Source organism: Hornefia butyriciproducens (genome assembly GCF_009695915.1).
Taxonomy (GTDB): domain Bacteria; phylum Bacillota; class Clostridia; order Peptostreptococcales; family Anaerovoracaceae; genus Aminicella; species Aminicella butyriciproducens.
In genome coordinates this window covers 230,686-346,028 of the sequence record NZ_VUMZ01000001.1, presented here as the reverse complement: position 1 = coordinate 346,028, position 115,343 = coordinate 230,686, and the positions used below count along the sequence as shown (strand labels likewise).

Annotated in this window: 105 protein-coding genes and 2 tRNA genes (2 of these 107 only partly in view); 86 read left to right on the top strand and 21 right to left on the bottom strand. The window is 51.8% G+C overall.

Translation table 11 applies throughout. The annotated features are described in order from the left end of the window. Both FYJ64_RS01555 and mutY read left to right on the top strand, forming a co-directional pair. Nucleotides 1-1,427 carry the 3' portion of a class I adenylate-forming enzyme family protein gene (locus FYJ64_RS01555; protein WP_154573481.1) on the top strand. Its footprint begins 217 nt before the window's first position, so only the last 1,427 of its 1,644 coding nucleotides appear in the window; the start codon falls outside the window, past its left edge; its stop codon occupies nucleotides 1,425-1,427. 47 nt (nucleotides 1,428-1,474) lie between these two features. Then, on the top strand, nucleotides 1,475-2,557 hold the full coding sequence (mutY, locus tag FYJ64_RS01550) for an A/G-specific adenine glycosylase (RefSeq protein ID WP_206045494.1): 1,083 nt from the start codon (nucleotides 1,475-1,477) through the stop codon (nucleotides 2,555-2,557). Nucleotides 2,558-2,599: 42 nt separating this feature from the next. On the opposite strand, the gene FYJ64_RS01545 is transcribed toward mutY, so the two are convergent. Continuing rightward, nucleotides 2,600-3,508 carry a precorrin-6B methylase gene (locus FYJ64_RS01545; RefSeq protein WP_154573479.1) on the bottom strand — a complete coding sequence of 303 codons (909 nt, stop codon included), beginning with the start codon at nucleotides 3,506-3,508 and terminating at the stop codon, nucleotides 2,600-2,602. 102 nt (nucleotides 3,509-3,610) lie between these two features. On the opposite strand from FYJ64_RS01545, the gene FYJ64_RS01540 reads away from it, so the two are divergent. The 16 genes from FYJ64_RS01540 to FYJ64_RS01465 all read left to right on the top strand — a co-directional run bounded on the left by FYJ64_RS01540 (nucleotide 3,611) and on the right by FYJ64_RS01465 (nucleotide 17,938). Further along, nucleotides 3,611-4,954 carry a replication-associated recombination protein A gene (locus FYJ64_RS01540; protein ID WP_154573478.1) on the top strand — a complete coding sequence of 448 codons (1,344 nt, stop codon included), beginning with the start codon at nucleotides 3,611-3,613 and terminating at the stop codon, nucleotides 4,952-4,954. A 30-nt stretch (nucleotides 4,955-4,984) separates the two neighbouring features. Beyond that, nucleotides 4,985-5,944, top strand: a complete 960-nt coding sequence (locus tag FYJ64_RS01535; RefSeq protein ID WP_235897074.1) for an ADP-ribosylglycohydrolase family protein — start codon at nucleotides 4,985-4,987, stop codon at nucleotides 5,942-5,944. Between the two features lie 152 nt (nucleotides 5,945-6,096). After that, on the top strand, nucleotides 6,097-7,230 hold the full coding sequence (locus FYJ64_RS01530; protein WP_154573477.1) for a DNA/RNA non-specific endonuclease: 1,134 nt from the start codon (nucleotides 6,097-6,099) through the stop codon (nucleotides 7,228-7,230). A 96-nt stretch (nucleotides 7,231-7,326) separates the two neighbouring features. Continuing rightward, nucleotides 7,327-7,689 carry a 6-carboxytetrahydropterin synthase QueD gene (gene queD, locus FYJ64_RS01525; protein WP_154573476.1) on the top strand — a complete coding sequence of 121 codons (363 nt, stop codon included), beginning with the start codon at nucleotides 7,327-7,329 and terminating at the stop codon, nucleotides 7,687-7,689. After that, a complete protein-coding gene (gene folE2, locus FYJ64_RS01520; RefSeq protein ID WP_154573475.1) occupies nucleotides 7,686-8,459 on the top strand; it encodes a GTP cyclohydrolase FolE2 in 774 nt (257 codons plus the stop codon). The genes queD and folE2 overlap by 4 nt, the downstream gene beginning before the upstream one ends. A 10-nt stretch (nucleotides 8,460-8,469) precedes the next feature. Further along, nucleotides 8,470-9,306: a dihydropteroate synthase gene (gene folP / locus FYJ64_RS01515; RefSeq protein WP_154573474.1), complete on the top strand. Its 837-nt coding sequence runs from the start codon at nucleotides 8,470-8,472 to the stop codon at nucleotides 9,304-9,306. Continuing rightward, nucleotides 9,303-9,878, top strand: a complete 576-nt coding sequence (folK, locus tag FYJ64_RS01510; protein ID WP_235897073.1) for a 2-amino-4-hydroxy-6-hydroxymethyldihydropteridine diphosphokinase — start codon at nucleotides 9,303-9,305, stop codon at nucleotides 9,876-9,878. Before folP ends, folK begins: the two co-directional genes overlap by 4 nt. Before the next feature lie 13 nt (nucleotides 9,879-9,891). Beyond that, nucleotides 9,892-11,520, top strand: a complete 1,629-nt coding sequence (gene ilvB, locus FYJ64_RS01505; RefSeq protein WP_154573473.1) for a biosynthetic-type acetolactate synthase large subunit — start codon at nucleotides 9,892-9,894, stop codon at nucleotides 11,518-11,520. Nucleotides 11,521-11,529: 9 nt separating this feature from the next. Next, nucleotides 11,530-12,003: an acetolactate synthase small subunit gene (gene ilvN, locus FYJ64_RS01500; protein ID WP_154573472.1), complete on the top strand. Its 474-nt coding sequence runs from the start codon at nucleotides 11,530-11,532 to the stop codon at nucleotides 12,001-12,003. A 3-nt stretch (nucleotides 12,004-12,006) separates the two neighbouring features. Beyond that, complete coding sequence (locus FYJ64_RS01495) at nucleotides 12,007-13,101, top strand: D-2-hydroxyacid dehydrogenase (protein WP_235897072.1); 1,095 nt, start codon at nucleotides 12,007-12,009, stop codon at nucleotides 13,099-13,101. Nucleotides 13,102-13,399: 298 nt separating this feature from the next. Continuing rightward, nucleotides 13,400-13,756 (top strand): ArsR/SmtB family transcription factor, encoded by a 357-nt coding sequence (locus FYJ64_RS01490; RefSeq protein ID WP_427811072.1) that lies wholly within the window; start codon nucleotides 13,400-13,402, stop codon nucleotides 13,754-13,756. A gap of 199 nt (nucleotides 13,757-13,955) precedes the next feature. Continuing rightward, complete coding sequence (locus tag FYJ64_RS01485) at nucleotides 13,956-14,174, top strand: cation transporter (protein WP_154573471.1); 219 nt, start codon at nucleotides 13,956-13,958, stop codon at nucleotides 14,172-14,174. A 9-nt stretch (nucleotides 14,175-14,183) separates the two neighbouring features. Next, complete coding sequence (locus FYJ64_RS01480; protein ID WP_154573470.1) at nucleotides 14,184-16,064, top strand: heavy metal translocating P-type ATPase; 1,881 nt, start codon at nucleotides 14,184-14,186, stop codon at nucleotides 16,062-16,064. 68 nt (nucleotides 16,065-16,132) lie between these two features. After that, nucleotides 16,133-16,657 (top strand): nitroreductase, encoded by a 525-nt coding sequence (locus FYJ64_RS01475; RefSeq protein ID WP_154573469.1) that lies wholly within the window; start codon nucleotides 16,133-16,135, stop codon nucleotides 16,655-16,657. Between the two features lie 197 nt (nucleotides 16,658-16,854). Beyond that, nucleotides 16,855-17,175 carry a DMT family transporter gene (locus tag FYJ64_RS01470; protein WP_154573468.1) on the top strand — a complete coding sequence of 107 codons (321 nt, stop codon included), beginning with the start codon at nucleotides 16,855-16,857 and terminating at the stop codon, nucleotides 17,173-17,175. Between the two features lie 40 nt (nucleotides 17,176-17,215). Continuing rightward, nucleotides 17,216-17,938, top strand: coding sequence for a B3/B4 domain-containing protein (locus FYJ64_RS01465; protein ID WP_154573467.1), 723 nt, complete (start codon nucleotides 17,216-17,218; stop codon nucleotides 17,936-17,938). Between the two features lie 116 nt (nucleotides 17,939-18,054). On the opposite strand, the gene FYJ64_RS01460 is transcribed toward FYJ64_RS01465, so the two are convergent. Continuing rightward, nucleotides 18,055-19,242, bottom strand: a complete 1,188-nt coding sequence (locus tag FYJ64_RS01460) for a metallophosphoesterase (protein WP_154573466.1) — start codon at nucleotides 19,240-19,242, stop codon at nucleotides 18,055-18,057. A gap of 667 nt (nucleotides 19,243-19,909) precedes the next feature. On the opposite strand from FYJ64_RS01460, the gene FYJ64_RS01455 reads away from it, so the two are divergent. The 14 genes from FYJ64_RS01455 to FYJ64_RS01390 all read left to right on the top strand — a co-directional run bounded on the left by FYJ64_RS01455 (nucleotide 19,910) and on the right by FYJ64_RS01390 (nucleotide 33,540). Next, nucleotides 19,910-20,779, top strand: coding sequence for a phosphoribosylaminoimidazolesuccinocarboxamide synthase (locus FYJ64_RS01455; protein ID WP_154573465.1), 870 nt, complete (start codon nucleotides 19,910-19,912; stop codon nucleotides 20,777-20,779). Nucleotides 20,780-20,892: 113 nt separating this feature from the next. Beyond that, entirely contained in the window at nucleotides 20,893-21,777 is an 885-nt protein-coding gene (locus FYJ64_RS01450) for a hypothetical protein (RefSeq protein ID WP_154573464.1), read from the top strand. 13 nt (nucleotides 21,778-21,790) lie between these two features. Further along, nucleotides 21,791-22,297, top strand: coding sequence for a hypothetical protein (locus FYJ64_RS01445; protein WP_154573463.1), 507 nt, complete (start codon nucleotides 21,791-21,793; stop codon nucleotides 22,295-22,297). 1 nt (nucleotide 22,298) lies between these two features. Further along, nucleotides 22,299-23,702: an AmmeMemoRadiSam system protein A gene (gene amrA / locus FYJ64_RS01440; RefSeq protein WP_154573462.1), complete on the top strand. Its 1,404-nt coding sequence runs from the start codon at nucleotides 22,299-22,301 to the stop codon at nucleotides 23,700-23,702. Next, nucleotides 23,671-24,519, top strand: coding sequence for an AmmeMemoRadiSam system radical SAM enzyme (gene amrS / locus FYJ64_RS01435; RefSeq protein WP_235897071.1), 849 nt, complete (start codon nucleotides 23,671-23,673; stop codon nucleotides 24,517-24,519). Before amrA ends, amrS begins: the two co-directional genes overlap by 32 nt. Nucleotides 24,520-24,631: 112 nt before the next feature. Next, entirely contained in the window at nucleotides 24,632-25,069 is a 438-nt protein-coding gene (locus FYJ64_RS01430) for an RrF2 family transcriptional regulator (protein WP_427811017.1), read from the top strand. Nucleotides 25,070-25,114: 45 nt separating this feature from the next. Then, entirely contained in the window at nucleotides 25,115-26,056 is a 942-nt protein-coding gene (locus FYJ64_RS01425; protein WP_154573460.1) for a LysR family transcriptional regulator, read from the top strand. 215 nt (nucleotides 26,057-26,271) lie between these two features. Then, nucleotides 26,272-27,561 carry an O-acetylhomoserine aminocarboxypropyltransferase/cysteine synthase family protein gene (locus FYJ64_RS01420; protein ID WP_154573459.1) on the top strand — a complete coding sequence of 430 codons (1,290 nt, stop codon included), beginning with the start codon at nucleotides 26,272-26,274 and terminating at the stop codon, nucleotides 27,559-27,561. 410 nt (nucleotides 27,562-27,971) lie between these two features. After that, nucleotides 27,972-28,208 carry a helix-turn-helix domain-containing protein gene (locus tag FYJ64_RS01415; RefSeq protein WP_328596973.1) on the top strand — a complete coding sequence of 79 codons (237 nt, stop codon included), beginning with the start codon at nucleotides 27,972-27,974 and terminating at the stop codon, nucleotides 28,206-28,208. Beyond that, nucleotides 28,201-29,706, top strand: a complete 1,506-nt coding sequence (locus FYJ64_RS01410; protein ID WP_154573458.1) for a type I restriction-modification system subunit M — start codon at nucleotides 28,201-28,203, stop codon at nucleotides 29,704-29,706. Before FYJ64_RS01415 ends, FYJ64_RS01410 begins: the two co-directional genes overlap by 8 nt. Continuing rightward, complete coding sequence (locus tag FYJ64_RS01405) at nucleotides 29,696-30,844, top strand: restriction endonuclease subunit S (RefSeq protein WP_154573457.1); 1,149 nt, start codon at nucleotides 29,696-29,698, stop codon at nucleotides 30,842-30,844. The genes FYJ64_RS01410 and FYJ64_RS01405 overlap by 11 nt, the downstream gene beginning before the upstream one ends. Nucleotides 30,845-30,892: 48 nt before the next feature. Next, nucleotides 30,893-31,900, top strand: coding sequence for a virulence RhuM family protein (locus FYJ64_RS01400; protein ID WP_206045493.1), 1,008 nt, complete (start codon nucleotides 30,893-30,895; stop codon nucleotides 31,898-31,900). Nucleotides 31,901-31,996: 96 nt separating this feature from the next. Beyond that, entirely contained in the window at nucleotides 31,997-32,977 is a 981-nt protein-coding gene (gene xerA, locus FYJ64_RS01395; protein WP_154573455.1) for a site-specific tyrosine recombinase/integron integrase, read from the top strand. An 8-nt stretch (nucleotides 32,978-32,985) separates the two neighbouring features. Continuing rightward, nucleotides 32,986-33,540 (top strand): restriction endonuclease subunit S, encoded by a 555-nt coding sequence (locus FYJ64_RS01390; protein WP_154573454.1) that lies wholly within the window; start codon nucleotides 32,986-32,988, stop codon nucleotides 33,538-33,540. Here the strand turns inward: FYJ64_RS01390 and FYJ64_RS01385 are convergent. After that, complete coding sequence (locus FYJ64_RS01385; protein ID WP_235897070.1) at nucleotides 33,537-34,235, bottom strand: restriction endonuclease subunit S; 699 nt, start codon at nucleotides 34,233-34,235, stop codon at nucleotides 33,537-33,539. The two genes, FYJ64_RS01390 and FYJ64_RS01385, sit on opposite strands and share 4 nt — an antisense overlap. Between FYJ64_RS01385 and FYJ64_RS01380 the strand changes: the two genes are divergently transcribed. From FYJ64_RS01380 to FYJ64_RS01355, 6 genes are all read left to right on the top strand, one after another. Beyond that, on the top strand, nucleotides 34,234-37,404 hold the full coding sequence (locus FYJ64_RS01380; protein WP_154573453.1) for a type I restriction endonuclease subunit R: 3,171 nt from the start codon (nucleotides 34,234-34,236) through the stop codon (nucleotides 37,402-37,404). The genes FYJ64_RS01385 and FYJ64_RS01380 overlap by 2 nt on opposite strands. Nucleotides 37,405-37,530: 126 nt before the next feature. After that, a complete protein-coding gene (locus FYJ64_RS01375) occupies nucleotides 37,531-39,264 on the top strand; it encodes a M20/M25/M40 family metallo-hydrolase (protein WP_154573452.1) in 1,734 nt (577 codons plus the stop codon). Continuing rightward, nucleotides 39,221-40,693, top strand: coding sequence for an amino acid permease (locus FYJ64_RS01370; RefSeq protein ID WP_235897069.1), 1,473 nt, complete (start codon nucleotides 39,221-39,223; stop codon nucleotides 40,691-40,693). Before FYJ64_RS01375 ends, FYJ64_RS01370 begins: the two co-directional genes overlap by 44 nt. 354 nt (nucleotides 40,694-41,047) lie before the next feature. Beyond that, on the top strand, nucleotides 41,048-41,737 hold the full coding sequence (locus tag FYJ64_RS01365; protein WP_235897068.1) for a transposase: 690 nt from the start codon (nucleotides 41,048-41,050) through the stop codon (nucleotides 41,735-41,737). Between the two features lie 373 nt (nucleotides 41,738-42,110). Then, nucleotides 42,111-42,776 (top strand): hypothetical protein, encoded by a 666-nt coding sequence (locus FYJ64_RS01360; protein WP_154573451.1) that lies wholly within the window; start codon nucleotides 42,111-42,113, stop codon nucleotides 42,774-42,776. 81 nt (nucleotides 42,777-42,857) lie between these two features. Beyond that, on the top strand, nucleotides 42,858-43,115 hold the full coding sequence (locus FYJ64_RS01355; protein ID WP_154573450.1) for a hypothetical protein: 258 nt from the start codon (nucleotides 42,858-42,860) through the stop codon (nucleotides 43,113-43,115). 109 nt (nucleotides 43,116-43,224) lie between these two features. Here the strand turns inward: FYJ64_RS01355 and gap are convergent, their stop codons facing one another. The 6 genes from gap to FYJ64_RS01325 form a co-directional block, all read right to left on the bottom strand. After that, nucleotides 43,225-44,244 carry a type I glyceraldehyde-3-phosphate dehydrogenase gene (gene gap, locus FYJ64_RS01350; RefSeq protein ID WP_154573449.1) on the bottom strand — a complete coding sequence of 340 codons (1,020 nt, stop codon included), beginning with the start codon at nucleotides 44,242-44,244 and terminating at the stop codon, nucleotides 43,225-43,227. Beyond that, nucleotides 44,241-45,962, bottom strand: a complete 1,722-nt coding sequence (ptsP, locus tag FYJ64_RS01345; RefSeq protein WP_154573448.1) for a phosphoenolpyruvate--protein phosphotransferase — start codon at nucleotides 45,960-45,962, stop codon at nucleotides 44,241-44,243. Before ptsP ends, gap begins: the two co-directional genes overlap by 4 nt. 34 nt (nucleotides 45,963-45,996) lie before the next feature. After that, nucleotides 45,997-46,263, bottom strand: a complete 267-nt coding sequence (locus tag FYJ64_RS01340; protein ID WP_075714652.1) for an HPr family phosphocarrier protein — start codon at nucleotides 46,261-46,263, stop codon at nucleotides 45,997-45,999. 88 nt (nucleotides 46,264-46,351) lie between these two features. Then, entirely contained in the window at nucleotides 46,352-48,316 is a 1,965-nt protein-coding gene (locus FYJ64_RS01335) for a PTS fructose transporter subunit IIABC (RefSeq protein WP_154573447.1), read from the bottom strand. Nucleotides 48,317-48,346: 30 nt separating this feature from the next. Next, nucleotides 48,347-49,240, bottom strand: coding sequence for a 1-phosphofructokinase family hexose kinase (locus FYJ64_RS01330; RefSeq protein ID WP_154573446.1), 894 nt, complete (start codon nucleotides 49,238-49,240; stop codon nucleotides 48,347-48,349). Next, nucleotides 49,237-49,995, bottom strand: coding sequence for a DeoR/GlpR family DNA-binding transcription regulator (locus FYJ64_RS01325; RefSeq protein WP_154573445.1), 759 nt, complete (start codon nucleotides 49,993-49,995; stop codon nucleotides 49,237-49,239). Before FYJ64_RS01325 ends, FYJ64_RS01330 begins: the two co-directional genes overlap by 4 nt. A gap of 226 nt (nucleotides 49,996-50,221) precedes the next feature. Between FYJ64_RS01325 and FYJ64_RS01320 the strand changes: the two genes are divergently transcribed. The 4 genes from FYJ64_RS01320 to FYJ64_RS01305 all read left to right on the top strand — a co-directional run bounded on the left by FYJ64_RS01320 (nucleotide 50,222) and on the right by FYJ64_RS01305 (nucleotide 55,442). After that, the gene (locus tag FYJ64_RS01320) at nucleotides 50,222-51,010 is read left to right on the top strand and encodes an SDR family NAD(P)-dependent oxidoreductase (protein WP_154573444.1); all 789 of its coding nucleotides are present in this window, start codon (nucleotides 50,222-50,224) and stop codon (nucleotides 51,008-51,010) included. A 58-nt stretch (nucleotides 51,011-51,068) separates the two neighbouring features. Next, nucleotides 51,069-52,871, top strand: coding sequence for an FtsW/RodA/SpoVE family cell cycle protein (locus FYJ64_RS01315; protein WP_154573443.1), 1,803 nt, complete (start codon nucleotides 51,069-51,071; stop codon nucleotides 52,869-52,871). Then, nucleotides 52,868-54,211, top strand: coding sequence for a penicillin-binding transpeptidase domain-containing protein (locus FYJ64_RS01310; protein WP_154573442.1), 1,344 nt, complete (start codon nucleotides 52,868-52,870; stop codon nucleotides 54,209-54,211). The genes FYJ64_RS01315 and FYJ64_RS01310 overlap by 4 nt, the downstream gene beginning before the upstream one ends. 64 nt (nucleotides 54,212-54,275) lie before the next feature. Continuing rightward, a complete protein-coding gene (locus FYJ64_RS01305) occupies nucleotides 54,276-55,442 on the top strand; it encodes a hypothetical protein (protein WP_154573441.1) in 1,167 nt (388 codons plus the stop codon). Nucleotides 55,443-55,577: 135 nt separating this feature from the next. On the opposite strand, the gene cytX is transcribed toward FYJ64_RS01305, so the two are convergent. The 4 genes from cytX to thiM form a co-directional block, all read right to left on the bottom strand. Next, entirely contained in the window at nucleotides 55,578-56,780 is a 1,203-nt protein-coding gene (gene cytX, locus FYJ64_RS01300) for a putative hydroxymethylpyrimidine transporter CytX (protein WP_407717607.1), read from the bottom strand. After that, the gene (gene thiD, locus FYJ64_RS01295) at nucleotides 56,780-57,577 is read right to left on the bottom strand and encodes a bifunctional hydroxymethylpyrimidine kinase/phosphomethylpyrimidine kinase (RefSeq protein WP_154573439.1); all 798 of its coding nucleotides are present in this window, start codon (nucleotides 57,575-57,577) and stop codon (nucleotides 56,780-56,782) included. Before thiD ends, cytX begins: the two co-directional genes overlap by 1 nt. Nucleotides 57,578-57,683: 106 nt before the next feature. Then, nucleotides 57,684-58,325, bottom strand: a complete 642-nt coding sequence (gene thiE / locus FYJ64_RS01290) for a thiamine phosphate synthase (RefSeq protein ID WP_154573438.1) — start codon at nucleotides 58,323-58,325, stop codon at nucleotides 57,684-57,686. Beyond that, nucleotides 58,312-59,133 carry a hydroxyethylthiazole kinase gene (gene thiM, locus FYJ64_RS01285; protein WP_154573437.1) on the bottom strand — a complete coding sequence of 274 codons (822 nt, stop codon included), beginning with the start codon at nucleotides 59,131-59,133 and terminating at the stop codon, nucleotides 58,312-58,314. The genes thiE and thiM overlap by 14 nt, the downstream gene beginning before the upstream one ends. 306 nt (nucleotides 59,134-59,439) lie before the next feature. On the opposite strand from thiM, the gene FYJ64_RS01280 reads away from it, so the two are divergent. The 9 genes from FYJ64_RS01280 (at nucleotide 59,440) to hpf (ending at nucleotide 68,874) form a co-directional block, all read left to right on the top strand. Further along, entirely contained in the window at nucleotides 59,440-60,582 is a 1,143-nt protein-coding gene (locus tag FYJ64_RS01280; protein WP_154573436.1) for a 3'-5' exoribonuclease YhaM family protein, read from the top strand. A gap of 67 nt (nucleotides 60,583-60,649) precedes the next feature. Then, nucleotides 60,650-61,921, top strand: coding sequence for a tRNA nucleotidyltransferase/poly(A) polymerase family protein (locus tag FYJ64_RS01275; protein ID WP_154573435.1), 1,272 nt, complete (start codon nucleotides 60,650-60,652; stop codon nucleotides 61,919-61,921). A 51-nt stretch (nucleotides 61,922-61,972) separates the two neighbouring features. Continuing rightward, nucleotides 61,973-64,231, top strand: coding sequence for an SF1B family DNA helicase RecD2 (gene recD2, locus FYJ64_RS01270; RefSeq protein ID WP_154573434.1), 2,259 nt, complete (start codon nucleotides 61,973-61,975; stop codon nucleotides 64,229-64,231). Continuing rightward, nucleotides 64,210-64,902: a ComF family protein gene (locus FYJ64_RS01265; RefSeq protein WP_154573433.1), complete on the top strand. Its 693-nt coding sequence runs from the start codon at nucleotides 64,210-64,212 to the stop codon at nucleotides 64,900-64,902. The genes recD2 and FYJ64_RS01265 overlap by 22 nt, the downstream gene beginning before the upstream one ends. Before the next feature lie 78 nt (nucleotides 64,903-64,980). After that, on the top strand, nucleotides 64,981-65,421 hold the full coding sequence (locus tag FYJ64_RS01260; RefSeq protein WP_154573432.1) for a DUF6568 family protein: 441 nt from the start codon (nucleotides 64,981-64,983) through the stop codon (nucleotides 65,419-65,421). A 2-nt stretch (nucleotides 65,422-65,423) separates the two neighbouring features. Beyond that, nucleotides 65,424-66,467 carry a hypothetical protein gene (locus FYJ64_RS01255; RefSeq protein WP_154573431.1) on the top strand — a complete coding sequence of 348 codons (1,044 nt, stop codon included), beginning with the start codon at nucleotides 65,424-65,426 and terminating at the stop codon, nucleotides 66,465-66,467. An 18-nt stretch (nucleotides 66,468-66,485) separates the two neighbouring features. Beyond that, nucleotides 66,486-66,737, top strand: coding sequence for a hypothetical protein (locus FYJ64_RS01250; RefSeq protein WP_154573430.1), 252 nt, complete (start codon nucleotides 66,486-66,488; stop codon nucleotides 66,735-66,737). Between the two features lie 551 nt (nucleotides 66,738-67,288). After that, nucleotides 67,289-68,224: an MBL fold metallo-hydrolase gene (locus FYJ64_RS01245; RefSeq protein ID WP_154573429.1), complete on the top strand. Its 936-nt coding sequence runs from the start codon at nucleotides 67,289-67,291 to the stop codon at nucleotides 68,222-68,224. A 122-nt stretch (nucleotides 68,225-68,346) separates the two neighbouring features. Next, nucleotides 68,347-68,874: a ribosome hibernation-promoting factor, HPF/YfiA family gene (gene hpf / locus FYJ64_RS01240; protein WP_075714675.1), complete on the top strand. Its 528-nt coding sequence runs from the start codon at nucleotides 68,347-68,349 to the stop codon at nucleotides 68,872-68,874. A 177-nt stretch (nucleotides 68,875-69,051) separates the two neighbouring features. On the opposite strand, the gene FYJ64_RS01235 is transcribed toward hpf, so the two are convergent. Next, complete coding sequence (locus tag FYJ64_RS01235; protein WP_154573428.1) at nucleotides 69,052-70,614, bottom strand: sodium:solute symporter family transporter; 1,563 nt, start codon at nucleotides 70,612-70,614, stop codon at nucleotides 69,052-69,054. A gap of 231 nt (nucleotides 70,615-70,845) precedes the next feature. Here FYJ64_RS01235 and cdaA point away from each other — a divergent pair, with 231 nt between their 5' ends. From cdaA to FYJ64_RS01195, 8 genes are all read left to right on the top strand, one after another. Next, complete coding sequence (cdaA, locus tag FYJ64_RS01230; protein WP_154573427.1) at nucleotides 70,846-71,709, top strand: diadenylate cyclase CdaA; 864 nt, start codon at nucleotides 70,846-70,848, stop codon at nucleotides 71,707-71,709. Continuing rightward, nucleotides 71,696-72,916 (top strand): CdaR family protein, encoded by a 1,221-nt coding sequence (locus FYJ64_RS01225; protein ID WP_154573426.1) that lies wholly within the window; start codon nucleotides 71,696-71,698, stop codon nucleotides 72,914-72,916. The genes cdaA and FYJ64_RS01225 overlap by 14 nt, the downstream gene beginning before the upstream one ends. Before the next feature lie 15 nt (nucleotides 72,917-72,931). Further along, nucleotides 72,932-74,284 carry a phosphoglucosamine mutase gene (gene glmM, locus FYJ64_RS01220; RefSeq protein WP_154573425.1) on the top strand — a complete coding sequence of 451 codons (1,353 nt, stop codon included), beginning with the start codon at nucleotides 72,932-72,934 and terminating at the stop codon, nucleotides 74,282-74,284. A gap of 15 nt (nucleotides 74,285-74,299) precedes the next feature. After that, complete coding sequence (glmS, locus tag FYJ64_RS01215; RefSeq protein ID WP_154573424.1) at nucleotides 74,300-76,138, top strand: glutamine--fructose-6-phosphate transaminase (isomerizing); 1,839 nt, start codon at nucleotides 74,300-74,302, stop codon at nucleotides 76,136-76,138. Nucleotides 76,139-76,204: 66 nt separating this feature from the next. Then, entirely contained in the window at nucleotides 76,205-77,455 is a 1,251-nt protein-coding gene (locus tag FYJ64_RS01210) for an adenosylhomocysteinase (protein WP_154573423.1), read from the top strand. A gap of 21 nt (nucleotides 77,456-77,476) precedes the next feature. After that, nucleotides 77,477-78,046 carry a TIGR01440 family protein gene (locus FYJ64_RS01205; RefSeq protein ID WP_154573422.1) on the top strand — a complete coding sequence of 190 codons (570 nt, stop codon included), beginning with the start codon at nucleotides 77,477-77,479 and terminating at the stop codon, nucleotides 78,044-78,046. A 36-nt stretch (nucleotides 78,047-78,082) separates the two neighbouring features. Then, nucleotides 78,083-78,553 carry a PLDc N-terminal domain-containing protein gene (locus tag FYJ64_RS01200; protein WP_154573421.1) on the top strand — a complete coding sequence of 157 codons (471 nt, stop codon included), beginning with the start codon at nucleotides 78,083-78,085 and terminating at the stop codon, nucleotides 78,551-78,553. Between the two features lie 12 nt (nucleotides 78,554-78,565). Further along, a complete protein-coding gene (locus FYJ64_RS01195) occupies nucleotides 78,566-80,239 on the top strand; it encodes a glutamate--tRNA ligase (RefSeq protein ID WP_154573420.1) in 1,674 nt (557 codons plus the stop codon). Between the two features lie 168 nt (nucleotides 80,240-80,407). Here FYJ64_RS01195 and FYJ64_RS01190 read toward each other — a convergent pair whose 3' ends face one another. After that, nucleotides 80,408-80,671 (bottom strand): hypothetical protein, encoded by a 264-nt coding sequence (locus tag FYJ64_RS01190; RefSeq protein WP_154573419.1) that lies wholly within the window; start codon nucleotides 80,669-80,671, stop codon nucleotides 80,408-80,410. Between the two features lie 244 nt (nucleotides 80,672-80,915). Between FYJ64_RS01190 and FYJ64_RS01185 the strand changes: the two genes are divergently transcribed. Genes FYJ64_RS01185 through FYJ64_RS01175 form a run of 3 tightly spaced genes read left to right on the top strand, consistent with a single transcriptional unit; the run spans nucleotide 80,916 to nucleotide 86,021 of the window. Continuing rightward, a complete protein-coding gene (locus FYJ64_RS01185; protein ID WP_154573418.1) occupies nucleotides 80,916-84,455 on the top strand; it encodes a DNA polymerase III subunit alpha in 3,540 nt (1,179 codons plus the stop codon). Between the two features lie 4 nt (nucleotides 84,456-84,459). After that, entirely contained in the window at nucleotides 84,460-85,422 is a 963-nt protein-coding gene (pfkA, locus tag FYJ64_RS01180; RefSeq protein WP_154573417.1) for a 6-phosphofructokinase, read from the top strand. Next, nucleotides 85,419-86,021: a flavodoxin domain-containing protein gene (locus FYJ64_RS01175; RefSeq protein WP_154573416.1), complete on the top strand. Its 603-nt coding sequence runs from the start codon at nucleotides 85,419-85,421 to the stop codon at nucleotides 86,019-86,021. Before pfkA ends, FYJ64_RS01175 begins: the two co-directional genes overlap by 4 nt. A 101-nt stretch (nucleotides 86,022-86,122) precedes the next feature. Here FYJ64_RS01175 and dinB read toward each other — a convergent pair whose 3' ends face one another. After that, nucleotides 86,123-87,325, bottom strand: a complete 1,203-nt coding sequence (dinB, locus tag FYJ64_RS01170; protein WP_154573415.1) for a DNA polymerase IV — start codon at nucleotides 87,323-87,325, stop codon at nucleotides 86,123-86,125. A gap of 39 nt (nucleotides 87,326-87,364) precedes the next feature. On the opposite strand from dinB, the gene FYJ64_RS01165 reads away from it, so the two are divergent. The 3 genes from FYJ64_RS01165 (at nucleotide 87,365) to FYJ64_RS01155 (ending at nucleotide 91,125) form a co-directional block, all read left to right on the top strand. Beyond that, nucleotides 87,365-88,246: an LUD domain-containing protein gene (locus FYJ64_RS01165; RefSeq protein ID WP_154573414.1), complete on the top strand. Its 882-nt coding sequence runs from the start codon at nucleotides 87,365-87,367 to the stop codon at nucleotides 88,244-88,246. A 204-nt stretch (nucleotides 88,247-88,450) separates the two neighbouring features. Continuing rightward, nucleotides 88,451-89,584, top strand: a complete 1,134-nt coding sequence (locus FYJ64_RS01160) for a BaiN/RdsA family NAD(P)/FAD-dependent oxidoreductase (RefSeq protein ID WP_154573413.1) — start codon at nucleotides 88,451-88,453, stop codon at nucleotides 89,582-89,584. Continuing rightward, complete coding sequence (locus FYJ64_RS01155; RefSeq protein WP_154573412.1) at nucleotides 89,581-91,125, top strand: NAD(P)/FAD-dependent oxidoreductase; 1,545 nt, start codon at nucleotides 89,581-89,583, stop codon at nucleotides 91,123-91,125. The genes FYJ64_RS01160 and FYJ64_RS01155 overlap by 4 nt, the downstream gene beginning before the upstream one ends. A 130-nt stretch (nucleotides 91,126-91,255) precedes the next feature. On the opposite strand, the gene gpmI is transcribed toward FYJ64_RS01155, so the two are convergent. Then, entirely contained in the window at nucleotides 91,256-92,791 is a 1,536-nt protein-coding gene (gene gpmI / locus FYJ64_RS01150; protein ID WP_154573411.1) for a 2,3-bisphosphoglycerate-independent phosphoglycerate mutase, read from the bottom strand. A gap of 183 nt (nucleotides 92,792-92,974) precedes the next feature. Between gpmI and addA the strand changes: the two genes are divergently transcribed. From addA to tsaA, 3 genes are read left to right on the top strand one after another with little or no spacing between them, the layout of a single operon-like run. After that, nucleotides 92,975-96,466 (top strand): helicase-exonuclease AddAB subunit AddA, encoded by a 3,492-nt coding sequence (gene addA, locus FYJ64_RS01145; RefSeq protein WP_154573410.1) that lies wholly within the window; start codon nucleotides 92,975-92,977, stop codon nucleotides 96,464-96,466. Continuing rightward, nucleotides 96,463-97,311 (top strand): patatin-like phospholipase family protein, encoded by an 849-nt coding sequence (locus FYJ64_RS01140; protein ID WP_154573409.1) that lies wholly within the window; start codon nucleotides 96,463-96,465, stop codon nucleotides 97,309-97,311. The genes addA and FYJ64_RS01140 overlap by 4 nt, the downstream gene beginning before the upstream one ends. A 1-nt stretch (nucleotide 97,312) precedes the next feature. Continuing rightward, nucleotides 97,313-98,248, top strand: coding sequence for a tRNA (N6-threonylcarbamoyladenosine(37)-N6)-methyltransferase TrmO (gene tsaA / locus FYJ64_RS01135; RefSeq protein WP_328596972.1), 936 nt, complete (start codon nucleotides 97,313-97,315; stop codon nucleotides 98,246-98,248). A gap of 145 nt (nucleotides 98,249-98,393) precedes the next feature. Here tsaA and FYJ64_RS01130 read toward each other — a convergent pair whose 3' ends face one another. The 4 genes from FYJ64_RS01130 to FYJ64_RS01115 form a co-directional block, all read right to left on the bottom strand. Further along, complete coding sequence (locus FYJ64_RS01130) at nucleotides 98,394-99,245, bottom strand: LysR family transcriptional regulator (protein ID WP_154573408.1); 852 nt, start codon at nucleotides 99,243-99,245, stop codon at nucleotides 98,394-98,396. Between the two features lie 455 nt (nucleotides 99,246-99,700). After that, entirely contained in the window at nucleotides 99,701-101,326 is a 1,626-nt protein-coding gene (locus FYJ64_RS11475) for a Na+/H+ antiporter NhaC family protein (protein WP_154573407.1), read from the bottom strand. A 134-nt stretch (nucleotides 101,327-101,460) separates the two neighbouring features. Then, nucleotides 101,461-102,750 carry a histidine kinase dimerization/phospho-acceptor domain-containing protein gene (locus FYJ64_RS01120; protein WP_154573406.1) on the bottom strand — a complete coding sequence of 430 codons (1,290 nt, stop codon included), beginning with the start codon at nucleotides 102,748-102,750 and terminating at the stop codon, nucleotides 101,461-101,463. Beyond that, nucleotides 102,743-103,444, bottom strand: a complete 702-nt coding sequence (locus FYJ64_RS01115; RefSeq protein ID WP_154573405.1) for a response regulator transcription factor — start codon at nucleotides 103,442-103,444, stop codon at nucleotides 102,743-102,745. Before FYJ64_RS01115 ends, FYJ64_RS01120 begins: the two co-directional genes overlap by 8 nt. A gap of 569 nt (nucleotides 103,445-104,013) precedes the next feature. Between FYJ64_RS01115 and FYJ64_RS01110 the strand changes: the two genes are divergently transcribed. The 18 genes from FYJ64_RS01110 to FYJ64_RS01025 all read left to right on the top strand — a co-directional run. Further along, a complete protein-coding gene (locus FYJ64_RS01110) occupies nucleotides 104,014-104,670 on the top strand; it encodes a hypothetical protein (RefSeq protein ID WP_154573404.1) in 657 nt (218 codons plus the stop codon). Between the two features lie 129 nt (nucleotides 104,671-104,799). Beyond that, complete coding sequence (locus tag FYJ64_RS01105) at nucleotides 104,800-106,011, top strand: MFS transporter (RefSeq protein WP_154573403.1); 1,212 nt, start codon at nucleotides 104,800-104,802, stop codon at nucleotides 106,009-106,011. A gap of 65 nt (nucleotides 106,012-106,076) precedes the next feature. Next, nucleotides 106,077-106,152: transfer RNA gene (locus FYJ64_RS01100), tRNA-Val, on the top strand. Nucleotides 106,153-106,420: 268 nt separating this feature from the next. Further along, a complete protein-coding gene (locus tag FYJ64_RS01095) occupies nucleotides 106,421-106,951 on the top strand; it encodes a nitroreductase family protein (protein ID WP_154573402.1) in 531 nt (176 codons plus the stop codon). 60 nt (nucleotides 106,952-107,011) lie between these two features. Beyond that, nucleotides 107,012-107,650, top strand: a complete 639-nt coding sequence (locus FYJ64_RS01090) for a nuclear transport factor 2 family protein (protein WP_154573401.1) — start codon at nucleotides 107,012-107,014, stop codon at nucleotides 107,648-107,650. Then, nucleotides 107,647-107,868, top strand: coding sequence for a hypothetical protein (locus FYJ64_RS01085; RefSeq protein ID WP_154573400.1), 222 nt, complete (start codon nucleotides 107,647-107,649; stop codon nucleotides 107,866-107,868). The genes FYJ64_RS01090 and FYJ64_RS01085 overlap by 4 nt, the downstream gene beginning before the upstream one ends. Before the next feature lie 113 nt (nucleotides 107,869-107,981). Further along, a complete protein-coding gene (locus FYJ64_RS01080) occupies nucleotides 107,982-109,433 on the top strand; it encodes a carbon starvation CstA family protein (RefSeq protein WP_154573399.1) in 1,452 nt (483 codons plus the stop codon). Nucleotides 109,434-109,828: 395 nt separating this feature from the next. Next, nucleotides 109,829-110,773 (top strand): minor capsid protein, encoded by a 945-nt coding sequence (locus FYJ64_RS01075; protein ID WP_154573398.1) that lies wholly within the window; start codon nucleotides 109,829-109,831, stop codon nucleotides 110,771-110,773. Then, nucleotides 110,767-110,976, top strand: coding sequence for a glutamyl-tRNA amidotransferase (locus FYJ64_RS01070; protein ID WP_154573397.1), 210 nt, complete (start codon nucleotides 110,767-110,769; stop codon nucleotides 110,974-110,976). The genes FYJ64_RS01075 and FYJ64_RS01070 overlap by 7 nt, the downstream gene beginning before the upstream one ends. A 4-nt stretch (nucleotides 110,977-110,980) precedes the next feature. Next, on the top strand, nucleotides 110,981-111,151 hold the full coding sequence (locus FYJ64_RS01065; protein ID WP_154573396.1) for a hypothetical protein: 171 nt from the start codon (nucleotides 110,981-110,983) through the stop codon (nucleotides 111,149-111,151). A 62-nt stretch (nucleotides 111,152-111,213) separates the two neighbouring features. After that, the gene (locus FYJ64_RS01060; protein WP_235897067.1) at nucleotides 111,214-111,378 is read left to right on the top strand and encodes a hypothetical protein; all 165 of its coding nucleotides are present in this window, start codon (nucleotides 111,214-111,216) and stop codon (nucleotides 111,376-111,378) included. A gap of 63 nt (nucleotides 111,379-111,441) precedes the next feature. After that, complete coding sequence (locus FYJ64_RS01055; protein ID WP_154573394.1) at nucleotides 111,442-111,714, top strand: hypothetical protein; 273 nt, start codon at nucleotides 111,442-111,444, stop codon at nucleotides 111,712-111,714. After that, on the top strand, nucleotides 111,677-111,925 hold the full coding sequence (locus FYJ64_RS01050) for a hypothetical protein (protein ID WP_154573393.1): 249 nt from the start codon (nucleotides 111,677-111,679) through the stop codon (nucleotides 111,923-111,925). The genes FYJ64_RS01055 and FYJ64_RS01050 overlap by 38 nt, the downstream gene beginning before the upstream one ends. Before the next feature lie 375 nt (nucleotides 111,926-112,300). Next, a tRNA-Ala gene (locus FYJ64_RS01045) sits at nucleotides 112,301-112,376 on the top strand. 407 nt (nucleotides 112,377-112,783) lie between these two features. Then, nucleotides 112,784-113,179: a GntR family transcriptional regulator gene (locus FYJ64_RS01040; protein WP_154573392.1), complete on the top strand. Its 396-nt coding sequence runs from the start codon at nucleotides 112,784-112,786 to the stop codon at nucleotides 113,177-113,179. Continuing rightward, the gene (locus FYJ64_RS01035) at nucleotides 113,160-113,855 is read left to right on the top strand and encodes an ABC transporter ATP-binding protein (protein ID WP_154573391.1); all 696 of its coding nucleotides are present in this window, start codon (nucleotides 113,160-113,162) and stop codon (nucleotides 113,853-113,855) included. The genes FYJ64_RS01040 and FYJ64_RS01035 overlap by 20 nt, the downstream gene beginning before the upstream one ends. Next, nucleotides 113,849-114,637: a hypothetical protein gene (locus FYJ64_RS01030; RefSeq protein ID WP_154573390.1), complete on the top strand. Its 789-nt coding sequence runs from the start codon at nucleotides 113,849-113,851 to the stop codon at nucleotides 114,635-114,637. Before FYJ64_RS01035 ends, FYJ64_RS01030 begins: the two co-directional genes overlap by 7 nt. 327 nt (nucleotides 114,638-114,964) lie before the next feature. Beyond that, nucleotides 114,965-115,343 carry the 5' end (the start) of an aldehyde dehydrogenase family protein gene (locus FYJ64_RS01025; RefSeq protein WP_154573389.1) on the top strand. Its footprint extends 1,109 nt past the window's final position, so only the first 379 of its 1,488 coding nucleotides appear in the window; the start codon lies at nucleotides 114,965-114,967; its stop codon lies off the right edge, out of view.

Below are 115,343 nucleotides of genomic sequence, written 5' to 3'. Positions count from 1 at the left end.
GGATACGCCCGGGTGAGAAGGTGGGAATTCTTCTGATGAACTGCCTGTCCTGGCTGCCGATTTATTTCGGCATTCTGAAGGCTGGGGCGGTTGCAGTACCGCTGAACTTCCGTTATGCTGCCGATGAAATTGAGTATTGTGTGAATCTCGCCGATATTCGCGTGCTGATCTTCGGCGATGAATTTATCGGACGGGTGGAGGAAATCGTTCCCAACATCGGCCCGGGGAGGCTGCTGCTGTATTTCGGACAGTCCTGCCCGACCTTCGCGGAGAATTTCATCTTCCAGACCTCAAACTACTCCAGCAAGGCGCCTGATGTGAAAATCACAGATGACGATTACGCCGCGATTTATTTTTCCTCCGGTACGACCGGCTTCCCCAAGGCGATCCTTCACAAACACAGGGCGCTGATGCATTCCTGTCAGGTGGAGCAGCACCATCACGGACAGACCAGAAAGGACGTTTTCCTTTGTATCCCTCCCCTCTACCACACGGGAGCCAAGATGCACTGGTTCGGCAGTCTGATCTCCGGCAGCCGCGCGGTGCTTCTGCGGGGAACAAAACCAAGGGATATTCTTCATGCTGTTTCGGAGGAGCGCTGCACGATCGTGTGGCTGCTGGTGCCCTGGGCGCAGGATATTCTGGATGCTTTGGATCGGGGAGAACTGAAACTGGAGGACTATAATCTGGAGCAGTGGCGTCTGATGCATATCGGAGCGCAGCCGGTGCCGCCTTCCATGATTCGTCACTGGAAGGAATACTTTCCGCATCATCTCTATGATACGAACTACGGTCTGTCGGAGTCGCTGGGACCGGGCTGTGTGCACCTCGGCGTGGAGAATATCGACAAGGTGGGTGCTATCGGCGTTCCGGGATTCGGCTGGGAGGCAAAGATCGTCGATGAGAGCCGGAAGGAACAAAAGAAGGGTCAGGTGGGTGAGCTTGCAGTTCGCGGGCCTTCTGTTATGATCGAATATTACAAAGATCCCGAAGCAACAGCGGAGGTTCTGTCGGAGGACGGCTGGCTGTATACCGGAGACATGGCCAAGCAGGATGAAGACGGGTTTTACTATCTGGTGGATCGCAAGAAGGATGTCATCATCTCCGGCGGCGAGAATATCTATCCGGTTCAGATTGAGGATTTCCTCCATACTTATGACGCGGTAAAGGATGTGGCGGTCATCGGTCTTCCGGACAAGCGTCTGGGAGAGATCTCCGCAGCTGTCATCGAGGTCAAGGAAGGCTATACCTGTAACGAAAAGCAGATTAACGAGTACTGCATGAAGCTTCCGCGGTACAAAAGACCGGTTCGCATCATCTTCGCCGATGTTCCGCGCAACGCCACCGGCAAAATCGAGAAACCGAAGCTTCGGGAAATGTACGGCGGCGCATTCCTGGTGGCGGCCGAAAACGAAGTCACAGACTAAACTGAGATCCACCTGGCGTCGGAACTTTGCTCCCGGCGCAGGGGGTTTTGATAACTAATGAAGATATGAAAGACCAGAAAGAAACGGAACAATTATTATCATGGTATGACGCCCGACGGCGAATTCTGCCGTGGCGTGAGGAGCCGACGCCGTATCATGTCTGGCTTTCCGAAATCATGCTTCAGCAGACCCGGGTGGAGGCCGTGCGGGAACACTACGCGCGATTCCTCAGGGAAATTCCTGATATTCACGCTCTGGCGTCGGCTGATGAGGACTGTTATCTGAAACTGTGGGAAGGACTCGGATATTACAGCCGCATCCGCAATATGCATAAGGCTGCGGTGGAAATTGAGGAACGCTGCGGCGGCGAAATGCCGAAAACCGCGGAAGAACTCGTGCGCCTCCCCGGTATCGGTGAATACACGGCGGCAGCCATCGCCTCCATCGCTTTCGGTCAGCCTGTGCCCTCTGTGGACGGAAACCTGCTGCGGGTCTGGGCGCGAAAAACGGCCTCGGCAGACAACATCAAAGTACCTGCCACAGTAAAATCCGCCCGGGCCTATTATGCTGAACGGATTTCCCGGACGCGGCCCGGCGACTATAATCAGGCACTTATGGATCTGGGTGCGACCGTCTGCCTGCCGAAGGGGCAGCCGGACTGTGACCGCTGTCCCTGGAGCCGGCGCTGTTCGGCGCATCTGGACGGTCGTGAACTCGATTTCCCCGTCGTGCCTGCGAAGGCGTCGCGTCGCGTGGAGAAACGCACTGTCTTCATCATTCATGACTCATCTCGCGCTCTCCTGCACCGCAGAGGGGACAAGGGACTTCTGGCAGGGCTCTGGGAATTTCCGGGCACAGAGGGCGTCCTGACAAAGTCTTCTGCCGTTCAATTCCTGCAGGAACACGGCTTAAAACCGACGGAAATCAGGAAACTGCCGCCGGCAAAGCACGTTTTCTCTCACGTGGAATGGCGCATGACCGGTTATGACGTCTTTGCTGACGGCTTGTCCGCGCTTCCTCTTCCTGAAGACTATGTAGCCGCGTCCCGCACAGACCTGGAGGAAATTTACACAGTGCCGTCTGCGTTCGCGGCGTTTCTCAACAGCGAAGCCATACGGAGCCTGCTCTGATTCCGTGAATCTGAGTACTTGTGTGATATATGCGAGGAAACACTATTCCTTTTCTCTGCGTCCGGAGACGATCCAGGGCGCAGGTTCAATCTCGAAGGTGTTCTTGGGACCCAGTCTGGAGATGGCGACCTGCAGAACCTCCGGGTCTTTGATCCCGTGCGCCTCAAACACATTTTTAAGCTGACCGGCCTCCACAAAATCCAGTGTGTAGACTACCAGGATAATATGGGGGTTCAGTTCCATAAGACACTGAATCTCCTGCTCCATGCTGGCGGAGGCGACGATGAAGGCGATGTCAGGCACCGGACAAGCGGCCAGAGTATCTTTGTCCACGTGATCCACAATCTGTACATTGCGCAGATCGAAGTAGTCGATATTATCTTCCAGCGCTTCCCTCTGCTTGTGGTTGTATTCCACGGCGATGACCGTTCCCTCGTTTGCCTGGAAGGCCGCGTCGATGGCGATAATCTCGCCGCCCACGACGCAGACGGTGTCCTCGGCGTCGATATGCATCTTGCTGAGGATGATGTTGCGCAGCTCTGAACCCACCTGACTGGAGGAAGAACGGACCGAAAGGTCGCCCAGCCCGCTTTTGTAGGTGCTGACGGCGTTCGGGTTGACCACCAGCATGCCGGCGGAGGCGTTGATTCCACGGTCGATCATGAAGCGCACATCGTCGTGCTTGATGGGGCCTGTCGGATCGGAACCTTCATTGTACCAGACCTCGCAGCCGCCCAGGCCCGCGTTCCACATATGATAGAAAATTTCTGTATCGCCGGCCTCCATGAAGGCCAGAACCGCTTTATGCGACTCCACAGTGGGGATGAGATTCTTGTTCTTCTTTGTCACATCCATCATCTTGATCTGCTCCAGATCGATGGGGGTGTTTTCTGCGAAGTACTGCAGCCACTGAAGAATTACTTCATTTGTGAAAATTACATCGTTTGCCATAGATTTCAGCTCCTTTCCTGTTAACCTGATTATACTCGATTTATACCGCAACATCAAACAGAAACTCCTTTTTTGTGCTATACTATACGCGGGAGAAGAAATATGGAACAACAGACTTTTTTTAACAATACATCGGTCAACCAACCGCTGGCCGACAGGCTCCGCCCCCGGGATCTGGATGAGTTCGTGGGACAGAACCATCTCCTCGGGCATGGAAAGATTCTTCGCCGTCTGATAGAAGGGGATCAGGTCTCCTCCATGATTTTCTGGGGACCGCCCGGTGTAGGCAAGACGACTCTGGCCAAGATTATCGCTCATCGTACGCGATCCTCCTTCATCGAGTTTTCCGCGGTGACCAGCGGGATCAAGGAGATTCGCAGCATCATGAAACAGGCGGATGAAAACCGCTTTTACGGGGAGAAGACCATCGTCTTCGTGGACGAGATCCACCGCTTTAACAAAGCGCAGCAGGATGCGTTTCTGCCTTTTGTAGAGAAGGGTGCCATCACGCTCATCGGCGCAACCACGGAAAATCCGTCCTTCGAGGTGAACGGCGCGCTCCTTTCGCGCTGCAAGGTGTTTGTGCTCCAGCAGCTGACGCAGGAGGACATTACGGAACTTCTGCAGCGAGCGCTGGATGATCCCAGAGGCTTCGGAGATCAGCATGTGGTGATGAACAAAGACTATCTGGAGGCGATTGCCGCCTTTTCCAACGGAGACGCCAGAAACGCTCTTTCTACGCTGGAGATGGTCGTCCTGAACGGCGATGTTGACGGAGACACGATCACGGTGACGGAGGAAACCGTAGAGCAGTGTACGTCGAGAAAGTCGCTGCTGTATGACAAGAACGGAGAGGAGCATTACAATCTCATTTCCGCGCTGCATAAGTCCATGCGCAATTCCGATCCGGACGCAGCTGTTTACTGGCTGGCGAGGATGCTGGAGGCCGGAGAAGATCCGATCTATGTCGCGCGGCGCATCACCAGATTCGCCAGTGAGGATATCGGGATGGCGGATTCCCGGGCGCTTGAGGTCTGTGTTGCAGCGTTTCAGGCCTGTCGGCTGATAGGCATGCCCGAATGCTCCGTGCACCTGACCCACGCCGTGGTGTATTGTGCTTTGTCCCCGAAGTCAAACGCCATGGAACAGGCGTATAATGAGGCGAAGGCAGACGCTCTGAAAAGTCTGGCGGAGCCGGTTCCCCTGCAGATCCGCAACGCACCCACGAAGCTCATGAAGGAGCTGAACTACGGTGTGGGATACAAATATGCTCACGACTACAAGGAAAAGATAACGACGCTGCAGTGCATGCCGGACTCCCTGATCGGAAAGGAATATTACCATCCTACGGAGCAGGGACTGGAGGCCAGATATAAAGAGCGTTACGAGCAGATCAAGGAGTGGAAGCAAGAACACCGTAAGCAGGAAAACGAAAAAGAAAAATGAGAAGATAGAGCAGACAGGGAGAAAGAGACAATGGCAATGCAGTTTAACAATATGACGGCCTATGATGTTAAATCCGCGATTTTCGGCGTGGTCACGGCGGACGCACTGGGTGTTCCGGTGGAGTTCAGCGTCCGTGAGGACCGACGCAGAGATCCTGTTACGGGAATGCGGGAGTATGGGACATATAACCAGCCAAAGGGAACCTGGTCGGATGACTCCAGTATGACACTGGCGGCGCTGGACAGCCTGTCCGCAGGCGTGGATTACGGAGATATCATGAAACGGTTCGCGGCCTGGGCGCAGAAGGGTGATTATACGCCGTACCGGGAGACTTTTGACATGGGCGAAGCAACGCGGCGGGCGATTATCCGTTATCTGGACGGTACGCCGCCTCTGGAATGCGGAGGAACGGGAGAGCGGGACAACGGCAACGGCTCACTGATGAGGATTATGCCCTTTGTGCTCGTGGCGATTCGGGACGGAGATCGGAAGATCAGAGATCTTACAGGGATTCATAACGCTTCTGCATTGACGCACAGGCATCCGCGCTGCATGGTTGCCTGCGGGATTTACGCCCGGCTTACGGCGGCGCTCATCGATGCGATGACAGGGAACAAAATGAACCTGGCGGCTGCCGCGGTTTCCGGAGCACTGAAGGATTACAGCCGTTCTCCGTTTGCAGAGGAAACGGACACCTACCGGCGGATGGCGGATCTGAAGGCTCTGGCGGATTTGCCGGAATCGGAGATCCGGAGCTCGGGATATGTGGTGGATACGCTGGAGGCGGCGGTCTGGTGTTTTCTAAATACGGAAAGCTATCGGGACTGTGTGCTGAAGGCGGTGAATCTGGGGGAGGACACGGACACCGTTGCGGCGGTGGCGGGAGGACTGGCAGGCGTCTGGTACGGGTTTGACGCGATTCCTTCCGACTGGATTGACGTTCTTGCCCGCAGAGAGTGGATTGAAGAACTGTGCAGGAACCTTCTGTGAGGGAGCACCATAGGGAAAGAACGCCATCGAAGAAAGGAAAAAGACTGAAAATCTGCAGAAAAAGCTTCCGCAGCAGCAGGTTCTGGGAAATTTCCATAGGAAAAGAACGCCATCGAAGAAAGAGAAAAGACTGAAAGGATGAGAAAAATATTGTGAATGTGAGAAATGTATATCTGAAAAGAATTCTGACACTGATGATCGCCGTTCTTACAGCGCTGTCGCTTGCGGGAACGGATCCGGCAACAGTCAGCGCTGCATCGGGTGTCGCGGCGCCGACAAAGGTGAAGGCGACGAATCTGTACACCGGAGTCCGGCTGACCTGGAAGAAACCGACGAAGGATACCACTTTCCGAGTTTATGTGAAAACCGGAGGGAAATACAAAAAAGCCGGCACGGCCTCTGCAAATAAATTTGTATATAAAAAAGCGAAGTCCGGGAAGACCTACACCTTCCGGATACGTGCGTACAGAAAAGGAAGCCGTTCCGGATACAGCAGGACGGTCACGAAGAGGTTCGTCCGTTCGCTGGCCAATATGGAGTACAAAGGGAAGGGCTATGCGGTGCTGCACGGCAATAAACCGAATTTCTCCGACGCTCAGGTGACTCGGGCCCGGAACGCGTATATCACGTTCGGTAAGCTGGATGACAGGGGTCGCTGTACGGCGGTGACCGCCAGTGTGTCCTCTGAGACGCTGCCCAGAGAGGAACGCGGCGATATCAGTTCGGTACATCCTACTGGATGGGTCAGCGGACAGGGCTGGCAGCGGTGTCACCTTCTGGCTTTCAGCCTCGGAGGGGGAAACGCCAATCCCCGGAACCTCATCACCGGATCCGCGCAGCTGAACGTGAGCGGAGGCATGTGGATTTTCGAAGAACAGGTGCTGAACTATGTCCGTCAGACCGGAAATCATGTTCTCTACCGTGTGACACCGGTCTTCAAGGGAAAGGAACCTGTGGCCAGAGGAGTTCACATGGAGGCCAGATCCGTGGAAAATGCGGGGCTGCAGTATAATGTCTATGTGTTCAATGTCATGGACGGATACAAAATTGATTATTCGACCGGCATAGTGCGCGCGAAAAACGCCGCCGCCGAGGAAAATCCGGGAGGCAGCAGTCACAGCAACGCCAAAAGGACCTACATCCTGAACGAGAATACGAAAAAATTCCATTACCCCAGCTGCAGTGCCGTGAAGAGGATGAAGCCATCCAACCGGAAGAAGGTGAAGACTAGCCGCAAGAGTCTGATTCAAAAAGGCTATGACCCCTGTAAAATCTGTGAGCCGTAATTTCCTGCCGGGCACTGAATTGTAAAATATAGGTTGGACAAAGGGAAGACGCTATAGTAAAATGGGTAGCAAGGAAAAAGCTTTGGAGAATGACGAATGATTTTAGTAAAGGAATTTGAATTTGACGCGGCTCATAATCTGATCAATTATCACGGAAAGTGCGAGCGCCTGCACGGGCATACCTACAAGCTGGTTGTGAAACTGGAGGGAATCCGGGGATCTGAGGATATGATCTATGACTTTGTGGATCTGAAAAACCTCGTAAAGGAGCACATTCTGGATGAATTTGATCATCACTATATCAATGAATTTATCGAGCAGCCGACGGCAGAAAACATCGCGGTGTACATCTGGAACAGGCTGGCCCCGCTGGTGAAGACAGAGAATGCGCATCTCTGTGAGATCCAGGTGTGGGAGACAAAGACATCAGGGATTATTTATCACGGAGAGGAAGCATGAAGGACGTACAGAATCAGCCGGATCGGAGACAGATTTATCTGAATCAGGTGGGGATCAAGGATTTCCGGATGCCGATGGAGATCTGCAACAAAAACGGAGAATGGCTCAGTACCGCGGCGGACATCAGTCTGCTTGTGGGACTCGACGCCAGCCTGCGGGGCACACATATGTCCCGTTTCGTCGATATCATCCAGGAGAATCGGCGGATGGACCTCAAGCACATGAGAAATATCCTGGAGAGTATTCAGCAGCGTCTGGAATCCCGGAGCAGTTTTGTGCGGATGAAGTTCGATTATTTTATAGAAAAGGAGTCGCCGGTCACAAGGCTGGCTTCTTTCATCAATGTTCAGGTGGAGTACAGTGCGAGTCTGGAGGGCAATGATTTCGAGTTCGACATGAAGGTGATCACGCCGGTGACGACTCTTTGTCCCTGCTCCAAGGAAATTTCGGAGTACTCGGCGCACAATCAGCGCGCTAATGTTTCGATTCAGATTCGCCGCAAGAAGTTCATGTGGATTGAGGATCTGGTGGAGATCGCGGAACAGAGCGCAAGCTCGCCGGTGTATTCTCTACTGAAGCGGCCGGATGAAAAGTACGTGACGGAACACGCTTATGATAATCCCCGGTTCGTGGAGGATGTGTGCAGGGAGGCCAAGCTCCGTGTGGACAGAATGCGGGATGTGAAGGAATACTGCATCGAGGTGGAAAGCCTGGAGAGCATACACAACCATTCCGCCTACGCGATGGTTACCGGCGGAGAGGAGATATGACAGGAGTAGTATGAAACATTTTCTTTTAAAGAACGGAGAGAGAAAGGAATTCGCGCACATGGAGATGATGGGGATCATCAATGTCACGCCGGATTCTTTTTTCGCAGGCTCCAGAACTGCAGAGACACAGGCGGCTGTGGAACGGGCAGACCGCCTGATTCAGGAAGGTGCGTCGTTTATCGATGTGGGAGGAGAATCGACCCGCCCCGGCGCGGAAAAGGTGGAGATCCGCGAGGAAATCGACCGGGTCTGCCCTGTAATTGAAACTATCCGGAGGAAACACCCGGAGATTCTGCTGTCGGTGGACACTTATAACGCAGAAACCGCCGAAGCGGCCGTTGCTGCCGGCGTGGACATCATCAACGATATCAGCGGACTGACCTTTGACGAAAACATGGCGGCGGTGGCGGCGAAAGCCGGCGTTCCGGTGATTCTGATGCACACCGGAGGCAGACCGGATGTAATGCAGAAGGATCCGCACTATGACGATGTTGTGCAGGAGGTGTATGATTATCTGCAGCGACAGATCAACTACGCCGTGGCGTCAGGAATTTCCCGTGAGAAAATCATCATCGATCTTGGAATCGGATTCGGAAAAACCTTTGAGCATAATATGACACTGCTGCGGAATATAGATCGTTTTGCGGACCTGAACTGCCCGCAGCTTCTGGCGGTATCACGGAAAACCTTTATCGGCGCGCTGCTGGACGAAGAGGATCCGGCGGATCGCCTGTACGGAACCATTGCGGTGACTCTGTACGGGCAGCTGCACGGCATAGAGATGGCGAGGGTCCATGACGTGAAGGAGAACTGCGACGCGGTCCGCATGATGGAGGCACTGCGATGAAGAAGTCTGACGGGACGGAGAAACAGCCAGCGACGGCTGAGACATCTGCGACAAAGATGCCCTCTGCGGAGAAGAAACAGCCCGCGCCGGCCGGGACAGCCGCGGCAAAGCAGCCCGCGACGGTCGCAATCATCGCGCTGGGTTCCAATATGGGGGACCGGGAGATGTATCTGCGCCGGGCCTGGGAGGAAATCGAAGGAAGAGCGGGTCATATCACAAAAGCCTCATCAATAATGGAGACGGAAGCATACGGGTATACAGATCAGGATAATTTCCTGAACATGGTTCTGGAGATTGAAACCGGCCTTTCTCCTCATCGCCTGCTGGCGGAACTTTTGACGATTGAAGCGGAGCTGGGAAGGGTACGGACTATTCACTGGGGACCTAGAACCATCGATCTTGATATAATTTACTACGGAGATCAGATCATTGATGACGATGACCTCCGTGTCCCCCATCCGGATCTTCACAATCGGGAGTTCGTACTGAGGCCGATTGCGGAGATCGAACCGGAGTGGTACGATCCGAAAAGACAGAAAACAGTCGGGCAGATGCTCGATGAATTAATATAAACGAGGTGACAAAATGTTAAGTGGAGCACAGGCAATGGTGAAATGTCTGGAGGAGGAGGGCATCAAAACGGTGTTCGGCTATCCGGGCGTTGCAATTGCACCGTTTTACGACGGTTTGCATGATTCTGAAATCGAGCATGTACTGGTCAGGGGAGAGCAGTCGGCAGGGCACGCCGCGAGCGGAATGGCCCGGATCTCCCGCCGGCCGGCAGTCTGCGTCACGACCTCCGGGCCGGGCGCAACCAATCTGATTACCGCTCTGGCAACGGCTTATGCGGACAGTATTCCGATTATCGCGATTACCGGGCAGGTGGACAGCAGTCTTCTGGGACGTGACGTCTTCCAGGAGGCAGACATCACAGGCGCGACAGAGTCCTTTACCAAATATCGTTATCTGGTCAATAATGTAAATGACATCCCGCGGATTTTCAAGGAGGCTTTTTATATTGCCAATACAGGGCGCAAGGGTCCTGTTCTTATCGATATTCCGGTGGATATCCAGCGGGCGATGATGACAAAGGAATTTAATTACAGTGACATTGAAGTTCGGATTCGCGGCTACAAGCCGCCAAGCGCCGGCGGAAACCGCCAGCAGATGCGGAAGGTGGTGGCGGCCATCAACAAATCGAAGCATCCGCTGATCTGTGCCGGCGGCGGCGTGATTCTGGGCAACGGCGAGGATCAGGTGACCAGGTTCTGTGAAAAAAATCAGATCCCTCTGGTCCACACCATGATGGGGATGGGCGTTATGCCCAAGGATCACCCGCTGTATTTCGGCATGCTGGGCAACAACGGGAAACCATATGCGAACAAAGCGGTCAGCAAAAGCGATCTTTTGATCATCGTGGGAGCTCGGGTGGCGGATCGCGCCGTAGCGAAACCGAAGAATCTGGAAAGCAAGCTGAAGATCATTCACATCGATATCGATACGGCGGAAATCGGAAAAAATCTTGGTCCGACGATTCCGCTGGTAGGCGATGTCCGGGATATTTTCAGCCAGCTGCTGAAGGAAGATATCCACATCGATACCACCGACTGGGTAAAGGAACTGGAGGATATCAAACACGGGACAGTTGATTCCCGCGTGTTCAGCAGCGAACTGGTGAATCCTAACCTTCTTGTTCAGACTTTGTCGGAGAAGATGAATGAGGATGCAATTTACGTTGCCGATGTCGGTCAGAATCAGCTCTGGTCTGCGGACAATTACGTCATGAAAAAGGGACGTTTCCTGACCACCGGCGGTATGGGCACCATGGGGTACTCGATTGCGGCCGCTATCGGCGCCAAAATGTGTGCGCCTGACCGGCAGGTTGTAGCGGTCTGCGGTGACGGTGCTTTCCAGATGAGTATGAACGAGCTGGCGACGGCCCGGGTTAACGATGTTCCCCTGAAGGTGGTCATCGTCAGAAACCGTGTACTGGGTTTGGTTCGCGAGTATCAGATGAACACCTATAAATCCAGATATGAGGGGATCAGTCTCTACGACCTTCCCCGATATGACAGAATCGCCGAGGCATATGACATGGAATATCTGCATATTGAGAATAACAGCGAGGTGGAGCAGCAGGTGGAGAAGTTCCTTTCGATGAAGGAGCCCTGCCTGATGGTCGCTGAAGTCGATGACGAGAACAACGTGAAATAGGAGGTCGCGATGAAAGGAATATTTTCTGTACTGGTAGAGAACCAGGCCGGCGTACTTTCCCAGATTTCCGGATTGTTCGCTCGGCGCGGATTTAACATTGACTCGCTTGCTGTGGGGGAAACGGAACACCATGATGTTTCCAGCATGACGATCGTTTCCACCGGCAGTGAGCGTACCATCGATCAGGTGGAGAAGCAGCTGAACAAAAAACTGGACGTTATCAAGGTGCGGCGTCTCGAGGAAAACCAGTGTGTCTGCATGGAGATGATGCTGATCAAGGTCTCGTATTCTGCTACGAACCGCAGCTCGCTTTTTGAAATCTGTCTGATTAATAAGGCCAGAATCGTTCACATGAGCCCGAAAAACATGATTATCGAAATGCACGCTGCCCCTGACGAGGTGGAGAACTTCATCGAGCTGGTACGGCCCTTCGGAATCAAGGATATTCAGAGGACTGGAACAGTGGCGCTGAAGAAGGACTGAGCTATGAACAAAAGAAAACCGACCGGGCTTTCAGTCCCGCCGGCAGCTGAACCGGCGATATCGGCGACGCCCACGACGACAGCAACACCGACGACTGAAATGATGCCTGCGAGCACCACGGCAACTTCGGCATCGACAGGATCGGCGACCGCCGGCGACCGCGTGCTTGTCGGACTTCCGGTCAGCGAGCGACACCGGAAATTCCTTGAATCCTGTGCCCCGGAATGCGAATTTATCTATAAGCCTAAAGAGCTTGTAGTTGATTCGGATCTGGAGGATGTCAGTGTTGTGATTGGGAACATCCGGCCAACGGCGGCAGCCGCCGCGCCCGCGCTGCAATGGATTCAGCTGAATTCGGCGGGCGCGGACGAATATGTGGCGGCCCGCAGGGCCGCCGACCACTGGCAGATCTGCTGTGCCCGCGGTGCATACAGCATTGCGGTTTCAGAGCATATGATCGGCATGCTGTTCGATATGATCCGGCATTTTGGCGAGTATCACCGCAAGCAGGCGGAGCATATCTGGGAGGCCAATACACACATAGTTTCGATTGAAGGCTCGACTGTTCTGGTCTTGGGACTAGGTGATATCGGATCATCCTTTGCCCGTAAAATAAAAGGTCTGGGAGCGGCTGCTGTGATTGGGGTTCGCAGAAACTGCGGACCTAAACCCGACTGTGTTGACGAGGTCTGCACAACAGATGAACTGGACAGCGTCCTCGGTCGGGCTGATTTTGTTGCAATGGTTCTTCCCGGCGGTGAAGAAACCCGTGGTATAATGGACGAGCGACGGCTGCGCATGATGAAAAAAGGCAGTTATCTGGTTAATGTGGGCCGCGGCAACGCTGTCGATTCTGTTGCACTCAAAAAAGTACTGTCAGAAGGACTTCTTGCCGGTGTCGGTCTGGACGTGACCGATCCGGAGCCTCTTCCTGCGGATGATCCACTATGGGACATGGAAAACGTTTTTATCACACCGCATGTCGCAGGGCAGTTTTACCTAGATGAGACTTTTGAACGCATCGTCCGTATTGCGGGCCGGAATCTTCGGCATTGGACTTCCGGAGAACCGTTGGAAAATGCTGTCGGATTATATTAGTGTCTGCTTATTAAGTCCGGAATTAGCGGGTACTAAGCGCTGAATGCAGGCAATAAATTTCGAATCAGTATTGACAAATAATGTCGTTAGCGCTACAATTCAATTGAACAATGATTCAAATGTTCATCCGTTCAAACGTTGTCTGTTCTGATCATGTCCTGACTCTGGTCCCGATACGATCAACTGGACAAGTAAAAAGAACGGATCAGAAATATAAGTTTATGAATCATATTCAGAAGCGAAAATCCAAGAGTGAAGGAAACTGAAGCAGCAAAGGAGGAAAATCGTGAGCAGCAGAATCATCGAAGATATTGACCGCTGTGACTGTACCACTATTCATGAAGATGTAGTCGGGAAGGTTCGCAACGGCATGCCCCGGGAAGATACCTTGATGGATCTCAGCGACACTTTCAAAGTTTTCAGCGATTCCACGAGGCTGAAAATTCTTTGTGCTCTGATTCAGGCTGAAATGTGTGTCTGTGATATTGCGGCGCTGCTGGGGATGACACAGTCTGCGGTTTCTCACCAGCTGAGGGTTTTGAAACAGGCAAATCTTGTGAAAAACAGGCGTGACGGCAAGGTCGTGTATTATTCCATTGCGGATGCGCATGTAGAGACAATTATCAATAACGGTATGGAGCATGTCCTGGAATAGACGCCAGCGTTCGGGCAATTGTGCAGGCGCCTCGCGGACACTGGCCTCGCAGACACATGCTCTTGACGCCCCCGTTGGCATACGTCTCGCGCGAACGTGCGTTAGAATCATCCTCGCGGGCAGAGATGCTTGTCTGCCGGGCACTCATTAATTTAATGGGGAAGACAGTAATTTCAATACTGACGGAAAGGAAACAGAAATGAAGAAGAGATTTAAGATGAATGAAGTTGACTGCGCAAACTGTGCGGCGAAGATGGAGGCTGCTATCCGGAAGATTCCGGGAGTGCATGAGGCCAGTCTGAATTTTATGACGCAGAAGCTTACCATCGATGCAGATGATGACCGCTTCGACGAAATTATGCAGCAGGCGCAGAAGTGCTGTGAGAAAGTGGATGCTGGTACAAAAATTATCATGTAGGTGAGGGTGATGACAAAGAAACAAAAGCAGACATTGATCCGGATCATCACTGCCGCTGTTTTGTTCACGGTGCTGATGGTACTGGATCATACGGGACGGCTCGCTGCAGTAACTGAGAATCGCTGGACGGCACTGGGAATCTATGCGGTTCCTTATCTGATTGTGGGATATGATATTCTCTGGAAGGCCGTGCGGAACATCAGTCACGGCGAGGTGTTCGATGAGAATTTTCTAATGATCGTAGCGACCTTCGGAGCGTTCGGTGTACAGGAATATAATGAGGCGCTGGCGGTAATGCTGTTTTATCAGGTCGGAGAACTGTTTCAGAGTTATGCTGTCGGGAAGAGTCGCCAGTCGATCAGCGATCTGATGGAGATCTGTCCGGAATACGCCAATATTGAGAAGGACGGACAGCTGGTGCAGGTGGATCCGGAGGAAATCGCGGCAGGAGATGTGATCGTGGTGCGCCCCGGAGAGCGCATTCCTCTGGATGGCGTGGTGACAGAAGGCAGTTCCATGATTGATACTTCCGCACTGACAGGAGAATCTGTGCCGCGTCGTGCCGGAGAAGGCGATGAAGTCATAAGCGGATGCGTCAACGGCGAGGGACTTCTGAAGATCAGAGCAACAAAGAAATTTGAAGATTCTACGGTATCCAAGATTCTGGAAATGGTGGAGGATGCCGGCAGCCGAAAGGCCCGGACCGAAAATTTCATCACCCGGTTCGCCAGGGTCTATACACCGATTGTCACCATCGGCGCGGCATGTCTGGCAGTTATTCCTCCGCTGGCCTTTGGACTTCCGTTCTCCGACTGGCTTCAGAGAGCCTGTGTATTTTTGGTCATTTCCTGTCCGTGTGCGCTGGTGATATCTGTGCCGCTGGGATTTTTCGGAGGCATTGGAGCATCGTCCAGGATTGGCGTTTTAGTCAAGGGAAGCAACTATCTTGAAGCGGTTGCGGACATGACGACACTTGTGTTTGACAAAACAGGGACTCTGACAAAGGGAGAGTTTGCCGTGCAGTCTGTTCATCCCGCGGGCACTGCGACAAAGGAAGGGCTGCTGGAGATTGCGGCGCTCGGCGAAGGCTATTCCAGCCACCCGATCGCCGAATCAATTCGTGCCGCGTACGGCGGCACGCCGGACATGAGCCGCGTCTGCGACGCGGAGGAAATTCCCGGACACGGAATTCACGTAAAGGTGGACGGAAAGGAAGTGCTTCTCGGCAATATCCGGCTCATGCATCAGTACGGCATCAAATGTGAAGAACTGAAAAGCGGCGGAACCGTGATTTACGAGGCAGTTGACGGCTGCTTCCTCGGGAGCATCGTCATCTCGGACACGGTCAAATCCGGCGCCGCGGAGGCCATTTCCGAGGTGAAGCAGGCGGGTGTAAAGAAGTGCGTCATGCTGACTGGGGATCGGGAGGCCGCGGCACGGGAGGCAGCGGAAACTTTGGGTATCGACGAGGTGCATGCGGAACTTCTTCCCGGTGACAAAGTCGAGGCAGTTGAGTCTCTTCTGGAGAGACAGGGTGACAAAGGAAAACTGGGTTTTGTCGGAGACGGAATCAACGATGCTCCGGTACTCACCCGGGCGGATATTGGTTTCGCGATGGGGAGCATGGGTTCGGATGCTGCAATTGAGGCGGCAGATATCGTCGTGATGGATGACGACCTGCGGAGAATCCCGCGCGTCGTGGGAATCGCGCGGAGAACGCTGCGCATCGTCAAGGCGAACATCGTGTTTGCGCTGACGGTGAAAATCCTTGTGCTGATCCTTGGGGCACTCGGTATTGCCAATATGTGGGCTGCCGTTTTCGCAGATGTCGGTGTAGCGATAATCTGTATCATTAATTCTATGCGTATTCTGGCGAGCGGCAGACGTTAAGAGGTCCAGACTCATCCGGCTCTCATCAGAACGGATGTGCGCTGAAATACAGGAATGGAGGTTTAAACATGAGTGATACGATTCAGGTAATCAAAGAAAGAAGAAGCGTGCGGAAATATCAGGACAGACGTGTTCCGCAGGAGGTCATCGACCGGATTGTTGAGGCGGGAACATATGCGCCTACAGGAATGGGGAAGCAGTCGCCGATTATTCTCCAGATAAAGAATGATATGGTGCGGGATGAGCTCTCAAAGCAGAATGCGGAAATCATGGGAAAGCCGGGAACGGATCCGTTTTATGGGGCGAAGGATGTTCTAGTAGTCCTTGCGAACAGAGAAATACCGACATACCTGTATGATGGAAGTTTGGTAATGGGAACGCTGATGCTGGCGGCAAAAGATCTTGGGGTTGACAGCTGCTATATTTTCCGCGCAAAGGAGGAATTTGAAAGCGAATACGGAAAAGCGCTTTTAAAATCTCTGGGAATTGATGGGGATTATGAAGGCATCGGTCACGTGATCCTGGGTTATGCGGAGGGCGGCCAGCCTAAAGCTGCGCCCAGAAAACAAAATTATGTTTATGTTGTAGAATAGAAGGAAATGTTGTATAATCAGTATCAGTTCATTAAGTTCCCGTCGGACTTAGTGGGCACTGATTCGATGGATGAGCATAAATTAAACAGAAACACTGCACTCTGCCGCCGGGTAGAGAGATTGCATGCGTCAGGAACTCATGTCGTTAGGCCTTAGAAGACATGAGGAACTGACGCCTTTTTTTCAGGAGGATTGACATGAAATGGATAATACTTGGAATTGCCGGTGCGATGGAGATCACCTGGGCGGTTGCGATGAAATACTCGGGAGGCTTTACACAGCTGATTCCCAGCGTCATAACCGCAGTGAGCTATATCGCGAGTGCGGTGTTTCTTGCGCTTGCGCTGAAAAATCTGCCGCTTGGGACGGCCTACGCCATCTGGACAGGCATCGGCATCATCGGTACCAGCGTGCTGGGCATGCTTTTGTTCAAGGAGACGGTCAGCCTGCCGCAGTGGGTCTGCATTGCGATGATTGTTATCGGCATCATAGGTCTGCGATTATTGTCATCGGAATAAAAATATGATAGTATGAATTAATAGTCAGGAGGTAAATTAAATGAAAAAATTTATTTGTGAGAATTCGTTCTGGGAACTGTTTCCGGATGCGGAGATCGGCGTCCTGGTTCTGAACGGCGTCGATAATACGGAGGCGGTTTACGATGCGCACGAGGAAATCCGTGACGATCTGGCAGCGGCGAACGAAGAAGCGGTGAAATGGATCCCGGCAATGCCTTTGTCTAAAAACTCCGTGGTTGCGGTGTGGCGGCAGGCATTTCAGAAATTCAAGAAAAAGAAGGGAAACCGCGCGTCGATTGAGGCGCTGCTTGCCCGGGTGGACAAAGGAAATTATGTCGGCGGCATCAATCCGCTGGTGGACATTTACAATGCGGCGTCTCTGACTTATGCGCTGCCGGTGGGCGGCGAAAACCTTGACGCCTTTGTCGGGAACCTGCGTCTGACGATTTCGGAAGAGGGCGGAGATGAATTCATGGCGCTGGGAGACGAGGAAAACAACCCGACTCTTCCGGGGGAACTCTGCTATCTGGACGATCAGGGCGCAGTGTGCCGGTGCTGGAACTGGAGAGACGGGCAGCGCACCATGCTGACCAATGATACGGTCAACGCGTTTCTGATTGTCGAGAGTGTGGATCCGTCCCGTCACGATGATCTGGTGAAGATCCTGGATCGCCTTGAGACGAAAAGCGCTGATATTCTGGGCGCGTCGATCTTTGCCCGTGACATTCTCACAAAGGATAATCCGGAAATTACAATCGGATAAGCATGCATTAAAATATAAAGTGCTGCATTCGTATGAAAGCCCCGCATTTATATGTCGTCTGCCTGTGAGACGGCATATAAATGCGGGGCCTGCTTTTCTCAGAATTTCTTTTTGTCTCAGTAGTTCAGGTTGATAACCGCGATCTCACTGTGGGTTCCGATGCGAATCGGAGGTCCGTAATATCCCGCACCCGAGGTGACGATGGAATAGACGCCGTGAATGCTCTTCAGTCCATATGCGTTCCTGGAGAGGAACGGCATTGCCAGAGTGCAGGGGAAGAACTGTCCGGCATGGGTGTGACCGCTCAGTACCAGATCGACGCCGCAGCTTGAGAGGTTTTTGAAATCAGTCGGCTCGTGTTCGATTACCAACACTGGCATCTTTGTGTCCAGAGAACCGGTCAGTGAGGCGATTGACGCACGTTTCACAGCATCGGTGCCGGTCTGCTCGCCGTCCAGCCGTCCGACGATCTGTGCTCCGTTGATAAACACGGTCTTGTCGTCCAACGGAGTGATCCCTGCCTTTGCCATAAACTCTTCCATGTCCGCGCTGCGCATAGGACGCTTACGGCTGATATTGAATCCGCACAGAAGCCGTTCTTCTACATCGTGATTGCCATAGACAGCGTAAACGCCCTGTCTGGATTTGATTTCCTTCAGAATTGCCTCATAGGTGTCCGGATCCCGGACGGCGCTGAATGATCCGGAAAAGGTGTCTCCGGCAATAACGACGATATCGGCGTTCTGTTTGTTGATCTCGCGGACCATCGCGCGGAGCTGATCCTCGTATGTGTTGGTGTCCAGGTGAAGATCAGAGATCAGCACGATTTTCAGCTTTCCGTTTGCAGCCGTCTTTTTTGAAAGTGTTACATTGTATTTCACTGTGTGGATTTTGTGGGCGTTGATGGTTCCGTAGGCGGTCAGTGAAAGGGAGACCAGAACGCACATGAACAGAACGAACAGTCCCGCCCATGGGTGTTTTTTCCGGACATGTTCTCCGTCCTTCTGATGCGAGTGTGAAAAAATCCATACGAAAAACCGGATGATATGGAAAAACACGAGACACATTCCGAAATAGACGAGAAACCCGAGCCAGATATTGCCGTTTCCGGTCATCGCGTCCTTCAGGGTGCCGTCGCTCAGGTAGCAGCCGCCGATGGGCAGCAGCGCGAACAGAATGTACAGTACGTCAACGATCGCCCGGAGTAGAACGCCGTGGCTGATCAACTTCAGCCAGTGATTCAGCTGCGACAACGTGTATAAGATGAGCAGTGCGTAAACTGCCAGCACAATTATTTCAACCATAGATAAAACTCCTTCCGCATAACAAATTTCATTTTACAAAAAATAACGCGAAAATACAATGTTAATTTGGTGAAATGTGCTATAATGGTTCTATCTGATTTTGATGTCATCTGACCCGGAGGACATACGGTCAGATGACGGGCGGCGTTGCCGCAGAGAAAGAACCATTGCGCCCGGCGCTGAATAAAGCGGAAAATAAAGCCGAAAGCGCCGGTCTAAATGGAGGTTCTATCTGATTTTGATGTCATCTGACCCGGAGGACATACGGTCAGATGACGGGCGGCGTTGCCGCAGAGAAAGAACCATTGCGCCCGGCGCTGAATAAAGCGGAAAATAAAGCCGAAAGCGCCGGTCTAAATGGAGGTTCTATCTGATTTTGATGTCATCTGACCCGGAGGACATACGGTCAGATGACGGGCGGCGTTGCCGCAGAGAAAGAACCATTGCGCCCGGCGCTGAATAAAGCGGAAAATAAAGCCGAAAGCGCCGGTCTAAATGGAGGTTCTATCTGATTTTGATGTCATCTGACCCGGAGGACATACGGTCAGATGACGGGCGGCGTTGCCGCAGGGAAAGAACCATTGCGCCCGGCGCTGAACAAGGCGGAAAACAAGGCGGAAAGCGCCGGTCTAAACCGCTGCCGCAGAGCTGAACAGGGAGGAATTTAATGAAAACATATGAACCAGTAAAAGAAGGTAAAGTCCGTGAAATCTACGATAACGGCGACAGTCTGATCATGGTTGCGACTGACCGGATCTCCGCATTCGATCACATCCTGAAGAACCAGATTACCGACAAGGGTGCGATCCTGACACAGATGTCGAAGTTCTGGTTTGACATGACGAATGACATTCTGCCGAATCACATGATTTCTGTAGATGTTAACGACATGCCGGAATTCTTCCGTCAGCCTCAGTTCGACGGCAACAGTATGATGTGCCGGAAACTGAATATGCTACCGGTTGAATGTATTGTACGCGGATACATTACCGGATCCGGGTGGAGCAGTTATCAGAAGACGGGAACCGTCTGCGGCATTCGTCTGCCTGAGGGTCTGCTGGAGTCCGACCGGCTGCCGGAGCCGATTTACACACCGAGCACCAAGGCGGAAATCGGAGATCATGACATTAACATTTCCTTCGAGGAAAGCATCGACGTCATCGAAAAGCAGTTCCCGGGAAAGGGCGAGGAGTACGCTGCGACGCTTCGCGACTGCACGATCGCCTTGTATAAAAAATGTGCGGAATACGCTCTTTCCAGAGGCATCATCATTGCGGACACCAAGTTTGAGTTCGGACTGGACGAGGATGGAAAAGTCGTGCTGGGCGACGAGATGCTGACTCCTGACAGTTCCCGCTTCTGGCCGCTGGAAGGCTATGAGCCGGGTCGGTCGCAGCCGTCCTATGATAAACAGTTTGTCAGGGACTGGCTGAAGGCTAATCCGGACAGCGATTATCTGCTGCCGCAGGAGGTAATCGACAAAACTATCGAAAAATATAAAGAGGCCTACGAGCTTCTGACCGGAAAACCGTTCTGACAGAGCCGGTCGCAGGGCTGGCAGAACTGGTCGCGGAACCGGTCGAACTGGCGGGAGGAAGCGGAGGAAGCGGAACCTCGCCGGTCAGTTTTTTGTTAAGGAGACAGAGAGAAATGGAACGATATGAGCTGGAACATGTAGAACTGCTGAACCGTTTTTACGGAGACTGTAAGGGCATGATCCGCAGGCTGGAGGAAAGCGGCGACGGTTGGCTCCGGGATTTGTACGGCAGCCTGGAGGACGGCGGAGAATATTCAGAGTCGGATTTCGGCGCGGGTCTGCTGGAATACGAAGGCGGCGTCAATATCTGCCGGATTTTTCTGCCGAAGCCGGAGCGGCCTGCGCTCTGTGCAGTCATCTATCTGATTTACAGCAGGGAGTATGAGCCGCTGAATTTCCTGACTGTGGAGGCCTCTCCGGAAGGCGGATACGTGCTGCTGAGCTGGGATGCCGGAGGCGTGTACCGCCCCCGGGGTGAGTATGATGGAACAAAGGAACGCGCTTTGATCGACGAAGTCGTTCGAGAGACGTTGGATGCGGAGGAGCCGGAATCCAACAGCCGTTACGGAGAGATGTGTGAACTTCTGACCCGACTGGAGATCCCCTTTTATGACAACGATGTCGTGGATTACATCAGAATGTTTGATGTAATCGGCGAGCTGTGTCAGAATGCGGTGGACACGCCGGCTGTTGCGGCAGGGTTCGCGGCGTTGAAGGACGTCATGGAGGACGATTCTGTGGAAACCAGCCGCGCGCGTATGATGAAGATGTTCGACATGCTGGAGGAGCTTCCGGAAACAAAGGGCAGACTGGACCGCAAGGGAAAACTGTTTTTCGCCTTTAGTGTTTATGCGGCCTGTTCTCTGATTTCCGAGAATGACGACAAAAAACACTATTATATGGGAATCCCGGAATTTGAGTCCGCCGATTACATTAAATACAAGATGGAAGAGTACTGGTCCCTGGATCCGTACATGTTTTCATTTGCAGTACGCTAGGAGGAAGTCGAGGATGGAGAAGAAGGATATTATCGCAGCAACGCAGGCTCTGTCCGGAGCGCAGCTGGCATGGAACTCGTCGGAGACGGTAACGGTGAGGGATCTGGAGGGGAACCCGATCGATATCAATGTGCGGGGAGGAATGCCGCTGACGGATATCTTCGACCTCATCATGGAGGTGGCGGGGCCGTCCGTTTCAGAGGGACACTACAACGACCTGTTCGGAGATATGATTATGGCACAGGCGATTATTGACCGTCTCACCGATATTCCGCTGCCGGAGGATCCCGGACAGATGGAGATCGACCAGTGCTATGAGCTGGTGTTCGGATATGACGGGATCATCCGCAAACTGAATCCGGACGGGCCGGCCAGGTTCCTGATCGACCGCATACTGGCATATAACAAAAGCGTCGTGGAGAACATTCTCCGCACACCGTTCGATCCTGATGATGCGGACGATGAGATGGATCCGGAGGTCATCGGACTCGAGGAACTGAAGAAGATGAGAAAAAACTGAAATGAGCATACTGGCAGGATATATGGTACCGCATCCGCCGATGATTCTCCCGGAAATCGGGCGGGGCGAGGAGAAAACAATACAGAAAACCATCGATTCCTATCGGGCGGTGGCGGCTGAAATTGCGGAGCTGGAGCCGGAAACCATTATCGTGACGACGCCTCACTCTGTGATGTACAGCGATTACTTCCACATTTCGCCGGGAAAGGGAGCCTATGGAGATATGAGCCGTTTCGGAGCCCGCGGGGTCAGCGTGAATGTCGCCTACGACCGTGATCTGATCCGTGAGATTTGTGATCTGGCGGAGAAGTCCGGGCTTCGCGCGGGCACCCTGGGGGAGAGGAACAAAGAACTGGACCACGCGGTTCTGATTCCGCTTTGTTTTGTGGAAAAGGCGTACCGCGACCGCGGGAAACGCCCTGACTTCAAAGTCATCCGCATCGGTCTCTCCGGACAGTCTCTGCTGGACCATTATGCGCTGGGAATTCTGATTCAGCAGGCGGTTTCCGCGCTGGCACGCAAAACGGTGTTCATCGCCAGCGGAGATCTGTCCCATTATCTGAAGGAGGACGGCCCCTACGGATTTCACCGGGAGGGACCGGTTTATGACGCCCGGATCATGAAAACCATGGAAACAGGAAACTTCGGCGAACTTCTGGAATATGAGCCGGCTCTCCTGTCAGGAGCCGGAGAGTGCGGGCACCGTTCCTTCACCATTATGGCCGGGGCTTTTGACATGACGGGAGTGGAGACCCGCGTTTATTCTTATGAGAGCGTGACCGGCGTCGGATACGGCGTGTGCTCTGTGCATCCGACAGGATACGACGCCGGACGCGGCTTCGGCGAACGCTATGTGGAGAAGTACGACCGTCGGCTGGCGGAAAGAAAGGACCAGGAGGATGAATATGTCCGCCTCGCGCGTCTTTCTCTGGAGACCTTTGTGCGGGAACAAAGGATCACCGGCCTGCCTGACGGCCTTCCGGAGGAGATGACGCAGCGCAGAGCCGGGGCGTTCGTATCGCTGCATATCGATGGAAATCTCAGGGGCTGTATCGGAACCGTCGGACCGACGCGGGAAAACGTGGCAGAAGAAATCATTCATAATGCGGTCAGCGCCGCATCCAGAGATCCCCGGTTCAGTCCGGTAACCGAAGCGGAACTTCCGTTTCTGGAGTACAGCGTGGATGTGCTGGGAGAGACGGAAAAGATCCGGTCTCCGGAGGAACTGGATGTGAAACGCTACGGTGTGATCGTGACCTGCGGCGGGCGGCAGGGACTCCTTCTGCCGAATCTGGACGGCGTGCGGGATGTGGAGCAGCAGATCAGTATCGCCAGGCAGAAGGCCGGAATACGCCCGGACGAGGAGATCGAGCTTGAACGGTTTGAAGTCGTCAGACATTATTAAGTGCACAGTCTGCGCCAGAGAATGCAGACTGCAGGAGGGGCAGACCGGTGCCTGCGGGGCGCGGAAGGCTGAACAGGGCAGCGTGATCTGCGCAAACTACGGGAGGATTACGTCGTTGGCGCTGGATCCGATTGAAAAGAAACCTCTGGCCCGTTTTCTGCCGGGAAGCAGAATTCTCTCCTGCGGATCCTATGGCTGTAATCTCCGGTGTCCGTTCTGCCAGAATTACGAAATCTCCATGGCAGGAGAGACCGGCGTGCCCTGGCGGGAAATCTCGCCGGAAGAACTTTGTAAGATGGCCATGTCCCTTCGGCCGGAGAGAAACACAGGCGTCGCTTTCACCTATAACGAGCCGCTTATCAGCTTTGAATTCCTGCTGGACACGGCGAAGCTTCTGCACCGGGACGGCATGAAGGCGGTTCTTGTGAGCAACGGAAGCGTGAGCCGGGAAATCGCGGAGCGAGTGATCCCGGAAATCGATGCGATGAATATCGATCTGAAATGCTTTTCGGAGGAGGGATACCGGATGCTGGGCGGTGACTTTCAGCAGACGCTGGACTTTATCGAGATTGCGGCGGACTCGCGGACACATCTGGAACTGACGACGCTGATTGTACCCGGGCTGAACGACACAGAGGAAATGATGGAAGCGGAGGCGCGATGGATCGCTGCGATGGATCCGGAGATTCCGCTGCATGTAACCCGATGTTTCCCACGGTACAAAGTTTCGGGCCGACCGCTGGAGACAGGGCGGATACGCCGGCTTGCAGAGGTTGCGTCCGGATTTCTCAGCACAGTGCTGATCGGGAACTGCTGACAGCGAAGCCGCGCATACAGAGGCATAGGACTATCCTAATTACCTACCAAAATAGTTGATTATTGAAGACTGCGGTGGTATAATGATACAAACAAGAGGAGGAGGTGATTCAATGGCACTGAAAATTTCAACCAGAGGCCGTTATGCACTGCGGGTGCTGATCGATCTCGCCGAACATAATACGGGCGAGTTCATTCCGCTGAAGGAGATCGCTGAACGGCAGGGGATTTCGGAGAAGTATCTGGAGAGCATCATCGTCGTGTTTTCCAGAGCCGGATATGTTCAGGGGCAGCGCGGCAAGGGCGGCGGATACAGGCTGGTTCGGGATGCGGACAGCTATACCATCGGCGATGTGCTTCGGAAAATTGAAGGAAGCCTCGCGCCTGTCGCATGTCTGGACTCGGAGGTGAATACATGTCCCAGGGCCGCCGGCTGCAAGACGTTGGAGATGTGGCAGAAATATTATGAGATGACAAATGAATTCTTTGACGGCATTACAGTTGCGGATCTCGTCCGCCGCGGTGACGCCGGCGACGACTATATGATATGACGGCTCGGAGAATACGGATTTGAAGAGGGGAGATGGAGAGAACTGATGACATTGCAACAAATTCACTATGTTCTGACGATCGCCCGCGCCGGCTCCATGAACAAGGCCGCCGAACAGCTCTTTGTCTCCCAGCCGTCCCTGACCAGTGCGGTGAAGGAGCTGGAGAAAGAGATCGGGCTGTCGATTTTCACGAGGACCAGCCGCGGCATGATCGTGACCAACGAGGGCGCGGATTTCCTGATGTATGCGAGGCAGCTGTACCAGCAGTATGAACTGATTCAGGAGAAGTATTCCAGCGACCGCAATTACAAAAGAAAATTCAGCGTTTCCACGCAACACTATTCCTTTGCGGTGAAGGCTTTTGTGGAAACCGTCAGAAAGCTGGGGACCAGCGATTTCGAGTTCGGAATCTTTGAGACCAGGACCTGGGCGGTCATTGCGGATGTGGGAAATCTGCGGAGTGAGATCGGAGTTTTGTACCTCAGTGACTTCAACCGAAAGGCTATCGGAAAGCTTTTGCGGGACCACGATCTGGAATTCCATGAGCTGATTCGCTGCAGCGCCTACATCTATATGTGGCGGGGACATCCGCTGGCGAAGAAGGAGTCGCTGACGCTGAAGCAGCTGGAGGATTATCCGTGTCTGGCGTTCGATCAGGGAGAGGAAGGCTCCTATTATCTCACGGAAGAGATCATGACGGAGAAGGAGTATCCCCGGACTATCAAGGCCAGTGACCGGGCGACCATGCTGAATCTGATGGTGGGGCTGAACGGATATATTCTCTGCTCGGGGATCATCAATGAGGAACTGAACGGTGACGCTTATGTGGCTGTGCCCTTCCGGGGCGACCGGGAAAACCGGAACGCGGTCATGACGATAGGCTATATTACGAGGAAGCGCAGTCCGCTCAGCGACATCGGCCGGATGTATGTGGATGAGATGAAGCGCTATTTGGACGGAGTTAACAATGCGGAACGAGGAGGCTGACGAACGCCGCGAGAGGGTATCAGAGGCCTCCTCTCAAATAAACTTTGTTATAGACAAAAGCTATTACGCACGATAAAAATTATAGATTTTACACGGACAAGGAATCGTGCTATATTATAAACACACCAAAGATATAGGTTAAAAAAGTCAGCACACAAGGACATTAAAATGTGACGGACGCGAGGCGTTCGGGAAGAATATGGAGGTACTTGACAATGGCAGAGAAGAATTACAGATTTGAGACGTTACAGCTTCATGTAGGACAGGAGGAGGCGGATCCGGCGTCGGACGCCAGAGCGGTTCCGATTTATCTGACCTCTTCCTATGTGTTCAGAAATTCGCAGCATGCAGCCGACCGGTTCGGCCTGAAGGATGCGGGAAATATTTACGGACGCCTGACCAATTCCACGGAGGATGTGTTTGAAAAGAGAATTGCCGCGCTGGAAGGGGGCGTCGCCGCACTTGCGACAGCCTCGGGAGCCGCTGCGGTAACCTACGCGATTGAGGCGCTTGCGAAGCAGGGTGAGAATATCGTCGCCTCGAAATACATTTACGGCGGAACCTACAATCTGCTGGAGCATACTCTTTCCAATTTCGGAATCACCGCGAAGTGGGTGGATATCTATAACGAAGAAGAGGTTGAAGCCGCTATTGATGAGAATACCAAGGCGATTCTCGCGGAGACGCTGGGAAATCCTCTCGGCAATATCGCCGATATTGAAGGCCTGGCGAAAATCGCTCATAAGCACGATCTGCCTCTGGCGATTGACAACACATTTGCGACGCCTTATCTGGTCAGACCGATCGAGTACGGTGCGGACATCGTGATCCACAGCGCGACCAAATTCATCGGAGGACACGGAACCGCTATCGGCGGAGTTGTGGTAGATGCAGGCACTTATGACTGGGCGAAGACCGGAAAATATCCGTGGATCGCAGAGGCGAACCCGTCCTATCACGGCGTCAGCTTTGTTGACGCGGCGGGCCCGGCGGCGTTTGCGACATATATCCGCGCGATTCTGCTGAGAGATACCGGAGCGACGATTTCACCGGTACACGCGTTTGTGTTCCTGCAGGGATTGGAGACTCTGTCACTGAGAGTGGAACGCCATGTGCAGAACGCGCTGAAGGTCGTCGATTATCTGAAGAATCATCCGCAGGTGGAGGAGGTTCATCATCCGTCTCTGGAGGGAGAACTGGGCCACGAGTATTACGACAAATATTTCCCCAACGGCGGAGGCTCCATCTTCACGTTCGAGATTAAAGGCGATGAGGAGACCGCAAAAAAATGGATTGACAACCTGGGAATCTTCTCGCTGCTGGCGAATGTCGCAGACGTGAAATCTCTGGTGATTCACCCTGCTTCCACGACGCACTCCCAGCTGTCTGAAGAGGAACTGCAGGAGCAGGGCATAAAGCCGAACACCATCCGTCTGTCCATCGGAACAGAAAACATCCTGGACATCATCGACGCGCTGGACGACGCGTTTGCTGCTGTCAAGTAACCTTAAACGAAATTAGAACAGGCCGTGCGCCGTGCGGATTTTACCGCCGGTGCGCGGTCTGTTCGCCGTTTTTGCCAAGTGGGGATGCTCAAATGCCTTTTTTGTGTAAGTTTTTTTACACCATTTGTACCAACCTCGGTGGAATTTTTTTACAGCTGACATGCAAACCTGAAATCCATATCTCAAATAAAATATTTGACCTATGATTCGCATCGTGCTATGCTTTATTCGGTATTCAGTCGTTTTTCATGTCTGAAGATATGTCAGAGTACGATTGACTACAGATTTTTATTGCATTCGACATGCAAGATGCATATGCGGTAGAAACGAGAAAGATAATAGGGTGTATAGGTCTTCGTATAACCATTGTGAGCTTTATGGTGAGCCGTGGAATGTAGAGGAGGCTCAAGGTGAAAACCAGTTATAAGAAATTATGGAAACTGCTAATTGATCGAGACATGACGAAAACACAGCTGCGAAAAGCTGCGAAGATTAGCTCTTCTTCTCTTGCAAAGCTTGGAAAGGATGAGAATGTTACCACAAGTGTACTTGCTAAAATTTGTGGCGTCTTGAACTGTGATGTCTCCGATATTATGGAGATGATACCTGATGAAGCTACTGAAAGTGAGGACAAAGTAAATGGCTGAAAAGAACACTGCCAATATTGGTTTTGAGAAACAAATCTGGGATGCGGCCTGCGTGCTGTGGGGACATATCCCGGCATCTGAATATAGAAATGTAATCATTGGGCTTATCTTCCTGAAGTATATCTCTACGGCTTTTGATAAGAAGTATCAGCAGCTTGTTGCCGAGGGAGATGGGTTCGAGGATGATCCAGATGCATATCTGGAGGACAACGTATTCTTCGTGCCGGAGGATGCACGTTGGGATAAGATCGCGGCAGCAGCGCATAAACCGGAAATCGGAACAGTTATTGATGATGCTATGCGTGCAATCGAAGCCGATAACAAGAAACTCAAGAATGTGCTTCCAAAGAATTATGCCAGCCCAGATCTGGACAAGAGAGTCCTCGGAGATGTCGTTGACCTCTTTACCAACATGGATATGGGAGAGACTGAAGGTAACCGAGACGTCCTCGGCAGAACTTACGAATACTGTATCGCTCAGTTTGCCGAAAAGGAAGGCAAAGGCGGTGGTGAATTCTATACGCCGTCAAGCATCGTAAACACACTGGTTTCAATCCTGAAGCCATATTCAAACTGCCGTGTATATGATTGCTGCTGTGGTAGTGGCGGTATGTTTGTACAGAGTGCGAAGTTTATTCAAGCACATTCCGGCAATCGCGGCTCGATTTCAATTTATGGTCAAGAGGCCAATCCGGACACTTGGAAGATGGCCATCATGAATCTTACGATTCGTGGCCTTGATGCAGACCTTGGTGCTTATCATGCCGATACATTTACGAATGACCTTCATCCGACATTGAAGGCAGACTTCATTCTGGCCAATCCTCCCTTCAACTATAATCCGTGGGGACAGGACAAGCTTATGGACGATGTTCGTTGGAAATACGGAATCCCGCCTGCAAGTAATGCCAACTTTGCATGGATTCAGCATATGATTCATCACCTTGCACCGAACGGCAAGATCGGACTTGTTCTTGCAAATGGAGCACTGTCTTCCCAGAGTGGTGGCGAGGGTGAGATCAGAAAGAAGATCATCGAGGATGATCTGATCGAAGGCATCATCGCTATGCCTCCACAGCTCTTCTATAGTGTAACAATCCCTGCGACGCTCTGGTTCATTTCAAAGGGCAAGAAGCAGAAAGGGAAGACGGTCTTTATCGATGCTCGAAAGATGGGGCATATGGTAGATCGTAAGCATCGTGATTTTACAGAGGAAGATATTCAAAAGCTCGCGGATACATTCGAAGCTTTCCAGAATGGCACGCTTGAGGATGAAAAGGGTTTCTGCTCTGTAGCGACAATACAGGATATCGCAAAGCAGGACTATGTTTTGACTCCGGGACGCTATGTTGGCATCGAGGAGCAGGAAGATGATGGTGAGCCTTTCGAGGAGAAAATGACAAGACTGACATCAGAGCTTTCCGATATGTTTGAACGCTCTCGTGAACTTGAGAACGAGATTCGTAGAAAGTTGGGAGCGATTGGATATGAAATATAAACTTTCAGATATCTGCGAGTACGCAAAAGGAAAAATAAAGGTGTCGGCTCTTGATGAGAATACCTATATTTCAACCGAGAATATGCTACCGAACAAAGGTGGTATAACTAAAGCCGCGTCCTTACCTACCCAAGAACAGACGCAGGCTTTTATGAAGAATGATGTTCTGGTCTCGAATATTAGACCGTATTTTAAGAAGATATGGTATGCAACTTTCGACGGAGGATGTTCTAACGATGTTCTTGTCTTTAGGGCAAAGGACGGAGTAAACAGCAGATTCTTGCATTATGTGCTGGCAGATGACACTTTTTTTGATTATTCAATGGCTACATCAAAGGGAACAAAGATGCCTCGTGGTGATAAAAAAGCCATTATGGAATACGAAGTGCCTGAGCTTTCATATGAAGACCAATGCAAAATTGCTGGTATCTTGGAGGTGATAGACGAAAAAATCGAGTTAAATACGGATATAAACAAGAATTTAGAGCAGCAAGCGCAGGCATATTTTCTCGACTTGTTCGTCACCAATCCTGATCCAAATTGGCAGAGTGGAACACTTTCTGATCTTGGCACCGTAGTCGGTGGCGGAACGCCTTCCAAGAAGCATCCGGAATACTACATTGAAACCGGCATACCGTGGATCACGCCAAAGGATCTATCTATTGATAAGTCCAAGTTCATCTCTCGAGGGGAAAATGATATCTCAGAACTTGGCTTCTCGAATAGCAGCGCGACCAAAATGGCTGCAGGAACTATTTTGTTCAGCTCAAGAGCGCCAATCGGGTATATAGCCATTGCGTTAAATACTGTGACAACCAATCAGGGATTCAAGTCGGTCATTCCGAATACAAATGTCGGTTCAGCCTTTATGTATTTCTTTTTGAAACAGGCATTGCCGACCATCGAGGGTATGGCTTCAGGTTCGACTTTCAAAGAGATTTCTGGCTCTGGTATGAAATCCGTTCCTGCTGTTATCCCCGATGATGAAACGCTACATAAATACAATGAATTCTGTCAGCCACTTTTTGAACAGCAAGCTATTCTCGAAGCAGAAAACAGAAGGCTTTCAGGTATCCGTGATGCCTTGCTTCCGAAACTAATGTCCGGTGAAATCGACGTCTCCAACATCGACCTTTAAGCCACACATAAATTCTTGTTTATACTATGAAATAGTGGAGATATGCGAATGAAAAAAGACGATAAAGGACAGATCATCATCTACCAAACTGATGATGGGAAGACAAATATTGATGTTCTCCTTGAGGATGAGACTGTATGGCTTACGCAAAGACAACTGGTAGAACTTTACCAGTCGAGCAAGGCAAATATAAGCGAGCATATAAGAAATATATATGATGAAGGAGAACTTGATCATGAATCAACTGTTCGGAAATTCCGAACAGTTCAAAACGAAGGCGGTAGGACCGTCTCTCGGGAAATGACTTACTATAACCTGGACATGATCATCTCTCTCGGATACAGAGTTAAATCACGAGTTGCAACACAGTTTAGGCGTTGGGCGACGGCTATTTTGAAAGAATATATGGTAAAAGGGTTTGCCCTGGATGATGAGAGATTAAAAGGCAATGGCGGCGGCGAATATTGGAAAGAACTACTGAATCGGATTCGTGATATCCGATCCAGTGAGAAAGTTCTGTATCGGCAAGTGCTTGATCTCTATGCCACAAGTGTAGATTATGATCCCAAGAGCAGCGAGTCTATTGCATTCTTTAAGATGGTTCAGAATAAACTACATTATGCTGTTCATGGACATACTGCAGCAGAAGTAATCTATGAACGGGCTGACGCTGATAAACCTTTTATGGGATTAAAGTCCTTCAAGGGAGATTTTCCTGTAAAATCTGATATCGGCATTGCGAAGAATTATCTGGATGAGAATGAGCTGAAGATATTAAATAATCTTGTTTCCGGATATTTTGATTTTGCTGAAATTCAGGCAATGCGACATAATCCGATGCATATGAGTGACTATGTACAACAATTAGATAACCTTCTTGGAAGTACAGGTGAACAAATATTGCAAGGAGCAGGCAAGATTAGTCACAAACAAGCGATGGAAAAGGCAGAAGCTGAGTATCGTAAATATCAGGTACAGACACTTTCTCCCGTAGAAGAAGCGTATTTGGATACGATAAAAACACTTGAGAAAGAAACAAAAAATAAAAAGAAGTAATCGAATGCCAACTCCCACCAACGGCGGGAGAAACATACCAACGGAACTGCCGTTGATGTCGTTCTCTGGAAAAGCAAAAGAAGGAGAAACGACAATATGAAAGAATCTATCAAACAGGAAGTGCTGCAGCGGATGTTGCCGCTTCTGGACAACGCGCAGGTGAAAGCACTTGAGAAGGCACTTGAAACCGTGTTATGCAAGTATATAGAGGACAAACCGTATAAAGACGAGATCAGTAGTCAGGAGTTGCTACAGAAGTTCCTTGAAGCAAAGCGTATTGAAGGATGTTCAGAGAAGACACTAACCTATTACCGAAATACGATTAACCGGATGCTTACGGAGACCGACAAAGAGGTGACGCACATTATGACAGAGGATTTACGCTCTTACCTGACGGATTATCAGAAGCAGAATAATCTCAGTCGGGTTACGATCGACAATGTGCGCCGGATTCTTTCGAGTTTCTTCTCCTGGCTAGAGGATGAGGAATACCTCATCAAGAGTCCGATCCGCCGGATTCATAAGGTGAAGACGACAAGCAGCATCAAGGACACCTACTCGGATGAAGACTTGGAGAAGATGCGTGACAGCTGTGAGGAGGAGCGCGATCTCGCGCTGATTGATATGCTGGCTTCAACGGGAATGCGAGTCGGCGAGCTTGTGCTTCTGAATCAGTCGGACATAGACTTCAATGAGCGGGAATGCAAGGTTCTTGGCAAAGGTAACAAGGAACGAATTGTATATTTTGATGCCCGCACGAAGATCCATCTGCAGGAGTATCTCGACGGTCGCGATGATGACTGCGAAGCATTGTTCGTTTCCTTGAAGTCGCCTCACACCCGCCTGACAATCAGCGGTGTGGAGTCACGAGTACGGGAAATTGGGAAGAGGCTTGATATTGAGAAGGTGCATCCGCATAAATTCCGGAGGACGCTTGCCACGAAGGCGATAGACAAAGGAATGCCCATCGAGCAGTTGCAGCAGCTCCTCGGGCATAAAAGGATAGATACGACGCTCCAGTACGCGATGGTCAAGCAGAGCAACGTGAAGCTGGCGCATAAAAAATATATTGGATAGGAAGTGGAATGATGGAACCTTGGAAAATATATACTTTGGAGCAAGTATGTGAAAGAATATATAGTGGTGGGACGCCATCGACAAAACATAGTGAGTATTGGAATGGTGACCTTAAGTGGCTTTCTTCTGGGGAAACTTCACAAAGATTTATTTATAATACTGAACGAAAAATCACTCAAGAAGGAGTTGAAAATTCTTCAACTAAGCTTGCAATTAAAGGTAGTACCGTGATAGCAACTGCAGGTCAAGGGTATACAAGGGGTCAGGCTAGTTTTCTAATGACTGATACATACATGAATCAGTCTGTTATTGCTTGCAGAGCAAACAAACAAGTGGTTCTTCCATTGTATCTCTACTACAATTTAGATAATCGATATGAAGAGTTTCGACTATTGTCAGATGGAACAAGTACAAGAGGGGGGCTTTCTGGTCGGATTATAAAGAAGATGAGAATAAAGTTTCCGCCATTAAAAGTTCAAGCAAAGATAATCGATATTCTTTACTCAATTGATATGAAAATCGAGGAGAATGAACGGATAAACAAGAATTTATGTGTGGCTTAAAGGTCGATATCAGAGACGTCAATCTCGCCGGACATAAACTTTGGCAGTAGCGAATCTCTAATATCAGCAAGTTTGGTGCTCTCGTCTTGATTGGCCCATATTTGTTGATAAAAGGGCGTTACAGTATCTGTAAAACTACGCATTTCCGATTCTGATGGAACTATGATTTCTGTCTTTCGAAAATCAGGAACAGTTAGTTGTTGCTGCGTAGTACCAGTCCCATGAATCGGTATGCTTTTAAGCCACAGATACAGGTACTTTGCAGATGCGAGGTTTGTATGAGGAATCAACGTCACAAGACGTACAATTGGCGTGTATGGAATATGCCGAAGACATACAAAGCCAATAGTTCCTCTTGCGGAAACAGTTACACTTTCAGTATCGATTTTATAGTCTGACGTGTAGCCATAAAGCCCATCATTGCTAATGCCGTTGGAATAGATAGGATATTGACATTCGCTTGTTTTCTGGGAGGAGATTGTGTTTGGTTTATCGCCACCTGCACTCATGTTTGAGACATCGGCAAGAGTCATCGTTTTCCATCCTTCAGGCAGGTTATCGCGATGCTGAAATCTTTCTTGGAAAATAGTCTGCGCTTGCTGCTCTAAATTCTTGTTTGAAACGGAGCGAAGATGAATGAAAACCATCTCTATGAAGAGGACAATGTAAGAAATAAATGAAGGAGTGAGACTCATGTCAGGATTTTATACCGAAGCGGATTATGAGAATTCGATAATCGAATTATTCCGGAATATGGGGTACCGGTATGTATACGCACCGGATTTGGAGCGTGACTTCCATAGCCCTTTATTTGAAGAAGAATTGATATCTGCGCTGCATAGGCTGAATCCGAAAATGCCGGAGGATGCTATTACAGACGCGCTGTTCAAGTTGAAGAATTTTGAAAATGCTGAACTTGTTCAGAAAAATAAACTATTTATGGATTATCTTCAGTATGGGATCGAAGTCCGGTATTTCGTTAAGGGCGAGGAGCGCTCCGGCCTCGTCTATATTGTCGACTATAAAAATCCTGAGAATAACTCCTTTGTCGTAGCAAACCAGTGGACTTTCATTGAAAACAGCAATAAGCGTCCGGATGTGCTTCTGTTCCTGAATGGTCTGCCGGTTGTGCTTATTGAGCTGAAGTCGCCATCCCGTGAGGAAACAGATGCTTCCGAGGGTTATCTGCAGATCAGAAACTACATGCAGGAAATCCCGTCGATGTTTATCTATAATTGCATTTGCGTCATCAGCGACCATCTGACCAGCAAGGCCGGAACCATCACTTCCGGCGAGGATCGCTTCATGGAATGGAAAACAAAAGACGGTAGTTATGAAAATACACAATACGCTCAGTTTGATACATTCTTTGAGGGAATGTTTGAAAAAGAGCGCCTGTTGGATATCATCAAAAACTTCATCTGCTTCTCCAATGAGGGATTGAAGAAGTTTAAGATTCTGGCTGGCTATCATCAGTATTTTGCAGTCAGAAAGGCTATCGAATCTACAAAGAACGCGACAGTAACCGATGGTAAAGGTGGCGTATTCTGGCATACACAGGGCAGTGGGAAATCTCTGTCTATGGTTTTTTATGCGCATCTTCTGCAGGAAGCACTGGATAGCCCAACTATCGTAGTAATTACAGACCGTAATGACCTTGATGATCAGCTCTATGGTCAATTTGCTAAGTGTAAGGATTTTCTACGTCAGGAACCGGTGCATGCTACCTGCAGGAAATTGACAGAGACATCCGGTAAGAATGATATTGGTTTGAAGAACTGGTTGGACGGCAGGCAGGCAAATGGCATCATTTTTACGACGATGCAGAAGTTTGAAGAGTCATCAGAGCCGCTTTCAGAGCGTCGTAATATCATTGTTATGGCTGATGAGGCGCATCGTAGCCAGTATGGATTGAAGGAAAAAGTTGATGCCAAGACCGGCGAGATAAAGGTCGGAACGGCACGTATCATACGTGACAGCCTTCCAAACGCTACATATATTGGATTTACCGGAACACCTATAGCTGCAAAAGATAGAAATACCCGTGAAGTTTTCGGTGACTATATCGATATTTATGACATGACACAGGCCGTAGAGGACGGCGCTACAAGACCGGTCTATTACGAAAGCCGTGTTATTAAGCTGAAATTCGATGAGGCTACGCTTCATCTGATCGATCAGGAATATGACATTATGGCAAATAATGCTGATCCTGAAGTGGTTGAAAAGAGCAAGAAAGAGCTTGGCCAGATGGAGGCTGTTCTCGGAAATGACGCTACCATAGATTCACTGGTTAATGATATTCTTGATCATTATGAAAATTACCGAGCTGATCTCCTGACAGGAAAAGCTATGGTTGTCGCGTATTCCCGTGCAATCGCTATGAAGATTTATAACCGTATTCTTGAACTGCGCCCAAGCTGGAAAGAAAAGGTTAAGGTTGTAATGACCGAGAGCAATAAAGATCCAGAAGAGTGGCGTGCTGTTATTGGAAATAAGCGCCGCAGGGACGAGTTCGCCAAGGAATTCAAAAACAATAATAGCGAAATGAAGATCGCCATAGTTGTTGATATGTGGCTGACCGGATTTGACGTTCCTTCTCTTGCAACGATGTATGTCTATAAGCCGATGCAGGGCTATAACCTGATGCAGGCCATTGCCCGCGTCAATCGTGTCTTTCAGGATAAAGAAGGCGGCTTGATCGTTGACTATGTTGGTATTGCGTCAGCATTGAAGCAGGCCATGAATGACTACACAGCACGCGATAAAAAGAACTATGGTGATACCGATATCGCCAAAGTTGCGTATCCGAAGTTTCTTGAGAAGCTGTCCATTTGCCGCGATCTATTCCACGGTTATGACTATTCCAAGTTTACGAACGGCACCGATCTTGAACGCTCGAAGGCTATCACCGGTGCGGTTAACTTCATTGTAGGCACTGACAAGGAAAGAGAACGCGAGGACTTCATCAAAGAGGCACTGTTGTTGCGTCAGGCTTTGTCTCTATGCTCATCGCTGGTAGAACGCGACCTACGTGTCGAGGCGGCATTCTTTGAATCTGTCCGCGTGCTTGTTATGCGCTTAATGAATCAGGGCGAGGGTAAGAAGATATCTTTGCCGGAAATGAACGCCCGTATCAATGAGCTTCTGAAATCAAGCATCAAGAGCGATGGTGTTATCAATTTGTTTTCTGATGTTAAAGAAGAATTCTCCCTGTTTGATCCTAAATTCCTTGAGGAAATCTCAAAGATGAAGGAGAAGAACCTTGCTGTTGAACTTTTGAAAAAGCTGATCGCTGAGCAGATACAGATCTACAGACGAACAAATGTGGTCAAATCCGAAAAGTTCAGTGAAATAATACAGGGCGTTATGAACCGGTATCTGAACGGAATGCTTACCAATGAGGAAGTCATCGAAGAACTCCTGAAAATGGCACAGCAAATCCGAGAGGCTCACGATGCAGGAGATGAGCTTGGTCTCTCTGAAGATGAGCTGGCGTTCTATGATGCTCTTACCAAGCCGCAGGCGATTAAGGACTTCTATGAAAATGATGAGCTGATTGCTATAACAAAAGAGCTCACAGATGCGCTGCGCAAGAATCGATCTGTCGATTGGCAGAAACGTGATTCTGCACGCGCTAAGATGCGCATGATGATTAAGAGACTATTAAAGAAACATAAATACCCGCCAGAAGGCATGGATGATGCTGTTGCCACAGTAATGCTTCAGTGTGAGTTGTGGACGGACAATAACGATATGGAGCGTCAGGTAGTTAGCTATGCCGAGGATTTCAGCAATAAAGCCCAGGATTTACAGATGGTAGCGGAGGAAACTGCACCATACAGAACAAAGAAGGAGGTCTAACCTAATGGATGCGACAAAAGGTAATATCTATGTGCTCTTCAATGGAAATAAATGGCATCGCAAGAATGGACAGTTGATTCTGAACTTATCGTGAGCATAGTAGAATAATTCAAGGAGGTTGAACCGATGAACCAGTCAGGAATTCTGAACGGAATTGAAGATGAAATCAAGCCGTTTCTATACAAGTACATTCAGGCCAGAAGTCTGACCTATACGCCGGCGGAGAGAGACGCGGAACGGTTTCTGATGGAGGAGCTCGGCGCGGATCCGTATTTTCAGGCTCATCCGGAATATTTCGGAACCTGTGAAATAGAGGGAGACCCTTTTCAGCGCAGGGTGAGTTACGCCATGGTGAGAGGCCAGGGAAACGATGCGGTGGTCTTTGTTCATCACAATGATGTAGTTGACGTGGAGGATTATAAGCTTCTGAAGGAATACGCATTTTCTCCGGATGAGCTGGAGAAGGAACTGGCGGGAATCCGGGAATCTCTGCCGGAGGATGCCGGGAGGGATCTGGAATCGGGCGAGTGGCTGTTCGGGCGGGGCGGCTGCGATATGAAGGGCGGCGGAGCAATTCAGTTTTCTCTGCTTCGGAGATACGCGCAGCTTCCGGATTTCCGCGGGAATGTCATTGTGATTGCGGTGCCGGATGAGGAAAATCTTTCCGCGGGCATGCGCCGCGCCGTGCAGCTTCTGGCGGAACTGAAGGATCGGTATGGATTCAACTACAAAATCATGTTCAATTCCGAGCCGCATCAGCGGAAGAATCCTGACGTGGGAATTATTTCAGAGGGCTCGGTGGGAAAGCTCCTGCCGTTCGTGTATGTCCGCGGCTATCTGTCACATATCGGAAAAGTCTACGAGGGTCTGAACCCGGTCAGCCTCTTGAGTGAAATTGTGAGACGGACGGAGCTGAATGTGGATTTTTCGGACGTTGTGGGCAATGAATGTGCACCGCCGCCCACCTGGCTGTACATGAAGGACAGCAAGAAACACTACGACGTGTCAATGCCGCTTTCTGCTTCCGGGTGCTTCAGCGTTCTGACGCTGGATCAGTCGCCGCAGAGCCTTCTGAACAAAGTGAAATCTGTCTGTGAGGAGGCGTTTGAATGTGTAGTCGCAGACATGAACGACAGTTATCGGCGATTCTGCGAGACGGCGGAACCGGTGGCGTCGGAGCTTCCCTGGAAGAGCAGGGTGGAAGATTTCGATACTCTGCTTCGGGAGGCTGCGGAAGCTTATGGCGACCGCTTCCGGGAAGCGTACGAAAGAAAAAGAAAAGACGCTCTGGCGCGGGTCGCTTCCGGAGAAACGGATCTGATAGAATGTAATTTTGAAATCGTGGATTTCGTTTTTGAGTACATTGATGATTTTTCTCCAAGAGTGATCTACGGACTGATTCCGCCTTACTATCCGAATGTATCCAATGTATTTTTCGAGGGGCTGGAGCCCTCTGTGGCAGACCTTTACGAAAAACTGGATCAGTTTGCGGCAGAGAACTTCCGGCAGCATTATGAGAGAGAATATTTCTATACGGGAATCTGTGATCTGTCCTTTACGAGTATCCGCGGCGGAGCGGATATCCGGAAGGCACTGGAGCGGTCGATGCCGCTTCTGGGAGAATACTTCGATCTGCCCATCGAAGCCATTGAGAAAATATCCATGCCCTGCATGAACATCGGTCCGTGGGGGAAGGATTTTCACAAGATGACCGAGAGGGTGTACAAAGAGGATCTGTATGAGAGAACTCCGATGCTGCTGAATCGGGCAGTGGAACTGATTCTGAACGGAGGGCAGCCGCTGAAAGGAGTCTTAAATGGACAAGGGAAAAAAGACGACTGCAATATCAATGCAGGATGAAAGTCAATTACAGCGGAAATTGAAACCGAGACAGATGAACATGATTGCGATTGGCGGAGCAATCGGTACAGGTTTATTTGTTGCGACGGGATCTTCGATAAGCTCTGCCGGTCCCGGCGGTAGCATGGTGGCTTATGCCGCTATAGGGATTGCGGTATATTTTGTAATGATGGCACTTGGCGAGATGGCCACTTATCGTCCGGTACCGGGGGCTTTTGAAACCTATTGTACGGATTATGTTGACAAATCGTTTGGATTTGCAATGGGGTGGAATTACTGGTACTGCAGTGCAATGACAGTAGCGACAGAACTGGTGGCATCTGCGATTGTAATGAAATACTGGTTTCCAAACAGTTCATCAATCATGTGGAGCGCAATATTTATTGCGATATTGCTGGGATTAAATTTGTTCTCGGCAGGTATCTTTGGCGAAGCAGAGTTCTGGTTTGCCGGAATCAAGGTTGTCACAATCATTATCTTTCTGGTTATCGGTGTGCTGATGATTTTCGGGATTTTTCATTCTGATACTGTCGGTTTTGAGAACTGGACGATAAAAGATGCTCCTTTTGTGGGAGGAATGGCAGGAATGTTCAGCGTTTTCATGACTGCGGGATTTTCCTTTATTGGCGTTGAAGCGACTGCTATCGCTGCAGGCGAGGCAGTAGATCCGGAGAAGACAGTACCGAAAGCAATAAACAGTGTCTTCTGGCGTATTCTGATTTTCTATATCGGCGCGATATTTGTCGTAGCTACGTTAATCAGTTATACAGATCCCAATCTATTGAATGCAGATATAGATAATGTTGCTATCAGTCCTTTTACAATTGTTTTCCGAAAGGCGGGACTGGCAGCTGCAGCTTCACTGATGAATGCTGTCATACTGACATCGATTCTGTCGTGTGGAAATTCGACAATTTATTCCGGCAGCCGGTTGCTGTATTCTATGGCAGTATCCGGGAAGGCACCGAAATTGCTGGGAAAAGTCACTTCACACGGTGTTCCGGTTTTCGCGGTGCTGTTTACCGGACTGGTTGCATGTCTCTGTTTCCTGACATCGCTGAATTCTGACAGCCAGGTATATACATGGTTATATAACGCAACGGGCCTTACCGGATTTCTTACCTGGCTTGGAATCTGTATCTGTCATCTGCGATTCAGGAAGGGTCTGAAGGCTCAGGGGCACAATCCGAAAGAATTGAAGTATCAGGCAAAATTGTATCCGGCAGGAACCTGGTACGCAATAATAATCTGCACTGTTGTGATTCTGGGTCAAGGTTATTATGCGTTTACCGACAGTGGTATTGACTGGTATGGCTTTTTAGTCGCTTATATCGGTCTGCCGATTTTTGTAGCTTTGTTCTTAATACATAAGCTCGTGAAAAAAACGCGATTCGTTTCACCTGATGAAATGAATTTCAGGAGGGAATGAATATTCCGGATGTATAGCAGACAGTCCGGCTTATCGGATGCGATTGTCTGATGATACGGGAGGCTTTAACGGCTTCCCTTTTTCTTATGTCAGGAAATCAGAACTTGTCGGTGTTATGTATGAAAAAAATAAATCTCCCCAATATTTTTGTCCCCTTTTTAGTATTCTGTGCGTTTATATGTATGAGAGGGTAAAATTAGCACAGATCATTTGAATTTTATAGTGGTGGTGAGATGCGCAAGAGGAGCGCTTTATATCGGGAAGAAATAAAAATTCTTAAAATAATGTCACATTTTCGTAACTTTTGAGGTTTATATATATGAAGGCATATTTTCGGGAGACGATTAGAAGCTGATGCTGAAGAAGATCAAGCAGCAGATACTGTCATTCGTACTCAGGAAGGGGAAACGCTTTGAAGGTGGGAAAACCTACTGGACGATAGCACATGTAAAGTGGTTCAGGAATATGGAACTGGAAGGTCTGGACAAAGAAACACTGTCAGAATATCTGATCACTTACGAGTATCTCGTAGACAAGATCAAGAGGTTTGACGAACGGATCGAGGAATTAGCCGGTAAGGAAAAATACAACGAAAAAGTGAAAAATATGAGTTGCCTGCTTGGGATAAAGACACATACGGCATTGTCAATGCTCGTGGAGGTCGGAGACTTCGAGAGGTTTGAAAAAGCACCGATGCTTGCAGCGTTTCTGGGGCTGGTACCCGAAGAGAACACGACTTCGGACAGTGTGAACCGACTAAGTATTACGAAAGCAGGGAACAGTCACTTGCGGCGATTGCTTGTAGAGGCAGCACAGAACTATACGAGGGGAACAATAGGACATAAATCCGTAGTTCTGAAAGAACGGCAGAAAAACTGCTCCCCGGAAGTAGTTGCATACGCAGATAAAGCCAATGAGAGACTGCGCAGGAAGTTCTACCGGATGACATTACAGAAAAACATAAACAGAAATGTCGCAGCCACGGCAGTGGCAAGAGAACTAGCCTGCTTCATTTGGGGCATGAACACAGGCAACATCAACTAAAACAACGCTGGGTACAGAGGCAGAGCCTTGGAGCACTTTAAGGTCCGAATTATTTCCGGCTCACCTCTGTTGACATTATATAATTCATATATTTTGATTCACGCTAGGAGACGGCAAGATTCACGGCGGACCATTGACCTGTTGGTAACCAATCCACGAATAACAGAGTGGCCAAGGCTGGGGACTGTTAGATCTGAGGTTCTGCCTCTGTACCCGGCGTTAAAACTAAAGAAAGGGAAATGTGGTGATCTCACGAAAACACTTGACAGGAGGTCACTTCATAACAGGTGAGATTATATGACATAGTGAAGAAACAGTATTTTGTAGATTTGGGTAGAAATATTAAATGCAGTATTGATTTTGGAGGTTCGAAATGTATAGAGAAAAAAGGCAGTTGATGCTTGTGATGATAATTAGCGTATGTTTAATATTTTCAACTTCAGGAATATTTGCAGGCACAGCAACTATAAACGAAGTAGGGAAAGAAAAAAATGTTGAGGTAAAGTCTTTGTCTAGTAATAAAATATTAGTTACAGAGTCTGGAATGGAAACAGTGTTGAAAGTTACACAAACTGCAAATGAACTACGAGTAGATTGTGTAAACGTAGATACAAACGAACAGTATTATTTTGTTAAAAATTTAATAGATAATACTGTTTATTCGAGTATTACAGGTGAAATAATCCATATCGAAAACGGTGAAGAATCAAGGAGTGTTAATCAAGTAATGCTATCTAAGGCAAGTGGGACATGGAGTAAAAAAGTTAGTTACAAAACAATGGCAAAAGCCTTAGGCACTGTGACTACATATGCTGCATTAATAGCATGGGCCATGGTTTTTGTAGGGTTTTCAGCAATTGCTGCAAATGCAGCATCTGCCGTTGCGTATTTGATGCAGATGATAAATGACTATTTACCAAAAAAATACTCTAAACATGGATTGAAATTTACCATGCGGCATAAGAAAATAAAAAAACACCAAGGTGGCGGTGTTATTTATGTTACAATAAGCGAAGCATGTGGCTGTACTACTTACTAATCAAACCACAATAATGCTGGCTGCGCATCAAACAACGCGCATTAGGGAGAGAACATCAATAGTTTCTGAAAGGAATCTTGAATGGACAAGGGAAAAACCAGGTGGATGGTAAAAACAGGAATCCTTATTTTCGGACTGCTTCTATATAATCTGGCAGACAAAGGCAGCCGGGGATTTCTGATAGCAGGATTATTCTGTTTTGCGGTTGCTGTAACGTTATTTACGGAAGACTGCATTGATGACATCAGACATCAGAAAAAGAGGAGCATGATATGGGATATCCTTTTCGTAATCCTGCCGGCGTTCCTGCTTGTTTCGGGAGGACTCTCTCTGCTTTGAGGAGCAGGATGAAGAAAAAATAAAAATCTCAGGCAATATCTGTGAGCAGCACCCGCAGTATTTGCCTGAGTTTTTGTTTTGATTAATGTCCGGTGATGACCGGCGGCTGTTATTTCAGAGTCGCCATGTAATCCAGAGTTCTGATCAGCTGGCTTACGTAGGACATTTCGTTGTCGTACCAGGAGACGACTCTTACCTCGTAGATATGGGTTCCGCATTTCTGAGCGAGGGTCTGGGTCGCATCGAACAGGGAGCCGTAGCTCATGCCGATGGTGTCGCTGGAAACGATTTCATCCTCAGTGTAGCCGAAGGAATCATTGGAAGCGGCTTTCATGGCCTCGTTGATGCCTTCCACGGATACGCTGTCGGTCATGTCCTTCAGAGTTGCGTCCAGGATGGTGATGGATCCGCTGGGAACCGGAACTCTCTGTGCGGAGCCGATCAGTTTGCCGTCCAGTTCGGGGATGACCAGACCGATCGCCTTGGCGGCGCCGGAGCTTGTCGGTACGATGTTCTGCGCGCCGGCTCTGGATCTTCTCAGATTGCCTTTTCTCTGCGGTCCGTCCAGAATCATCTGATCGCCGGTGTAGGCGTGAATCGTGGTCATGAATCCTGTTCTGACCTCTCTGTACTGGTTCAGAGCCTTCGCCATCGGCGCCAGGCAGTTCGTGGTGCAGGAGGCACCGGAAACGATGTTGTCTTCCGGGGTCAGAGTCTCATGATTGGTACCGAATACGATCGTCGGAATATCGTTTCCGGCAGGAGCAGAGATCAAGACCTTCTTTGCGCCGGCGTCAATGTGAGCCTGAGCCTTGGCCTTGGAGGTGTAGAAGCCTGTGCATTCCAGAACGATATCGACATTCAGATCCTTCCAGGGCAGGTTCTTCGCGTCAGCTTCCTTGTAAATTGTAATCTTCCTGCCGTCCACGGTGATGGAATCGTCGTCATACTCGACGGTGTGTCCGTGATAACCGCCCTGAACGGTGTCGTACTTCAGCAGATAAGCCAGCATTTCCGGCTTGGTCAGATCGTTGATCGCGACGACTTCGAAGCTGTCGTCCGCCCATACCTTACGAAATGCGAGTCTGCCGATACGTCCGAAACCATTAATTGCTAATCTGATACTCATCTTGAGATCCTCCTTTTTACTTTATCCTTAAGATAGCGTTTTATATTGGCGGCGCTGTCTCTTGCGAGAGCGTGCCTTGCGATGTGATCCGCTTCGACTCTGGTCCACAAAGACATGTTGTAGCGGGTGCTGAGCACCTTTTCGTGGCTGACGCTGAATTCATCCAGCCCGAAGGCCAGAAGAACCGGAATCAGCGCCGGATCCGATGCCGCTTCGCCGCACATGCCCACCGGGATGCCCGCGTTGTGGGCGCAGGAGCAGATGCGTTTGATGCTGCGGAGTACCGCGGGATCATACGCCGTATAGAGGTCGGCGACCTGACTGTTTCCCCGGTCCGCGCACATGGTGTACCCGGTCAGATCGTTGGTTCCGATACTGAAGAAGTCCACCTCGGCGGCCAGTCTGTCCGCCATCATACAGGCGGCCGGAGTCTCGACCATAATCCCGATGGGGGTGTCCGGGTTGAAGTGCTTCCCTTCCCGGGTCAGATCCTCGATGCACCGGTCGCGGAGCTTTTTAACTTCACGAACCTCTTCCACGCGGGTGATCATTGGTATCATAATACGAAGATTTCCGTATGCGCTAGCACGAAGCAGTGCTCTGAGCTGTGCCTGGAACAGGTCGTGATTGTTCAGGCAGAAGCGTATTGCCCGGTACCCGAGGAAGGGATTGTCCTCTTTGGGAAGGTTCAGATACGGAATCTCTTTGTCGCCGCCGATGTCCAGCGTGCGGATGATGACCGGCTTGTCCCCGAAGGTCTGAACCACCTTTTTGTACGCCTCGTACTGCTCTTCCTCCAGCGGTGCGGAGGGACGGTTCATATAGAGGAATTCCGTCCGCAGAAGGCCGACGCCCTCCGCATCGTCGTCTTTAGCGATTACGCCGTCCGCCGGCGTTCCGATGTTGGCGACGATTTCCCGGAGTTCCCCGTCACCGGTGACAGAAGGTTTACCCCGGAAGGCCTCAAGGCGCAGCTTCATTTCCTGAAATTCCTCGGCCTTTTTCGTGTACTTCTCAATCTCCTCGTCGGTGGGAGAGAGAATAACCGAGCCCTCTGTGCCGTCCACGATGACCGTGTCGCCGTCGTGAACGCTGTCCAGAAGATTTTGTACGCTCAGCACCGCCGGGATCTCCAGCGCCCTGGACAGGATTGCGGAGTGCGAGGTATAGCCGCCGCTGGCGGTGACGATGCCGGCCACGGAATCCTTTGTGATCCCCACCGTCATAGAGGGAGTGAGATCCTCTGTGACGATGACGGTACCCGCCGGAACCTTGGCCAGATCCACATCCTCGATACCCTGAAGGTGCATGATCAGACGCGTCTTGATGTCAGCAATGTCCGTTGCCCGTTCCATAGTCAGCTGGTCGCCGGTCGCCCGAAACATTTCGATGACCGAGTTCAGGATCCGGTCTGTCGCGGATTCCGCGTTGAGTCCTTTGCGGATCTCGTCCGTGATCTGCTGAAGCACAAAGGGGTCGCGGATTAGCTGAATGTGTCCGCGGAGGATTCCCGCCTCTTTTTCGGAGGCCGCCTGCTCCAGTTCCGCTGCCATCGTTTCAGTATCCGCGCAGAAGCCTTCGAGCGCGTCGTTGAAACGGGCGACTTCCTGTTCAGTATCCTCCGGTGCGGCAGTCGAGATTTCTTTCGGCGTTGTAATGACGACCCGTACTGTTCCGATGCCGATTCCTTCGGATGCTGCGATTCCTTTCAAAATCATAATTTCACCTGCGTTTCTGTTACCGTGCTGCGGTTTACTCTTCCCCCAGACCGGATTCGATCATGGAGACGGCTTCATCCAGCGCCGCCTGCTCGTCCTCGCCGCTGCAGACGACTTCGATTTCGCTGCCGAACTTGATGCACGCCGCGATGAGATTCATCAGACTTTTGCCGTTGACGGTCAGGCCGTTGAAATTAATCGTGACGTCGGATTTGTACTTTGCCATCGCGTTGACAAAGACTGTCGCGGGGCGCATGTGGAAGCCCTGGGAATTAGTTACCTTGAGTTGCTTGCTTACCATAGTGATTTCTCCTTATATTTATATATATAAACTTTCAGTTACCAAATATGATTCCGGATACAAAATATGATTCGGTGAGGACGCCGCGTCAGGCGGCTTCCTCAGTCTGCTTCGCCGGCACGGACTGGGTCTGTTTCTTCTTAAGAAGGGCCAGCATCAGCATCCCGGCGACAGCGCCTGCGGCCAGAGCGATCAGGTAGCCGCCGACATTTCCCACTACCGGGAATACGAAGATTCCGCCATGCGGGGCGCGAAGGGTGCATCCGAACGCCATGGAAAGAGCGCCGGCCAGTCCCGATCCCACAACGCAGGAGGGGATGACGCGAAGCGGATCCGCAGCTGCATAGGGGATGGCGCCTTCAGTGATGAAGCACAGCCCCATGATGTAGTTCACCGGTCCGGATTTCAGTTCGTTGGGAGTCCATCTGTTTTTGAAGAAGGTAGTTGCCAGCGCGATTGCGATGGGCGGAACCATGCCTCCGATCATCACGGCTGCCATGATATTGAAGTCGCCTGTTGTCAGAGCGGCGGTGCCGAACACATATGCAGCTTTGTTGAAGGGACCGCCCATATCGATGGCCATCATGCCTGCGACGATAATCCCGAGAATGATCTGACTTGTGCCTCCCATGGATTTCAGACCGTGGGTCATAGCGGTGTTCAGCGCTCCAACGGCCGGATTGACCGCGCACATGAACGCGCCCATCAATATGATTCCGAAGAGGGGCAGGATGAGAATCGGCAGCATATTCTCGATCGCTCTGGGCAGGAATGCGAATATTTTTTTGAGCAGGAGCACGATGTATCCGCCGGCGAAGCCTGCCAGAAGCGCTCCGAGAAATCCGGAGACAGCCGCCGCCTGACCGGCCGGGTCAGCGAAGGTACTGCCGACTGTTGCGATATACCCTCCGACGAAGCCGACTGCGAGGCCGGGTCTGTCAGCGATGCTCATGGAGATGAATCCCGCGAGAACAGGGAGCATGAAACTGAACGCGTATCCGCCGACGGTCTTGAAGAAGGCCGCCGCAGCGGTGTAGGTTCCGAAATCGCTGTTTCTGGGGGCCCCGGCGATGGTATCGATCAGGAACGCCAGCGCAATCATGATTCCGCCGCCGATGACGAACGGAAGCATATAGGACACGCCGTTCATCAGATCCTTGTAAATTTTTCTTCCGATGGATTCTCCTTCGGAAGCACCTGAGGAATCCTCCTCCGCGCCGCCCTGATGATGGTAGATCGGAGCCTCGCCGTTCAGAATGCGGCTGATCAGCTCCTCGGGCTTGTTAATGCCGTCCGCAACCTTCGTGATGACGACCGGTTTGCCGTCGAAACGGGCCATTTTCACATTTTTATCTGCGGCGACGATGATGCCGTCCGCTTCTGCTATTTCCTCCGGCGTCAGGACATTCTTCGCGCCGCCGGAGCCGTTGGTTTCCGCCTTCAGCCAGATCCCCATCTTTTCGCCCTGCTGCTCCAGCGCCTCCGCGGCCATATAGGTATGTGCGATGCCGGTTGGGCAGGCGGTCACGGCCAGGATTTTGTGTGTCGCAGCGGAGGGGGCTTCCTCTGCGGGAGCGGCTTCCGTCTCGTCCGGGAATTTCGCGGTCTCCGCGTCATCGATGGCCTGCAGGAATTCTTCCGGCGTATCGGCCGCCAGGAGCTTTGCCCGCAGATCCAGATCCATCAGGAGCATCATCAGACGGGAGAGCACCTCCAGATGGAGATCCCCATCCATAGGTGCTGCGATCATGAAGAGAAGATTGGACGGCTTTCCGTCCGGGGCGCCGTATTCAATGCCCTGATCCACAGTCATGGCAGTGAGTCCGGGCGTCTTTACGGCCGGGCTTTTGCAGTGAGGAATGGCGATTCCCTCGCCGACGGCAGTCGTGCTTTCCTCTTCCCGTGCCAGGATACCTTTGGTGTACTCTTTTTTGTCGGAGAGGTTCCCCGCCTGATCATGAAGCTCGATCAGCGTGCGGATCGCCTCCTGTTTCTCTGTGATGTCTGCGTGGAGAAGAATGGATTGGGGTTTCAGAAGATCTTTTGTACGCATTTCAACATTTCCTTTCTCAGAGACAAACTCTTACTGCTCCAGCTCCGACAGACAGGCCTCTATACTGTCCCGGTCAGCCAGCCCCGGAGTGAAGGCGGTCGCAGATCCCGCGGCCCCGCCGAGGTTCAGAGCGTGTTGATAGTTCTGCGTGGTGCTGTAGCCTGCAATGAATCCCGCGACCATTGAATCGCCGGATCCGACGGTATTTATCGCACTGCCTGAGGGGACGCCGCACCGGTAGATGCGGCCGTCCTCTGCCAGCAGCATGGCTCCCTCTCTGCCGAGGGAGATGATGACGTTGCGGGCGCCCATGGCGTGCAGCCTTTCGGCGCCCTCGAGAGGAGTTATTTCACCGAACAGGTCGATGAGTTCGTCCCGGTTCGGTTTTATGAGGAAGGGGCGGTGCTTCAGCGTACTCAGAAGCAGTTCCCCGTTTGTATCAACCACCGGCAGAGCGCCTTGCATCTCAGCTGTTGAGAGAAGGCGGTCGTAGGTATCTGCCGGCAAGCCATTCGGAATGGAACCGGAAATCACCAGGATGTCTCCCTTGCGCATTTTGGTTAACTTATCAATGAGGAGTAAAAAGTCTTTTTCTTCGGGAATGGCACCCTGCCCATTGATTTCCGTTTCCTGAGTTGATTTTATCTTTACGTTGATTCTGGTAATCCCTGTACCCAGATGAACAAAGTCGGTTGCGATGTTCTGATCGTGCAGCCCCTTTTCCAGCGCTTCGCCTGTGAATCCGGCGACAAAGCCCAGTGCGACGCTTGACACCCCCAGGTGCTGCAGCATGACGGAGACGTTTATCCCCTTGCCTCCGAAGTAATATTCCTCCTGCCGGGAGCGGTTTGTGGCTCCCATAACCATGCTGTCCAGATGAACGATATAATCGATTGCGGGACTGATGGTAACAGTGTAGATCATGCTTCTACCTCCTTGATTACGGTGATGTTCCGGTAAATCTCGTTTGGCAGACGGTCTGTGACGATGCACGCGCAGTTAAGCTTGCCGAAGGAGACAGACGAAACATTGTCAAATTTACTGCTGTCACAAAGCACGTAGGTGATGTAGCTGTGCCGGATGGCCTGAGCTTTAATCCGGGCCTCGTCCATCTCCGGCGTTGTAAAGCCCCGGGAGGGATCGACTCCGTTCGTCCCCATAAAGCACTTGGTGAAGTTGCAGTTGTCAATGTATTCCATAGCGCCCGCGCCGACGATGGCTTCAGTGGTGGCTTTCAGAACTCCTCCGGGAAGGAATACCCGGAAGCCTCTTTCCACCAGACGTCTGGCGTGCATGATGCCGTTGGTGACAAAGTACACGCTGCCGGTCAGCGAGGAATCTATATAAGGGATGATCCGCTCGGTCGTGGTTCCTGCATCGATGTAGACGAAATCATTTTCGTTAATCTGCGTCGCTGCGTACCGGGCGATGGCATCCTTGGCTGCTGTGTTTCTGGATTCTCTGGTGAGCACATCTGATTCAATGGTGTTAACGGAGGGCTCAAGTGCCACAGCACCGCCGAAGACCTTTCGGAGTTTTCCGCTCTCGTCCAGCTCGCGGATATCGCGGCGGACAGTGGACTGGCTGGTATGAAGCTGCTCTGCTAATGTGTTCACCTTGACGGCTCCCTTTTCGGCAAGCTCTTTCAGTATAAAAGCAAAGCGTTCTTCCTGCAGCATCCTGACCCTCCTTTGTCACGTGAGAATTTTCAATCAATTTTCTTTACACCTATATACTACCACAAATTCAATCAAAGTCAAGCATAAATGTTCAAAATATGTCAAAAAATAATAAAAAATTGAGCAAAAACTTCCAAGGGGCGTATTGGACAGCGTGCCGGCGCGCGGTGACAGCGCACGGTAAGTTAGTGTGGAATTTTTTGCCAACCTGTGATAGAATATTTTTATGAGTAATGATATCAATAGGAAGAAAACCGCGCTGGTCGCCGGAGGATCCCGGGGAATCGGGGCGGCGACGGTGAGGGGTCTGGCGGCCGGTGGCTGCGAGACCGTGTTTCTGTATAAGGAAAGCTGTGCCGCGGCCGGGGCTCTTGCGCTGGAGGCCGGAGCCGAGGGAAACATCCTGCCCGTCCGCTGCGATATCGCGGATCATGATGCGGTAAAGACCGCTGTCAGGGAGGCGGGAAGAGAACTCTCCCGCAGGCTGGCAGCGTCGGAAAACAGAAGCTTCGGAGGAGACTTCGATATTGTAGTCTGCAATGCCGGAGTGAGCCTGACTGGCCTGTTTCCGGATATGACGGACGAACAGTGGGAACTTCTGCGGGGTGTCAATCTCGACGGTGCGGTTCACGTGCTGCGTGAGGTTCTTCCTCCGATGATCAGCGCCCACAAGGGGAGTATTGTCCTCGTATCATCAATGTGGGGGAGAACCGGAGCCTCCTGTGAGGCGGGATACTCTGCAACAAAGGCCGCACTGGCGGGGCTGGGGAAAAGCCTCGCAAAGGAGCTGGGTCCTTCGGGAATACGGGTCAACTGTGTGGCTCCCGGCGTCATCGATACGGATATGAACCGCGGACTGTCACAGGAGGACATTGAAATGCTCCGGGAGGAAACTCCGCTGGGAAGAACAGGACGTCCGGAGGAGGTCGCGGACCTGATTCTGTTCCTCGCGTCGGAAAGGGCGTCCTTCATAACCGGACAGGTCATCGGCGTCGACGGAGGTTTTGTGATATAGATACTGTGACACAGATTTGTGACTTAAATATGACAGAAAATGATTACGGAGATTATGTATGGAGATTATACTGGGAATCTTAAAAGGAATAGGCGGGTTCTTCGCCGGAATCCCGCAGGCGATAGCCGATGTGTTCACGCTGACCAGTAATGTGGGACAGATCTACACGGCCTTCGCGCGCTGGATATTTATTCTGCTCGCCCTATTTATTCTTCTGACGTCGATCCGTTCCTTGCTGAAAAGCCGGAATCCGTCTGAAGTTTGGGCGTATCTGAATATCGGAGATTATATGAATGTTCCTTTGCGGCACTGGGAGAATGTGATCGGACGCGCCAGAAGCTGCGACATTCAGATCGATGATATGAGTGTGTCCCGCAATCACGGGACGCTGACCCGCGACAACAGCGGCGTCTGGAAGTATATGGATCTCGGGTCGAAAAACGGCGCGAGTGTGAACGGCAGGCGTGTCCGGCCCAATGCGGAGGTACAGCTGAAGGCCGGCGACCGGCTGCAGCTGGGTGGCGCGGTCTGTACTTTGTTCCCCATCAGCATCGAGGAGCGGCGCAACAACATCCAGTTCCGTCAGGAGGATACGGTGGTGGCGTCACCGTGGCCGTCGCTTGTGGCGCTTACGGTGTTTCAGATCATGACAGTGATTCAGCTGATGATCGGGCTGGGAGAGAAGTACAACGCGCAGATAACCATATCCTTTCTGGGAATCTGTGTTCTGATGTGGATATATGTTTTATTCCTTCGGGGAATGAAACGTCGGGGATTCGAGATGGAAACCATCGCGTTCTTCCTGTCCACGCTTTCTCTGGCGGTGACGGCCACCTGTCTGCCGAATCAGGTGTTCAAGCAGTTTATAACGGTTGTGATGGGCGTCGTCCTGTTCTTCTTCATGTGCACATGGCTTCGGGATCTGCCCCGCACTATTGCACTGAAGAAGGTGATGTATGTGGCGGCGGTGCTGCTGCTGCTGTTTAATGTATTTTTCGGGACGACAAAGAACGGTGCGTCGAACTGGGTGCAGCTGGGCGGTCTTACTATCCAGCCATCTGAAATTGTCAAGCTTGCCTTCATCTGGGTAGGCGCGGCGTCGCTGGACGAACTGTTCAGACGGAGGAATACACTGTATTTCACCATATTTGCCGTATTCTGCTTCGGATGTCTCGCGGCAATGAGTGATTTCGGTACAGCGATGATCTTCTTCGTCATTTTCCTGATTATCTCCTTCCTCCGAAGCGGGGATTTCACCAAGCTCATCGTGATTCTGGGCGTGACCTTCGCCGGGGGCCTGATGATTCTGAAATTCGCTTCCGCTTCCTATGTGGCCAGCCGGTTCGCGGTCTGGGGCCACGCGTGGGATCCGGAGTTCATAAGCAATACCGGCTTTCAGATGACGCGGGCTATGACCGCGGCGGCCAGCGGCGGTTTCGTCGGACTGGGCGCCGGTGAAGGATGGCTGAACGGGATTATCGCTTCGGAGACGGACCTGGTATTCTGCGTCGTAACAGAAGAGTGGGGACTGCTCATCGCACTTTTGGCGGTGGCGGCCATCGTGACGCTTTCAGTCTTTGCGTATCGTTCGATTCTGGCCGGCCGATCCACATATTATACGATCGCGGCCTGTTCCGCCATGGCGATTTTCCTGATGCAGACCAGTCTGAACGTGCTGGGCTCGGTAAACCTGTTGCCGCTGACCGGCGTGGCGTTCCCGTTCCTGTCAACCGGCGGAACCTCTATGATCGCTTCTTGGGGACTTCTGGCCTTCCTGAAGGCGGCGGACACCAGACAGAACGCCAGTATTGCAGTGAGTCTCAAGGACAAAGGACTGGGAGAGGAGGTCGACGAGATATGAAAAAGCTGGAGCATCGTGCAATTATATGTCTCCTGATCGCCGCTGTGCTGGTGATCGGCGTCGGGATTTTCGTCTTTCGTTTTGTAACACAGGGAGCGGACTGGGCAACATATGCCTATAACAGTCATATCTTTGCCAACGGGGAACTGATCTCCGGCAGCCTTTACGATGTGAACGGAACACTTCTGGTCGGAAACAAGGACGGTAAAGCGGCCTGGCTGAAGGATGCGACGGCGCGGAGAGCAGTCGCCCATGCGGTGGGGGATTCCAGAGGGAACGTGGCCACGGGAGCGCTGTCCGCCTATCAGGACAAAATGATCGGATATAACATCGTGACCGGAACCTACTCGATTACAGGAAAGGGAAACGATATCACCTTGACGGTGAACAAGGATATAAGCAAAACCGCCTATAACGCGCTGGCCGGGAGGAAAGGCTGCGTGGGAGTATATAACTACAAAACCGGAGAAATTCTGTGCATGGTGAGTACGCCGTCCTTCGACCCGAAGAACCCGCCGTCAGCCGCAAAGGCTGCCTCAGGTACCTTTGTGAACAAATTCCTACGGGGAACCATGACGCCCGGCTCCATATTCAAGCTGGTCACCTCCGCGGCGGTCATCGAAAACTACGATGATTACCAGAACTGGTCTTATACGTGTACAGGAAGCCGGACGATCGGCGGACAGAAGGTCACCTGTACTCAGGCGCACGGTCGGGAAAATTTCTCTCAGGCGCTGGCGAATTCCTGTAACTGCGCATTTTCTGTTCTGACGCAGAAGGTGGGTGCATCGGTGATGAAAGATTATGTGAAAAAGACAGGACTGACGGAGGCTTATGACATCGACGGTATAACGAATGCGCGGGGCACGTTCAAGTTCCCGGCGTATGAACCTCTGTCTCTCGCCTGGGCCGGAATCGGGCAGTGGAAGGATCAGCTGAACCCCTGTTCCATGCTGGTGTATCTCAGTGCGATAGCGGGAGACGGTCACGGTGTAGAGCCGCGTTTCATCCACACATCGGGCAGTGAAGGGAAGACTACTGATCAGATGATTGACGCATCCACCGCCTCAATACTGCGCAGGATGATGCGGAACAATGTGACGAGCAACTATGGGCAGGCCAATTATCCGGGACTTGAGATTTATGCCAAGTCCGGAACGGCTGAGGTCGGAACCGCCAATTCGACAGCCTGGTTCTGCGGCTTTATCCGGAACGAGGGGTATCCGTACGCATTCATCGTCTGCGTTGAAAACGGAGGCTACGGAAGTGCTGTGGCCGGTCCCGTGGCGAATACGGTAATGCAGAAGGTGGTGAGCACGGAATCAGCCAGAACGCAATAGTCCGAAAGGACAGATTCTGCGGCGGGGAAAACGCCGCGGAAGGTCGTACAGAAAGGAGAAAGGTATGGAGAATCAGAGAACGTATAATTTGAGGGGGCTGCTGCTTGTCTTTTGGGGGATGCTGCTGGAATTTCTGATCTGCGGAATCGGAGGCGCAGTCAGCTCCGTTGTTTCAAACACTATGGGAGAGGGGATTTCATCAGGGAATCTGGCCACATTAATTCTGGTGATCGCCGTCCTGGTTTTCACTCTGATGATTATCGCGGGACTCAGCAGGGTCAAGAGTTATTCGGACAAGTTCCGAAAGGCGAGAAATTATTATATCTGGAATATTCTGCTGGCGCTTCTGGCAGGCGCGGTCGTGTTCGTCGGCGCATTCCTGATCCTCGGTTCGATGGATGATAACGGCAATACCACGATGCCGAAGGAAACAGGGCTGGTCATTGTCACTGTCGCAGTCGTTTTGTCGGTGATTTCCGCTGTCATCCACATCCTCTGCATCAAGAATCTGATGGGCGGCTGTGCGCAGATCGCCATGGCTCATGAAGAAAAAAAATATTCCAGAAAATGCACCCGCACATGGGTGGAATATGTGGTTCTGACGGCAGCTGCCGTTGTCCTGGGTCTCATGGCGCTGATCTCCGGGGGGAAAGGGCTGATTCAGTCCATCAGTGAACACGGCGGTACGATCCGGAACATTTCTGATATGGCCGGGAATATGGATAACGCACTGATTCTTATAGGCGGGGCGATCCTCTGCATGATCCTTCTGGTTGTCGTGTACATCGGTGCGATTGCGAGAGTGCATGGCACATACAGCCGGTTCAGTAAAATTCCGCTTCCGGGACAGGAACCGGAAGAGACTGAGGTCGCTGCGGGGTTGACAGAACAGTCCGCGACCGGCGGAACAGTTACGCCTGCGCCCGCCGCGCCTGCAAGACCTGCGGCATCGGCCGGAACCGTCGCTCCTGCGCAGAGACCGGCGCAGCCACGGCAGGAACAAAGACCGGCGCAGCCGCGGAAGGGACAGAGACCGGCGCAGCCGCGGCAGGGACAGAGACCGGCGCAGCCGCAGCAGGGACAGAGACCGGCGCAGCCGCGGCAGGGGCAGAGACCGGCGCAGCCGCAGCAGGGACAGAGACCGGCGCAGCCGCAGAAAGGATCCGGGAAAGGAAGTCTGCCGGATCTGCCGGACATTCCGGATATTTCAGACGGAGAGGATGGAAAATAAATTGTGAAAAGCGGATGGGGGAATGATGACCTGCACATCCGCAGAAACAGTTCAAAAAAAGCAGAGCCGCATCCTGCTGCCTCCCGGGAGGGAGGCGGTGATACGGTTCTGCCTTTTTCTATGTCTGCATTGTGTCTACATTGCGTCCCGGCTTTGTTCTCCACGGGAACCCCGGCGTGCAGCAGCCAGTCTGCCTGCGATGACGGCGATAACAGTGGTGACAAGCATATCCGGCAGGGTATTGCCGCAGATCAGATCCTTTGTCATCAGGAAACGATACAGAAGGAAGCCGATGAGCCAGATGGCCAGATTCCGCCAGTTAAACGCCGTGCTGCCTGAATCGGCGTGAAGAATAAAGTAATCAGCGATCATGACAGCAATCATCGGCGCGAATACCGATCCGATTAAATAGAGGAAGGACGTGATGTCATCCATAGGGAAGAGGATGGCACACACTGTACCGACGACGGCGACGATGACAGCACAGATTTTTCCATTGATTTCAGAGCGGATGGACACCGCGGAAATTCCGGCAGAGTACGCGTCCATGAAGGTCGTGGTGACGGTGGAAAAAACGATAATCAGCAGACCGGCGACGCCCAGTCCCGCCTTCAGCATGATCTGAGAAATATCATAGGTTCCGGTGAAAATCGCCGCACCCATTCCGATCAGGTACATCCAGCAGCTTACCAGCCCGTAGGTCACGGCGCTTCCCAGCGTTGCAGCGAAGGGTTTTTCGGCCTCGCGGGTATAATCGCTGATAAGAGGAAGCCAGGAGAGGGGCATGGCTACAGCGAGCTCCACTGCTGCACCGAACGTGATTCCGTCCGAGATGGAGTATCGGCTGCTGCCGCCGCTGAAGAAGATGACCTTGCAGAGAACAAGAGTCAGAATAAACAGCGCCGTCATTGTAATTACGTTGATTTTTCCCAGATTTGTAATACCGATGAACAGCCACAGACAGATCAGGGCGCCGATAATCAGGCACCAGACCCAGGCGCCGGTTTTCAGCACGGCATTCGCCGACAGCGCGCCGTCATAAATCATAATCGCAGTCCATCCCACCAGCTGCAGGACGTTCAGAATCGCGAACAGCAGGCCGCCCCGGGCGCCGAAGCTCATCTTTGTGGTCTCCATCGCGCTGCGCCGCGTCCGCGCACCGATGTACCCCGCCAGAAACAGCAGAACGCACCCGATCAGATGTCCGGTCAGAATCGCTGCGATTCCGCGGGTCATGCCCAGAGGCGCAAAATAGGTTCCGGTCAGAATCTCGGCGATGGACACGCCGGCTCCAAACCAGATCAGTCCGTTTTCAAATATTGTAGTTCTCCGTTCCATCAATACTCTCCCTTCACTGCAAAGGCGTGATCCATCGGCCCGGATCCCTTCCCGAGATCCAGCATGGCCGACAGCGCGCCGGAAATATACCGTTTGGCGGCAGCCACAGACTCTGTCAGATCCCGGCCTTTCGCCAGGTTTGCGGCGATTGCGCTGGACAGAGTGCACCCGGTGCCGTGCGTGTTGGGATTGTCGATGCGTTTTCCGGGGAACCATTCCGCTCCCTCTGCTCCATACAAAAGATCATTGGCGGCGTTCACGTCATGCCCGCCCTTGAGCAGTACGCAGCAGCCGAATTTTTCATAAATCAGGCGGGCCGCCGATTCCATTTCTGACGCATTCCGAATCTGTCCTCCTGACAGAACCTCCGCCTCCGGAATATTCGGCGTGATGACCGTCGCGAGCGGCAGAAGCCGCGCACACAGCGTTTCAATGGCATCGTCTGAAATCAGGCGTGCCCCGCTGGTGGCCACCATTACAGGGTCCACGACAATATTGCGGGCCTCGTACCTCGTCAGCCGGTCCGCGATAACCTCGATAAGATTTGATGCGGAAACCATACCGACCTTGACGGCGTCGGGGTAGATGTCCGTGAAAACGGCGTCCAGCTCCTTCGCCAGGAATTCCGGTGTGACGTTCATGATGTCGGTTACGCCGGTGGTATTCTGGGCGGTAAGCGCCGTGACAGCGCAGGTCGCGAAGACGCCGTTTACGGTCATGGTCTTCAGATCCGCCTGGATCCCGGCGCCTCCGCCGGAGTCCGATCCGGCGATTGTTAATGCGGTTTTTTTCTTCATTACGATTCTCCTTGCATTAATTTTATTGCGCGACGGAAAGTGGTGCCCCCGATCCGCCGCGTGGTATTAACTTGTTTATCTCTGCCTTAGCAGCGAATCATCTGATTCAGCGGCTGACCATTTCGGAGACAGCCGCCTTCAGCCGTTTAGTGGCAGATTCGATCTCCGGCTGCCCGAAAATTGCGCTGATTACGGCAACACCGCAGATTCCGGAGCCGGCCAGTTCCATGACGTTCTGCTCGGTGATTCCGCCGATCGCGATGACAGGAATAGTGACGGCTTCACAGATTTTCCGGAGTGTTTCACGGGTAACCGGCCTGGCGTCATCCTTGGAGCCGGTGGGAAAAACCGCTCCCACTCCGAGATAATCAGCGCCCCGCTGTTCGGCCGCAACCGCTTCCTCCACAGTGCACGCCGATACGCCCAGAATCCTGTCCGGACCGATTAACGCCCGCACATCGCCGGCCTCCATATCGCTCTGTCCCACGTGAATTCCGTCCGCGTCAACTTCCATGGCGAGTGAGACATCGTCGTCCAGAACAAAGGGAACGCGGTAGGCTCTGCACAGATCGCGGATCTCCAGAGCTTCTTTCCGGAATGCGTCGTGCTCCATATTTTTTTCCCGAAGCTGCACAAAGGTCACGCCGCCCCTGAGTGCGGCCTCAACCTGCTGGCGCAGGGTTTCCCGTCCGGTCCAGTGGCGGTCCGTCACTGCATAAAGCAGCAGATTTTCCTTATCGGATTTCATATTTCGCACCTTCTTCCAGCTGCTGTCCGTCCATATTACAGATTGCGTCGATGATGCGGTTACGGTAGGTGGAATTTCCGTCGTCCTCCTGCATCCGGCTCCATCCGATTTCACCGGCAAGTCCCATGGCACATACCGCTGCGGCTGTCGCCTCCAGAGGCGTCTGCGGGTTCGCAGCGAGGAACGCTGCAGTGATGCCCGAAAGCTGACAGCCTGTGCCGGTGATACGGCTCATTTCAGGACGTCCGTTGCGGATGACGAAGCAGCGTTTTCCATCGCTGACCAGGTCGATAGCCCCGGTGACGGCAATGATGCAGCCCGTTTCCGCAGCAATGCTCCGCACAAAATCCACGCCCTCGTCGACGTTGTGCTCTGTAATAGCGTCTGCGATGTCTGCATCCACTCCCCGAGTAGTACCTGAGCCTGTGGCGATGGTCCGGATTTCCGAGATGTTCCCCCGGATCACGTCGAATCTGATTTTGTTCATAAGGCCCCTGGCGGTTTCGGTGCGAAGCCTGCTTGCGCCTGCGCCCACCGGATCCAGAAGGATTTTGTGCCCGAGTTCTCTGGCCCGTCTGCCTGCCGCGTACATGGCCTCGATGCTCCGTCGGTTCAGCGTGCCGATGTTGATGTTCAGAGCGCCGCAGATAGAGGTGATATCCTCCACGTCCTCCGGCTCATCGCTCATGATGGGACTCGCCCCGCACGCCAGAATCGCGTTGGCAACATCATTTACAGTAACGTAATTGGTGATGTTGTGTACGAGGACTGATCCCGCTCTGAGATTGTCAAACTGTTCTTTTAACATAATGCTTCCTTCCTGCGACAAAAACCGGGCCTTCTGCGGCCCGGTGAAGTCCCTTTTGTTTCCCTACGTTGGCATTATCCAAATCAGGTTACGGGTCAAAGCTGCCGCTTACTCTCAGCCTGCCTGTGCAAGCTCCCCTTGTGGTTGGTACAATCCCATTATACACGGAAATTTCAAATGTGCAAGGGGCGGTATAGCGTATGAAACGGATTTATGATATAATATCCTCGTGCGGAAACGCGGCTGCCGATGTTTCGGAGACAGCCGCGCCGCCTAAGTTATTTCAGCAGATGACGGAGACCGAAATTGAAACAATTCTACGTAAATAAACTGAAAAAAGACATGGAGATCATGGATTTCTTCATGGTCCGGATGATCGGAATCAAGGTCGGATCGAATGGAAAGCAGTACCTTGATATCACGCTGGGAGACAAGACGGGCGAGGTTCACTCCAAGAAGTGGGATGTCAGCGAGGCGGAGGCGCCATCTCTGAATGCCATAAAGGAGGGAGATCTGGTCAAGGTCAAGGCGACGGTGACGGAGTGGCAGAATCAGACACAGCTGCGGATCATGCGGATCCGGAAGGCCGTGCCTCAGGACGGCTGTGAGATCGCCGACTATATCAAAGCTGCGCCGGAACGTCCGGAGGAGATGTATGATTATATTTATAACGTGGCAGATGCCATGGCGGATCCGGATCTGCGCAGACTCTGCACCCGGGTGCTGAAGGATAACCGGGAGAGAATCATGTACTATCCGGCGGCCACCCGCAACCACCACGCAGAGTATGCGGGGCTTCTGTTCCATATGAAGAGGATGCTCATGACAGGGCTCAGGGTCTGCGAGGTTTATACGGATCTGGATCGCGATCTTGTGGCGGCAGGCGTTATCGTTCACGATATACAGAAGCTCTTCGAGATTGAATCCGATCACAACGGCGTTTCGCCGGGATATTCATTTGAGGGACAGTTGCTGGGACATATCGTGATGGGTGTCAAATATCTTGACGAGCTGACCGGGGAACTCGGATTTCCGAGGGAAAAGGCTCTGATGCTTGAACACATGGTTTTGTCCCATCATTACGAGCCGGAGTACGGAAGTCCCAAGAAACCTTTGTTTCCGGAGGCGGAGGTGCTTCACTATCTGGATATTCTGGATGCACGGCTTTTCGATATGTTCGACGCACTGGCTCCCGCGGAGCCCGGAACCTTTTCCGACCGTGTCTGGACACTGGATAACCGCAGGCTGTACAAGCCTTCCACGGCGCCGCGGTCGGAGGAAACGGAGAGCGGGGAATCCACAGTAGCGGGGAATCCGGAGACCGGACAGGGAAAAGCGCATCCGGGAAGTGGCGTAACCCGTCCAAAGGCGTCGAGGGAGCGAATGGAGGATCGGGATACTGCGATCGGCAGAGCGCTGAAGGCGGCGCAGACGGAAATGAAACTGTAAAACCGGTGTCTGTAAGGGTAGGACAGGCAGCGGTCAGCAAAATATATCAAACGAGGAGGATGGATCATTGATCAAGTTCGACAAGGATGTTCACGGGGCGATGAAGACGCTGGAGAAGGAGGGCTTCGAGACCTACGTGGTCGGCGACTGTATAATCGAATGGGCGCTGGGTGAATCTCCCTGGGAATGGGATATGGTGACAAAGGCAGATCCGGAGACGATCCGGAAGATCTTTCCGGAGGCGGAGGTCGAAGATGAGAGAAACGGAATCTTTCGTCTGGATTTCACCTATGAGGAGGAGGACGAGTTCGGAGAGACCTCGGTGAAGGGTTCGACCTGCGATATCGCGACGATGGAGGGTACGATTGAAGAGGAGGTGTCCGGCTACGGCTTCACTGCGGCCGCCATCGCAGACAACCCGGAGCGTACTCTGGTGGATCCGTACGGCGGAATGGAGGATATCAGGAACCGGTTGCTGAAGACGGTGAAAGATCCGGATGAGCTGTTTCGTGAAGAGCCGATCCGCATGATGCAGGCGATGCGCTATGTTTCCCAGTACGGATTCGATTTGCAGAAGGGTATGGCGGACGCCATTGTGCGGAACTGGCGCCTGCTTCTAGATCACCCGGTCGGACCCATCCGGCAGGAGTTGGAGCTTGTGCTGACCGGGAACAATACCGGAAAGGCTCTGAATATGATGGCGGATACCGGGCTTATGGCGGCCGTCTACGGTGAAGAGGTCGCCCGTAAGATGAGTTCCGGAGAGGGACAGCAGTTTGTCACACTGTGTGAGAATATTGACAAAACCAGGCCGGTGCGGCTCCGGAGACTCGGCCTCTTTTATACGGTTCTCAATGAAAAGAGAGGACTTGCGGCGATTGAGCGCATGAATTTCGACCAGGCGACGGAAACGAGACTGAAGGAAGCGATGACAGAACTTCTGAAGGTCACATTCCTTTCCAATACGCAGGATCTGAAGCGATATATATATGAAAACGGCTATCAGAAATACAATTATCTTCACAACCTCACGAAGGCTCAGCGTATCGTCTATGATCATCCTGCCATGAAGATCGAGGCCAGAAATGCACTGCTGAAGGCGGTGCAGGAGAATAACGAACCGATCTTTGTGGAGGATCTCTGCATCGACGGAAACGATATCATGGAGGCAGGAATCACCGACGAGCCGGAGAAGGCCGAGGAACTTCTGCATCTCGTGGTCGCCAAGGTGCATCAGGATCCGCGGAACAACGACCGGAAGTATCTTCTGAAAATGGCGAAGAAATACAGCAAGAGCAAGCTCAGCGCCAACAGCCGCTACGTACACTGGCTGCGGTAGAGTGCGGAAGAGCAGGCGGATCCGGCGACGGAGCCGCGGGACCGGGAGAGTATGGAAACAAAAAAAGGCGTACTGACAGAGATTATATTTCATAATGATGAAAACGGGTACACGATTGCCGACATGGAGACAGACGATGAACTTCTGACGGTTGTGGGAAATCTTTCTTCTGCGGCGAAGGGCACCTGTCTGGAACTTACCGGAACATTCAAGAATCATCCGCGTTACGGAGAACAGTTTGTATTCACTGAGGCGAGGGAAGTTCTGCCCACCACCCGCGCCGGCATCGAAGGTTTTCTGGCTTCGGGGATCATTAAGGGAATCGGTTCCAAGACAGCGGGAGCGATTGTCGCGAAATTCGGGGAAGAGACACTGCAGATTATTGAAAAGCAGCCGGAACGGCTTTGTGAGGTTCCGGGAATCGGATCGAAGAAAGCCGATGTCATTGCGGCGTCTTTTGCGGAGCACCGGGAGTTCGCGGATGTGAGTCTGTTCTTCCAGGGTTACGGCGTGTCTGCCGCGCAGACGCTGCGCCTGTACAAGGGCTATGGAAAGGATGCGGTTTCCCTGATTCAGGAGAATCCGTACCGGCTGGTGGACGAACTGTACGGCTTCGGGTTCCGGCGGGCGGACGATGTGGCCGCCCGGATGGGCGTGGCATCGGACAGTCCGTTCCGGATTCAGAGTGGGATACGATACGGACTGATGAGTTACGTCAGTGACGGGAGCACATTCGTTCCGCAAGAGGTTTTGTGCGAGAAGGTGGCACAGATTCTGGAACTCACCCGGGAGCAGGTGAAGGATGAACTGGTGAACATGGCATTTACCGGCGACGTGCAGCTTGATACCATACGGGATGAGCCGGTGGTTTATCTTTACAGCTATTACCTTGCAGAACAGAAAGTATGCCGCAATCTCGTCGCCATCGCCCACGGAGACCTGAAGGCTCCGGCCGTCGATATAAAAAAGAGCATTGAAATGACGGAGACAGCCACAGGACTACGCCTGTCAGAGAAACAGAAATCCGCAGTGCTTCGCGCCGTGACCTCCGGAATCTCAGTAATTACCGGGGGCCCGGGAACCGGAAAAACTACGATCATCAACACGATCATCAATGTCTTTGAGGAAAGTGGTTTCAATGTGGCGATTGCTGCTCCCACAGGACGCGCCGCAAAACGGATCACAGAAACCTCCGGCCATTACGCTTCCACGATTCACCGGCTTCTGGAATATTATTATTCGGAAGGCATGGATGAAATGCAGTTCGGAAAAAACGCAGAGGATCCGCTGGATTACGATGTGGTCATCATCGACGAAGCTTCCATGATCGATCTGCTTCTGATGCAGAGCCTGACAGAGGCGATCCGGCCCGGAACCCGCCTGATTCTGGTGGGAGACAGCGATCAGCTGCCTTCCGTCGGGGCGGGGAATGTTCTTACGGATATCATCGAAAGCGGCATGATTCAGACCTCACGTCTGACGGAGATCTATCGGCAGGCAGAGGAAAGCATGATTGTAGTCAATGCCCACCGCATCAATCACGGGGAATATCCGACGCTGAACGGAAAAGACACGGACTTCTTTTTCATGGAGCGGAGCAGCGAGAAAGAGATGCAGAGGCTGATTACCGAACTCGTTACGCGGCGGCTTCCTGCGTATTATGGAGTTGATCCTGTCGGGGAAATTCAGGTGCTTTCACCGACAAAGAAAGGTCTGGTGGGCACTGTGGAACTGAACAGCGTTCTGCAGGAGGCCTGCAATCCGGCGTCGCCGGATGCCGCAGAAAAGAAATTCGGAGACCACGTTTTCCGAGCCGGCGACAAGGTGATGCAGATCCGCAATAATTACCAGATGGAGTGGAAGATTCCCGGCGTCGCTCAGAGCGGGCAGGGCGTGTTCAACGGGGACGTGGGCTTCATCCAGGCGATTGACAACGAGTACGGCAGTCTTACGGTACTGTATGACGATGAACGGTTTGTGCAGTATGATTTTTCTCAGCTGGATGAACTTGAGCTGGCTTATGCTGTGACGGTGCACAAAAGTCAGGGCAGTGAATTTCCTGTCGTCATCATGCCGGTTTCCTGGTTTCCACCCATGCTGGCGACCAGAAATCTGCTCTATACTGCGGTGACCCGCGGTAAGCGGATCGTTGTTCTCGTGGGATCAGAGAACCGGATGTGCGCCATGATTGATAACGACCGAATCCGCCTGAGGTATTCCGGTCTGCAGGATCGGCTCGGGAGGATGATGGAATTTGAAGAGACTGACACCGGGAAGGAGGAACTCGTGTGGGACGACCGGGACGTTTAACGCCGGCGGGAGCGCGGGCGTTTGTGGAATCGGTTCTGGATCTGATTTACCCGCCGTCGCTGTATTGCAACTGCTGTGGAAATCTGATCGACGAAACCAGAACGTATAATCTTTGTGATCACTGCATCCGGCATATCCGATGGGATCAGGATCCGCCGAGGGAGCGGGACGGGATGCGGACGCTGCGCTGTGCGCAGTACGGAATCTATGAGAGGACACTGATTTTTTCCTTAAAATACAACGGGCACAAATATATCGCGAGAGATATTGCGGAAATGATGCGGGATAGGCTTGAGGCTGCCGGCATCTTTTTTGATGTCATCGTACCTGTTCCGATGAATCCAAGGAAGGAGCGGGCGCGCGGATTCAATCAGGCGGCGCTGATCGCGAAGCATCTCGGCAGGCTTACGGGCGCGGATTCTGTTCCCGGAGCACTGCGAAGAACGAGAGACACCCGACCGATGCGCGGGCTTTCGCCGACGGAGCGGGAGGAAAATATTCGAGGAAGCATTGAGCCTGACATGGAGACCGCGGAAAGAATTCGCGGGCGAACGGTATTGCTGCTGGACGATTTCTACACTACCGGTGCAACCGCTCTGGAATGCAGAAAGGCGCTGATGCACGCAGAGCCGGCAGATGTGATTTTCATCGCGTTCGCGGCAAAATACTGATGGTTCTGCGTTTATGCAATTGCTTGATTTTTTATATATGAGAGTGTAATATAGGTAAGCGAAATAAATGCACTGAATATGGAGGTGGTGTCAATTTATAAAAAAGTAAAGATGTATATCTTAGTTGGCTTAATATTAACTGCAGTTGTGGCAGGTGCAGCGTTCTGTGCTAACCAGCAAAAGGGAGAAATAATTTCAATATCAAAGCGTGAACTTAACGAAATGATTAATTCAAAAGGAACATTTTACGTTTATGTGGGGAGACCTAATTGCCCAGACTGTCAGGAATTTTATCCAGAATTTGAAAAGAGTGTCCACGACAAGGGTATTACAATCTATTATTTTAATACCAAAGTAAAAGTCAGTCAGAAAAGTGAAATGAGTGAATATGTTAAATCAATGGGTATTAATGAAATCCCAGCGATACTGGAAGTCAATAAAGGCAGGATTGTCACGGTGTATGATGGACAAATCGATAATGACATGAAGAAATTTTATGAAAAATGTAGGGAGAATTAGACATGGAAAAAGTGTTTGGTAAGAAAAGCAGAATGTTATCTCTTTTGATAGTCCTCCTTCTGTTGTTTGTAACAACAACAGAAGGATTTGCAATCACTGCAGAAAGTGAGGAGGAGAAAGCCTGCGAAAAGCAGGCACAGATAATTGAAAATATGACGTCGAAGAACTTGGTCAATGATGACGTATATGAAACAAAGAATGCTTTTATAGCAGATGGCTATTCTTCTGAAATTATTATACCTAAGGATGGTGATGATGTGATCGAACTAAATGACGGTGAAGGCGAAACACTAGAATTTAGATTACCGGAGGAAGCAAAAGGAACCAAAGGGTTGTTGTCTGAAAGTGGTATGATGGTTTATAATTGTGAGAAAGATGTTTCAGTAGCTGTGCAGCCACTGACGGAGCAAGTTGGGGACGAACAGATTGATAGCGTGAGAGCCCTAATTACTATATCAAAGGAAACGGCTCCGCATGAATATGATTTTGAATTTGATCTTCAAGATGGTGAGAAACTTGTCACGGCCAAGGAGTATTTGGGCGCTGACTATGATACAGGAGAAGCCTATGTGGTTGATTCTGATAATCAGATTGTATCAGTTATTGATCCTGCTTGGGCAAAGGATGCAAATGGAAACTCAATTAGTACTCATTATGATGTGAGAGGAAATTCATTAATTCAAATTGTGAATTTTGACGAGAATACTGCTTTTCCTGTGGTTGCAGATCCCACTGCGTGGCAAATCACAAAATGTGCCGGAGCAATTGGATGGGTGGTGGGTTCTACAGTTTTTGCTGCAGCTAAAATAGCAAAAATAAAAAAATACATTAAAGCCTTGGGTGGCGTGAAAAAAAGTGCAAGCAAACTGATTGGAATTATAAAGAAGGCGAAAGCTATAGCAAAGAAGCATAATACTTCAACGGTCAAAGTATTAAGAAGGGCGAAGTACTCAAAAGAACTGTGGGAAGGCGTAGGAAAGACACTTATGAATTTTGGGGCGGCAGTGCTTGGGATAGATGCAGTAGTTGATCAATGCTCGTTTTAAATGAGGGGGTCGTGTGCGATGACTAAGAGCAGTTCATTAAAATTCGGTATGGTTCTTTTATTTTTGGTTTCTGTTGTATGCGCTATTATAATACAACTTGAACCACTAAGATTTATTTTTACGGCAGTAGCATTTCTGATGCTTGGATTTTATAATACAATTGAGCATAGAACTGATAAGAAAAAAGGATCGTTATATTTTTCAGTTATGTTTTACTGCTTTAGTTTATCAGCTATGGCTTTTGCGGGGATGTCTATGATAATCGGATAGCGATATAAATTAAAAAATAGAATTAATACTCTACTCTTGTGGTAAAGCGACAACTGCAGAGTAGAGTTTTTGTTTCAAAAGAGCAATTTTATACTTAACTCGGTGGATAATTTTAATTGGGAGAGTAGATAGATGCATCATTATATCATTCGCCGACGATTTCTACACTACCCTCCAACCGCTCTGGAATGCAGAAAGGCGCTGATGCACGCAGAGCCGGCAGATGTGATTTTCATCGCGTTCGCGGCAAAATACTGAAGGTACTGCGGCGAAATACTGAAGGTTTTCCGTTGAAACGAGGCGCGTTTACTGATATACTTGGAATTAACGTTTCCGGGGTCTGTGGTTGAAAATCCAGGCCAGGCGCGGGCGAAGGGATCCACGTAAACCGCCGCGGAAGGCGGCGACTATCATGGCGCGCTCTAGATGTAAGTCCTCGGTAAAATACCGGTCAAGGCGAGTGTGGGGGCAAAGACCAGGTCAGCCCGGAGACGTTTCTCTTATTTCTCAGAGGGACCCGCGAGGTGATTCAGGAAGGCAGGAACGCGGAAATGAAATGGAAAACGCCGGAAAAAAGACCTTATTACAGCAAGTACAGACAGATTGACATCCGGAGCGGACAGGGGTGGTATGAGTGCTACGAGCTTCCGGGGGATGTGTACGCCGTTTGCGAACCGCAGCATCTGCAGGAGGTCAACGTTTTCCTTATTTTCGGGGAAACCCGCGTGCTGATGCTCGATACGGGAATGGGAATCTGTGACATCCGGCCGGTCATCGAGGAACTTGTCATGCTGCGCTGCGGGGCGCAGGCCGAAGATATGCTGGACAATCTGATTGTCGTGAACTGCCATCTTCATTTTGACCACACCGGAAACGCATGGAGGTTTCCGGAAATCGTGACTGCGGATGTTCCGATTGTGCGCAGGCAGGCCAGAGAGGGAGTTCCCCATGAGCCTCTGGCGAATCAGGCCGATGAGGATATGTTCCTGTTCGGCTATCCGAAGGGCTTTGCTCCGGAAGACTACTGCATACGGCCTTATCATATCCGGTGCTGTGAGGACGGCCACCGGTTCCGGCTGGGCGGGCGCGAGGTGGAATTCATCACGACTCCCGGTCATACAGAGGATCACGCGATGCTGTACGATCACCGGGACGGCATTCTCTTCGCAGGGGATATGATTTACTTCGGTGCGATTTACGTTCAGTTCGACAACGAGATCCTGGGGCATTCCGACATACAGGAATACATCGATTCACTGGAGAAGGTGAAACGCCGCTGTCCGGACATGAGGAGCATCTATGTTTCGCATAACGATTTTATAACGGATCTGAGTGCGATCGACAAAATCAGGGATGCGCTGATTGCAGTGCGGGACGGCGAGGCAGAGGGTGAGCCGCTTCGGGATGAGAAATACGGGTATTACGGAGATCCCCCCACGATGCGGCAGTACTGGTTCGACGGATTTTCTGTTGTGGCCGGGAAATAAAAGGCTTTCCGTTGCGGGAAGTTTTTCGCTATGATATAATAATGTTGACCGGAAATATTGATTTCGGGTCTGCATATAAAAGCGCTTCAGCAATCATGCGGAAGCGGAAAGGAAGGTCACATATGAAGGTAAACATCACAGGGAAGAATTTTAACACGTATGATCGCCTGCAGGAGACCGTGGAAAAGAAACTCGACAAGCTCGACAAGTATTTTTCAGATGAAGCGACAGCTAAAGTCGTTTTGTCAAAAGAGAGGGGAAGAGACAAAATTGAGGCAACGATCAACGCCAAGGGCGCTGTGTTCAGAGCGGAGGAGGTTACCGATGACATTTACGAGGGAATCGACCTGGCGGTAGACAAGCTGGCCAGCCAGATGTCTAGATTCAAAGGAAAACTGAGGAAACGCTATAACGACAATAAAGCTCTGAAGTTTGAATTCATGCCTGAACCGGAGACGGAAACGGAGGAGGCGAAAGTCGTCAAGGCCAAGAAATTCCAGCTGGAGCCCATGTCCGAGGACGAGGCCGTCCTGCAGATGGAGATGCTGCAGCACGATTTCTTCGTATTCCTGAATATGGAGACGGACAGCGTTAATGTCGTATATAAGAGAAAAGACGGAAATTACGGATTACTGGAGACAACCTATTGATCTCTCAGTTCCGTATTGACGGATAAAATGCAGGGGCCGCCCACCGGACCGATGATGCTTCATCGTCCGGTGAGCGGCCCTTTCTGCGTGTGCGGCGTGGCCGTGATGTGGTGCGGCGCGGCTGACGGCATTACAGCGGCTGCAGCGTTCGCAGAGTCTCGCTGCCGGAGCGGCATACTATTTGTCCCGGTCTCCGAGCACTGTTTTGGCATGAACAACGACGGAACGGTCGTAACAGCGGAACATGTCATCAACTCCCGCGGGCGCGGTTTTTTGTGTAAGAAGAGAGACGACAGGGACGATCAGCAGTGAGACGATCATGGATAACACGCCGGAGTACAGGGAATTCTGGAAGAACCAACGGAGGACGGGGCCGGCCGGAGTGAAGAGCCCCAGGGAGATGCAGAGCTGGAGCAGCATCATAACCGTTCCGAATCCGAAGGCGGTCAGTACAGACGCGCGGGTGGTTTTTTTCCAGTAGAGTCCGTAGAGGAAGGGAGCCAGGAAGGAGCCGGACAGGGCGCCCCAGGAGATCCCCATAAGCTGCGCGATGAAGGTGATCCTCGAACGGGCCTGTACGATGGCAATGACTGCCGAAATGACGATGAAAACCGCGATGAAAATCCGCATGACAGTCATTTTCTGTGCCTCGCTCATTCTGTTCCCGCGCAGCGGATCGATGAAGTCCAGCGTCAGTGTGGAGCCGGAGGTCAGCACCAGTGAGGACAGGGTGGACATAGACGCGGACAGCACGAGAATCAGAACGACGCCAATCAGGATATCCGGAAGGCCGGAGAGCATGGTCGGAATGATGCTGTCCATTCCGTTTGACTGCACCTCCTGCTCCGTGGTGAACAGGTGTCCGAAGCCGCCGAGAAAGTAACAGCCTCCAGCCACGATGATGGCGAAAAATGTCGACACGATGGTGCCGGTTTTGATGCTGCGCTCATTGTCGATCGCATAGAATTTGCTGATCATCTGCGGAAGTCCCCAGGTGCCGAGCGAGGTGAGGAGAACGACAATCAGCAGATACAGCGGCTGCGGGCCGAAAAAAGATACGTAGGCGCCCTTCATCACAGGTGAGCTCACTTCCGACATTTTTACCAGCGAACTCATGAACCCGCCGTTCTGCGCGAGAACCGCGAGGATGACCGCAACGATGCCGGCCAGCATGATCAGTCCCTGGATGAAATCGTTGATGGCTGTGGCCATATAGCCTCCGGCGATAACATAAACTGCGGTCAGCAGAGCCATGACGATGACGCAGATGGAATAATCCACGTTGAAGGCCATGCGGAACAGTCGGGACAGTCCGTTATACAGCGACGCCGTATAGGGAATCAGGAATACAAAGGTGATGAAGGAAGCCAGAACCTTCAGCCGTGCGGAGCCGTATCGCTGTCCGAAAAATTCCGGCATGGTGCGGGAACCCAGATGCTGCGTCATGATGCGTGTCCGTCGACCCAGGATGACCCAGGCGAGGAGAGAGCCGATAAAGGCGTTGCCCAGACCGATCCAGGTGGAGGCGACCCCGAAATTCCAGCCGAACTGGCCTGCGTAGCCTACAAAGATAACTGCGGAAAAATACGATGTGCCGTAGGCGAAGGCGGTGAGCCATGGCCCGACGGAGCGTCCTCCCAGAACAAAACCGTTCACGTCGGTACTGTGCCGGCGGCAGTAGAGGCCGATGGAAATAAACACAGAGAAAAAAGCGATCAGCAGAACTGTTTTAATTATCATATGATGGAACCTCCGATATCGTTGAAACCTGACGGTTCGGCGGACACGGCGTATCCGTGCAGGCCGATTTTTCAATTATACCGAATTCACGTGGAGACTGTCAATGCAGAGAAAGGAATTATTCCACACCCTGCACAATATCTGATTCCGCACAAACTATCCCCACAGATACCTTGATATTTTGTGCCGTTTCATATACAATTAAATGGGTTGAGTAGAAGGGGATTTTTTATGCATGAGTTGCAGACATTTTTCACAAACACAATATACAGCATCGGATGGAATGATGCTCTGGACATTGCAATTACAACCTTTGTGCTTTACAAGATACTGGAATTCATCAAGGAAACCAGGGCGCAGCAGTTGGTTAAGGGGCTCGCTGTTCTGGTTATCGCCTATTTCCTGTCGGGGATCCTGAATCTTCATGTGGTTCACTGGTTTCTGGGCGGCGCATTCACCGTCGGCCTGTTCGCACTGGTCGTGCTCTTTCAGCCGGAGCTGCGGCGCGGTCTGGAATATATGGGCAGAAGCAAGCTTTTTCATGCCCGCCTGGTTACTCAGGTGGATAAAGATAAGGCCAAATTCATCTGCGATGAAATAGCAGACGCGGCTATGTCCTTCTCTGCCAGCAAGACCGGCGCTTTGATCGTATTTGAGCGTGAGATTACGCTGGAGGATATCGCGGAAACGGGAACCCTTATTAATGCGGAAATTTCGGAAGAACTGCTGGGGAATCTTTTCTACGAGGGATCGCCGCTGCACGACGGTGCGGTCATCATCCGCGGAGACAAGGTTTATGCGGCAGGCTGCGTGCTCCCTTTGACAGATAATAAAAACCTGAATAAAAGTCTCGGAACAAGGCATCGGGCAGGCATCGGCATCACTGAGAACTCCGACGCCCTGACCCTGATCGTCAGCGAAGAGACCGGAATCATTTCCATTGCACAAGAGGGAAAAATCACCCGGTTCCTGGACAAGAAGAGCGTGGAAAAGATTTTGTTCAACCTTTTCATCACAGAAGAGGAGGACAAAAAAATCTCCAGGCTCGGAAGGCTGGGAAACCGGCTGGGAAGGGGGAAGCATGCTTCAAAGTAAAAAAGGCAACCTGATTATCTCCCTGATCCTGGCGCTCATCCTCTGGTTCTATGTGGTAGGAGAGATGAATCCGACGACGAACAAGACCTACCGCAATATCCCGATCACACTGACCAATACACAGACGCTGCAGGATAACGGAATGGCGGTCGTCAGCACCAGCTCTGAAAAGATGAGTATTACCATCACCGGAAAGCGCAGCGCCGTCAACAAAGTACGATCTGCCGATATTTCCGCAACAGTGGACGTTTCAGAGGCCGCGGCCGGAAACAATCAACTGAGGGTCAACATCAGCGTCCCCAACAGCGTGGATGTGAAGGATCAGAGTCTGAACCGCATTACGGTCAACGTGCAGAAACGGATCAGTGCCAGCAGGCCGGTACGTATTCTGTACAGCGGAAGCGGAGGGGCGAATACTGAAGCGACAACGACCTCAGTGGATCCAAAGCAGGTCACAGTCAGCGGAGCCAGATCGCAGGTGAATAAGGTATCCTACGTGAAGGGGCTGGTGAACGTTTCAGACATAAAAACCAGTGAAACTGTGATTTCCGCCAGACTGACGCCGGTAGACGCCGACGGAAATGAAGTGAGCAACGTAACCCTGTCACAGAACAGAGCGAATGTAAAAACCGTTCTATACTATACAAAGAAGGTGGCACTGACCGTGCCGGTCAAGGGTGAGAACAGCGGGGACTATAAGCGGACGTGGAAGGCTCCGTCCACCGTTGTGATTAAAGGGAACAGGAATGCAATTGATAAAATCAGCAGCGTGACGGCGAAAACCATCGATCTGTCCGATGTGGCGGAATCCACTACGCTGAAAATAGAGCCGAATCTGCCGGACGGAGTGGAATTGGCGGATACCTCTGACAACCTTACGATGAAGGTTACGGTGAAGGGATCATCAGCCGGGAACACCGGCATCTCCAAGACATTTTCTATCAGCGGCAAGAAGGTGGAACTCAGCGATGTGGACAATGATCTGAATGCCAGCATCACGACAGGCACGGTGCGGGTCACTGTTACGGGGACAAAAAATCAGATGTCAAGGATCGATTCCGGAGATATTAGAGTGTCTGCAAGCTGTGACGGTCTGAACGAGGGAACGCACAGCGTGAGTGTTAAGGCTTCCTGCGGAAAGGACCACAACGGAATAGCGGTGACTCCGGCTCAGATTACGGTTATTCTGACAGATAAAAGCAATTAAGCGGAGGAGGAATTCATGGGAAGATTATTCGGTACGGATGGAGTAAGAGGCGTCGCCAATTCCGAGCTGACGCCGGAACTCGCTTTTAACCTTGGAAAAGCAGGGGCGTCAGTGCTGGGAGAATCCAGGAAAAACCCGATGATCATCATCGGAAAAGATACGCGTGTTTCCGGCGATATGCTGGAGAATGCTCTGACGGCGGGAATCCTCGCCGTCGGAGGCAATGTGATCAAGGTGGGCGTGATTCCCACGCCTGCGGTAGCTTATCTGGTTCGTCACTACGAGGCACAGGCCGGCGTCGTGATTTCCGCATCGCATAATCCGTTTGAATATAACGGAATCAAATTCTTCAACAGTGAAGGCTTCAAGCTGGACGATGCGATTGAAGAGAAAATCGAAGATCTGATCATTCGCGGAATCGATCCCAACGCCCATATGACGGGAGAAGCGCTGGGCACCTGCATGGAAGGTGAGGAGAACGCCATGGAGATCTACCGGCGCTACCTTCTCTCCACAATTGACGTGCGTCTTGACGGCATGACTGTCGTCATGGACTGCGCCAACGGTGCGTCCTACAAGGTCGCTCCCCGGGTTTACCGGGATCTGGGCGCACGGGTGATTCCCATCGGCTGCTCGCCGAACGGCGTCAACATCAACGATCATATCGGCTCCACCCACCCGGAGAAACTGCAGCAGAAGGTCCGGGAAGAGCATGCGGATATCGGACTCGCTTATGACGGAGATGCGGACCGTCTGATTGTGGTGGACGAAAACGGCGAGGTGATTGACGGAGACAAAACCATCTGCATTTGTGCCCGGATGCTGAAGGACGACGGAAAACTGGCGAAAAACAAAGTCACAGCGACGGTCATGAGCAATCTCGGATTTCATAAATACATTGAGAAAATGGGCGCGGACGTGGACGTGACCGACGTGGGGGACCGCTATGTGCTGGAAGCCATGCTGAAGAGCGGATGTGTAATCGGCGGAGAACAGTCGGGACATATTATTTTCAGAGATTATTCGACGACAGGCGACGGTGCCGTCTCGTCCCTGCAGTTTATGAAGGCTCTGAAGCGTTCGGGCCGCAAGCCTTCAGAACTTGCGGCGGAGATTACTTTGTACCCGCAGGTGCTGGTCAACGCACGGGTCACCGGCGAGGGCAAGACTTTGTACAAGAAGGACGAAGAAGTGCTTCGCGCGGTGGAGATTATTGAAGAGAAGATGGCCGGAGACGGCCGTGTACTGATCCGACCCTCCGGGACGGAGCCGCTGGTCCGGATTATGATCGAGGGTCGGGATAAAGACGCCATTTCAGAGATGGCGCAGGCGCTGGCAGATCTGATCAGCAGCAAATACGGAAAATGACGGAGGAAATCATATATGTGTGGAATTGTAGGATATACGGGACATGAAGAAGCCTGCGGGATTATCATCGACGGACTGAAAAGACTGGAATATCGCGGCTATGACTCGGCTGGCATCGCACTTCAGCAGCAGGGAGAACTGATTGTCCGAAAGAAAAAGGGAAAAATAGCAGATCTGGAGAAATTCATCGGATCCGAGAAACTGACCGGAACGACAGGGATCGGACATACCCGTTGGGCGACACACGGTGCACCTTCGGATGTGAACGCTCATCCTCATACGAGTTCTGACGGAAGGATCGCGGTGGTTCACAACGGAATCGTGGAGAACTATGTGGAGCTCCGGCAGAAGCTGGCGAACGAGGAGAAAATTGAATTCCGCACCGAAACTGATACGGAGGTCATCGCGCAGATGATCGGCGTCAATTACCGGAAAAACGGCGGAAACCTGGAAGATGCGGTGTACGATGCGGTACAGGAGATGCGGGGTGCGTATGCCATCGGCGTCATCGCTGCCGACACACCGGATCGGATCGTGGCGTACCGTAAGGATGCACCCCTGATTGCCGGACTGGGAGGCGACTGCAAATTCATCGCTTCGGATATTCCGGCACTTTTGAAATATGTCAATGATATCTACCTGATTGAGAACGATGAGATGGTGGTCTGCACGCCGGACAGCATCCGGATTTATGACGAGAACCGCCGTCCGGTTCGCCGTGAGGTCATGAAGGTGAACTGGAGTATCGAGGATGCGGAGAAGGGCGGATACGAGCATTTCATGCTGAAGGAAATTCACGAGCAGCCGAAGGCCGTACAGGATACATTGCTGCGGCGTATCGATGACGACGGAAGGATCTGCCTTGACGGGATTTCTCTCACAAAGGAAGATCTGCAGAATATCACCAAAATCTATATCGTTGCCTGTGGAACGGCTTATCATGCGGGACTGATCGGGAAGTACGCTATTGAAAAAATGGCTCGGATTCCGGTGGAGATTGATGTGGCGTCGGAGTTCCGGTACAGAGACCCGGTCATCGATGAAAAGACTCTGTTCATCGCTATCAGCCAGTCGGGAGAAACCCTGGACACGCTGGCGGCGCTTCGGGAGGCTAGAAGCCACGGCGCACGGATACTGTCCGTCTGCAACGTGGTGGGAAGTTCTGTCGCTCGGGAATCAGACGATGTGTTCTATACCTGGGCAGGCCCGGAAATTGCGGTGGCGTCCACTAAAGCTTATACGACGCAGCTTGTATGCATGTACCTGATTGCCCTGTATCTGGGGGATCTTACCGGAAATATCTCCAGAGAATATTATGACCACATTCTGGAGGAACTGCTGGCCATGCCGGATAAAATACAGCAGACGCTTGATAAGGCACCGGAGATTGAAGAACTGGCCAGACATCTTTATAACAGAACACAGGTATTCTTTATCGGACGCGGAGTGGACAGCGCTGTGGCGCTGGAGGGATCTCTTAAACTGAAGGAGATATCCTACATCAACTCCTTTGCCATCGCAGCCGGGGAACTGAAACATGGAACCATTGCTCTGATGGAGCCGGAAACCATCGTAATCGCCCTTGCTACACAGGATCGTCTGTTCGAAAAGATGTATTCCAACATCGTGGAGGTGAAGGCGAGAATGGCGCATGTCGTTTCCGTAGCCAAAGAGGGCAACGACAAAATTGAAGCTGAGAGCACAGAAGTGATCTACATTCCTCAGTGCGATGACGAGGTGACTCCGATTCTGACGGTGATTCCCCTTCAGCTGTTCGCATATTATGTGGCGAAAATTAAAGGGGAAGATATCGACAAACCCAGAAATCTTGCCAAATCGGTTACAGTAGAATAGAAATGAATCTGCCGCGAAGCAGACAGAGAGGGAACTGCCGCGGTGAAGTAAACAGAAGGAGAGAGCATGAAACAATACGATATTCGGGATATCGGTTTAGCGCCTGCTGGTCATACTAAGATCGAGTGGGTGCGTCATAACATGCCGCTGCTGGCGGATCTGGAGGAGGAATTTCGCAGGGACAGACCCTTTGAAGGCGTGAAGATCTCGCTGTCTGTCCATCTTGAGGCGAAGACAGCCCGACTCTGTCTGGCGCTGGCGGCCGGAGGCGCGCAGATGTTCGTGACCGGCAGCAATGTTTTGTCCACGCAGGATGATGTGGCGGCGGCGCTTGCGGAGGAAGGCCTTTCCGTTTTCGCGTATCATGGCGCCACACAGGAGGAATATGACCGGCACATTGAAATGTGTCTGTCCTGCAGACCGAATATCATCATCGACGATGGCGGAGATCTCGTCGGAATGCTGCACACCGGGCGCCCGGATCTGGCGGAGGAGGTGTGGGGCGGCTGTGAAGAGACCACTACGGGTATTATTCGTCTGAAGGCGATGGAACGGGAAGGCATTCTGAAATTCCCGATGGTGGCGGTGAATGACGCTGCCTGCAAGCACCTGTTCGACAACCGCTATGGAACGGGCCAGTCTGTGTGGGACAGTATTATGCGGAACACGAATCTGATCATTGCGTCCAAAACCGTTGTGGTGGTCGGATACGGCTGGTGCTCCCGAGGGATCGCCATGCGTGCGGACGCGCTGGGAGCACGGGTAATCGTGACCGAAATTGATCCGGTAAAGGCGATCGAGGCGCGAATGGACGGCTATGAGGTCATGACCATGGCCAAGGCGGCTCCGCTGGGTGATATTTTCGTGAGCGCCACAGGCTGCTGCAAGACTATTACGGTGGAGCACATGATGACGATGAAGGATCGTGCGATTCTGACGAACGCGGGACATTTCAACTGTGAGATCGACATGGATGCGCTGGAGCAGGCAGCAGTGGAGAAAAAGGAAACCAGAAACAACATCATGGGTTACCGGCTCCCCAACGGGAAATGGATCAATGTCATCGCGGAGGGACGGCTGGTGAACATCGCGGCCGCAGATGGCCATCCTGCGGAAATCATGGATATGAGCTTTGCGGTTCAGGCGCTTTCCGCACTGTATATCCGGGAGCATCACGAGGAACTGAGGAAAGGAGTCGTCGATGTCAGCGCAGAAATCGACGACCGCGTTGCGAGGCGCAGACTTGCGGCCTGGGGAATTGAAATTGATCGGCTGACAGATGAGCAGGAAGCTTACCTGAACAGCTGGAATGTATAAATTTTTAAGGACGGTGATCTTATGACATATGAAGAAATCAGAAAGCAGGCAGAGAATGCCGTTAGAGAGCTGCTTGAGACGGCGCGGACAGAAAAGGGTGATATCTTTGTGGTCGGCTGCTCTTCCAGCGAGATCAAGGGGGAGCATATAGGAAAGGGATCCGACATCAACGCCGCGAAGGCGGTTTATGAAGGGATATCCCCTGTTCTGAAGGAAAAGGGACTGTATCTGGCGGCTCAGTGCTGTGAGCATCTGAACCGGGCAATCATCGTGGAGAAGGAGGCCCTTCTTCCGGGGACGGAAATCTGCAATGTGGTGCCGCAGCTTCACGCGGGCGGGTCTTTCGCGGTGACGGTTTATGAAAACGCAGAGCACCCGGTGGCGGTGGAGCATATTCAGGCGGCGGCCGGCATCGACATCGGCGATACTCTGATCGGAATGCATCTGCGTCCGGTCGCGGTACCGGTTCGGATCGCGCAGAAGAGGATCGGAGAGGCCAACGTGGTCTGTGCGAGAACCCGGCCGAAATTCATCGGTGGAAGCCGCGCGGTTTACGATGACGCGCTGTCCGGCGGAGAGGTGCGCCGGTAGGGGGAGGCTTCACCAAAAGGAGAAAGGGGAACAGACGTGTTTTTCACAATACTGGTGTCGCTCGTTATTTTACTTTGCGGCCTGATTGTACCGATCATTATCGCAGTTCTGGTCTGTCAGGACGCGCGGAAGCGGCAGGGCTGCACGCCCTGGCTCTGGGCGCTGATCGCCGTATTCACGCCGGGCTTTATCGGCGTGGTGATCTATCTGCTGGTGCGGCATGATTATCCGCTGAAACCGGAATATGTGGGGAGGCGGTATGAACAGCAGTATGACCGGGCGCCGGGCGAAGGATACGGGACTTCGGGTGAAGGTTATGCACCGAACGGGGAAAACCGATACAGGGAGGAATACGATAACCTCGCTGTGCCGACCGGGCTCCCGACTTGGGCGAAGGTCGTCATTGTGGTTGCGCTGGTGCTGGCGGCGATCTTTTTCCTTACGCTTGCGCTGGGCATTCTGCAGTACATCCCGGACGGGAAGGCAATAACCGAAATCAGAATATAAGGAGCAGACTTTATGGATTATAACAGACTAGCGGAGCTTTTGTTTCCGCAGATACAGAAAACGCCGCAGGAGTATGAGGAGATGTACCCGCCGAGGATTCTGCCGGAGGGGGCCAAAGTAACCAGGCTGGGTCCCAGCCCGACGGGCTTCATTCATCTGGGAAACCTCTACGGGGCCTTTGCGGATGAACGGCTGGCGCACCAGTCCGGCGGAGTGTTTTACCTGCGGATTGAGGATACGGACGATAAGCGTTATGTGGATGGCGCGGTAGAGACTATTATTGACTCTCTGCGTTTTTTCGGAATTCAGTTTGATGAGGGCGCAACCCGCAGCGGAGATGTGGGAGACTACGGCGACTACACCCAGAGCCACCGTGGGCCGATCTATCAGTGCTTCGCAAAAAAACTTGTTTCGGAGGGAAAGGCGTATCCGTGTTTCCTCACTGAGCAGGAAATCGGAGAGATCCGGACACAGCAAGAAGAAGAAAAGGTTACGCCGGGGATTTACGGCAGGTATGCCCGCTGCAGGGACTGGTCCTTTGAACAGGTGCAGGAGGCGCTTCAGGCCGGCAGATCTTATGTGATCCGGCTGAAGTCCGACGGGAGGGAGGCCGTCTCTGAGAAATCCGGGGAAGATGTGACCGTTCGGCGCGTGGAGGTCGTCGACGCGATCCGCGGCAGACTGACCATGCCGGAGAATTTCATGGATACCGTGATTCTCAAAGCGACAGGGATTCCCACGTATCACTTCGCTCACGTGATTGACGATCATCTGATGCGCACGACACATGTGGTGCGGGGAGCGGAATGGCTGTCTTCTCTGCCGGTACACGTGGAACTGTTCGAGAAACTGGGCTGGGAGATGCCGGTGTACTGCCATACAGCGCAGCTGATGAAGCTGGACGAGCAGGGGAACCGGCGCAAACTTTCCAAACGCGAGGATCCGGAACTGTCGCTGGATTACTACCGCCGGCAGGGCTATCATCCGGAAGCCGTCCGTGAATACCTCCTGACGATCCTGAATTCGGATTTCGAGGAATGGCGAATCGCCAACCCGGATGCTCCCGTCGATGAGTTCCGTTTCACCACAGAGAAAATGAGCAGTTCAGGGGCGCTGTTTGACCTGAATAAGCTGAACGACATCAGCAAGGACGTGCTTCTGAAGATTCCCGCGGATCGGATTTATGAGTTCCTCTCCGACTGGAGCAGGGAGTTTGCTCCGGAGTATAGCAATATGTTTGAGGATCGGGAATATATGCTGAAGATTCTGGACCTCGGCCGCGGCGACAAAAAACCGCGTAAGGATTTGATCTATGCCCGCCAGATTGTGGAGTTCATCAGTTACTTTTTCGATAAGCAGTTCAGACGGGAGGATCCGCTTCCCGCAGAGGTCCCGCAGGAGGATGTGAACACGATTTTGTCCTCCTACCTGTCCACGTATGACCATTCCGACGATCAGAGCCGGTGGTTTGACAAGATCCGGGAAATCGCCACAGAGTTGGGATATGCGGCGAAACCGAAGGATTTCAAGAAGCATCCGGAGGAATACAAAGGCCATGTCGGACATGTTTCCACCGTGATCCGCATCGCACTGATGGGACGTGCCCAGTCTCCCGATGTCTGGACGATCCAGCAGATTATGGGCGAAGAAAAGGTTCGCGCCCGCATTTCGGACTACATGGAGTAACGGGAAAGATTGCGCGAAGGATTGCGCGCGGCTCAGAGGCTGATCATGATGCTGACGGGCAGAAAATAAACGACCGGCGCATCAAGGCGGGGAGCCCGCCTGATGCGCCGGTCGTCGCTGTCAGTGCGCCCGGTGAGCGCATATTCCGGTTCCGGCAACTGCGGCCGATTACATTTTCTCGTGGCCAATATGTTCGAATTTGGCGCCGACTTCGTAGTCGCTCAGCGCTTTATGCAGAATCTCGACCTGCGACTTGATGTAAGAGACGATTTCACCCTCAGTCGCCTCCACCTTATGCCCTTTCAGATAGAGCTTCATGGATTCTCTGATGACGATATAGCACACCTCGTTGTCCAGCCCTGAAATAACCATGTTGTCAACCGCATTGAGATAAGCCTTTTTCATCATTTCCTGTTTGTCTTTTGTGTCCATAATAATAAACCCTCCTAAATATTGCGTATTAGTTTTACACATTGATTCTATCATACTGTTCCGAATTGTGCAATTAATTTTGGGGCATTTCAGGCACGTAAAATCCGCTCTATCTTTGACCTGACCCTGCTCTGAACCGTCCCGAAACGAAAAATTAATGATGTGGCAAGCGCAATCCGAATACACGAAGTCTACCCAGAAAAGGCGATGTGTGATAAAATAGAGAGAATAAACGGAGGAAACTATGTCATTTACACATCTTCATGTACATACGGAATACAGTCTTCTGGACGGCGCGGCCAGGATCCGGGACGTTGTGGCGCGGGCGAAGGAGCTGGGAATGGATTCTCTGGCCATTACGGATCACGGCGTCATGTTCGGCGTCATCGATTTCTGGCGGGAATGCAAAAAACAGGGAATTCATCCGGTTATCGGCTGCGAGGTATACACGGCTGCGCGGAGGATGGCGGACAAAGAGCCGGACAAGGATAAATATCAGGGGCATCTGGTTTTGCTGGCGAAGGACAACGACGGTTACCGGAACCTGATTAAAATCGTCTCCCGAGGTTATACAAAAGGCTTTTACTATAAACCGCGCGTGGATAAAGAACTGCTGCGGCAATACAGCGGCGGCATCATTGCGCTGTCGGCCTGTCTGGCGGGGAAGGTGCAGAACTGCCTGCTCAACCGCGATTATGAGGGCGCGAAGGCAGAAGCACTCGAATTGAGAGATATTTTCGGTGAGGATAATTTTTACCTCGAGATTCAGGATCAGGAACTGGATGAGGAAGCGTTCATCAATCCGGAACTGATCCGCCTCAGCAGAGAAACAGGAATCCCAATGGTCTGCACTAACGATGTTCACTACGTGAACCGGGAAGACGCGGAAGCGCACGATATTCTTCTGTGCATCCAGACTGCGACAAATGTTTATGACGAAAACCGTATGCGGTTTGCCAACGATCAGTTCTATCTCAAAAGCGAGCAGGAAATGCGGGAGATTTTCCGCGAACTGCCGGAGGCGGTGGAGAATACGCACAAGGTTGCTATGCGGTGCAATGTGGAATTTACATTTGGCGAATATCATTTGCCGGAGTTCCTGCCGCCGGAAGGGAAGACGAATAAGCAGTACCTGAGGGAGCTCTGCGCTGACGGTCTTCGCGAACGGTATGACGAGGTAACGGAGCAGCTGCGCGGCAGACTAGATTACGAACTGGGAGTCATTGAGTCCATGGGGTATGTGGAATATTTTCTCATCGTTTGGGACTTCATCAATTATGCGAAGGAGCACGGAATCATGGTGGGACCGGGCAGGGGCTCCGCGGCGGGAAGCCTGGTCGCCTATTGCCTGCGGATTACGGATATCGATCCGATACGGTACAACCTGATTTTCGAGAGATTTCTAAATCCGGAGCGGGTGAGCATGCCGGATATCGATATCGACTTCTGCATTGAGCGCCGAGGGGAAGTGATCGATTATGTCCGGCGGAAATACGGCGAGGAGAACGTTTCTCAGATTATCACCTTCGGAACCATGAAGGCCAAGGCGGTTGTCCGGGACGTGGGCCGGGCGCTGAACCTTCCCTATGCCGATGCGGATCGGATCGCCAAGGCGATTCCCTTCGATCTGAAGATGACCCTTGACCGGGCTCTGGAAATGAGCCCCGATCTGAAAAAGATGTATGACGAGGATGTCACCGTCCGCAAGGTGATCGACATGTCCCGGAAACTGGAGGGAATGCCGCGCCACGCCTCGACGCATGCGGCGGGCGTGGTAATCTCGCGCCTTCCGCTGGATGAATATGTGCCGCTGTATATGTCCGACAAAGGCGTTGCGACGCAGTTCAACATGACCACCATCGAGGAACTAGGTCTTCTGAAGATGGATTTTCTGGGGCTGCGGAACCTGACAGTGATCCGGGATGCGCTGGCGATGATCCGGCGGAACCACGGCGTGAGCATCGATTTCGCCAGGATGGGATATGACGACAAAGCTGTGTACGAGATGATCGCCGCCGGAAATACGGAGGGGATATTCCAGCTGGAAAGCGGCGGTATGACCAGCTTTATGAAAAATCTGAAGCCCACATGCTTCGAGGATGTTGTGGCGGGAATTTCTTTGTACCGGCCGGGGCCGATGGATTCAATCCCGCGGTACATCGACAACAAAAAAAATCCCGGCAGGATTCAGTATGTGACGCCGGAGCTCGCTCCGATTCTGGATGTGACCTACGGCTGCCTGGTATATCAGGAGCAGGTGATGCAGATCGTCCGGGATCTGGCCGGCTACAGCTATGGCCGTTCCGATCTGGTGCGCCGCGCCATGAGTAAAAAGAAACGGGACGTGATGATGGAGGAACGTCAGTACTTCATCTACGGAAAAGAAGACGAGCAGGGAAACGTGGAGATCCCCGGATGTCTGAGAAACGGTATCAGCAAGGAAGCGGCAGAGGCAATATTTGCGGATATGGAAACCTTCGCGCAGTATGCGTTCAACAAGTCCCACGCGGCGGCTTACGCAGTGGTTGCTTATGAGACAGGATATCTGAAAAAATATTATGCGGTGGAGTTTATGGCGGCTCTCCTTTCCAGCGTGATGGGGGATACTGGACAGACTTCCAAATACATCCGCAACTGTGAGGAAATGGGGATCCGGGTGCTGCCGCCCGATATCAATGAAAGTGAGAAGAAGTATACGGTGGTGGACGGAAAAATCCGCTATGGTCTGCTCGGCGTCAAGAACGTGGGAGAACATGCCATCGATGAGATCATCCATGCTCGGGAAACAAAGGGAATCCCGAAGGATATCTTCCAGTTTATCAACAATATCGATGTCGGCATAGTGAACAAAAAAGCGGTGGAATCTCTAATCAAGGCCGGGGCTCTGGACTGTCTGAATCCCAACCGGGCCGCACATCTGGCCGTTTACGGTCAGCTGATGAGCTCGGCGCAGAACGAGGCGAGGAAGAATCTGGCGGGACAGATTTCCCTGTTTCAGATCAGCGGCGAGGAGATGTCCGCGGGCATCGGAGGACGGAGCCTCCCCGACGTCCGCAATTTTGAGCCGCGGATGCTGCTCTCTCTGGAAAAGGAAATGCTGGGCGTCTATATCACCGGCCATCCCCTGAACGCTTACTCAGACCGCATCCGGAAACTGGTGACCGTAACCAGTCAGGAGCTGGAGGCAAGCGTTGCGGGAGAAGAAGAACAGGAAGAGGGCGCGATACGGGAATCAGGATTCGACAGCGGAACTGTTTCGGATCTTTATGACGGCATGAAGGTGGTTATGGCCGGCATGATCGCCGGAAAAAAGAATCTTGTAACCAAGAACAACAAGCTGATGGCCTTTGTGGATCTGGAGGATCTCTACGGCATCACCGAAGTCGTCGTATTCCCGAACGTCTACGAACGGTGTCAGGACAGCATCGCGGACGATGCCGTGGTGGTCGTCAGAGGAAAACTGAATTTCAAGGAGGGAGAGGTTCCCAAGGTTCTGGCGGATTCTGTGGTGAGCATGGATGAGGTGGAACGGCGGGCGCGTGGAACAAAGGGTCCCATGGTGAAGATCCGGATTCCCGCGGACGCCCGGGAACCCCGTGTTCTGAAACAGCTGGAGCAGATTTTCCGGGAGGATCAGGGAGACACCGAGGTGCTGATTTATTTACAGAACGGAAAGATCGTGCGGAGCAGTGTAGGCGTTAAAATGAGTGATTATCTGATTGAGGAGCTCAACGGAATCGTGGGAGCGTCCAACGTCAAGATGAGCACAGGAAAGGAGCAATAGATAAATGAAGAGGATAGGAGTTCTGACGTCCGGCGGAGACGCGCCGGGAATGAATGCCGCGATCCGGTCGGTTGTGAGATGCGGAATCGAGCGCGGGCTTGAGGTGTATGGAATTTCCCGGGGATATTCCGGCCTGATCGACGGAGAGATCGAGCAGATGAACCGGCGCTCTGTAGGTGATATTATGCAGAGAGGCGGTACGATTCTGAAAACCGCGCGGAGTAAAAGATTCATGACAGAGGAGGGGATCAGACACGCGGCGGCAATGCTGGACACCTTCGGCATCGAGGGACTGGTGGCCATCGGCGGCGACGGGACGCTCCACGGGGCGCAGGAACTGTCAGAACTGGGCGTGAAGGTTATGGGACTGCCGGGAACCATCGATAACGATCTTGCCTATACCGATTATACGATCGGTTTTGATACGGCAGTGACAACCGTTCTGGACGCTATCTCCAAGGTACGGGACACATCCTCCTCTCATGAGAGAAATACCATTATCGAGGTGATGGGTAGGCGCTGCGGCGACATCGCGCTGTATGCCGGTCTCTGCGGAGGAGCTGAGGAGATTCTTGTACCGGAGATTCCGTATGATATAAATGCACTCTGCCGGAAAATCGTCATGTCCGCAAACCACGGGAAACTGCACAGTATCATCATCAAGGCGGAGGGCGTGGACATCAGCTCCCAGGAGCTGACGCAGGAGATACAGGAACGTACCGGCCGGGAGACTAAGCTGGTTGTTCTGTCCTATCTGCAGAGGGGCGGAAGACCGACGATGCGGGATCGCCTGCTGGCAACGATGTGCGGTGCAAAAGCGGCGGAACTCCTGTCAGAGGATTCCGGGAGCAAAGCAATCGGTACGGTGGACGGCCAGATCGTCGCTTATGACCTGGCTGACGCGCTGAAAATGGAAAAGGAATTTAATCAGGATATGTACCGCCTGATCGAGGTGCTGAGCAAATGAACGCGGTCGTCGTCTATTATTCCCGCTATGGGGCAACAGAGAAGTATGCCCGGTGGATTGCGGAAGAGCTGGGCGCGGATCTGATTCCCGCAGGGAAATGCAGGCTCCGGGATCTGGAGCCCTACGATACGATTGTGTACGGAGGCGGAATATACTCCGGCGGAATCCGCGGCGTCGAGCTGATTACAAAGAACTGGTACAAAGGACTGAGCGAAAAAAGGGTTTTCTGTTTCGGTGTCGGAATCACCATTGAAGAGGAGGCCAACCGGAAGCAGGCGATGGAGATTAACTTCGGAAAACGTTTTGTGACAGACGCGGAGGAAGATAAAGGCCGTCCGGAAGCAGCCGATCCCGGTCTGAAGGAACTGTTTCGTGTGAAACTTCTGCCGATTCCGTGCTGGTTCCTTCCCGGGGCATTTGATCCGTCGAGTCTGCGGCGTTTCGACAAAGGTGTCATGAAGCTGGTGAGGAAGATGATGGCGGACGATCCCGCGAATGCGAAGATTCTGGAATACATCGACCGGGGCTGTGATCTGGTGGACAAAAGCCGCATCGGGGAGATTGTCGCCGCGGCGAAGGACGGATGTGAGGACAAATAGCGGGAACAGATGATGCAGGCTGCCGGAGCTCTGGGATTTTCGATGATTTCCGTCTTCCGGGGGCTCCGGAATCTTCAGCGGATCCGGACTTTCGGAGCCGGTCACAGATCGATGCCGATATCGTTCCCGATAATCTGACCGAAACCTATCGCATTGTCGCCGAACCGGTTGCGGATTGCATCCATCGTGCGTTCTACAGATTCGGTTTTTTCGCGGGCGGCGTTTTCCTCCCGGAAAAGAGAGAGTTGCTCTTCCCCGGTTTCGTCGCACAGACTGATAGCGGTCAGCGTGATGAGACGGATCGGCTTCTGCGAAGGCCAGAAACTTCGGATCAGCTCCATGGCGGTTCTGCGCAGTTCGTCGGCTAGATTGGTGGGGCGCGTCAGCTGAGTCTGACGCGAAATTGTTTTCAGCTGGGTATCCTTAATATCCACTTTGACGCCGCCGGCCTTGAGCTGATATTTTCTCAGGCGGCCTGCCACTGTGTCAGAGAGACGGGTCAGAGCGGTGAGAATATCGTCTTCCCCCGTCAGATTGCGGCGGAAGGTGATGCCGTTGCCTACGGACTTGATTTTGTTCCTCTGATCATAACGCCTCACCGGAGAGTCGTCTTCCCCTCTCGCATAAGAGCGGAGCAGAGGCCCCTGTTTTCCGAGAAGGCGTTCCAGCATGCGGGTGTCGGCGAGAGCCAGATCGCCGATCGTGTGGATGTCGGCAGCTTTCAGACGCTCCGCGGTGGCAAAGCCGACAAAGAACAGTTCGTTTACCGGCATGGGCCAGAGAAGTTGTTGATAGTTGCTCCGGGTGATTTCCGTGGTAGCGTCCGGCTTCCTGTATTCGCTACCCATTTTGGCGAAGATTTTGTTATAGGAGACGCCGGCGGAAAGAGTGATGCCCAGTTCTTCTCGGACCCGATGCCGGATGCGGTCCGCGATCTGCGTTCCGGAGCCGAACAGGGCCCGGCTTGCGGTGACATCCAGCCAGGATTCGTCGATACTGAAGGGCTCCACCATGTCCGTATACTCCTGGTACAGACGGTTCAGACGGCGGCTGAATTCCCGGTATTTTTCATGTTGAGGCTGGAGCAGCACCAGATCGGGGCATTTACGTCTGGCTTGCCAGACGGTTTCTGCGGTGACGACGCCGCAGGCCTTTGCGGCCTGATTTTTGGCCAGAATAATTCCATGACGAAGTTCCGGATCGCCGCTGACGGCTACCGGCATATCCCGGAGCTCCGGATGATCCAGAAGCTCGACGGATGCGAAAAAACTGTTGATGTCACAATGTAAAATAATTCGATCCATGCTTTGATTATAGCACAAAGAACAGGAAGGAGACAGACCATGCTTGTGTTAAAGGTAAAATATACGGCGAAGCCCGGGATGCGCCGGGCATTTCGAGATGCGGTGGAGCGAGAGAAAATCGACGCAGCCAGCCGCGGCGAGGAGGGCTGTCTTCTGTATGAATATACGGAGCCGGACGGACGGCCGAACGAACTGATGCTGGATGAGGTCTGGGAGGATGCGGAGTCGCAGAAGATGCACTGCGCGTCGGCTCATTTCAGGAGACTGGGAGAGCTGAAGGAGCAGTATGTGGAGAGTACGCAGCTGGGCCGCTATGATCTGGATCTGGAGACTATGCAGATGAGTCTTGCGCGCAGAGGGTATATCGTCAGCGTCTTTGATACTGCGGAGGAAGCCGCGGAATATCTGGACAACAGAATCGACGGAAAAAACGTCGGCATTGGCGGTTCTGTCACGCTGGATGAAATGGGGATGTACCAGAGACTTTCCGCGCATAACAATGTGGAGTGGCACTGGCATCTGAAAGAGGGGGAAACTGTACAGGAGGCCCGAACGGCGGCGATGACGGGAGACGTGTATCTGTCTTCTGTGAACGGAATCAGTGAGGCCGGAGAGATCGTGAACATCGACGGAGCCGGGAACCGGCTGGCGGGAACGCTGTTCGGCCACGGCAAGGTCTATTATGTTCTGGGGATAAACAAAATCCGTCCGACTCTGGAGGATGCGATTGGCCGCGCCCGCAACACCGCAGCGCCGCTGAACGCGAAACGCCTCGAATGCGAAACGCCCTGCGAGAAGAGAGGTGTTTGTTATGATTGTCAGGGAGCGGATCGGATCTGCCGGGCTATGACAATCACTTATGCGCCGATGATGGGGCAGGAAACAGAGGTCGTCATCATCAAAAAATTTCTGGGGCTGTAAAACTGCAGCTGCAACGCGAAGGTGAACCGGCCGGATGAAAGGGAGCCCGACTGGCGATGCGGCATCTTGTGCCGGAAACAGAGGACTCATCCGGAGCTTATCTGCGGTTTGAAGAACAGATAACGCAGGGAATAAATAACGATAATTTCTTCACAATATTACTGTTCCGGAACGGACAAGTAGTGTAAAATATAGGAGGGCACTATGTCGGGCATCTGTATTATAGGCGGTGGTGCCAGCGGGATGGCAGCCGCGATTACGGCAAAGAAATATGCGCCTGACCGGGCGGTCATCATTCTGGAAAAGATGAAAGAACCCGGGCGGAAACTGAAGGCCACGGGAAACGGCAGATGTAATCTGTCAAACGCGGAGTGCGACGGATATATAAAAACGCTGGATTTTTTCGACGGAATCGGCGTGATGACCCGTACAGAGGAATCGGGCAGGATATATCCATACAGCGAGGATGCTGCAGATGTGGTGGATGCGCTGCGTGGACAGCTGAAAGACATGGGGATCCGAACGATCTGTCATGCTGAGGTGACTGCAGCGGAGAAGACGGCTGACGGGTTTCAGGTATCATGGAACGGCGGACGGCTTCTGGCGGACCGCCTTCTGATCGCCTCAGGCGGGAAAGCCGGGCCGAAGTTTGGGAGCACCGGAGACGGATACCGTCTTGCCCGCGGCCTGGGACATACGGTGACCCGTCTGGCGCCGGCACTGACTGCCGTTGAAACGCGGGAAAATCTGCGCGAACTTTCCGGAGTGAGGGAGAAATGTGCTGTCCGGCTGCTCCGTCAGGAAAGTGTTCTGTGTGAGGAACGCGGCGAAATACAGTTTACGGATTACGGCGTTTCCGGAATATGCGTGTTCAATCTTTCACGGTTTATGGAGCTTCCGGAGGGAAGCAGCCGGAAGGACGGATTTGACGGTTATGAGATCAGGATCGACCTTCTGCCGGAGATTCAGGACGCGGAAGCGCTTCTGATCCGGCGAGCAGGCGTGGGAGTGCCGGCGGACAGACTTTTGTGCAGCCTGATAAAACGGCCTCTTGCGAGGGAAATCAGCGCAAGAGCCGGAGAAAATCTTTCGGAACTGGCGCATCAGCTGAAAGAATTCACGGTGCATCCTGCCGATCTCCGGGGATGGCAGTATGCGCAGGTTACCCGGGGCGGGGTGCCCTACAGCGAAATTCACCCGGAGACGATGGAGTCGAAAATCTGTCCGGGACTGTTTTTCGCAGGAGAAATTCTGGATTATGACGGCCCGTGCGGAGGGTATAATTTGCAGCATGCCTGGGAAACAGGAATCAAAGCAGGAAAGGGACTGGCAGGATGAAGGTAAAAAGATACAGATTAACGCAGTTGAAACTCAGACTTGACGAATCACCGAATGTAATTCCGGCGAAAATTGCAAAGAAATTCGGCTACAGAGATATGCAGATCAGCGATCTGACTATCGTCCGGAAATCGGTGGATGCCAGAAAAAAATCGGATATTCGCCAGGTGTTCACAGTGGATTTCACGACGGATCGGGAATTGGATCTGCCTGTGCCTAAGGACATCAGTTATCAGTCTGTGCCGTCGGGAACAGAGCCGATGAAGCATCGTCCTGTCATCGTGGGACTCGGACCCTGCGGGATTTTCTGCGGAATGACGCTGGCGGAGCGGGGATATCGCCCAGTGATCGTGGAGCGCGGATACGACATGGATACCCGGATCAAGGTGGTCAATGATTTCTGGGAGCGCGGGATATTCAATCCGGAGTGTAACGTTCAGTATGGCGAGGGCGGCGCGGGAACCTTTTCCGACGGAAAACTGACGACAGGCATCCGGGATCCGCGGAGGTTCAAGGTTCTGGAGGAGTTCATCGAGGCGGGTGCGGATCCGGAGATCCGCTATGTGCAGAAACCGCACGTGGGCACGGATATTCTGCGCCATATCGTTCGGAACATGCGTTATAAAATTGAAAATATGGGCGGTGATGTGGAATTTGACGCCCGCATGAACCGCATTACCACGGAGGGGGATCGGCTGACCGGACTAGTGATTCAGCAGGGATATCAGCTCCGCCACATCGATGCGGAGAATCTGATTCTGGCTATGGGACACAGTTCTCGGGATACACTGCGCAGTCTGCTGAAATCAGGTCTTCACATGGAGCAGAAGCCGTTCTCCATCGGTGTTCGGATCGAGCATCCGCAGCAGATGGTTGATGAGTCGCAGTACGGAAGCGAAGCGGGGAATCCGTACCTGCCTCATGCGACCTATAAGCTGGTGCATCATTGTGAAAACGGACGCGGTGTATACACCTTCTGTATGTGCCCCGGCGGCGAGGTTATCGTGGCATCATCGGAAACCGGAAGAGTGGTGACCAACGGCATGAGTTATCGACAAAGAAACAGCGGTGTGGCCAACAGCGGACTTCTGGTGGACGTGCGCACTTCGGATTTCGGCAGTAACCATCCTCTGTCCGGCATGGAATTTCAGGAAAAGTATGAGGAAATCGCCTTTCGCAACGGGGGAGGGAACTACAAGGCCCCTCAGACGACATGGGCGGATTTCCGCGACAATAACGCAGACGCACAGCCTGTCATCGAGAGCCTTCCGGATTTTGCGGTTGATGCGATCCGGGAAGCGATGCCGCATCTGGGACAGAAGCTGAAGGGATTTGACGCTGACGACGCCAGGATGACGGCTGTGGAGACCAGAAGCTCCTCCCCAGTACGCATCCTTCGCGACGAGCATTTCGAGAGCAATATCAAAGGTCTTTTCCCCGGCGGCGAAGGCGCGGGCTACGCCGGAGGTATCATGAGCAGTGCGGTGGATGGAATCCGGCTGGCAGAGGAGATAATTCGCCGCTATGCACCGATGGAGTGAGTCTCTTCGGGACTGAATACATCAAAAAGAACACGCTGCAGAATCCGACCGGATGAGCCGGTTGTTGCAGCGTGTTTTTTTGGTGCGCCCGGCGAGTGCACGTTCGGGTCAGGCCGTTGTACTCCGGCGTTTATTTCACCAGCACGTTTCCGGTCATTTCAGGCGGAACCGGGATGTCCATCAGCGTCAGCATGGTGGGTGCAATATCTGCAAGTTTTCCACCGTCGGCCAGTTGGTGGGGTTCGCCGGAGATGTGAACCAGAGGAACCTGATTCAGGGAGTGGGCGGTAACGACATTGTCGTCATCGTCCAGCATGACATCTGCGTTTCCGTGGTCTGCAGTCAGCAGGATCTGACCTCCCTTTTCAAGGACTGCGTCAACGATGCGGGGAACACAGTCATTCAGTGTTTCGATGGCCTTCACTGCAGCCGGCATAATCCCGGTGTGACCGACCATATCGGCATTGGCGAAGTTCAGGATGATCATGTCGTATTTGTCTGCGGCGATCTGCTCAAGTACCTTGTCCGTAACCTCATACGCACTCATCTCCGGCTGGAGATCGTAGGTCGCCACTTTCGGCGAAGGCACGAGGATCCGGTCTTCTCCCGGATTCGGCGCTTCCACGCCGCCGTTGAAGAAGAACGTGACATGAGCGTATTTCTCGGTTTCCGCAATGCGCAGTTGTTTCAGTCCCAGTGAGGAAATGTATTCGCCCAGGGTGTTTTTGTAGGTTTCGGGCGGGTATGCGACAGCAACGTTCGGCATGGATGCGTCGTAAGTGGTCATGCAGACGTAGCTGAGATCCTGAACAATTTTCTCTCTTCTGAATCCGTCGAAATCCGGATCCACAAAGGTACGGGTGATTTCTCTGGCTCTGTCCGGCCGGAAGTTGAACATGATAATGGAATCGCCGTCCCTGACTGTGGAGGAATTTCCGTCCTGATCCAATACAGCGGTGGGCCGGACGAATTCATCGTTTTCGTCTCTGGCGTATGCGGAGTCGACGGCTTCAGCACCAGAGGAAGCGGTGAGCCCGTTCGCGAGTGTCATTGTATCGTAGGCCTTTTGTACCCTGTCCCATCTTTTGTCCCTGTCCATCGCATAATAGCGTCCTGCGACGGATGCGATGCGGCCGATTCCGAGAGCCGCGAACTTCTCTTCCAATCGAGCAATGTATTTTTTCGCACAGCGGGGCGGTACATCGCGGCCGTCCAGGAAACAATGGACGCTGATGTTCGTCAGTCCCTGTTCCTTCGCCATATCCAGAAGGGCGAACAGATGGTCGATATGGCTGTGTACGCCGCCGTCTGACAGCAGTCCGAAGAGATGTAGGGTGCCGCCGCTATTTTTCGCGTGCTCCATGGCCTGCCGCAGTGCCGGATTTTCATACATGTGCTTCGATTCGGCGTCTTTTGTGATTCGGCTCAGCTCCTGAAAGACGATGCGTCCCGCACCGATATTCAGATGTCCCACCTCGGAATTCCCCATCTGGCCCGCAGGAAGACCGACCGCCTCTCCGCAGGCATCCAGTCTCGTCATCGGGTATTCTCTGAAAATCCTGTCAAGTGCCGGCTTGTTCGCCTGTGCGATGGCGTTTCCGTGAACCTTGTCATTCAGGCCGAAGCCGTCCATGATCAGCAGCATTGTCGGTTTTTTGTTGTTCATATCTGTCACCCCTTCATCGGAGCCGTCAGAGACTCCGCATCTGAGAAATAATGGTCTTTTTTCGCATTTCTGTAACAGTTGTATGATAACACAGCGGAGGCAAATCATCAATGTATGAACAGGAAAATTGTGTTATACTATTGATGTAGAAAACAGTATATACTCATCAAATACGGAGGAGCCATGACAGACTGGACACCACAGCAGAAGACAACCATTGACGAACGGGGCCGGAACATCCTGGTGGCAGCAGCTGCGGGATCCGGCAAGACTGCTGTTCTTGTGGAACGAATTCGAAAGATGGTGACAGAAGAGAATGTCTCCATTGACTCGATGCTGATCGTCACGTTTACCAATGCTGCAGCCGCGGAGATGCGGGAGAAAATCCGGAGGGCACTGAAGGAAAGGGCCGTCACGCGTCCGGAGCTGCGCCGGCAGCTTGAACTTCTGCCTCAGGCCAGCATCAGCACATTTCACGCCTTTGCGCTGGAAGTGATCCGGCGATTCTTCTATCAGATCGACCGGGAACCGGATTTTACCATCTGTGATGAGGCACAGAGTGCGGTGATACGGGAGGAAGCGCTGGACGAGCTTCTAGAGACGTCCTTCAACGGAGCAGAAAAGGAATTTTTCGATTTTCTGGACTGGTACGGCTCTGAACGCAGCAACGATGCAATTCGCACTATGATACAGAATCTGTACCGCAGTCTGATGGCGCTTCCGGAACCCTTCGAAACGCTCGAGGAAAAAATCAGAGAGCTTTCTTTGTCACCGGAGGAGTATCGTCAGACGAAAGCAATGCAGTTCCTGAACTCTGTCATTCTGAAGGATATGGATGAGGCGGAGGAAGCGACCCTCGCGGCGCAGGAGCTGCTGGAGCAGGCGGGGCTGGAGCGCCTGGCAGATAAATTCCGCCCGGATACTGAGGCGCATGAGACGATGCGGGACATGGCGGAGCACGGGGACTACAAAGGCCTTCGGGAGCATCTGAGCGGTTTCCGGTGGACCTCGATACGAGCGAAGAAGGAGGAAAAGGCCGACTTTGACATGCTCAACGACGAGTTCAAGGCTTACAAGGAAAAAGCGAAAAAAGCCCGGAGCCGTGTGCTGGAATTCCTTAAGGATGATGTAGACAGCAGGATTGAAGGCACACGCCGGGCCGTTTCCGTAGCGCGAACCCTGCAGAAGCTGCTGAAGGAATACGACCGTATTTTCCGGGAAAAGAAAGCGGAACGAAAGCTTCTGGATTTCAGCGATATTGAGCACGACTGTCTGAAAATCCTGAAAAACCCGGAGACTGCAGAGTTTTACAGAGACAGGTTCAAGTATATTTTCATTGACGAATATCAGGATACCAGTGTTCTGCAGGAGACCATCATCGGAATGATCCGCAGAGAAAACAATCTCTTCATGGTGGGAGATATCAAGCAGAGTATTTATAAGTTTCGACTGGCGGAACCGGAGATTTTTCAGTCCAAGTACGACGCTTACGGAAGCTGCCGGGATGGGAGCTCGATGAAAATCGATCTGAACCGCAATTTCCGCAGCAAGCCATCCATTCTTAGTTGGATAAACGAACGCTTCCGGCCGATTATGGAGGGCTATGATGAGGACGCCTGTCTGTATCCGGGGCTGAAGGCCGACGCCCGATACTGCTTTGAGCCGGAAGTGAAGCTCATCGATACCTCGACTAGAGAATATGTGGATGACGAAGCCATCGCAGACATGAAAAACAATGAGCTTGAGGCACTGGAGGTCTGTCGTCTCATCGAGGAAAACCTGGGGCGCGAGTATTGCGATTCCCGTACCGGGGAGCATAAGCGTCTGCGGTATCGGGATATGGTAATTCTGATGAGATCGGTCAGCAGTAATGCGGCTGCGTATTCCGAAATTCTCCGGAGCCGCGGAGTACCGGTCTTTGTAGACGACAGCGACGGATATTTCGATACGATGGAGATAAACGTGTTCATGAATCTGCTGGCGGTAATTGATAATCAGTATCAGGACGTTCCGCTGATCAGCGTGCTTCGCTCGGAGATTTTCGGATTTTCCACCGATCAGCTTGCGGAGGTACGTAAGCGCCAGCCTGAGGGAAGTTACGCGGATGCTTTCCGGGCCGTCGCAGAAGGAGACGATGAGTTCGCGGAGCGCTGCGGGTCGGTACTGCAGAGGCTCCGGCGCTGGAAGATCCTTTCCCGGGCGGTTCCGCTGACCGACCTCGTCTGGAGACTGCTGCTGGAAACCGGCTATTATATCGCCATGGGGGCAATGCCCAACGGGACACAGCGCCAGGCCAATCTGCGCGCCCTCTGCGACCGGACAGAACGCTTCGAGGAGAACGGTCAGAGCTCACTGTACGGATTCATGCGCTATATCGACAATGTGAAGAGGAACCGGGTCAGCATCGGTCAGGTCCGTCTGCTGGGTGAAAACGACGATGTGGTGCGGATTATGACTATCCACAAGAGTAAAGGCCTGGAATTTCCGATGGTCATCGTCAGCGGCATGGGAAAGAAGCTGATGTATTCCAGAGCGGGGGACAAGGTTCTGTTCCACAAAGACATCGGTCTCGGAATGTATCTGGAGGATCCGGAGCACAGCCTGGAGCAGCGTTCACTCACTTATGACATTATTATCAGTAAGATGCGGCAGGAGGAATACGAGGAACATATCCGTGTCCTCTATGTGGCACTGACCCGCGCCCGGGATATTCTGTATCTTACCGGGACGGTTCGGAGCGAAGAGGATTACGAGAAAGGGAAAGCTGCAGGCGCCCGGGGGCAGACGGATTATCTTTCGATACTGGACAGGATGCCTCGCACGGAATTCATCGACTGCGGGAAGTTGACGGAGCTGAGGACGCAGACGGCGGCACCGGAGGAAACAAAGGACGATTCGGCGGCGGGGCCCACTCTTGCGGAACGGGTGGAACAAAGGCTTTCCTACCGGTACCCGTATCCGACGGCTCGGAAACTTCGGTCTAAATATTCAGTGAGTACGCTGAATGAGGAGGCGCATCGTCCGGTGGCGGCCCGGTCAGACGCGGATGAAGATATGTATGCGGGAGATGGGGAAACTGAAAAGCCGGATCGGGACAGTGAGCCGGAGACGGTTCTTCCGATTCCGAAATTTCTGCAGGAGGAGCAGAGGTTAACCGCGGCGGAAAAGGGAACTGTGTGCCACGGAATAATGGAACGGATTGATTTCCTCCGGGCGGAGGAGGAAGGAGAGGCGTATATCCGAAACGCAATCGACGAGTTTGTGGAGGCAGGGATATTTCTGGAAAACGAACGTAACGCAGTTCCTGTATCGGAAATCGCCCGTTTCTTCCGGACCGGTCTCGGGGAACGGGCCGTCGCAGCTGCGAGGAAGGGAATGCTTTACAGGGAGCAGCCCTTTGACCTGATGATGGAGAGGAACGGAGAGAATATCATCGTACAGGGAATAATAGACTGCTACTTTGTGGAAGATGGAAAGATCGTTCTTCTGGATTACAAGACGAACCGGATCAACCCCCGTGTACCGTTTGAGGAAGAGCGGAAACGTATTTCAGAGATGTACCGGGAACAGCTGAGAATTTATGCCCGTGCGCTGGAGGAAGCCGGAGAGCGCAGCGTCGGGGAGGCCTATCTGTATCTGTTCTCAGTGGGAAAAGTGATAGGAGTGAGTCTATGAGTGTTGGTTTGGTAGTGGAAGGCGGCGGCATGCGGGGTATCTTCGCGGCCGGAGTGCTGGATTATCTGATGGATCAGGAAATCGTGTTTCCGAATATCATCGGCGTGTCGTCCGGAGCGACCCATGCGTGCAGTTATGCGTCGGGGCAGAGGGGCAGAGCCTTTGAAGCTTTTACGGACTTCCTGGACGATCCGGAGTTTTGCAGCGTCAGGAACCTGCGGAAAACGGGAGATTATTACGGCGTGGATTTTGTCTACCACAAAATCCCGGAGAACCTGTATCCGCTGGATCAGGAGGGAATGGAGAAGAGAGGGATCTGTTTTCGGGTAGTGGCGACTAATTGTATCACCGGAAAAGCGGAGTATCCGCAGGTAAGCGACCTGCGGACGGATCTGGAATTTATACGGGCTTCCAGCGCTCAGCCGCTGGCAGCCAGAATGGTGCCGATAGACGGTTATGTCTATATGGATGGTGCCGTAGCGGATGCGATTCCGGTCCGCTATGCACTGGAAAATAATGAAAAAGCGGTTGTGATTCTGACGCAGCCGGAGGGTTATCGGAAAAATCCCCTGCAGCCGCTGATGCCGATGCTGAGGGTCAGGTACCGCAGGTATCCCCGTTTCCTGGAGACGCTCGCAGCGAGTAACAGGAACTATAACCGCACCCTGGACTATCTGGACGAGCAGATCAGAGCCGGAAAGGCGTTTGTCATTGCGCCGATGGGTCCGCTGAATATCGCGCCGACTCAGAAGGACCTCAGGAAACTGAAGAGAGCCTATGACGAAGGATATTTTGTTGCGGAGGGCCTGGGCGAAAAACTGAAGGAATTCATCGGTGATATGTGAAATGGACAGGACAAATGAGCACATCATCACGTACGACGGAAGTCATGACATGATCGACAGCAGCAGGAGCGGAAGCGGGCATGACATGAACGACAGCAACAGCAGGAACGGAAGCGGGTACGACATGAACGACAACAACAGTACGCATGACGGCGGGCAGTGCATGAACAGCAGATGCTGCATACGTGACGAGCGTGAGGAACTGACGGAACTGACGCTGAAGCCCGTCGCATATATCGAATCGGATTTTCATGAAAAATTCGGTATCCCCAGACAGTCCGGACTGGCGTCTGAGCTCACGGCAACGGTTGTGTTTACGCCGGAATTCCGATCGCCGGAAGCGGTACGGGGGCTTTCGGAATATTCCTATCTGTGGCTGATCTGGGGATTCCACGCGAATTCCCCACGAAAGGACGGGAAGACGTGGTCGCCTACGGTGCGCCCGCCCCGCTTGGGCGGAAATACGCGAGTGGGAGTTTTTGCCACCCGATCTCCCAACCGGCCCAATCCCATCGGGCTGTCTTCCGTGCGTATCCGGTCAGTAGATGCTGCCGCAGGACGGATTCTGGTAAGCGGAGCGGATCTTCTGGATGGTACGCCGATTTATGATCTGAAACCCTATGTTCCATATGCCGATTCTCATCCTGATGCAGCGGGAGGGTTTACCGATCGGATTGAGTACAAAAAACTGTCGGTGGAGTTTCCGCCTGAACTGTTGAACAGAGTCAGACCGGAAAGACAGAAGGGACTGATTCAGGTTCTGGAGCAGGATCCCCGGGATGCATATGAAAAGAAACCGGAGCACGTCTACGGAATGATTTTTGGAGGGCAGGATATTCGGTTTACTGTCAGCGGAGACCGTCTGACGGTTGTGGATGTAGCTGACCGCAGCAACCACAGTGTGAAGCAGAGGCCTGCGGCGCACCGCGAAAAGTGACTTCTGACACCTGCGGCAAAAAACAGAGCCGCCGCATCCGCGACGAAGGTTTATGACTTTCATCATTCATTCGCGTGATGCGGCAGCTCCGTCGTTTCAGTGTGTGTTCGACAGATGAATATACGAACCCCGAAGCACGGGTGATTTACATAAAATAGTGCGAGGCGTATTCAAAGAATTCGTCCTTCAGCGGTTTATCGGCAACCGCTTCATTGTTTTCCAGATAGATGGTTCGCTCGCATTGAGGTCCGTCGATAGACAGCAGGTGCACCTGGTCAGACTTCTGTGACCAGCTTCTGACCGGCCAGAACCCGATTCCGAGTCCGGAGGCGATCATTCCCTCCAGCGCCTCCACGCTACCGGAGGAGTAGATGATGTGCGGCCGGAAAGATACCATTTGACAGTATCCATGCAGGAACGCACTGAACTGATCGCTTTCCTCGGGGAAGATGAAATCCATTCCCTTCAGCTCATTCAGGCTGACTGAGTCCTGATGCGCCAGAGGATGACTTTTACTGACCGCGATCATCACCGGTTCGGAAAGGAGCGGCACGCTCTTCACGTATCTTAGTTTTTCCGAAGCCGAGGTAATACGGATATCCCAGCTCATATCGTTTTCACCCGCATCAGACAGCCGGAACGTCGCCTGTGTATGGCTGGTGCGGAAATCGTTGATTACATCCAGGAACAGCTGGGGGACAGATTGGAGATTTAGGTGAATAACGCTGTGTTCAGTGTTCTTTTCCCGTGCGATATTTTCGGACATATCGTCCAGCGCCCGGATCAGAGGAGCGGCTTTCTCATACAGCCGTTTTCCGTCTGCTGTCAGAACGATATTGCGGCCCTTGCGCTCGAACAGACGGATTCCCAGCTCGTTGCTGAGGCGCTTGACCGCCTGGCTGATGGCAGGCTCTGCCACATGCAGTTCTTCGGCGGCGCGGGTCATATTCTGGTATTTCGCAACTGCGATAAAATATCGGATTCTGTTATACTCCATTGCTTCTCTCCACTTTCTCTGCTTTTTTCTGACGGACTGCAGTGATGCCGGAACAGACGTGATTATCGCCTGTGTCGTTTTTGGTTGTCCTCGGATTAATTTAATTATGTCATAATGTTCTTAATATGTTCTTATCCAATTATTAATAATTCTTAATTAGTGTCTGCTCATTAAGGTCATGTCGGACTTAATGGGCGCTGCCGGAGTTTGTCAGCAGCGCCGCGGCGCACCATCCAATGGAAGGGGTGCGCCGGCAGACACTGATTGATGCTTGTGCTCAAGGATTTGGCCGTTTCTGAATCATGCTGCTGAAGGGTTTCGGATGAAACATCTGAAACACCTTACGGCAGTCTGCCGAATGTATTTGAAATATCGATATGGCAAAAAGAAGGGGACTGCCGTTATGACAGTCCGCCTTCTTTGGATTTTCTTTTATTTTACTTGGGATTGATAAATTATGCTTCCAGGTTGGCAAGAGCTTCCTGCTTTTCCTTCTCTCTGGCCTGCATAACCTTTTCGTATTCTTCGTCGGTCATCTTCATCATGGTGATGCCGGTGAATCCGTAGAAGATGGATACGAGCGGATTGATCAGGTTCAGGAACGCATAGCGTCCATAGCCTCCGCCCGGGCCGCCCCAGGTCTTGACGCCCAGGAACTTCTGCATCGTAGCGCCGCAGGTGTTCCACGGAACGAGGCAGGAAGTGATTGTACCGGAGTCTTCCAGTACACGGGAGAGGTTTCTCGGCGCCAGATGTCTGTCTTCGTAGGTTTCCTTGTACATTCTGCCCGGCAGTACGAGGGACAGGTACTGGTCTCCTGCGATGACGTTCATGATGACGCAGCTGATAACGGTAACGGTAATCAGTCCGCCGGTTCCCTTTGCGAAGTGCAGCAGGGACTGTGCGATTTCGCCCAGCATTCCGGAAGCGTCCATAATTCCTCCGAAGCACATTGCGCAGAGAATCAGGTTGATGGTCCACATCATGGAATCCATACCGCCCTTGCCGTCGATCAGCTTGTCGATGTTGTACTCACCGATGATGGCAGTGCTCAGACCCTGTTCTTTAGCAAGTGTTGCGAAGTCTCCGGCGTCCATTGCCAGGAAGCTGTCCGCATCGTAGGATGCGATCTGATCCGCCAGCTTGTCCTGTGCCTGTGTGTAAGCGTCGGTGAATCCCGGTACGGAATAACCGTAGTGCAGGAGTCCCGGCCATTCGGCCAGATTGATTCCGTTGAAGATGGAGCCGATCAGCATACCGGCGACGATACCGCCCATGATGCCCGGGATCGCGGGGATCTTCAGAGCAACGATGATGATAACCAGAATCGGCGGAATCAGCATCCACAGGTTCAGATGGAAGTTGATCAGGCAGGCCTGTCTCATCGGTCCGACGATGTCCAGATCGTTTCCGCTGGCTCTCATACCCAGGATCAGGTAGATGACCAGAGAGATGATCAGAGACGGCGTAACCGTGTAGACCATGTGGCGGATGTGATCAAACAGCGTGGCGCCCGCCATGGCAGGAGCCAGGTTGGTGGTGTCAGACAGCGGCGACATCTTGTCTCCGAAATAAGCGCCGGAGACGACAGCGCCGGCTGCCATGCTGGACGGGATTCCGAGACCCGTCGCAACACCGATCAGTGCGATACCGATGGTTCCGGCAGTGGTCCAGGAAGAACCGGTCGCCAGAGATACGATACAGCAGAGCAGGCAGGCTGCGAACAGGAAGATGCTCGGTTTCAGAATCAGCAGTCCGTAGTAGATCATCGCGGGAACGACGCCCGCAGCGACCCAGCATCCGATCAGCAGACCGACCTCAGCGAGGATCAGAATGGCCTGCATGGAGCGGTTGATGGAAGCCAGCATGCCGGCCTCCAGGAATGACCATTTGTAGCCGTTCAGAGCGGCCACAATCGCGGCAAATGTCGCAGAAGTAAGAAGTGCGATGTGTACCTCGCCATAGTCGCAGGCGAGTGCATCCCCAAATAATTTTCCGAGGATGCCCAGACAATACATTAATACGATCAACGTGAAGAAGAAACATAATAATGCTTGCCATAGAGGTATCTTTCTACCCATAATAAGTCCTCCTCAATAAAGACAAGTAAAATAAAAAACCCATAAACAATTACAATACTAAGTATATTCTCATGGGTTTTCATATTCCAATATCAATTAATAATCAAAGTTTTCTGAACGGTAATTTTCCGTTATTATTTTGTCGCATTTGGGAAACAAAGCGTAATGGAATAAAGGACTCCGTCGTTGTGAATCTCGCAGCTGCCGCCCATTTTCTCCATCATCGCACGGATGTTGAGGACGCCGATACGGGTGCTTTCATGACGCTCATCGTGCCTGCTGATCATGTTTTCAAAAGTGATGAGTGAAAAGCCGTCCTCCTCTGCGACCCTGAGCGTGACGGGTCTGTCGGCGTCGGCGTATTTCAGTATGTTGGAGAGGATGTTGTCCGCGATTCTGCTGATGTATTCGAAGGATACCCGGACGACAGTTTCCGGCCAGTCCAGCTCCGCTTCAAGATGTAATCCGCGGGAGGTGAGATTTTCGGAGATGTCTGATAATAAATCTTCGAAAACAACGCGGAAGGGTTCCGGATTTTCCAGATTGACATGCTCCTCTCCGGTCACCAGGAAGCGCTCAAAAAGCTGATCGGACAACGCCTTGATCCGCTCGGTTTTGTCCAGCGCGACATGGAGATAATGATCGTGCTGCTGATCGCTGCTGTATTTTTTCTCCACAAGAAAGCCCAGATAGAGGAGCAGTGTGGTCAGCGGCGTCCGCAGGTCATGCGCCATCCGCGTGACCAGTTCGTTGTTGGCGTGAACCAGATTTTCCTCACGGATCATGTTGTCCCGGAGCGTAATGCGCATCTGATCCAGACCGCGGGCGAGCAGCGCCAGCTCGTCGTTTCCGGGAACCGTGATTTCGTGTTCCATCCCGCCGCTTTCCAGAATGCGGATGTCCTGCTCCAGCCGGGTGATGTGGTTTATTTTGCGCCGCACAAAATAAAGGAACAGGGCGATAAACACGATGGAGCAGAGGATCAGCTCCAGAATCATGGCCAGAACATAATACTGATAAGTGACCGCATAGAAAAGGTAGAGATCCGCCTTTCCGTCTGCGAAATTCAGCGGATAATGTCGCAGATTCCGGTAGGTGACGCCGCCGGAGCTGACGTTCCCCTCTGAATTGTAAATCTGTTTATGACCGTTGTAGATATAGGCGAAGGTACTGCGCTGCGTGTTGTCCCACTCCTTAATAGAACTGACGTCTTTCAGCTGAAGGGCGCGATCTGTGACAAAATGCTGCAGGCTGGCCGCCTTTTCCGCCGTTTTCTGATCCCAGAGTCTGGTGTCGTTCAGGTGCTGATCCAGGAACGCATTGCTGATTTCGTGCATACAGAAATACAGAAATCCCGATACGAGAAGAGCGATCAGAATACCGAAAAAGGCTTCCCTCTGTAATCCGTTGTTCAGTCTATTCAAAACGGTATCCCTTTCCCCAGACGGTTTTTATATGCTGCGGATTCTGCGGATCCGCCTCGATTTTGACTCTGAGCTTTCGGATATGCACCATGACGGTGCTGTTGGACGAGTAATAATAAGGCTCGTTCCAGATGCTTTCATAGATATTCTGCGCGGAAAATACTTTGTTCGGGTGCTTCATCAGCAGGAGAAGAATCTGGTATTCTTTGTCGGACAGATCCACTTTGTCTTCGCCGACAAAGGTCTGGTTGAAGTTTTCCGATACCCGCACTCCGGAGCGCTCGATGTACCGTGCGGAATCCTCAGAATCAGCGGAGTCTTTTCCTTTGTACAAATGATAACGCCGCAACAGCGCCTTGACTCTTCCCAACAGCTCAGAATAGGAGAACGGTTTGACGAGATAGTCGTCGCCGCCTGCCATGAGGCCGATGAGTTTATCCGATTCCTGACCCTTCGCGGTGAGGAAGAGCACGGGGACAAAGGATTTTTTGCGAATCTCCTCGCAGGTTTTCAGACCGGAGATTCCCGGCAGCATAATATCAAGGATGACCAGATCGGTTTCCTCGGACAGAAGCTTCAGTCCGTCTTCGCCGCTTCCGGCTTCCTCTATCTGATAATCTTCGCTCTCCAGAAGGATGCGGACGCCTTCGCGGATGTCGGCGTCGTCTTCAATCAGCAGAATCTTGGATGGCATAGCATTTTCCTCTCTCAGTTTGGTTCTTACCCTGCGGCAACGCCGCAGAGATGGCGGATTGCCGGGCTGCCGAATCCGCCGGCATATTAATCAGTCAGAACAGCATTTAGATCGGCGCGCCTTCCCATGAAGCGTCGAGCGCAATGGTTCTTACCCTGCGGCAACGCCGCAGAGACGGCGGATTACCGGGCTGCCGAATCCGCCGGCATATTAATCAGTCAGAACAGCATTTAGATCGGCGCGCCTTCCCGTGAAGCGCCGATCGCAATGGTTCTTACCCTGCGGCAACGCCGCAGAGACGGCGGATTGCCGGGCTGCCGAATCCGCCGGCATAACAATCAGTCAGAACCATTATAACACAGCTTCCCGGAAACTGCGCAAGGATTCTTTTGTGCCCCGTGAAAAACGCATCACGGCCCGCAGAGATGCCGAACGGCCGAATAAAGCAGAAAGACAGCAAAAATATCTGTGAAAAACGCCGTCCCCCGACGGGGGCGCCCCTTGTTTTGCGGCAGAATAAATGTTATCCTTGAATCAGAATGATATGCCGGAGTGAGGAGAGGAGCAGTATGAGAGGAAAGAGATTAGTGGCGGCGCTGACCGCGGTCATGGTGACGGTTCTGCTGACGGGCTGCGAAAGTGTAGGGGACAGGATAGGAGCAGGAAATTATGTGAGACCCTATTCCATGACGAAAAGTGAAAAGGAACTGACACAGCTTCTGAAGGGTGACGATGATTATACTGTTATCGGTCAGTTCAAGGTGGAAGATGAGTATAAATCGATTCAAATGGGCGCCGATGTGTATAAGAAGGGAAAATTGTCTGAAACGAATGATAGCTCGTTTTCTGCGCCACTGGACTCCAAGGATTCCCGGAGCGGAAAGGTCGCTGTCGTAGTGAGGGACCGGATGGTGCATCTGGCAGAGTCCAACGGAGAAGGCATGGCCGGAAGTTCGCGGGATGCCGCGATTTCAAAAAAGGCGTCGGAGAAGGACTGGGTCGAAAGCAGTAGTGAGTTTACAGAGTCGGCAAAGGTATCGGACGGAAAGAAAATTTACCTGATGAGCCTGATTCTGACGGATTCCGAGCAGGTGGAGGGTTATTCACCCGAGGATATCGCGCAGCATCCGGAAAAGGTAAGGGATTATCAGTATGTTTATCTGTTCTATGTGACTTTCAGTAAGGACACGACAGAAAAATCAGCGGATGGAACGGATGAGGAATGAGACTGCTGTGGTGCTGCGGATTATCCACACCACCATGTGGATTTGATTGTATACAATTTTGGCGAGGTCTGTGGAAAAGTGCATGTAATGTGTTGACTGAGCGGATTTAACGATGTTGAAAGGAAAATAATGAGGAAAAATCTGAAACCGAATATCGAATATGCTGAAATATTCTGGACGTACTGGAGCGTGTATTGTGTGATCGCCAGCTTCAGCTCGGTGTTCCTGCTTGCCAACGGATATACGAATACGGAAATCGGGACGATGATTGCGGTCGGAAACCTTGTATCTGTAGCAATTCAACCGGTTCTCGCCAGTGTGGCGGACCGGTCGGGGAGGTTTGGTGTTTTTCCGGTCTCCGTTCTCGTCACTGTTGTTGTAATGCTGTTTGAGGCGGTTACGCTGATCCTTAGCGGAAGGAATTTTCTTCTGTCAGCGGCATATGTTCTCATGTTTGCGTTTCAGGCCAGTCTGCAGCCGCTGCTGAATTCTATGGAGGCCAAGCTGGCACGCCGCGGAATCGATGTGGATTATGGGATCTGCAGAGCTATGGGATCACTGGGCTATTCAGTGATGTCTGCGTTACTTGGCGTTCTGGTGGTCAGCGCAGGCGTCCGTGCGCTTCCGGTTGCCGGAGAAAGCTGTCTCCTGTTGCTTCTGGGCGGGTTGCTGCTTCTGGGCGGCCGTTTTCGGAAGGCGGATCCGGCGTCCTGTGCAGGCTCTTCGGATACAAAGGAAAAGGGCAGTATTTCTATGGGAGAGTTTATCCGCAGGCATAAACTCTTTCTGGTCATCAACATCGGAATTCTGCTGATTTTCTATGATCATCAGATTATCAATTTCTTTATGCTGCAGATATTTCAGAATGTAGGCGGAAACAGCGGGAACATGGGACATTATTATTCTATTATGACGATTCTGGAGCTGATTCCGCTTCTGGGTTTTACGTGGCTCACAAAACATTTCCGGTCATCTTTTCTGCTGAAGGTCGCTACGATAGGCTTTGTGCTTCGCGGTATTCTCATGCTTCTGGCACATACGCCGACTGCGATGATGCTAACGCTTGTGGTGCATCCTTTCGGATTTCCGCTGTTCCTGCCTGCGGTAGTCCGGTATATCAATGAGATAATGGATGAGCGGGAGGCAGTGCGCGGCCAGTCTTTGTACGTGATTATGATTACCGTCAGTGCGGTCGCCGCGAGCTTCAGCGGCGGCGTGATACTGGATACCCTTGGAGCGGGCGCCCTGCTGTGGATCTGTGCGGTTACCTGTGTAATCGGAGCAGTGATTATTCTGCCGTTGTTGGATCGCGCCAAAACTGACAGCGCAAAAACTTTGTAAACAAAATGCAAATCGGAGGTTGAAAAAAACTCTGAACCGTCGTATAATGATTCAGGACGAATTTCGGTCTGCTAGCTCAGCTGGGAGAGCACCTGGGTCACAACCAGGTTGTCGTGGGTTCGAGCCCCGCGCAGACCACCATTTGAAACCCCTTGCAATTTCAACAGTTGCGAGGGGTTCTTTTTTATTTCCGCCGACCCGTTGACGAACCTGCGCGCCTCACGGGTCCGGACTTCTGCGCATTTTGGAGTTTTCACGGGAGATCGCGGGTGATTTTGTAGCCGGGAAGATGCTCTTGTCAGCCTGCGGCCCGTAATATATAATATTCATTACAAAATCTGTTCTGATGCAGACGGCCGATGTCCGGTTGTGAGGGATGTGCGGGCGGAACAGGGAAGGGAGAAAGCGTATGGATATGCTGGAAATACTGAGGAAGCGACGCAGTATTCGTAAATATACGGGGGAACCTGTACCGGAAGAGGCACTTGAGAAGGTTCTGGCGGCCGGCCTGCTTTCCGCATCGAGCAAGGGCAGGAAACCATGGGAATTCATTGTGGTGAGAGACCGGGAGCGACTGAAGCGCATGAGCCGGTGCCGCGTCGGCGCCGCAGGAATGCTGGAAGGTGCGGACTGCGCTGTGGTCGTGATCGGCGATGAACAGAAAAGTGATGTGTGGATTGAGGACTGCACGATTGCCATGAGCAACATGCACACGACGGCGGCGAGTCTGGGGCTGGGAAGCTGCTGGATTCAGGGGAGGAGCAGAGAGGCTGCGGAAGGCGGCACGACGGAGGATTTCCTTCGTACAATCCTGAATTTCCCGGAGAATTTCAGGCTGGAGGCGATTTTGTCCCTCGGGATGCCGGCAGTAAAGCCTGCAGCGTATGAGCTTGAGACTCTGCCAACGGACAAAGTCCACCGCGAGTTTTTCGGCGGATGAGCTTGGAGAAGGCAGACAAAAAATGTGAACTGTGCCGGCCGGGAAAAGAGGAGGAAACCGATGAAGAACATGAAGAGAATGATTGCAATATTGATGTCCGTGGCGTTGGCGTCCGTTCTGTGCGCCTGCGGCGGCCCTGAACCGAAGGAAGTAGCGGATTCGTTTATGACGGCGCTGCAGAAGAACGATACGAAGACGATTAAAACGGTTTACGCAGGTGAAAGTATCGATCTGGATCTGGCGTTTGAAGACGAGAGCGAGGATGACAGTTCGTCCGGTGGATATTCGTCGACACTGGAGAAAATCGTAGGGAATAAGCTTAGCGACTTTGACTACAAACTCAGTGATGAAAAAATCGACGGCGATAAGGCTTCCGTAAAGGTAGAGGTTACGACTTACGCATTTGGAGACGCACTCGAGGGATTTTATCAGGATTACCGGGACAAGGTGCTGAAGCAGGTTCTGGCGGGAGCTTCGGACAAAAAAATAGGGGAGATGTCTCAGGGACTTCTGGAAAAACGTCTTAAAGCAATGAAAAAGAATTACACCGGAACTTTTACGCTTCATCTCACAAAGAAAAGCGACGGATGGGTAATCGACAAATTCAAGGATGACGGGGATTTTTACAACGTCATGACCGGCGGGACCATAGATGCGTTGAATAAGATTGAAGAGATGTTCAATAATACGTCGGAATGAGCGGAACAGACGGCACGCCGGATCGAATGACCAGCGTCTGTCCGAACCGGAGCAGACAGAGCCTGAAATTGAACAGGCTGAGCCTGAGACGGGCGGTACGGAAACCGGAATTGAAAAAACTGAACCTGAAAGGACTGATTTTCCTGAAATGGATGGTACCGGACGGGAATCCATCGGAAACCGGGTTGACGCGCAATATAAAAAGTGCAATAATTTAAGTGAAATTGATAAAGTTTTCACTATCTGGACTTTTTTAAATGCAGGGCGCAGTCGATGACCCGGTTTTCGTTATGTCCCGGCGTCACGGCGTGCATCCGGGGAGGAGGGAAGTATGGTCAGTTTTATTATCTGTCTGATGGTTCTTATTATCGGCTATTTCACCTATGGCAAGGTCGCGGAGAAGATCTACGGACCGGATGAGCGCGAAACGCCTGCTGTGCGCATCAATGACGGGCTTGATTATGTCGTGATGCCGAAATGGAAGCTTTTTCTGATTCAGCTGTTGAATATTGCGGGACTGGGTCCGATTTTCGGGGCGCTGGCCGGCGCTGAATGGGGGCCGGCGGTGTTCCTGTGGATCACTCTGGGAACGATTTTTGGCGGTGCGGTTCACGATCTGGGCGTCGGATTCATGAGTATGCGCCATGACGGTCTGTCCATTTCAGAACTGACCGGAATGTATCTGGGAAACATCATGAAGCAGGTCATGCGCGTGTTCAGTGTGATTCTTCTGGTCATGGTCGGAACAGTGTTCGCAGTCGGGCCTGCCGCATTGATTGCGCTTCTGATAGGCAGGCAGATTGACGGCGCCGGTATCTGGACGAACACCTATTTCTGGCTTGCTGTCGTACTGATTTACTATTTCATTGCTACATTTGTTCCCATCGACAAAATCATCGGAAATTTGTACCCGGTTTTCGGGATTTGTCTGATTATCATGGCCCTCGGAGTTTCTATAGGGATTTTCACTCACGGGTATACAATTCCGGAGATTACGCTGAAGAGTATGCATCCCGCCGGCACGCCGATCTGGCCGGTGATGTTTGTGACGGTTGCTTGTGGTGCGATTTCGGGGTTCCACGCTACGCAGTCGCCGCTGATGGCGCGTTGCTGTGAAACAGAGAAGGAAGCGCATTTTGTGTTCTATGGAGCCATGGTATGCGAGGGCATTATCGCTCTGATATGGGCTGCCGCCGGCTGTGCTGTCTATGCGCGCACAGGCGGTCTGATGACCGGACTGTTTCAGATTATGAACGATCAGGGACAGGCCGGCACTGTCTATGATGTCTGTACGAAAACGATGGGCGGTGCGGGAATCGTCCTCGCCATGATCGGCGTGATCGCCTGCCCAATTACCTCCGGGGACACGTCTTTCCGGGCGGCCAGACTGGTAATCGCAGACTGGTTCAAGCTCGATCAGGATTCGTACAAAGTCAGGCTGGCCGTTACTCTGCCGCTGCTGACGGCAGGTGCACTGATCAGTCAGCTCAATTATGATGTGGTGTGGCGGTACTTCAGCTGGTCCAATCAGACATTGGCGATGATCGCCCTCTGGACGATCGCCATGTATCTCTATAAAAATCACCGGTTTTACTGGATGGCGGCGATTCCTGCGACGTTTATGTCCGCTGTTTCAGTCACATACTTCTGTTTCGCAAAGGAGTGTCTCGGCCTTTCCACTGCGATTTCCTATCCGGTCGGCATTGTGGCCGCACTGATTTTCCTGGGGATCTTCCTCTCAAAGAGCGTGTTCGCAAGGAAGGACGACAGACTTGCAGCGTAGCGGAAAACTTCGCGGCGTTTGCTGAACTCCGGCTTAATCTGCCGATCTCTTCAACAAAAGCTTTTTCGCACACAAAGAAAAGAAAGATATAGAGAGCGGAACATATAAAAAGCCCTGATATTGTTGAAATACCAGGGCTTTTCAGGCGGTGGAAAATCAAGTGCTGCGTCAGATTCCTGTATCCCTCATTATCAGGTATCTGTCGTTCTGTCATCATCTCATTGGGAACATCAGTGATGTGGATATTGAAATGTGTCAGTACTTCTTCGCCGCTCTGAACGCAGCAAAAGCTTCCTTGGCATTACGAGTCTCGCCTGCCATTGCGTCCTGATAGCCTCTATCGAGTTTCGCATAGCACTCTTCCGCCGTCATCTGTGTTGCATCTATATTAACAGGTGCTTTTTAAAAGCGAACTGGACAAGCAGCTCCAGCAGGGGCTGATCGCGGGAAAGCATCCGCAGGTTCTGGCCAGAGACATCCGGAAGGCGTTCAACGTCTCCCGATCCGATGCAGAACGGCTCATGAGAACGGAACTCGCCAGAGTACAGACGGATGCGCAGATGAGATCGTTTGAAGAAAACGGTTTTGAATGGTATATGTTTCTGTCACTGGGGAGCCGGGCCTGTGAAGTGTGCCGGGCGCTGAACGGAAAGAAGTTCAAAGTAAAGGACATGCTGATCAGCGAGAACGCTCCGCCCATGCATCCGAACTGTCACTGCAGCACAGCGGCTTACGTGGATCGGAACAGCATTGATTGGCTGAAAGAAGAAAATACAGCACGAAGCAATAATAAAAACGTAGAACTTCCAGAGGAACTGCGCTCAGCGAATACGATAAGTGAGAGCATTAAGAAGGGTATTCGTGATGCGATTGAGGGAATAGAGAAAATTTACGGGTACCGCATACCTGAGATTGAGTATGCCCCATTTGCAGAGAATATAAAAGCCCCGTTCACGTTCATCCCGTATCAACAGAATGGAATGTATAGGGCGAAATTAAACATAAACACGCTATTTGACTGGGATGAAACGCTTGAGCTATTCAATGAAAGGATTTATAATAAAAATTACAAAACCGGAATTTTGGCAAGTAGAAATATGGACGACCTGATTCTTCATGAGGTTGCTCACTTTAAGACCTTTGAATCATGCAAGACTTGGCAGGAGTTTCTCCAAAAAGAACGTGAGATTCGCAACAGATATATACCGGGAATATCGAGGTACAACACATTGTCGTACGACGGAGCAGAGACGATAGCAGAAGGGCTTGTGGCAATAAAAAATAACAGAGATGTGTTGCAGGAAATCAAAGAATTGATAAAGGAGTACGTCAAATGGTAGTTTTTTCTGATTGCGCTGAATGTAAAAATTTTATAAATGATGAAAGACGAGATACGTGCAAATGCAAGGCGTTCCCTGAAGGCATTCCCCCAGAATGGTTTTTAAAAGGAAACCCCAAAGAAGTTAGAGAATGCAATAATGGCATCGGGTTCGAACCCGATGATGAAAGGAATAAAGGTTATTTGAAATTTACGAAGAGGTGATTATATGGCGGATCAAAAACTAGAAAAGATAAAACCTGAAGATATATGGGATGATTATATCGATGATAGTAAAATGCCATCTCCGGAAGAGGTTGAAAATTTTCCGGACACAAAGGAACTTGATAAAAACTATCGTGAGGGCGTTGACAAAATATTAAAGGAATTTGGGCTTTAATAGGCACGGCAGCACAGGCACCGTGCTTTTTTCGTGGAGCGACAATGATGTGCCGACAGAAATTGATCGTTGTTGATACATACCAGACGGATACGCAGATGGACATCGAGACGCTGGAGGGCACGATGCATGCCAGTCCAGGTGATTACATTATTACCGGTGTGAACGGAGAGAAGTATCCGTGCAAGCCTGATATCTTCAAGAAGACATACGAACCAGCTAAATAACCTCACAAGAACCTAACAAAAGATTGTGAGGTTTTATTGTGCAACGAAACGGAGGGAAGATAAATGACGACAGATAAAGAATTGATCCGCATGATTCAGAGAAGTGCGTTGACCATTTACGAACACGCAGAAAAGATGGCAGGGAATTATTCAACGCAAACAGGGCTTGATATCGGAATCAGAATACGCTTCGGGGAGTTGGTCGAAATCACGGTTGATCAGACGCTTCTTCCGGAAGGCTTGTATGATGACAATATGACAAATTGGAGGAACAATGAACATACCGGAGAAAATAAGAGTGCTGCATCAGACTTACCGGGTAAGCGAAGTAGATAACCTGCACGACGGAGCTGACGATCTGTACGGTCAGGTCCGGTATCTGGAAGAGAGGATTCTGCTGAACAGCGGCGCATCAGACGAGGCGAAAAAGGCAGCACTGATGCACGAGACGATAGCAGAAGGACTTGTGCCAATAAGAAATAACAGAGATATGTTACTGGAAATCAAAGATTTGATAAAGGAGTATGTCAAATGGCAGTTTTTCTGATTGTGCCGAATGTAAAAATTTTATAAATGATGAAAGATGAGATACATGTAAATGCAAAGCGTTTTCTGAAGGCATTCCTCCAGAATGTTTTTTAAAAGGAAATCCCAAAGAGGTTAGAGAATGCAATAATGGCATTGGGTTTGAGTCTGACGAGGCGTCGGAGGATCAGGTGTCCAGATACCAAAGGTTTATGATAACCTCGAGGGTATGTATCGATATGTTAGATAAATTCGAGTTGAAAGAAATTGCCATAAATCAGAACATTGCATAGATGCATGATTTAGAAAAACCCGGTGATGTTATGAAAAATGTTGACACTGCCTCCGAAAAAAATGTTGACAGTTTCTGCTCGCTGCTTTAAAATGGATAGTGCTTGGGGAATTAGCGCAGCTGGGAGCGCGTTTGACTGGCAGTCAAGAGGTCACGGGTTCGAGCCCCGTATTCTCCACCATAGATATGGCTTTGGCTGGAAATAGCCAGAGCCGTTTTGTTATTATACAGCGTTTGTTCCGCACCCCCCAATCCTCTACTTGATCGAGTCTCATTAGTTGTGTTTCTCAGGATCAAGGAATCCGCGGAAATCGAAAACAGACGTCCGTCGTTTTTATATTCTATAATGGAAACATCGTTGCCTCCCTTTCGTTCACCTCTACACCGTTATTATTCAAATATGTAAATTCTGAATAATCGCCCCCATGTGGCGTTTTTCCATTAATATGCTTTTTCATGTGATTACCGTGTTTTTTTTCGAAAAGGGGTTGACATATGTGTATTAATGTGTTAGTGTACTAAGTACATAATACAGTGATACAGATCGCGATCAGGTGTCACGGGATGGAGGAAATCAGGAGGATATAAATGGAATGGAAATTTGAAGGAGGTCAGCCGATTTATTTACAGATTGTTGACCAGATGAGCATGAAGATCGCCAGCAACGCCTTCAGACCCGGCGACCGCCTTCCGTCAGTGCGGGATCTCGCAACAGACGCGGGGGTCAACCCGAACACGATGCAGCGGGCGCTGGGAGAGTTGGAGCGGCGGGGACTGGTGTTCTCTGAGAGAACCGCCGGGCGCTTTGTAACAAAGGAGGAAAAGGTTTTGAAGGAATTACATGAGAAGCTGGCAGAAACGTATATCGCAGATTTTTTTGAACGGCTCCGCAAGATCGGCATGACGGATCAGGAAATCCGGGAAGCTGTGACCAGATGGAGCCGGGAGACAGGGGGAGAAGAAAATGGGAATCATTCAATGTAACGGACTGACAAAGTATTATGGCGCGGTGCCCGCGCTGAAGGGAATCGACCTGGATATCGAGCCGGGACAGATCGTAGGTTTGCTGGGCCCGAATGGATCCGGAAAAACGACATTTATCAAGCTGGCAAACGGTCTGCTGACGCCGAACGGGGGAGAGATTCGGATTAACGGCAACACACCGGGACCGGCGACAAAATCCATCGTCGCCTATCTGCCGGATCGGGAGTTTCTGCCGGGATATATGAAGGTGGGAGCACTGATGAAGTATTATGCGGATTTTTTCCGGGATTTCAATGAGAGCAAAGCGATTGAAATGTTCCGGTCACTGGGAATACAGCCGGACATGACGATTCGCAGCATGTCAAAGGGAACCAGAGAAAAGGTGCAGCTGGTGCTGTGCATGAGCAGAGAGGCGCAGGTATATCTTCTGGACGAGCCGATCGGAGGGGTGGATCCGGCTGCCAGAGATTACATCCTACGGACAATCATCTCCAACTACAACCCGAGAGCTGTGGTGATGATCTCGACGCATCTGATTTCCGATGTGGAATCGATTCTGGATGACGTGATATTTATAAAAGAAGGGAATATTGTTCTGCACGGGAAGGCGGACGATATCAGAGCAGAAAAAGGGATGAGTGTTGATGCTTTGTTCAGGGAGGTATTCAAATGTTAGGGAAATTGCTGAAATATGAGATTCGGGCTGTGGGGCGCATCATGCTCCCGCTGTATGCGGCACTGCTGATTTTATCTGTGGTATTCGGAGCTGTCATGGCCTCAGACCAGAACATGGATATGTATAAGACGATTATAGCGTTTACAACGCTGCTGCTGGTGCTGGTTTTCACGATTGTGGCTATCATGACACTTGTAACGATCGTCCAGAGGTTTAACAAAAACATTTACGGCAGTGAGGGTTATCTGACGCTTACCGTACCGGCCTCTATCGCGACGCATATCTGGAACAAGACCATTTCAGCTCTGATCTGGTTTTTCTTCTCCGAGATCGCGGGAGTCTTTGCGCTGGTATTCATGACGGTACCTGTGATGGGCGTGGAAAATGTGGGGACGGCCTTTGAGATGATCAGAAAGGTGAAGGTTGATATTACGCCTCTCGATGTCGTGAGCATCATCATTATGGCGGTGGTTATTACCGGCAGTCTCGCACTGCGGATTTATGCCTCGATCAGCGTCGGGCATCTGGTGTCCAGAGCGCAGAATGTCTGCGGAATTGCAGTCTTTATAGGATTTACGATTGTTGAGGCGGTTATTCTGAATATCTTCGGACTGGATTCCTTTACCAATGTGACGATGTCTATATCTGACAATATGCCTGAAGTCGGAATGCATGTCCTGACGCCTCAGCTGCTGGGACCATGCTTCTTCGCTCTCGCATTCGGTGCGATATATTACGTCATCACCTGGGGAATAATGAAATACCGTCTGAATTTGCAGTAACAGATGGATTTACAATAACAAAATACTTCGGAATGATCAGGGACGCCGCATCCGGTCCGGGACGCAGGCGTCCCTTTGCGATGCGTGAGGGAGGAGATTTTGTCAGCAGGTGAACAAAATTCCTGCACTGTGTTTTATTTTGTGAACAAAATAACATGAACTGAGAATTGAAAAAAACAGTTGTTGAAAGTTTGGCAAAGCATTGTCAGAAAATTATCTAATTAACAGAAAATTTTGTTAAAATCTAAACTATGCTTGTACTCTGAAAATTCTTGTACTATAATTTGTACAAAAGGAAGAAGACCGAAGGGTCTAAGGAGGTAAACTATGGATAAGGTTAAATTACAGGATGAGTACGAGCTTTTTATCGGCGGAGAATGGAGAAAGGCTTCGGACGGTGCAACCTTCAAGACAACGAATCCGGCGACCGGTGAGGTTCTGGCGAGCTGCGCGGAGGCGACTAGGGAGGATGTGGATCTCGCTGTGAAGGAGGCGTGGAAGGCGTTTGACAGCTGGAAGAAGACGACTGTGAATGAAAGAGCGACGATCCTGAACAAGGTCGCTGATATTATTGATGAAAACAAAGAATTTCTTGCTACTGTAGAGTCCATGGACAATGGTAAACCGATCAGAGAATGTCTGGCCATTGATATTCCGATGTCTGCGGATCATTTCAGATATTTCGCGGGCTGCATCATGGCAGAAG

Coding starts and splice junctions, on each gene's coding strand:
- folP (WP_154573474.1), top strand. CDS start 8,470: ATGAAACATTTTCTTTTAAAGAACGGAGAGAGAAAGGAATTCGCGCAC.
- FYJ64_RS01070 (WP_154573397.1), top strand. CDS start 110,767: ATGGTAGTTTTTTCTGATTGCGCTGAATGTAAAAATTTTATAAATGAT.
- FYJ64_RS01330 (WP_154573446.1), bottom strand. CDS start 49,240: ATGATCTACACTGTTACCATCAGTCCCGCAATCGATTATATCGTTCAT.
- xerA (WP_154573455.1), top strand. CDS start 31,997: ATGAAAGAATCTATCAAACAGGAAGTGCTGCAGCGGATGTTGCCGCTT.
- FYJ64_RS01325 (WP_154573445.1), bottom strand. CDS start 49,995: ATGCTGCAGGAAGAACGCTTTGCTTTTATACTGAAAGAGCTTGCCGAA.
- FYJ64_RS01225 (WP_154573426.1), top strand. CDS start 71,696: ATGCTTCAAAGTAAAAAAGGCAACCTGATTATCTCCCTGATCCTGGCG.
- folK (WP_235897073.1), top strand. CDS start 9,303: ATGAAGAAGTCTGACGGGACGGAGAAACAGCCAGCGACGGCTGAGACA.
- pfkA (WP_154573417.1), top strand. CDS start 84,460: ATGAAGAGGATAGGAGTTCTGACGTCCGGCGGAGACGCGCCGGGAATG.
- thiM (WP_154573437.1), bottom strand. CDS start 59,133: ATGTTAAAAGAACAGTTTGACAATCTCAGAGCGGGATCAGTCCTCGTA.
- FYJ64_RS01380 (WP_154573453.1), top strand. CDS start 34,234: ATGTCAGGATTTTATACCGAAGCGGATTATGAGAATTCGATAATCGAA.
- FYJ64_RS01335 (WP_154573447.1), bottom strand. CDS start 48,316: ATGCGTACAAAAGATCTTCTGAAACCCCAATCCATTCTTCTCCACGCA.
- FYJ64_RS01375 (WP_154573452.1), top strand. CDS start 37,531: ATGAACCAGTCAGGAATTCTGAACGGAATTGAAGATGAAATCAAGCCG.
- addA (WP_154573410.1), top strand. CDS start 92,975: ATGACAGACTGGACACCACAGCAGAAGACAACCATTGACGAACGGGGC.
- FYJ64_RS01130 (WP_154573408.1), bottom strand. CDS start 99,245: ATGGAGTATAACAGAATCCGATATTTTATCGCAGTTGCGAAATACCAG.
- FYJ64_RS01460 (WP_154573466.1), bottom strand. CDS start 19,242: ATGGTTGAAATAATTGTGCTGGCAGTTTACGCACTGCTCATCTTATAC.
- amrA (WP_154573462.1), top strand. CDS start 22,299: ATGAGCATACTGGCAGGATATATGGTACCGCATCCGCCGATGATTCTC.
- FYJ64_RS01485 (WP_154573471.1), top strand. CDS start 13,956: ATGAAGAAGAGATTTAAGATGAATGAAGTTGACTGCGCAAACTGTGCG.
- FYJ64_RS01110 (WP_154573404.1), top strand. CDS start 104,014: ATGAGAGGAAAGAGATTAGTGGCGGCGCTGACCGCGGTCATGGTGACG.
- FYJ64_RS01085 (WP_154573400.1), top strand. CDS start 107,647: ATGAGCGGAACAGACGGCACGCCGGATCGAATGACCAGCGTCTGTCCG.
- FYJ64_RS01095 (WP_154573402.1), top strand. CDS start 106,421: ATGGATATGCTGGAAATACTGAGGAAGCGACGCAGTATTCGTAAATAT.
- FYJ64_RS01195 (WP_154573420.1), top strand. CDS start 78,566: ATGGATTATAACAGACTAGCGGAGCTTTTGTTTCCGCAGATACAGAAA.
- FYJ64_RS01470 (WP_154573468.1), top strand. CDS start 16,855: ATGAAATGGATAATACTTGGAATTGCCGGTGCGATGGAGATCACCTGG.
- glmM (WP_154573425.1), top strand. CDS start 72,932: ATGGGAAGATTATTCGGTACGGATGGAGTAAGAGGCGTCGCCAATTCC.
- thiE (WP_154573438.1), bottom strand. CDS start 58,325: ATGAAATCCGATAAGGAAAATCTGCTGCTTTATGCAGTGACGGACCGC.
- glmS (WP_154573424.1), top strand. CDS start 74,300: ATGTGTGGAATTGTAGGATATACGGGACATGAAGAAGCCTGCGGGATT.
- queD (WP_154573476.1), top strand. CDS start 7,327: ATGATTTTAGTAAAGGAATTTGAATTTGACGCGGCTCATAATCTGATC.
- FYJ64_RS01475 (WP_154573469.1), top strand. CDS start 16,133: ATGAGTGATACGATTCAGGTAATCAAAGAAAGAAGAAGCGTGCGGAAA.
- ilvB (WP_154573473.1), top strand. CDS start 9,892: ATGTTAAGTGGAGCACAGGCAATGGTGAAATGTCTGGAGGAGGAGGGC.
- FYJ64_RS01090 (WP_154573401.1), top strand. CDS start 107,012: ATGAAGAACATGAAGAGAATGATTGCAATATTGATGTCCGTGGCGTTG.
- FYJ64_RS01445 (WP_154573463.1), top strand. CDS start 21,791: ATGGAGAAGAAGGATATTATCGCAGCAACGCAGGCTCTGTCCGGAGCG.
- FYJ64_RS01430 (WP_427811017.1), top strand. CDS start 24,632: ATGGCACTGAAAATTTCAACCAGAGGCCGTTATGCACTGCGGGTGCTG.
- FYJ64_RS01105 (WP_154573403.1), top strand. CDS start 104,800: ATGAGGAAAAATCTGAAACCGAATATCGAATATGCTGAAATATTCTGG.
- FYJ64_RS01305 (WP_154573441.1), top strand. CDS start 54,276: ATGGAGAATCAGAGAACGTATAATTTGAGGGGGCTGCTGCTTGTCTTT.
- dinB (WP_154573415.1), bottom strand. CDS start 87,325: ATGGATCGAATTATTTTACATTGTGACATCAACAGTTTTTTCGCATCC.
- FYJ64_RS01455 (WP_154573465.1), top strand. CDS start 19,910: ATGAAAACATATGAACCAGTAAAAGAAGGTAAAGTCCGTGAAATCTAC.
- recD2 (WP_154573434.1), top strand. CDS start 61,973: ATGGAAACAAAAAAAGGCGTACTGACAGAGATTATATTTCATAATGAT.
- tsaA (WP_328596972.1), top strand. CDS start 97,313: ATGGACAGGACAAATGAGCACATCATCACGTACGACGGAAGTCATGAC.
- FYJ64_RS01160 (WP_154573413.1), top strand. CDS start 88,451: ATGTCGGGCATCTGTATTATAGGCGGTGGTGCCAGCGGGATGGCAGCC.
- FYJ64_RS01465 (WP_154573467.1), top strand. CDS start 17,216: ATGAAAAAATTTATTTGTGAGAATTCGTTCTGGGAACTGTTTCCGGAT.
- FYJ64_RS01260 (WP_154573432.1), top strand. CDS start 64,981: ATGGAGGTGGTGTCAATTTATAAAAAAGTAAAGATGTATATCTTAGTT.
- FYJ64_RS01355 (WP_154573450.1), top strand. CDS start 42,858: ATGGACAAGGGAAAAACCAGGTGGATGGTAAAAACAGGAATCCTTATT.
- hpf (WP_075714675.1), top strand. CDS start 68,347: ATGAAGGTAAACATCACAGGGAAGAATTTTAACACGTATGATCGCCTG.
- FYJ64_RS01255 (WP_154573431.1), top strand. CDS start 65,424: ATGGAAAAAGTGTTTGGTAAGAAAAGCAGAATGTTATCTCTTTTGATA.
- FYJ64_RS01450 (WP_154573464.1), top strand. CDS start 20,893: ATGGAACGATATGAGCTGGAACATGTAGAACTGCTGAACCGTTTTTAC.
- FYJ64_RS01235 (WP_154573428.1), bottom strand. CDS start 70,614: ATGATAATTAAAACAGTTCTGCTGATCGCTTTTTTCTCTGTGTTTATT.
- FYJ64_RS01040 (WP_154573392.1), top strand. CDS start 112,784: ATGGAATGGAAATTTGAAGGAGGTCAGCCGATTTATTTACAGATTGTT.
- FYJ64_RS01405 (WP_154573457.1), top strand. CDS start 29,696: ATGAAATATAAACTTTCAGATATCTGCGAGTACGCAAAAGGAAAAATA.
- ptsP (WP_154573448.1), bottom strand. CDS start 45,962: ATGATTTTGAAAGGAATCGCAGCATCCGAAGGAATCGGCATCGGAACA.
- FYJ64_RS01420 (WP_154573459.1), top strand. CDS start 26,272: ATGGCAGAGAAGAATTACAGATTTGAGACGTTACAGCTTCATGTAGGA.
- FYJ64_RS01055 (WP_154573394.1), top strand. CDS start 111,442: ATGACGACAGATAAAGAATTGATCCGCATGATTCAGAGAAGTGCGTTG.
- cytX (WP_407717607.1), bottom strand. CDS start 56,780: ATGGAACGGAGAACTACAATATTTGAAAACGGACTGATCTGGTTTGGA.
- FYJ64_RS01175 (WP_154573416.1), top strand. CDS start 85,419: ATGAACGCGGTCGTCGTCTATTATTCCCGCTATGGGGCAACAGAGAAG.
- FYJ64_RS01370 (WP_235897069.1), top strand. CDS start 39,221: ATGGACAAGGGAAAAAAGACGACTGCAATATCAATGCAGGATGAAAGT.
- FYJ64_RS01250 (WP_154573430.1), top strand. CDS start 66,486: ATGACTAAGAGCAGTTCATTAAAATTCGGTATGGTTCTTTTATTTTTG.
- FYJ64_RS01080 (WP_154573399.1), top strand. CDS start 107,982: ATGGTCAGTTTTATTATCTGTCTGATGGTTCTTATTATCGGCTATTTC.
- FYJ64_RS01425 (WP_154573460.1), top strand. CDS start 25,115: ATGACATTGCAACAAATTCACTATGTTCTGACGATCGCCCGCGCCGGC.
- thiD (WP_154573439.1), bottom strand. CDS start 57,577: ATGAAGAAAAAAACCGCATTAACAATCGCCGGATCGGACTCCGGCGGA.
- FYJ64_RS01385 (WP_235897070.1), bottom strand. CDS start 34,235: ATGAGTCTCACTCCTTCATTTATTTCTTACATTGTCCTCTTCATAGAG.
- folE2 (WP_154573475.1), top strand. CDS start 7,686: ATGAAGGACGTACAGAATCAGCCGGATCGGAGACAGATTTATCTGAAT.
- FYJ64_RS01540 (WP_154573478.1), top strand. CDS start 3,611: ATGGAACAACAGACTTTTTTTAACAATACATCGGTCAACCAACCGCTG.
- FYJ64_RS01205 (WP_154573422.1), top strand. CDS start 77,477: ATGACATATGAAGAAATCAGAAAGCAGGCAGAGAATGCCGTTAGAGAG.
- FYJ64_RS01185 (WP_154573418.1), top strand. CDS start 80,916: ATGTCATTTACACATCTTCATGTACATACGGAATACAGTCTTCTGGAC.
- FYJ64_RS01140 (WP_154573409.1), top strand. CDS start 96,463: ATGAGTGTTGGTTTGGTAGTGGAAGGCGGCGGCATGCGGGGTATCTTC.
- FYJ64_RS01340 (WP_075714652.1), bottom strand. CDS start 46,263: ATGGTAAGCAAGCAACTCAAGGTAACTAATTCCCAGGGCTTCCACATG.
- gap (WP_154573449.1), bottom strand. CDS start 44,244: ATGAGTATCAGATTAGCAATTAATGGTTTCGGACGTATCGGCAGACTC.
- FYJ64_RS01065 (WP_154573396.1), top strand. CDS start 110,981: ATGGCGGATCAAAAACTAGAAAAGATAAAACCTGAAGATATATGGGAT.
- cdaA (WP_154573427.1), top strand. CDS start 70,846: ATGCATGAGTTGCAGACATTTTTCACAAACACAATATACAGCATCGGA.
- gpmI (WP_154573411.1), bottom strand. CDS start 92,791: ATGAACAACAAAAAACCGACAATGCTGCTGATCATGGACGGCTTCGGC.
- FYJ64_RS01315 (WP_154573443.1), top strand. CDS start 51,069: ATGGAGATTATACTGGGAATCTTAAAAGGAATAGGCGGGTTCTTCGCC.
- FYJ64_RS01400 (WP_206045493.1), top strand. CDS start 30,893: ATGAAAAAAGACGATAAAGGACAGATCATCATCTACCAAACTGATGAT.
- FYJ64_RS01545 (WP_154573479.1), bottom strand. CDS start 3,508: ATGGCAAACGATGTAATTTTCACAAATGAAGTAATTCTTCAGTGGCTG.
- FYJ64_RS11475 (WP_154573407.1), bottom strand. CDS start 101,326: ATGGGTAGAAAGATACCTCTATGGCAAGCATTATTATGTTTCTTCTTC.
- FYJ64_RS01495 (WP_235897072.1), top strand. CDS start 12,007: ATGAACAAAAGAAAACCGACCGGGCTTTCAGTCCCGCCGGCAGCTGAA.
- FYJ64_RS01030 (WP_154573390.1), top strand. CDS start 113,849: ATGTTAGGGAAATTGCTGAAATATGAGATTCGGGCTGTGGGGCGCATC.
- FYJ64_RS01155 (WP_154573412.1), top strand. CDS start 89,581: ATGAAGGTAAAAAGATACAGATTAACGCAGTTGAAACTCAGACTTGAC.
- FYJ64_RS01165 (WP_154573414.1), top strand. CDS start 87,365: ATGCTTGTGTTAAAGGTAAAATATACGGCGAAGCCCGGGATGCGCCGG.
- FYJ64_RS01035 (WP_154573391.1), top strand. CDS start 113,160: ATGGGAATCATTCAATGTAACGGACTGACAAAGTATTATGGCGCGGTG.
- FYJ64_RS01390 (WP_154573454.1), top strand. CDS start 32,986: ATGATGGAACCTTGGAAAATATATACTTTGGAGCAAGTATGTGAAAGA.
- FYJ64_RS01210 (WP_154573423.1), top strand. CDS start 76,205: ATGAAACAATACGATATTCGGGATATCGGTTTAGCGCCTGCTGGTCAT.
- FYJ64_RS01480 (WP_154573470.1), top strand. CDS start 14,184: ATGACAAAGAAACAAAAGCAGACATTGATCCGGATCATCACTGCCGCT.
- FYJ64_RS01190 (WP_154573419.1), bottom strand. CDS start 80,671: ATGGACACAAAAGACAAACAGGAAATGATGAAAAAGGCTTATCTCAAT.
- FYJ64_RS01535 (WP_235897074.1), top strand. CDS start 4,985: ATGGCAATGCAGTTTAACAATATGACGGCCTATGATGTTAAATCCGCG.
- FYJ64_RS01360 (WP_154573451.1), top strand. CDS start 42,111: ATGTATAGAGAAAAAAGGCAGTTGATGCTTGTGATGATAATTAGCGTA.
- ilvN (WP_154573472.1), top strand. CDS start 11,530: ATGAAAGGAATATTTTCTGTACTGGTAGAGAACCAGGCCGGCGTACTT.
- FYJ64_RS01310 (WP_154573442.1), top strand. CDS start 52,868: ATGAAAAAGCTGGAGCATCGTGCAATTATATGTCTCCTGATCGCCGCT.
- FYJ64_RS01320 (WP_154573444.1), top strand. CDS start 50,222: ATGAGTAATGATATCAATAGGAAGAAAACCGCGCTGGTCGCCGGAGGA.
- FYJ64_RS01245 (WP_154573429.1), top strand. CDS start 67,289: ATGAAATGGAAAACGCCGGAAAAAAGACCTTATTACAGCAAGTACAGA.
- FYJ64_RS01410 (WP_154573458.1), top strand. CDS start 28,201: ATGGCTGAAAAGAACACTGCCAATATTGGTTTTGAGAAACAAATCTGG.
- FYJ64_RS01365 (WP_235897068.1), top strand. CDS start 41,048: ATGCTGAAGAAGATCAAGCAGCAGATACTGTCATTCGTACTCAGGAAG.
- FYJ64_RS01115 (WP_154573405.1), bottom strand. CDS start 103,444: ATGCCATCCAAGATTCTGCTGATTGAAGACGACGCCGACATCCGCGAA.